This window comes from Hymenobacter qilianensis, from assembly GCF_014489555.1.
Taxonomy (GTDB): Bacteria; Bacteroidota; Bacteroidia; order Cytophagales; family Hymenobacteraceae; genus Hymenobacter; species Hymenobacter qilianensis.
In genome coordinates, this window is the sequence record NZ_CP060784.1 from 3099598 (window position 1) to 3214940 (window position 115343).

The 115343-nt window shown below is 55.9% G+C and carries 105 protein-coding genes, 1 tRNA gene and 9 pseudogenes (2 of these 115 only partly in view); 46 read left to right on the forward strand and 69 right to left on the reverse strand.

Annotation, left to right across the window (positions count from 1 at the left end; all coding sequences use genetic code 11):
- The 4 genes from H9L05_RS14240 to H9L05_RS14255 form a co-directional block, all read left to right on the forward strand.
- Positions 1–195 carry the end of a M61 family metallopeptidase gene (locus tag H9L05_RS14240; RefSeq protein WP_187731523.1) on the forward strand. 1620 nt of this gene lie to the left of the window's left edge, so only the last 195 of its 1815 coding nucleotides appear in the window; its start codon lies off the left edge, out of view; its stop codon occupies positions 193–195.
- A gap of 467 nt (positions 196–662) precedes the next feature.
- Positions 663–2264 (forward strand): protein adenylyltransferase SelO, encoded by a 1602-nt coding sequence (locus tag H9L05_RS14245; protein ID WP_187731524.1) that lies wholly within the window; start codon positions 663–665, stop codon positions 2262–2264.
- A gap of 313 nt (positions 2265–2577) precedes the next feature.
- The gene (locus H9L05_RS14250; RefSeq protein ID WP_187731525.1) at positions 2578–3189 is read left to right on the forward strand and encodes a hypothetical protein; all 612 of its coding nucleotides are present in this window, start codon (positions 2578–2580) and stop codon (positions 3187–3189) included.
- Positions 3186–5969 carry a DEAD/DEAH box helicase gene (locus H9L05_RS14255; RefSeq protein ID WP_187731526.1) on the forward strand — a complete coding sequence of 928 codons (2784 nt, stop codon included), beginning with the start codon at positions 3186–3188 and terminating at the stop codon, positions 5967–5969. The genes H9L05_RS14250 and H9L05_RS14255 overlap by 4 nt, the downstream gene beginning before the upstream one ends.
- Before the next feature lie 165 nt (positions 5970–6134).
- Here the strand turns inward: H9L05_RS14255 and H9L05_RS14260 are convergent, their stop codons facing one another.
- From H9L05_RS14260 to H9L05_RS14270, 3 genes are all read right to left on the reverse strand, one after another.
- Complete coding sequence (locus tag H9L05_RS14260) at positions 6135–7406, reverse strand: cellulase family glycosylhydrolase (RefSeq protein ID WP_187731527.1); 1272 nt, start codon at positions 7404–7406, stop codon at positions 6135–6137.
- A 73-nt stretch (positions 7407–7479) separates the two neighbouring features.
- Positions 7480–7776, reverse strand: a complete 297-nt coding sequence (locus H9L05_RS14265; RefSeq protein WP_187731528.1) for a hypothetical protein — start codon at positions 7774–7776, stop codon at positions 7480–7482.
- A 205-nt stretch (positions 7777–7981) separates the two neighbouring features.
- The gene (locus tag H9L05_RS14270; RefSeq protein ID WP_187731529.1) at positions 7982–8845 is read right to left on the reverse strand and encodes an endonuclease/exonuclease/phosphatase family protein; all 864 of its coding nucleotides are present in this window, start codon (positions 8843–8845) and stop codon (positions 7982–7984) included.
- A gap of 299 nt (positions 8846–9144) precedes the next feature.
- On the opposite strand from H9L05_RS14270, the gene H9L05_RS14275 reads away from it, so the two are divergent.
- Positions 9145–9399, forward strand: a complete 255-nt coding sequence (locus H9L05_RS14275) for a hypothetical protein (protein WP_187731530.1) — start codon at positions 9145–9147, stop codon at positions 9397–9399.
- Between the two features lie 273 nt (positions 9400–9672).
- On the opposite strand, the gene H9L05_RS14280 is transcribed toward H9L05_RS14275, so the two are convergent.
- From H9L05_RS14280 to H9L05_RS14295, 4 genes and pseudogenes are all read right to left on the reverse strand, one after another.
- Positions 9673–9981, reverse strand: a complete 309-nt coding sequence (locus H9L05_RS14280) for a hypothetical protein (RefSeq protein WP_187731531.1) — start codon at positions 9979–9981, stop codon at positions 9673–9675.
- A gap of 177 nt (positions 9982–10158) precedes the next feature.
- Positions 10159–10308, reverse strand: a pseudogene (locus H9L05_RS26935) (glycoside hydrolase domain-containing protein); the annotation flags it as partial.
- A gap of 87 nt (positions 10309–10395) precedes the next feature.
- A complete protein-coding gene (locus tag H9L05_RS14290) occupies positions 10396–10869 on the reverse strand; it encodes a nuclear transport factor 2 family protein (protein ID WP_223284449.1) in 474 nt (157 codons plus the stop codon).
- A gap of 175 nt (positions 10870–11044) precedes the next feature.
- Positions 11045–11542: a cupin domain-containing protein gene (locus tag H9L05_RS14295; protein WP_187731533.1), complete on the reverse strand. Its 498-nt coding sequence runs from the start codon at positions 11540–11542 to the stop codon at positions 11045–11047.
- 383 nt (positions 11543–11925) lie between these two features.
- Here H9L05_RS14295 and H9L05_RS14300 point away from each other — a divergent pair, with 383 nt between their 5' ends.
- Positions 11926–12738: a DUF2490 domain-containing protein gene (locus tag H9L05_RS14300; RefSeq protein WP_187731534.1), complete on the forward strand. Its 813-nt coding sequence runs from the start codon at positions 11926–11928 to the stop codon at positions 12736–12738.
- An 18-nt stretch (positions 12739–12756) separates the two neighbouring features.
- On the opposite strand, the gene H9L05_RS14305 is transcribed toward H9L05_RS14300, so the two are convergent.
- Positions 12757–13539: an oxygenase MpaB family protein gene (locus H9L05_RS14305; protein WP_317174964.1), complete on the reverse strand. Its 783-nt coding sequence runs from the start codon at positions 13537–13539 to the stop codon at positions 12757–12759.
- Positions 13540–13682: 143 nt separating this feature from the next.
- A complete protein-coding gene (locus H9L05_RS14310; protein WP_187731536.1) occupies positions 13683–14516 on the reverse strand; it encodes an MIP/aquaporin family protein in 834 nt (277 codons plus the stop codon).
- Between the two features lie 208 nt (positions 14517–14724).
- Between H9L05_RS14310 and H9L05_RS14315 the strand changes: the two genes are divergently transcribed.
- The gene (locus H9L05_RS14315) at positions 14725–15624 is read left to right on the forward strand and encodes a 3-keto-disaccharide hydrolase (RefSeq protein WP_187731537.1); all 900 of its coding nucleotides are present in this window, start codon (positions 14725–14727) and stop codon (positions 15622–15624) included.
- 24 nt (positions 15625–15648) lie between these two features.
- Here the strand turns inward: H9L05_RS14315 and H9L05_RS14320 are convergent, their stop codons facing one another.
- From H9L05_RS14320 to H9L05_RS14370, 11 genes are all read right to left on the reverse strand, one after another.
- Positions 15649–16419, reverse strand: a complete 771-nt coding sequence (locus tag H9L05_RS14320; RefSeq protein WP_187731538.1) for a 3-keto-disaccharide hydrolase — start codon at positions 16417–16419, stop codon at positions 15649–15651.
- Between the two features lie 34 nt (positions 16420–16453).
- Positions 16454–17341, reverse strand: a complete 888-nt coding sequence (locus H9L05_RS14325) for a hydroxypyruvate isomerase family protein (RefSeq protein ID WP_187731539.1) — start codon at positions 17339–17341, stop codon at positions 16454–16456.
- Between the two features lie 8 nt (positions 17342–17349).
- Positions 17350–18603, reverse strand: a complete 1254-nt coding sequence (locus H9L05_RS14330; RefSeq protein WP_187731540.1) for a nucleoside permease — start codon at positions 18601–18603, stop codon at positions 17350–17352.
- Between the two features lie 174 nt (positions 18604–18777).
- A complete protein-coding gene (locus H9L05_RS14335) occupies positions 18778–19248 on the reverse strand; it encodes a c-type cytochrome (RefSeq protein ID WP_223284450.1) in 471 nt (156 codons plus the stop codon).
- Positions 19249–19264: 16 nt separating this feature from the next.
- Positions 19265–20317, reverse strand: a complete 1053-nt coding sequence (locus tag H9L05_RS14340) for a sugar phosphate isomerase/epimerase family protein (protein WP_187731541.1) — start codon at positions 20315–20317, stop codon at positions 19265–19267.
- A gap of 6 nt (positions 20318–20323) precedes the next feature.
- A complete protein-coding gene (locus H9L05_RS14345) occupies positions 20324–21475 on the reverse strand; it encodes a Gfo/Idh/MocA family protein (RefSeq protein WP_223284451.1) in 1152 nt (383 codons plus the stop codon).
- An 18-nt stretch (positions 21476–21493) separates the two neighbouring features.
- The gene (locus tag H9L05_RS14350) at positions 21494–22108 is read right to left on the reverse strand and encodes a gluconate 2-dehydrogenase subunit 3 family protein (protein ID WP_187731542.1); all 615 of its coding nucleotides are present in this window, start codon (positions 22106–22108) and stop codon (positions 21494–21496) included.
- A gap of 18 nt (positions 22109–22126) precedes the next feature.
- Entirely contained in the window at positions 22127–23803 is a 1677-nt protein-coding gene (locus tag H9L05_RS14355) for a GMC oxidoreductase (protein WP_187731543.1), read from the reverse strand.
- Between the two features lie 49 nt (positions 23804–23852).
- On the reverse strand, positions 23853–24737 hold the full coding sequence (locus tag H9L05_RS14360) for a sugar phosphate isomerase/epimerase family protein (protein ID WP_187731544.1): 885 nt from the start codon (positions 24735–24737) through the stop codon (positions 23853–23855).
- Positions 24738–25350: 613 nt separating this feature from the next.
- A complete protein-coding gene (locus tag H9L05_RS14365) occupies positions 25351–26580 on the reverse strand; it encodes a multidrug effflux MFS transporter (RefSeq protein WP_187731545.1) in 1230 nt (409 codons plus the stop codon).
- 245 nt (positions 26581–26825) lie between these two features.
- Entirely contained in the window at positions 26826–27629 is an 804-nt protein-coding gene (locus tag H9L05_RS14370) for an NIPSNAP family protein (RefSeq protein WP_187731546.1), read from the reverse strand.
- Between the two features lie 117 nt (positions 27630–27746).
- Between H9L05_RS14370 and msrB the strand changes: the two genes are divergently transcribed.
- Positions 27747–28244: a peptide-methionine (R)-S-oxide reductase MsrB gene (msrB, locus tag H9L05_RS14375; protein WP_187731547.1), complete on the forward strand. Its 498-nt coding sequence runs from the start codon at positions 27747–27749 to the stop codon at positions 28242–28244.
- On the opposite strand, the gene H9L05_RS14380 is transcribed toward msrB, so the two are convergent.
- On the reverse strand, positions 28216–29247 hold the full coding sequence (locus H9L05_RS14380) for an N-acetylmuramoyl-L-alanine amidase family protein (protein ID WP_223284452.1): 1032 nt from the start codon (positions 29245–29247) through the stop codon (positions 28216–28218). The two genes, msrB and H9L05_RS14380, sit on opposite strands and share 29 nt — an antisense overlap.
- A 362-nt stretch (positions 29248–29609) precedes the next feature.
- On the opposite strand from H9L05_RS14380, the pseudogene H9L05_RS26940 reads away from it, so the two are divergent.
- The 8 genes and pseudogenes from H9L05_RS26940 (at position 29610) to H9L05_RS14420 (ending at position 38673) form a co-directional block, all read left to right on the forward strand.
- Positions 29610–32160: pseudogene (locus H9L05_RS26940) on the forward strand (excinuclease ABC subunit A).
- 235 nt (positions 32161–32395) lie between these two features.
- Positions 32396–33196, forward strand: coding sequence for a HipA family kinase (locus H9L05_RS14390; protein WP_187731548.1), 801 nt, complete (start codon positions 32396–32398; stop codon positions 33194–33196).
- Positions 33174–33560 (forward strand): DUF3037 domain-containing protein, encoded by a 387-nt coding sequence (locus tag H9L05_RS14395; protein ID WP_187731549.1) that lies wholly within the window; start codon positions 33174–33176, stop codon positions 33558–33560. Before H9L05_RS14390 ends, H9L05_RS14395 begins: the two co-directional genes overlap by 23 nt.
- 264 nt (positions 33561–33824) lie before the next feature.
- The gene (locus H9L05_RS14400) at positions 33825–34262 is read left to right on the forward strand and encodes a SpoIIAA family protein (protein ID WP_187731550.1); all 438 of its coding nucleotides are present in this window, start codon (positions 33825–33827) and stop codon (positions 34260–34262) included.
- Positions 34263–34318: 56 nt separating this feature from the next.
- Positions 34319–35539, forward strand: coding sequence for an MFS transporter (locus H9L05_RS14405; RefSeq protein ID WP_223284453.1), 1221 nt, complete (start codon positions 34319–34321; stop codon positions 35537–35539).
- A 100-nt stretch (positions 35540–35639) separates the two neighbouring features.
- Positions 35640–36620: an aldo/keto reductase gene (locus tag H9L05_RS14410; protein WP_187731551.1), complete on the forward strand. Its 981-nt coding sequence runs from the start codon at positions 35640–35642 to the stop codon at positions 36618–36620.
- A gap of 30 nt (positions 36621–36650) precedes the next feature.
- Positions 36651–37190: a DUF4136 domain-containing protein gene (locus tag H9L05_RS14415; protein WP_187731552.1), complete on the forward strand. Its 540-nt coding sequence runs from the start codon at positions 36651–36653 to the stop codon at positions 37188–37190.
- A 127-nt stretch (positions 37191–37317) separates the two neighbouring features.
- Entirely contained in the window at positions 37318–38673 is a 1356-nt protein-coding gene (locus H9L05_RS14420) for a leucine-rich repeat-containing protein kinase family protein (protein WP_187731553.1), read from the forward strand.
- A 118-nt stretch (positions 38674–38791) separates the two neighbouring features.
- On the opposite strand, the gene H9L05_RS14425 is transcribed toward H9L05_RS14420, so the two are convergent.
- Positions 38792–40960 (reverse strand): M3 family metallopeptidase, encoded by a 2169-nt coding sequence (locus tag H9L05_RS14425; RefSeq protein WP_223284454.1) that lies wholly within the window; start codon positions 40958–40960, stop codon positions 38792–38794.
- 748 nt (positions 40961–41708) lie between these two features.
- Here H9L05_RS14425 and H9L05_RS23815 point away from each other — a divergent pair.
- From H9L05_RS23815 to H9L05_RS14450, 5 genes and pseudogenes are all read left to right on the forward strand, one after another.
- Positions 41709–44230, forward strand: a pseudogene (locus tag H9L05_RS23815) (DUF5916 domain-containing protein).
- Positions 44231–44400: 170 nt separating this feature from the next.
- Positions 44401–45018, forward strand: coding sequence for a class I SAM-dependent methyltransferase (locus tag H9L05_RS14440; RefSeq protein ID WP_187731557.1), 618 nt, complete (start codon positions 44401–44403; stop codon positions 45016–45018).
- A 56-nt stretch (positions 45019–45074) separates the two neighbouring features.
- Positions 45075–45560 (forward strand): annotated as a pseudogene (locus H9L05_RS14445) (ATP-binding cassette domain-containing protein); the annotation flags it as partial.
- Between the two features lie 266 nt (positions 45561–45826).
- Positions 45827–46066: a TOBE domain-containing protein gene (locus H9L05_RS23820; RefSeq protein WP_223284456.1), complete on the forward strand. Its 240-nt coding sequence runs from the start codon at positions 45827–45829 to the stop codon at positions 46064–46066.
- A 127-nt stretch (positions 46067–46193) separates the two neighbouring features.
- On the forward strand, positions 46194–46571 hold the full coding sequence (locus H9L05_RS14450; RefSeq protein WP_187731558.1) for a hypothetical protein: 378 nt from the start codon (positions 46194–46196) through the stop codon (positions 46569–46571).
- Between the two features lie 85 nt (positions 46572–46656).
- Here H9L05_RS14450 and H9L05_RS14455 read toward each other — a convergent pair whose 3' ends face one another.
- The 6 genes from H9L05_RS14455 to H9L05_RS14480 form a co-directional block, all read right to left on the reverse strand.
- Positions 46657–47619, reverse strand: coding sequence for an alpha/beta fold hydrolase (locus H9L05_RS14455; RefSeq protein WP_187731559.1), 963 nt, complete (start codon positions 47617–47619; stop codon positions 46657–46659).
- Positions 47620–48005: 386 nt separating this feature from the next.
- Positions 48006–48602: a universal stress protein gene (locus H9L05_RS14460; protein ID WP_187731560.1), complete on the reverse strand. Its 597-nt coding sequence runs from the start codon at positions 48600–48602 to the stop codon at positions 48006–48008.
- A 2-nt stretch (positions 48603–48604) separates the two neighbouring features.
- Positions 48605–48868 (reverse strand): universal stress protein, encoded by a 264-nt coding sequence (locus H9L05_RS14465; RefSeq protein WP_187731561.1) that lies wholly within the window; start codon positions 48866–48868, stop codon positions 48605–48607.
- A gap of 425 nt (positions 48869–49293) precedes the next feature.
- A complete protein-coding gene (locus H9L05_RS14470) occupies positions 49294–51159 on the reverse strand; it encodes a serine hydrolase domain-containing protein (protein ID WP_187731562.1) in 1866 nt (621 codons plus the stop codon).
- A gap of 476 nt (positions 51160–51635) precedes the next feature.
- Entirely contained in the window at positions 51636–54311 is a 2676-nt protein-coding gene (locus H9L05_RS14475; protein ID WP_187731563.1) for an AsmA family protein, read from the reverse strand.
- A gap of 23 nt (positions 54312–54334) precedes the next feature.
- Positions 54335–54865, reverse strand: a complete 531-nt coding sequence (locus H9L05_RS14480; protein ID WP_187731564.1) for an AsmA family protein — start codon at positions 54863–54865, stop codon at positions 54335–54337.
- 227 nt (positions 54866–55092) lie between these two features.
- Between H9L05_RS14480 and H9L05_RS14485 the strand changes: the two genes are divergently transcribed.
- The gene (locus H9L05_RS14485; RefSeq protein WP_187731565.1) at positions 55093–55989 is read left to right on the forward strand and encodes an alpha/beta fold hydrolase; all 897 of its coding nucleotides are present in this window, start codon (positions 55093–55095) and stop codon (positions 55987–55989) included.
- Between the two features lie 302 nt (positions 55990–56291).
- Here H9L05_RS14485 and H9L05_RS14490 read toward each other — a convergent pair whose 3' ends face one another.
- Entirely contained in the window at positions 56292–57299 is a 1008-nt protein-coding gene (locus tag H9L05_RS14490; RefSeq protein ID WP_187731566.1) for a J domain-containing protein, read from the reverse strand.
- A gap of 264 nt (positions 57300–57563) precedes the next feature.
- Here H9L05_RS14490 and H9L05_RS14495 point away from each other — a divergent pair, with 264 nt between their 5' ends.
- Positions 57564–58631 carry a DUF4932 domain-containing protein gene (locus H9L05_RS14495; RefSeq protein WP_187731567.1) on the forward strand — a complete coding sequence of 356 codons (1068 nt, stop codon included), beginning with the start codon at positions 57564–57566 and terminating at the stop codon, positions 58629–58631.
- Positions 58632–58694: 63 nt separating this feature from the next.
- Here the strand turns inward: H9L05_RS14495 and H9L05_RS14500 are convergent, their stop codons facing one another.
- The gene (locus tag H9L05_RS14500; RefSeq protein WP_187731568.1) at positions 58695–59612 is read right to left on the reverse strand and encodes a histone deacetylase family protein; all 918 of its coding nucleotides are present in this window, start codon (positions 59610–59612) and stop codon (positions 58695–58697) included.
- A gap of 782 nt (positions 59613–60394) precedes the next feature.
- Between H9L05_RS14500 and H9L05_RS14505 the strand changes: the two genes are divergently transcribed.
- Complete coding sequence (locus H9L05_RS14505; protein WP_187731569.1) at positions 60395–61921, forward strand: TROVE domain-containing protein; 1527 nt, start codon at positions 60395–60397, stop codon at positions 61919–61921.
- 596 nt (positions 61922–62517) lie between these two features.
- Here the strand turns inward: H9L05_RS14505 and H9L05_RS25110 are convergent.
- On the reverse strand, positions 62518–62646 hold the full coding sequence (locus H9L05_RS25110) for a hypothetical protein (protein ID WP_262892536.1): 129 nt from the start codon (positions 62644–62646) through the stop codon (positions 62518–62520).
- A gap of 447 nt (positions 62647–63093) precedes the next feature.
- On the opposite strand from H9L05_RS25110, the gene H9L05_RS14510 reads away from it, so the two are divergent.
- The 7 genes and pseudogenes from H9L05_RS14510 to H9L05_RS23830 all read left to right on the forward strand — a co-directional run bounded on the left by H9L05_RS14510 (position 63094) and on the right by H9L05_RS23830 (position 72345).
- Positions 63094–64494, forward strand: coding sequence for an RtcB family protein (locus H9L05_RS14510; RefSeq protein ID WP_187731570.1), 1401 nt, complete (start codon positions 63094–63096; stop codon positions 64492–64494).
- Positions 64495–64863: 369 nt separating this feature from the next.
- Entirely contained in the window at positions 64864–66300 is a 1437-nt protein-coding gene (locus tag H9L05_RS14515; protein ID WP_187731571.1) for an RtcB family protein, read from the forward strand.
- 170 nt (positions 66301–66470) lie between these two features.
- On the forward strand, positions 66471–67286 hold the full coding sequence (locus H9L05_RS14520; RefSeq protein ID WP_187731572.1) for an SDR family oxidoreductase: 816 nt from the start codon (positions 66471–66473) through the stop codon (positions 67284–67286).
- 291 nt (positions 67287–67577) lie between these two features.
- A pseudogene (locus H9L05_RS14525) lies at positions 67578–70201 on the forward strand (MGH1-like glycoside hydrolase domain-containing protein).
- Between the two features lie 410 nt (positions 70202–70611).
- Entirely contained in the window at positions 70612–71328 is a 717-nt protein-coding gene (locus tag H9L05_RS23825) for a CocE/NonD family hydrolase (protein WP_394368438.1), read from the forward strand.
- Entirely contained in the window at positions 71256–71450 is a 195-nt protein-coding gene (locus H9L05_RS25115; protein WP_262892702.1) for a CocE/NonD family hydrolase, read from the forward strand. The genes H9L05_RS23825 and H9L05_RS25115 overlap by 73 nt, the downstream gene beginning before the upstream one ends.
- Positions 71451–71472: 22 nt before the next feature.
- The gene (locus H9L05_RS23830) at positions 71473–72345 is read left to right on the forward strand and encodes a CocE/NonD family hydrolase (RefSeq protein WP_223284457.1); all 873 of its coding nucleotides are present in this window, start codon (positions 71473–71475) and stop codon (positions 72343–72345) included.
- Between the two features lie 3 nt (positions 72346–72348).
- On the opposite strand, the gene H9L05_RS26245 is transcribed toward H9L05_RS23830, so the two are convergent.
- The 3 genes and pseudogenes from H9L05_RS26245 to H9L05_RS26250 form a co-directional block, all read right to left on the reverse strand.
- Positions 72349–72507, reverse strand: coding sequence for a hypothetical protein (locus tag H9L05_RS26245; RefSeq protein WP_317174969.1), 159 nt, complete (start codon positions 72505–72507; stop codon positions 72349–72351).
- Positions 72444–72590: pseudogene (locus tag H9L05_RS26945) on the reverse strand (MOSC domain-containing protein); the annotation flags it as partial. The pseudogene H9L05_RS26945 and the gene H9L05_RS26245, both read right to left, overlap by 64 nt.
- Positions 72591–72616: 26 nt before the next feature.
- Positions 72617–72883, reverse strand: coding sequence for a hypothetical protein (locus H9L05_RS26250; RefSeq protein ID WP_317174970.1), 267 nt, complete (start codon positions 72881–72883; stop codon positions 72617–72619).
- Positions 72884–73076: 193 nt separating this feature from the next.
- Between H9L05_RS26250 and cfa the strand changes: the two genes are divergently transcribed.
- Positions 73077–74198, forward strand: a complete 1122-nt coding sequence (gene cfa / locus H9L05_RS14540; protein ID WP_187731573.1) for a cyclopropane fatty acyl phospholipid synthase — start codon at positions 73077–73079, stop codon at positions 74196–74198.
- A gap of 87 nt (positions 74199–74285) precedes the next feature.
- Here cfa and H9L05_RS14545 read toward each other — a convergent pair whose 3' ends face one another.
- Positions 74286–76232: a DUF4394 domain-containing protein gene (locus H9L05_RS14545; RefSeq protein ID WP_187731574.1), complete on the reverse strand. Its 1947-nt coding sequence runs from the start codon at positions 76230–76232 to the stop codon at positions 74286–74288.
- Between the two features lie 618 nt (positions 76233–76850).
- Between H9L05_RS14545 and H9L05_RS14550 the strand changes: the two genes are divergently transcribed.
- Positions 76851–77519, forward strand: a complete 669-nt coding sequence (locus H9L05_RS14550; protein WP_187731575.1) for a Dps family protein — start codon at positions 76851–76853, stop codon at positions 77517–77519.
- A gap of 251 nt (positions 77520–77770) precedes the next feature.
- Positions 77771–77853: transfer RNA gene (locus H9L05_RS14555), tRNA-Leu, on the forward strand.
- A 241-nt stretch (positions 77854–78094) separates the two neighbouring features.
- Here H9L05_RS14555 and H9L05_RS26950 read toward each other — a convergent pair.
- From H9L05_RS26950 to H9L05_RS14570, 4 genes and pseudogenes are all read right to left on the reverse strand, one after another.
- Positions 78095–78253 (reverse strand): annotated as a pseudogene (locus H9L05_RS26950) (NFACT RNA binding domain-containing protein); the annotation flags it as partial.
- On the reverse strand, positions 78196–79509 hold the full coding sequence (locus tag H9L05_RS14560) for an NFACT family protein (protein WP_187731576.1): 1314 nt from the start codon (positions 79507–79509) through the stop codon (positions 78196–78198). The pseudogene H9L05_RS26950 and the gene H9L05_RS14560, both read right to left, overlap by 58 nt.
- Positions 79510–79613: 104 nt before the next feature.
- Positions 79614–80381, reverse strand: coding sequence for an MBL fold metallo-hydrolase (locus H9L05_RS14565; protein ID WP_187731577.1), 768 nt, complete (start codon positions 80379–80381; stop codon positions 79614–79616).
- A 69-nt stretch (positions 80382–80450) separates the two neighbouring features.
- Complete coding sequence (locus H9L05_RS14570; RefSeq protein WP_187731578.1) at positions 80451–80909, reverse strand: tellurite resistance TerB family protein; 459 nt, start codon at positions 80907–80909, stop codon at positions 80451–80453.
- A gap of 242 nt (positions 80910–81151) precedes the next feature.
- Between H9L05_RS14570 and pfkA the strand changes: the two genes are divergently transcribed.
- Positions 81152–82123, forward strand: a complete 972-nt coding sequence (gene pfkA / locus H9L05_RS14575; protein WP_187734286.1) for a 6-phosphofructokinase — start codon at positions 81152–81154, stop codon at positions 82121–82123.
- Positions 82124–82175: 52 nt separating this feature from the next.
- Positions 82176–82898 (forward strand): hypothetical protein, encoded by a 723-nt coding sequence (locus H9L05_RS14580; RefSeq protein ID WP_187731579.1) that lies wholly within the window; start codon positions 82176–82178, stop codon positions 82896–82898.
- A gap of 6 nt (positions 82899–82904) precedes the next feature.
- Here the strand turns inward: H9L05_RS14580 and H9L05_RS26255 are convergent, their stop codons facing one another.
- From H9L05_RS26255 to H9L05_RS14590, 3 genes are read right to left on the reverse strand one after another with little or no spacing between them, the layout of a single operon-like run.
- Positions 82905–83264, reverse strand: a complete 360-nt coding sequence (locus H9L05_RS26255) for a tRNA dimethylallyltransferase (protein ID WP_317175191.1) — start codon at positions 83262–83264, stop codon at positions 82905–82907.
- Positions 83261–83815 (reverse strand): tRNA (adenosine(37)-N6)-dimethylallyltransferase MiaA, encoded by a 555-nt coding sequence (miaA, locus tag H9L05_RS26260; protein ID WP_317174971.1) that lies wholly within the window; start codon positions 83813–83815, stop codon positions 83261–83263. Before miaA ends, H9L05_RS26255 begins: the two co-directional genes overlap by 4 nt.
- Positions 83816–83867: 52 nt before the next feature.
- A complete protein-coding gene (locus H9L05_RS14590) occupies positions 83868–84995 on the reverse strand; it encodes a glycosyltransferase (protein ID WP_187731580.1) in 1128 nt (375 codons plus the stop codon).
- Positions 84996–85143: 148 nt separating this feature from the next.
- On the opposite strand from H9L05_RS14590, the gene H9L05_RS14595 reads away from it, so the two are divergent.
- The 4 genes from H9L05_RS14595 (at position 85144) to H9L05_RS14610 (ending at position 89689) form a co-directional block, all read left to right on the forward strand.
- On the forward strand, positions 85144–87681 hold the full coding sequence (locus H9L05_RS14595) for a PAS domain S-box protein (RefSeq protein ID WP_187731581.1): 2538 nt from the start codon (positions 85144–85146) through the stop codon (positions 87679–87681).
- Positions 87678–88286: a sensor histidine kinase gene (locus H9L05_RS14600; protein ID WP_187731582.1), complete on the forward strand. Its 609-nt coding sequence runs from the start codon at positions 87678–87680 to the stop codon at positions 88284–88286. Before H9L05_RS14595 ends, H9L05_RS14600 begins: the two co-directional genes overlap by 4 nt.
- Positions 88283–89242: a response regulator gene (locus H9L05_RS14605; protein WP_187731583.1), complete on the forward strand. Its 960-nt coding sequence runs from the start codon at positions 88283–88285 to the stop codon at positions 89240–89242. Before H9L05_RS14600 ends, H9L05_RS14605 begins: the two co-directional genes overlap by 4 nt.
- 69 nt (positions 89243–89311) lie before the next feature.
- Positions 89312–89689, forward strand: coding sequence for a response regulator (locus H9L05_RS14610; RefSeq protein ID WP_187731584.1), 378 nt, complete (start codon positions 89312–89314; stop codon positions 89687–89689).
- 129 nt (positions 89690–89818) lie between these two features.
- Here H9L05_RS14610 and H9L05_RS14615 read toward each other — a convergent pair.
- From H9L05_RS14615 to H9L05_RS14640, 6 genes and pseudogenes are all read right to left on the reverse strand, one after another.
- Positions 89819–91014: pseudogene (locus H9L05_RS14615) on the reverse strand (aspartate aminotransferase family protein).
- 189 nt (positions 91015–91203) lie between these two features.
- Positions 91204–91530: a hypothetical protein gene (locus H9L05_RS14620; protein ID WP_187731585.1), complete on the reverse strand. Its 327-nt coding sequence runs from the start codon at positions 91528–91530 to the stop codon at positions 91204–91206.
- Positions 91449–91712, reverse strand: coding sequence for a hypothetical protein (locus tag H9L05_RS14625; protein ID WP_187731586.1), 264 nt, complete (start codon positions 91710–91712; stop codon positions 91449–91451). Before H9L05_RS14625 ends, H9L05_RS14620 begins: the two co-directional genes overlap by 82 nt.
- A gap of 34 nt (positions 91713–91746) precedes the next feature.
- Positions 91747–92106 (reverse strand): hypothetical protein, encoded by a 360-nt coding sequence (locus tag H9L05_RS14630; RefSeq protein ID WP_187731587.1) that lies wholly within the window; start codon positions 92104–92106, stop codon positions 91747–91749.
- Between the two features lie 128 nt (positions 92107–92234).
- A complete protein-coding gene (locus H9L05_RS14635) occupies positions 92235–92786 on the reverse strand; it encodes an RNA polymerase sigma factor (RefSeq protein WP_187731588.1) in 552 nt (183 codons plus the stop codon).
- 124 nt (positions 92787–92910) lie between these two features.
- Positions 92911–93624, reverse strand: a complete 714-nt coding sequence (locus H9L05_RS14640) for a DUF481 domain-containing protein (protein WP_187731589.1) — start codon at positions 93622–93624, stop codon at positions 92911–92913.
- Between the two features lie 177 nt (positions 93625–93801).
- Between H9L05_RS14640 and H9L05_RS14645 the strand changes: the two genes are divergently transcribed.
- Complete coding sequence (locus H9L05_RS14645; RefSeq protein WP_187309082.1) at positions 93802–94098, forward strand: HPF/RaiA family ribosome-associated protein; 297 nt, start codon at positions 93802–93804, stop codon at positions 94096–94098.
- A 114-nt stretch (positions 94099–94212) separates the two neighbouring features.
- Here H9L05_RS14645 and H9L05_RS14650 read toward each other — a convergent pair whose 3' ends face one another.
- The 8 genes from H9L05_RS14650 to H9L05_RS14680 all read right to left on the reverse strand — a co-directional run bounded on the left by H9L05_RS14650 (position 94213) and on the right by H9L05_RS14680 (position 101567).
- Positions 94213–95169, reverse strand: a complete 957-nt coding sequence (locus H9L05_RS14650; protein WP_187309083.1) for a transketolase family protein — start codon at positions 95167–95169, stop codon at positions 94213–94215.
- Between the two features lie 52 nt (positions 95170–95221).
- Positions 95222–95551 carry a hypothetical protein gene (locus H9L05_RS23840; RefSeq protein WP_223284459.1) on the reverse strand — a complete coding sequence of 110 codons (330 nt, stop codon included), beginning with the start codon at positions 95549–95551 and terminating at the stop codon, positions 95222–95224.
- The gene (locus H9L05_RS14655; protein WP_223284460.1) at positions 95482–96600 is read right to left on the reverse strand and encodes a vWA domain-containing protein; all 1119 of its coding nucleotides are present in this window, start codon (positions 96598–96600) and stop codon (positions 95482–95484) included. Before H9L05_RS14655 ends, H9L05_RS23840 begins: the two co-directional genes overlap by 70 nt.
- 171 nt (positions 96601–96771) lie before the next feature.
- A complete protein-coding gene (locus tag H9L05_RS14660) occupies positions 96772–97674 on the reverse strand; it encodes a transketolase (RefSeq protein WP_187731590.1) in 903 nt (300 codons plus the stop codon).
- 46 nt (positions 97675–97720) lie between these two features.
- Entirely contained in the window at positions 97721–98173 is a 453-nt protein-coding gene (bcp, locus tag H9L05_RS14665) for a thioredoxin-dependent thiol peroxidase (RefSeq protein WP_187731591.1), read from the reverse strand.
- Positions 98174–98185: 12 nt separating this feature from the next.
- A complete protein-coding gene (locus H9L05_RS14670) occupies positions 98186–98746 on the reverse strand; it encodes a lipocalin family protein (protein WP_187731592.1) in 561 nt (186 codons plus the stop codon).
- A gap of 159 nt (positions 98747–98905) precedes the next feature.
- Entirely contained in the window at positions 98906–100969 is a 2064-nt protein-coding gene (locus H9L05_RS14675) for a M23 family metallopeptidase (protein WP_187731593.1), read from the reverse strand.
- A complete protein-coding gene (locus H9L05_RS14680; RefSeq protein WP_187309089.1) occupies positions 100953–101567 on the reverse strand; it encodes a fumarylacetoacetate hydrolase family protein in 615 nt (204 codons plus the stop codon). Before H9L05_RS14680 ends, H9L05_RS14675 begins: the two co-directional genes overlap by 17 nt.
- Positions 101568–101868: 301 nt before the next feature.
- Between H9L05_RS14680 and H9L05_RS26265 the strand changes: the two genes are divergently transcribed.
- Genes H9L05_RS26265 through H9L05_RS14690 form a run of 4 tightly spaced genes read left to right on the forward strand, consistent with a single transcriptional unit; the run spans position 101869 to position 103252 of the window.
- Positions 101869–102264, forward strand: coding sequence for a M48 family metalloprotease (locus H9L05_RS26265; protein WP_317174972.1), 396 nt, complete (start codon positions 101869–101871; stop codon positions 102262–102264).
- Positions 102231–102395 (forward strand): M48 family metalloprotease, encoded by a 165-nt coding sequence (locus tag H9L05_RS26270; RefSeq protein ID WP_317175192.1) that lies wholly within the window; start codon positions 102231–102233, stop codon positions 102393–102395. Before H9L05_RS26265 ends, H9L05_RS26270 begins: the two co-directional genes overlap by 34 nt.
- A 35-nt stretch (positions 102396–102430) precedes the next feature.
- Positions 102431–102664, forward strand: coding sequence for a M48 family metalloprotease (locus H9L05_RS26275; RefSeq protein WP_317174973.1), 234 nt, complete (start codon positions 102431–102433; stop codon positions 102662–102664).
- Positions 102665–102688: 24 nt separating this feature from the next.
- Positions 102689–103252, forward strand: coding sequence for a hypothetical protein (locus H9L05_RS14690; RefSeq protein ID WP_187731594.1), 564 nt, complete (start codon positions 102689–102691; stop codon positions 103250–103252).
- Positions 103253–103399: 147 nt separating this feature from the next.
- On the opposite strand, the gene H9L05_RS26280 is transcribed toward H9L05_RS14690, so the two are convergent.
- Together H9L05_RS26280 and H9L05_RS14695 are read right to left on the reverse strand one after the other, a co-directional pair.
- A complete protein-coding gene (locus H9L05_RS26280) occupies positions 103400–103540 on the reverse strand; it encodes a hypothetical protein (protein ID WP_317174974.1) in 141 nt (46 codons plus the stop codon).
- Between the two features lie 29 nt (positions 103541–103569).
- The gene (locus H9L05_RS14695) at positions 103570–104730 is read right to left on the reverse strand and encodes a UDP-N-acetylmuramate--L-alanine ligase (protein ID WP_317174975.1); all 1161 of its coding nucleotides are present in this window, start codon (positions 104728–104730) and stop codon (positions 103570–103572) included.
- Between the two features lie 482 nt (positions 104731–105212).
- Here H9L05_RS14695 and dnaB point away from each other — a divergent pair, with 482 nt between their 5' ends.
- Positions 105213–106745: a replicative DNA helicase gene (dnaB, locus tag H9L05_RS14700; protein ID WP_223284954.1), complete on the forward strand. Its 1533-nt coding sequence runs from the start codon at positions 105213–105215 to the stop codon at positions 106743–106745.
- Between the two features lie 158 nt (positions 106746–106903).
- On the opposite strand, the gene H9L05_RS14705 is transcribed toward dnaB, so the two are convergent.
- The 11 genes and pseudogenes from H9L05_RS14705 to H9L05_RS14745 form a co-directional block, all read right to left on the reverse strand.
- A complete protein-coding gene (locus H9L05_RS14705) occupies positions 106904–107377 on the reverse strand; it encodes a lipocalin-like domain-containing protein (RefSeq protein ID WP_187731595.1) in 474 nt (157 codons plus the stop codon).
- Between the two features lie 322 nt (positions 107378–107699).
- The gene (locus H9L05_RS14710; RefSeq protein WP_187731596.1) at positions 107700–108155 is read right to left on the reverse strand and encodes an ankyrin repeat domain-containing protein; all 456 of its coding nucleotides are present in this window, start codon (positions 108153–108155) and stop codon (positions 107700–107702) included.
- Between the two features lie 127 nt (positions 108156–108282).
- Entirely contained in the window at positions 108283–108441 is a 159-nt protein-coding gene (locus H9L05_RS26955; RefSeq protein WP_394368494.1) for a PepSY domain-containing protein, read from the reverse strand.
- A gap of 29 nt (positions 108442–108470) precedes the next feature.
- Complete coding sequence (locus H9L05_RS14720; RefSeq protein ID WP_223284461.1) at positions 108471–109499, reverse strand: PepSY-associated TM helix domain-containing protein; 1029 nt, start codon at positions 109497–109499, stop codon at positions 108471–108473.
- A gap of 76 nt (positions 109500–109575) precedes the next feature.
- Positions 109576–111636, reverse strand: a complete 2061-nt coding sequence (locus tag H9L05_RS14725) for a TonB-dependent receptor family protein (RefSeq protein WP_223284462.1) — start codon at positions 111634–111636, stop codon at positions 109576–109578.
- Positions 111594–112022 carry a carboxypeptidase-like regulatory domain-containing protein gene (locus tag H9L05_RS23845; protein WP_223284463.1) on the reverse strand — a complete coding sequence of 143 codons (429 nt, stop codon included), beginning with the start codon at positions 112020–112022 and terminating at the stop codon, positions 111594–111596. Before H9L05_RS23845 ends, H9L05_RS14725 begins: the two co-directional genes overlap by 43 nt.
- Positions 112000–112427, reverse strand: a pseudogene (locus H9L05_RS23850) (hypothetical protein). Before H9L05_RS23850 ends, H9L05_RS23845 begins: the two are co-directional and overlap by 23 nt.
- The gene (locus H9L05_RS14730; RefSeq protein ID WP_223284464.1) at positions 112381–113364 is read right to left on the reverse strand and encodes an HTTM domain-containing protein; all 984 of its coding nucleotides are present in this window, start codon (positions 113362–113364) and stop codon (positions 112381–112383) included. The pseudogene H9L05_RS23850 and the gene H9L05_RS14730 overlap by 47 nt, the downstream one beginning before the upstream one ends.
- Positions 113364–113696: a hypothetical protein gene (locus H9L05_RS14735; RefSeq protein ID WP_187731599.1), complete on the reverse strand. Its 333-nt coding sequence runs from the start codon at positions 113694–113696 to the stop codon at positions 113364–113366. Before H9L05_RS14735 ends, H9L05_RS14730 begins: the two co-directional genes overlap by 1 nt.
- Positions 113687–114484 carry an imelysin family protein gene (locus tag H9L05_RS14740; RefSeq protein ID WP_187731600.1) on the reverse strand — a complete coding sequence of 266 codons (798 nt, stop codon included), beginning with the start codon at positions 114482–114484 and terminating at the stop codon, positions 113687–113689. Before H9L05_RS14740 ends, H9L05_RS14735 begins: the two co-directional genes overlap by 10 nt.
- Positions 114485–114569: 85 nt before the next feature.
- Positions 114570–115343 carry the 3' portion of a DUF4856 domain-containing protein gene (locus H9L05_RS14745; protein WP_187731601.1) on the reverse strand. It continues 375 nt past the right edge of the window, so 774 of the gene's 1149 nt are visible here — the last part of the coding sequence; its start codon lies off the right edge, out of view — the gene reads right to left on this strand; it ends in the stop codon at positions 114570–114572.

Below are 115343 nucleotides of genomic sequence, written 5' to 3' on the forward strand. Positions count from 1 at the left end.
TCCGTGTTTGGTAAGCTGCGGGAGCGCACGCCCAATACCGAATTGCCCCTTACCATCCGTCGGGATGGCAAAGAGCAGGTCGTACGCGTGCGCCTTGCCACCACAGATGAAGTGAAGAGCTACGCTTTCGTGCCTAATCCTGCCGCAACGCCGGCGCAACTGGCTTTGCGTGAGGCCTGGATGAAGAATTTATAGGGGTCAACGAGTGGCCTCACCCCCGGCCCCCTCTCCCAAAAAGAGGGGAGCCAGCCGCTTGGCCTACACCACACCTTCCGCTCCCGCTCCAGGTACGGCTACCTGTTTTAGTAGGTTAAGTTCAGTATAAAAAAGGCCCCCAGATACACGTCTGGGGGGCTTTTTTACATTTTAGAAACGATAAATCGGTTGCAGTTGCGAAGGTGCCAGCCGACGTAGCCGCGTAGAACGAGTCGGCTGGCTCTCCCTCTCCCAAAAAGAGGGGAGCCAGCCGACTCGTTGAACCCTTACTTCTTCGGTTTCCGACCGAACTTGATAGCTATGTTATTTCGTTAGGGAGCATTCATCAAAAGTCAAAGCAGTACAGCTTTCAAGCTGAGTACCGGCCGTAAGCCGTGGCTCAACAGGAACCTAAGCGCCCGGTGTGCGTTGCCATAAATGATAATTCCTTCCACCGTCCTATAATCATGTCTATATCCACCCAATCATTAGAGCAGGCACCATTCCAAAACTCTTTTGTAGAAGAGTTGAAAGGGGAGGCTTCTCGCAATAAAAACCCGCGCCAGGTGCCGGGCTATCATTATTCACGCATTGAGCCGACGCCCGTACGCGACCCGCACCTGCTAGCCTGGTCCGATGACCTGGGGGGCTTTTTGGGCCTTGCCCGGCCTGAGGAGCGCGGTCCTGCCGTTAATGCCCTGGCCGGTAACCTCGTCACTGAAAGCATGAAGCCATTTGCGGCCCGTTATGGTGGGCACCAGTTTGGCCATTGGGCGGGGCAGCTTGGCGATGGGCGTGCCATTTCATTGGGCGAACTAACGGCTGTCGACGGTTCTACCTGGGAAATTCAGCTGAAAGGCGCTGGCCCCACGCCGTACTCCCGCCGGGCTGATGGCCGCGCGGTGCTGCGCTCCTCACTGCGGGAGTTCTTGTGCAGCGAAGCCATGTATTACCTCGGCGTACCAACTACGCGGGCGCTAAGCCTGGTAGGAACCGGCGACAAGGTGGTGCGGGATATGTTTTATAACGGCAACGCGCAGGAAGAGCCGGGCGCCGTGGTGGCGCGGGTCGCACCTACGTTTATCCGCTTCGGTAACTTTCAGATGATGGCCGTAGCCGGCGAGAAGGACAACCTGCGCGCTTTGGCCGACTACGTGATTAAGCACCACTACCCCGAGCTGGGCGAACCGTCGCCGGAGGTGTACATGCGCTGGTTTGAGGAAGTGTGTCGGCGCACGGCCGTGATGATAGCGCACTGGATGTCAGTGGGCTTTGTGCACGGCGTGATGAACACCGATAACATGTCCATCCTCGGCCTCACCATCGATTACGGCCCCTACGGCTGGCTGGAGCCTTACGAGCTGGATTGGACGCCCAACACCACTGACTTCAGCAGCCGGCGCTACGCCTTCGGGCAGCAGCCCCAGGTGGCACTCTGGAATCTGTATCAATTGGCCAGAGCCATTGCGCCGCTGGTTCATGAGCCAGAAGCCCTACGCGGAAGCCTCGATCAGTACACGAAGACGTTGGCCGAAACCCAGCATGCCATGATGCTACGCAAGCTCGGTCTCACTGAATTAAATCAGGAGGAAGACCGCGCCTTAATTGAAGGTCTGCATGAAGCAATGGCCGAGTCGCAAGTGGACATGACCATATTCTTCCGCCGCCTTTCGCATGCTGCTCCCGCTTTGATAGCAAGCTCGGAAAACCAAAATGCTCTGTTCCAGGAGATAGTGCAAGCTGCTTCGTACGGCACGTCGCCCGAAGGAGAGCAGATGTTGCACCAGTGGCTGCAGCGCTACACCGACCGGCTACATCAGGAATCTGCTGACCCAGAGGCTATTCGCGAAAGCATGCTCAGCGCCAACCCCAAGTACGTGCTGCGCAACTACCTCGCTCAGCAGGCCATCGAAGCTGCCGAAACTGGTGATTTGTCGGTGCTGAATCGACTGATGGAAGTTCTCAAAACTCCTTTTGCCGAGCAGCCCGAGCACGACGAGCTAGCCACCAAGCGCCCCGACTGGGCGCGGACCAAAGCCGGCTGCGCTACGTTATCGTGCAGTTCCTAAAGAGTTGCTTATCCGTATTGTTAGAACGCGGTAGAGACGCAACATTTTGCGTCTCCTCGTTGAACCTTAACTGGCTGTAACCCTCGCATCTGTTATCCTGACGCAGGAAGGACGTTATCACCTCAGCACAGGTTGTTATGATAGTCGTTCAACTGCTATAAGGTCCTTTCTTCGTCAGGATGACAGATGATTAATGTTCAACGACGAGACGCAGAATGTTGCGTCTGTACCGCGTTCTATTCAAGCAATACTCAACATGCCGAAGGCTACCTTTGGACGACTGGCCAGTACTTATTGAGAGGCTTATTGCATATTGAGACTAGACGAACCTTATCTGCTTTCGGCGGCCGGGCCGCACCCGCACAAGTATGTACTCCCGGCCATAACGGTGGCCAAGCTGACAAGTACAATTGTCGGGCTGCATTGCGTGGGGCTGCCGCCCGCTGACAGCCGCACGCTGGCTGCTATTCAGCCCGAAACCCTGGCGCTGGATAACGGCACATTTACCAGCTTATCGCACGCGGCCAGCGAGTTGCGATTTCCAACGGTAGTTGTGCAGCAAAACGGCCCGGACTTAGTGGCATCCTGTGCTTGTGCCATTCCAAAAACCAGTCTATGCGAGCATCAGGCACTGGTGCTGCTGAGCATTTTGCAGCGCAAGGAACTACGCCTATTCTTCGACAAGCCCGCCCGTCACGCCTACATGCGCACCCTGGCTCGCGACTATGGTCTAGAACAGGCGGAAGACCTCGATGAGCATTTTGAGCTAACCTATACCCGCCCTTCATTGGTAAGCGCCGTGCCGCGCCGCCCTGACTTATACGCGGTTACGGCCACTACCAAGCAGGAGCTGATAACGCAGTTGCTGCCCACTAAACGAAGGCCGGCCGCTGATTTGCCCCCAGCCAACAGTTGCTGGTGTTGAGCAGGCACCGCTACTATGGGCACCTGACTATCTACCTAGCGGAAGCGGCTATGACGGCTACGGGCAAGGTCAAAAATCCGGTGAATATCATCAACCCGCTGGATGGCATCTGGCAGCTCCAGCAGCCCGATGAAGTCAAGTTTTACACGGCCATTTCCCACTTTCAGCGCAACTACGAAGATACCCGCACGAGTGCTGCCATAAGTGCCTTGCGGGCCGTGGTGCAGAACCCCACTGGCCTGCCGGTGTACGCGCACAACACCAGTGTTTCCGACAATATAACGGCCCAATCTGTTACGTCAGTAAAGCTCCGGCACACCAAGCTAGACCTGCGGATACTGGTGGAGCAGCAGGGCGACTATTACCAGGTAAGCGGCAAGCTCTGGCTTCACGATCAGCCTTTTGACTTGAAAGGCTTAACCATTCAGTACGAGTATTTTGTGGCCGTGCACGGTGCGCTGTACTTGCTCGACGACCTCGATGTGTGGCGGGTGGTTGAGTTTTTTCAAAAGCGCAACAACACCCTGCTCATTCACCAATCGAAGTTCAGCGAGTTTCAGCGCGATGTGCTGGCCAACCTGGAAAACCGTCTGCACATCACCTACGGCTATATGCGGCCCGCTACGCCTAAGCAGTTGGTAGAGAGTGGCTTTAATGAAGCACCGGAGTTGCTGCTTTACCTGTCAGACGCTGGCGGGCACGTGGAGCTGCTGCCGGTGATGCGCTACGGTCCTACGGAGGTGTCTATTTTGTCGCGGCGGCAGCTGTATGCTACCGATGAGCTGGGGCGGGCCTTCTTGCTGGCGCGGGATGCGGCAGCTGAAAACAATTTTCTGGCGGCTCTGCTGCGCCATTATCCCGATTTTCAGGAGCAGGTCAATCAAGAGAGTTTGTACGTGCCGAAAAGCCAGTTTTTGCAGGAAGAATGGTTTCTGGACGCTTTCGAGGACTGGCGCAACTTAGGCATCACTATTCTGGGCTTTAATCAGCTCAAAGGCAATACATACAACCCCAATAAAGCCCACGTGACCGTGCGCGTAACGGGCGAGAATAACTGGTTTGATACCGTGCTACGGGTGCGCTTTGGCAAGCAGGAGGCATCTATGCGAAATCTGCACAGGGCCATTCGCAACAAGAGCCGCTACGTGCAGCTCGACGATGGCACCCGCGGTATTTTGCCCCAGGAATGGGTCGAGAAGTTTGCCGCCTATTTTGCAGCAGGCGAGGTGGTTGAGGACAAGATTCGGACGCCCAGCATCAGCTTCGCTACTCTCGAAGAACTGTATGAGCCGGAAGCGCTGCTGCCCAACGCTCAAAACCAATTATCGCGCTACAAAGCCGCTGTGGCCGATTTTGCTGGTATCAAGCCCGTAAATTTGCCCCCCGACTTGCGCGCTACCCTGCGCGACTACCAGCACCAGGGCCTTAACTGGCTGAACTTCCTCGATACCTTCAACTTCGGCGGCTGCCTGGCCGATGATATGGGTTTGGGCAAAACCCTGCAAGTGTTGGCTTTTATCCTGCTTCAGCGGGAAAAAAGCCCCCCAGGCGCTAACCTGGTCGTGGTGCCGACTTCGCTCGTGTTCAACTGGCTGGCGGAGGTAGAAAAGTTTGCCCCTACGCTGCGCGTACACGTTCTGCACGGCGCCGACCGTGGCCTGCACACCCGTGCTTTCGACAAGTCCGACGTCGTGCTGACCACCTACAATACCGTGGTGTCGGATATTCGGTGGCTGAAGGAGTATCGCTTCAACTACGTGTTTCTGGATGAAGCGCAGGCCATCAAAAACCCTGATTCTCAGCGCTACCGGGCTGCTTGTTTGCTCCAGGCCCGCAACCGTGTGGTGCTCACCGGTACGCCCGTTGAGAACAACACCTACGACCTTTACGGGCAGCTTTCCTTCGCTTGCCCCGGTTTGCTGGGTAGTCGGCAGCACTTTCAGGACTTGTATGCCGCGCCCATCGACAAGTTCAAGGACGCGAAACGGGCGCGGGCGCTCCAGCGCAAAATCAACCCCTTCGTGCTGCGCCGCACCAAGGCCCAGGTAGCCGCCGAGCTGCCCGATAAAACCGAAATGGTGCTCTACTGCGAGATGGGCGCCGAGCAGCGCCGCGTGTATGAGGCCTGCAAGCAGGAGTATCGGGCGAAGCTGATGGGGCTGCACGAAGAAACACCCGGCAAAAGCAGCCTCCATATTCTGCAGGGCCTCACCAAGCTGCGCCAGATCTGTAATGCGCCCGCGCTGCTGCGCGAACAGGAATATTACGGCTCGGCGTCGGCCAAGCTGGAAGCGTTGCTGGAGGAAATCAGCACAAAAGCCCCCCAGCACAAAATCCTGATCTTCTCGCAGTTTGTGGGTATGCTCAACCTGATCCGGCGAGAGCTTGACCAGAGTGATATCAGCTACCAATACCTCACCGGCCAAACCCGCAACCGCGAAGCAGCTGTCACTGCCTTTCAGGAAGACGAAACCGTGCGCGTGTTTCTTATCAGCCTGAAAGCCGGCGGCACGGGCCTCAACCTCACCGAAGCCGACTACGTTTACCTCGTGGACCCGTGGTGGAACCCCGCCGTAGAAAACCAAGCCATAGACCGCAGTCACCGCATCGGCCAAACCAAAAAAGTGGTAGCCGTCCGCCTCATCTGCCCCGATACGATTGAGGAGAAAATCATGAAGCTCCAGGAAGCCAAGCGCGAGCTGGCCTACGAGCTTATCAAAACCGACACGGCGCTGGTGAAGGCTCTGACAAAGCAGGAGCTGCTGGCGCTGTTTAGCTGAGGTTATTCGCTAACTTCCAGACCGTCATGCAGAGCGGCAGCGAAGCATCTCACGTGCTGATGTTGCAATGGTAATCCAAAGACTGCACGCGAGATGCTTCGCTGCCGCTCTGCATGACGGTCTAGGAGAGTAGACCCCTTGCTCTCATGCTTCTTGTGAATAGTTTTACTTCCCCTTCACATAAAACGGAATATTGGCCGTCGCCACATTATCGTGCCCGTCGTAGGCATACACGAATAGGCGGTAGGCGCCTTCCTTAACAGGAGCGGTGAGCTTGGTTTGGGCTTTCGCGCCAGCCGGAATCAGGTTGGGAATGGCAACGGGGCGGCTTTCCCGGTCGCCGCCGGATTTGAGGTCGGTGCTTTCTGGGAGCAGCTCGTAGCGGAAGGTGAGGGGGTCTTTGTTGGGGTCGGTGACGGTGGCCACGACGGGGTAGCTCTGGCCGGCTTGCAGGTAGATGTTGTCGGTTGACTTCTTGCCATCCAGCAAAAAGCCCCCCAGGTGCGGCGCCCGGTTCTGGGGCCACTTGCCGCTCCACAGATACTGCATCACATCCACCACTTCCGACTCCTTGCCGTCCTCCGTGAAGATGCCGTACCAGGTGGGCGTGCGCTCCTGCTTTTGGCCCCACAAAAACACGTAGGTGCCCAGGCACTGCGTTTTGTCTTTGGCAATAGAGGCTTGGTAGCGACTTTGGTACACGGCAGCTTTCTGGCTGCTGGTTTCTTCCACCGAGGCTTTCCAGGGCGTGACGGGGCTTTCCCAATGGCCGGTGGGGCCCCACTCGGCTACCACGTAGGGGCCGGTCCAGCCGGTGGTGCGCACCTGCTGCGGAATGGCGGCCAGCCCGGCGTAGGTGTTGATGCTTAGAATATCCACGGCCGGGCACTTGGCCTTGATGTAGTCGACTTCCTTCTGATTGAGGCCGGCCAGCACGGTGCTGGTGGGGTGGTTGGGGTCAGCTTCATGAATCATCTGGGCAATCTGCTGCACGGCATCCCAGACTTTCGGGTTGGTGTACTCTAGGTTCAGCTCATTACCGATGCCCCAGAACAGCACGGCCGGGTTGTCCTTGTACTTCACCACCTCGGCGCGCAGCTTCTGCAGCTGCTCGGCCACGGCCTGAGGATTGTTGTAGTCGAAGCCGTGCCGCTCGCGGGCCACATCGAGCCCCAGCATCACGGTGAGGCCGTTTTTGTTGGCTTCGGCCAGCACCTTATCCGCGTCATTGGTGCTCCAGGTGCGAATAGAATTGCCGCCGTAGGCTTTGATGCGCTCCGGAAATTGCCCCCCACCAGCTCCATTTATGAAGTAAGGCTTCCCTCCCCGCAGCAGCTCGTAGCGCCCGTTGGCTTGTTTTACCTCAACCTTTACGGGGCCGGTTTGAGCGAAGGTCGTGGTGAAGGTGAGGAGAAAAAGGCAGGAGAGAAGCTTCATAGGGTCTGGGGGGCTTTTTGGTGGATTAAAGCTAGCTAGATCTGGGCGCTATACAGCCTGTGGCTCCTAGCTTCTACAGCGGCTCATCATTGCTGGTGTTGCTGGCGCCGGGGTCCGTGTCGCCGCCCAGGTCGGACTGCGTACCGGCCGCCGTGGGGTCGGTCGGTATGTCCGTCGCGGCTTCGCTTTCTGTGCTGGGCGTGGTGTCTTCTGCGTCAGCGGTTGCGGGTGGCGCGGCCGTGGGGGCGCTGTCGGGGCGGGGCTGGTTGGTAAGGGTAGGAGCGTCGGCGCTCTGGGTATCGGCGGTGCCTTTCGTGGGCAGATTATTATCCGCCGGATTGGGCTGCCTGGGGGGCGTTTTGGGGTCCATAACAGTTGGTTATATAAGTTGCAAAGGCCGCTAGTAAAGTAATGGCTACCAGGTAGCTATACGGTATAGCTGAACTGTTGGCTGCACTGGATATTTGTCAATGTGTGGCATAGCTGTGTATACATCGGGAGATTCTGCCGCAGTCACTCGGCGCAACCGAGCGACTGCAAGGTATCGCGCCAGTTGGACCAGTGGGGAAGAGCGCTTATTTCTGCACAGTGTACTGAACCTCCACAGCCACCGGATAATGGTCGGAGGGCGTTTTGCCGCCACCGTAGGTTTCCGTTAGAATGCCGTACCGGGTGGCCTTGAAAGCGGGACTCAGAAAAATATGGTCAATGCGGGCGTCGGTTTTGCTCTGCGAGTTGAAGTCGTTGAACGTGCCGCTGGGCGCGTACACCACTTGTGCCAGCTGATAGGCATCGCGCAGGTTGCTGGCCGTATTAAGAATAGTATAGCTCTCGTTGCGCTGGTCGATGTTGAAGTCGCCTGTCAGGATGGTTGGCGTCGGGCCGGCCAGCTCTTTCACTTTGCTTAAAATCAGCCTAGCGCTTTCTTTCCGGGCCTCAGTGCCTACATGGTCGAAGTGAGTGTTGAAGAAGTAGAACGTAAAGCCTGTTTTTTTCTCCCGCAGCTGACTCCAGCTGCAAACCCGCGGCAGTGCGGCATCCCAGCCCTTGCTCGGAACGGCGCCCGTGGGTGAAAGCCAGAACGTGCCTTGCTTGAGCAGCTGGTATTTGTCTTTCTTATAAAAGATAGCCGAAAATTCCCCGGCCTGCTTACCGTCGTCGCGGCCCGCGCCGGTGTAGGCGTAGCTCGGCATTTGGCGCGTCATATCCTGGAGCTGGTGATACAGCCCTTCCTGCGTACCAAAGACGTCAAAGTCCTGAAAGCGAATGAGATTGACTAAGTGCGGCATCCGTTGGCGCCAGCCATTTACTGTGTCCTGCGGATTATCGTAGCGGATATTGTAAGTCGCCACCTTCATCATTTGAGCAGCTAGCTCTACCCGGCTACCAAGCACCAGCAGCGCTACTACTAGAATTTTCTTGAACGCAGATAAATACATAGCGAGGAGAAAAAAAGAGTGAACGCCGACTATTGCTCTTGCCACCGACCACCTGCCTGGGGGGCTTTTTTGGTGTGAGGGCCAGCGCGAGTTTAGCGTAGCGTAACCCGTGCTGATTTTGTTGTGAGGCTGCGCCTCACCCGTCCGGACGACTGGCGTTTGCTTGGCTGGTCATGAGTTACGCTGTGCTAAACTTACGCCGCAACTTTTTGAATGCGGTTCCTGGTTTAGATCCTCTTAGCACTAACCTCACAGGTTCTGGCTACGTTATATAGCGTACACCATTTTCCTTGTCAATCATGAGCATATTTGGTTCTGACCGCTCAAGCGGTACACTAGGTGGCCTGCTTTCAGGCCTGTTTGGCGGTGGTAGAAGGGCCGTAAACCCTGCTACTGGTACATATGGTAATGCCGGCCGGTCTGGGGGCGTTGGGCGCAAGCTGGCTACCGGGGCGTTGTTGGCTGCCGGTGCTGCTTACCTCTACAACCGCAATAAGAATAAGGGCACTGGTACGTCCAATACCAACGTGTCCAACTTCAACCCAAATCTGTAGGCGCTCCGCCGGATGTTATGTAAAAGCCCCACTCCTGGCCGGTACTGGCTCAGGGGTGGGGCTTTTTGTTAAGTTTAAGAATTAAAAAAATGAGGTGACAACTAAGTAGAGGCATGCTCAGCTTGGCGAAGCATGACACGAATGCGAAATCCTAATCCTGCGCTAAACAACTGCGCTGTACCAGCTTGCCGCTTGGCGACAGTGGAGGTACAACCTCCACATTATGGTCGGTCACGAGTTTAGCTGCGCTAAACTCGCGCCAGCTTGGGCTTACTATAGTTTTTTATAATAAGTACTTCCGCCTTTATTACTAATTCCTTCTTCAATCCTGATCTTGTTCAACTTAAACTCTTCAACTGGTAGAGATACAGTCATTAATACATTATCATAGGTAGCAGCGGTGAATTGTCCCTCTTCATTTAAAAGAAAATCCTTGAATGTAATCCTGCTTTCATTAAACTTCCATACACCCTTATTTAGATAGATTAGTCTATTAGTATCTCGATTATATATTCGTTTCTCATACGTTCCTCCCTTAAAAATCTTAAGTGTATCATTTGTGTAGCTATTATGATCAAACACATAAGTTCCAGCTATTGAATCCTCACTTATAGATACACAACTCGCGCAACCTGAGATAGTCGATAATGCGCATCCTATCTGTAGGATAATACGCTGTATAGCAAGAGTCATTAAAGTTGACGGAGAAGACAAAGTTTCTTTATAAAATGTGTACTAAAGTACATCTACAGTATGCACTTAAGGCCGCGCCGCCATCAAAAACACTAACTCCCCACCCTTTACAATATTCTGATGCGCCAGAAACGGCCGCTTCAATTTTTGCCCGTTTAGCCGCGCTTCTTTCACATACTTCTTACCGCTTTGGCTTTTGATGCTGATGGTGAAAGTGTTTTCTTTTGCAGTCGGGTGGCTGCAAGGCTATGGGGGGCTTTTTTCTGGAAATACAGCTTAGCAGCGGAGCCTTTCGGCATGTATTTATTGATGGTCGTAGCTGACGACGCGTGTTACTTTCCACTGGCCGTCTTTTAGTCGCCAGACCATCATATTCTTGAAGGTGCCGCAGTCGTCTTTGCCGTTCTCCACGTGGCAGAAGCGGTGCAGGTGAGCATCCACGGCGCCATAGCCCGGAATGGGATACACTTCTAAGCTGCCGGGCACCAACTGCCGATTCAGGCCGGTCGTTTTGTTTTGCTCAAACAGGCTCCGAAAGCCGGCCATCGTTTTTTGAAAATCGGCCAGGCCACCTTTATCGTGGTAAAACTCGAGGTCTTCGGCAAAAAACGTTTGAAGCTGCTCCGCGTCGTGGCGGTTGAAGGCCGCAAACATGGCGCTGTCGAGGCGGGCAATGGTAGCGTACAGCTCCTTCGATTCAGGCAACTGCACGGCGGCGGTGGGTGGTGGTGCTGCTGGTTTGCTGGTAGAGCAGGCCGTGGCCGCAAGGAGCAGCACTGAGCTGAGTATTGCTGCTGCGTTGGTCGGGCGGCACGTTGCAGAGTAAAACCGGCAGAAGCCAGATAGGGAGAAACGAACCTCCATAGGGTAACGGGGGGCTTTTTTACGCCTTTAAATGTTGAAAACCAACTGTTAAACAGGACTTCTTGTGCGGGGTATATCTGCCTCGATTTCAGCCAATCTTCAGAGGCGGGCCCACTACTTTCATCTCGTTGGCAGCGAATATTCTGGCAATCTCCTGAGGCGTGGGTTCCGCTTTCAAAGTCGCCAGTGTCACAAAAAATTCTTCCATTTTTCCAGCGGGTTGAAAGGCCACCAGCATGCGGCCGGTTTGGCTGACTTGAGTCCAGGCATGAGGCACTTGGCGGGGCAGAAAGATGCTTTCACCCGTTTTAAGAGCGTATTTCTCTTCTCCGACGTGGAAATAATATTCCCCGTCCAGCACGTAAAATACCTCATCCTGTTTGAAATGCACATGCAGGGGCGTTCCCCGGCCGGGGGACAGGCTGATCTGTTCAAAAATGGCTAAGCCGCCATTGGTGTCTTTGCCCGAAACTTTAAGGTCCAGAATATTCGCGTTGACGCCCAGCAGCTTCAGGTGGCCGTGGCGGCGACCTTCACCGGCGCGTATCTTAAATCCTTTTCCGGTGGTGACAGCGGGGGCCTGCATTTGCCCCCAGCCACGAAAGGCAGGCCGGCAAGCGATGTCTGAATAAAGTGTCGGCGTTCCATAGCTGGTGATGTTAATGGCGTTGCGGTTTAGTATGCTTCCACATTGCCTTCAGCGCAACTAACTCGGTGAAGTGGTCATGTGGCTAAATCAGCCTGGTTTCTAGTCTAATATAGTGTATTTATAATTTAATGGGCTCATCCTTTCCTGGCTTCTTCCAGCACCTGCGCACAACTATGCAGCTCTGCAATCGGTACAGCGTAGGCAGAAGCAGCCTTTCAGAAACGTGTGGAGTCGGGGAGGTGTGACACATAAATCTGGCGCTGCGGCTGCTTGCCTGAAACCATACGCTGCCCATCTATCTACTGCTTGTTAAGGAAGCAATGCCGTCAATCTATTCCTTCGCTCTGAAACTGGCTGCTCTGTTGCTGCTCATCGGGTCAGTTGTTCCGGCCAGGAGCCAGTCGGCTGAGCGGATAATAGACCGCAACACCATCGGCTGGTTTACCTACAATGGCGACCACCAAATTGCCCCCCAGTGGGCCGTGCATACTGAAGTGCAGCTGCGCCGCACGCGCCTGGGCCTGGGCCGCCAGCAGCTGCTGTCGCGCCTGGGCATCGTGTATTCGTTGGCCGAGCGCGTGACGCTTTCAGGAGGTTATACGCAGCTGACCACCTATCCCTACGGCGACTACCCCACGGCCAATTTAGGCGAAGCGACACCCGAAAACCGCGTGTATGAGGACATCACGCTGGCCAGCACCTACGGCCGGCTTCAGCTCACGCATCGGTTTCGGCTGGAGCAGCGCTGGCTGGGGCAATTAGCTGAAAGCAACCCCAGGCGGGTGGAGGGCTGGGAATACCAGAACCGCGCCCGCTACCAGGTGGCCGGCGAGCTACCACTGCAAGGCTCCAGCATCGACGACGGCGAGCTGTACATCACCTTTTTCGACGAGATATTTATCGGCTTCGGGGAGAATGTGGGCCGCAATGTATTCAACCAAAACCGTATTTCTGGGGGCCTGGGCTACCAGATCCGCGACAACTGGAAGCTGGAGCTGAGCTACCTGAACCAGTGGACCCAGCACGCCGAGCCCGCTCCCAATACGCAGCAGTCGGTGTTTGAAAACAACAATGGGTTTCGGCTGAACGTGGTTTACAACCTGGACTTTACGTCGTCTGCATCAGCAGACTAACGCCTCACGCTAATGCGCCTAAGAGTGCACGCCAGCGGAGCGCGCAAACTCAACCGGGTCGCGGTCAAGGGCTTGAATCTTTGCTTTATAAGCCGGCGGCAGCAGCGCAGTTTTCACCCACTGACTCAGGGATAAATGCTGCGTGCGCCGATACACCGGCACCACCGGCCGCAGCCACGACCTGTTGCCCAAACGCAGCAAGTCGCGCACGGTAGCCGGCACCACGAGGCGCTGCGCGTGCAGCAACAGCCAGTACCGCACCGGCCCCAGGTGCTTACGATACTGATGATACAGATCTTGGGTGAAGCGGCTATGCTCCAGGTCGGATGCCAGGTGCTGCTGCCTTACTACCAGCCATTGCGCGTAGGTGGGGGGCAAATCGGGGATGCCCATGCGCTGCCCTACGCGCGCGAATACGGTGAATACCTCTTCTTTTTCGGCAGTGCTCATGGGGCGCTCCAGCAGCTCGAACGAGCGGATAGAATAGTCGATAAGCAGAAACAGCACGTCGCGGTAGGCCCAGTCGGGAATGGCTGCGCCGCGCTTTGCCTCCACGGCCGCATGAATGGCGGCAATGGTGTCGATAGCCCGTTCGGCGGCGGGCTGAGGGGCAAATACGATTTGCCGGGCATACTCTACGGTAGAGAATAAGCGCGCCATCGGGTCGGCGGGCAGACGGCCGGTGAAGTAAAGCCAGTCAACGGCTTTATTCAGGGCAAACTCTGCCGCCGCGCCGGCAAAAATAAAAAGCACCGTGTCGGCCTTGCCCCAGATGGCCCGCACCACGGAATGCTTCGGCACAAAAAAATCCATAGATCAAGAACTGGAAAAGGCAGCAAAAGGCTCCCAGGGTCTTTGGTAACAGCTGCTGCGTAGCTACGAAAGTATCAAAGTAGCAGAACGTTGGCCGGCGGCAAACCCATATCACGTCAGAAATAAAAAACTCACTCATCCGGGTACTGCGGCGGCTCTTCGTCGGAGGCGTGCGGGGAAACAGGGCTGGGGCCGCACCCGGCCAGAATGGCGCATTCCAAGGGCTGGCCGTGGTGAAAGCGTAAAAAACCAACCGTGGCGAGCCACATGGCCAGGCAAGGCGCTAACCAATAGATCCAGAGTCCATGATAGCGGCCGGCTGCCACGGCGGTGCCCAGCGTACGGGCCGGGTTCAGGCTCATCCCCGAATAAGGTGTTTCAACAAGGACATAAACCGCAAGCAGCGCGCCCAGCAGCCACCCGGCCCACGCTTTCAACCGACTCGAATGCAGGGCAAGCAGCGTCACCAGCATCATCACAAAACAGATAATGAACTCGGCTACGAAGGCAGTCAGCTCACCCTGAACAAAAACCGGATTGGGTTGCGTAACGGTGTATTTTACGGCCGGATGAGCGTAGAACTTGGGCAGGCCAAGCTTCAGCAGTTGGGCCGCCCCAATGGCGCCGCACAGCTGCGCCAGCACGTACCACACCGCATCGGGGAGGCGTATTTTGCCTAATTGCCAGAAGGCCAGCGTAACTGCCGGATTAATATGCGCGCCCGACTTTTTACCCCAGGGATTATAAATAATAATGACCAGCACCAGCCCCAGACCCAGGCCCATAACGCCTCTGCGAAGCAGGTGGCTTTCCGCCAGGCTCTGCCGCACAGGCGAAGCCGGATGCTCCAGCAGGATGGTCAGCAAACCCGCACTTCCCACAAAAAAGGCCAGGCCCAATGCTTCCGCAACGTAGTGTGGCCAGTGCCGACGTAGCGCGGACAGCAAACGGTGAGCTAATGGCATAAGTGAAGTAAAGCGCGGAACCAGCTATCTACAACGCATCCTTCCTTTATCGGTTGTGCTGTGCCCGGTTCGCATCTGGGGGGCTTTTTTCTGTTGGTACAGCCTGCCGGACTTATTCTTTTAAGCGTCATAGCACAATTTACCTTGCTCAAACCCGGCAAAAGACTAGCTTTGATGTTCATCAAAACATGGCTCAGCGCTGCGTATCATGAGAAAACTCACTGCTTTGGCGCTCGGCGCTACCTTATTGTTTTTCTCTACTTCGTCGAAGGCCCCGCGCGATGGCTGGGAGCCGTTGCTGGATAAAAAACTGAGCAAGTGGGAAACCTTCTTAAGCTACCGCCACGAGCTAGGCTACAAAGGGAAAGTGCCCACCGATGCTCAGGGAAAGGAAATTGCGCCCATCGGCTACGGCAAAAATGAGGCAAATGTATTCTCGGTCCGGATGGAGAAGGGCGAACCAGTACTGCGCATCAGCGGGGAGATATACGGCTGCGTATTCACCAAGCAGGATTTTACCAACTACGCCCTTAAGCTAAAGGTAAAGTGGGGCGAGAAGAAGTGGGTGCCGCGCCTCAACGAGCCCCGCGACAGTGGTATCCTTTATAATAGCCAGGGTGAGTGCGGGGTAGACTACTGGCATAGCTGGATGCTGAGTCAGGAATTTCAGGTGTCCGAGTTCGAGAAGGGCAACGCGATGGGCGACTTCTGGTGCATCGCCAACTCCACGGCCGACATTACGGCAACCCAAAACGAAACGAAGGACGGGATGAAATACAACCCAGATGCGGCCCCCGTCACTTTTGGCAGGGGCGGCCCTGGGTTCTGCCAGGCTTCAGCTAACTACGGCGTTCCGGCGGGGCAATGGGATGAGCTGGAGCTGATTCACGTGAATGGCCAGAGCATTCACATCGTGAACGGCAAGGTGGTGCTGGCCGTCAACAACTCAGGCTACGTGGAAAATGGCCAGCGCCTGCCGCTCACGCACGGCAAGATTCAGCTACAGAGCGAAGCCGCCGAAGTGTACTATAAAGGCATTATGATCAAGCCCCTGGATGCCATGCCAGCGGAGTACGCCAAGTATTTTAATAACAAGCCAACCAGATAACTCCCAAATTTGCCCCCAGCCGGCCTACAGCTCCCGAACCCAGATATTGCGGAAGCTCAGCGGCTCACTCGGGTCGCCGTGCGACTGGAGCTTGATGGGCGAGGGACCGTGCTTCTGGTAGCTGGGCTTCCCGATGTACACCGTCGGCCCCGCCAGCGTCACGTTGTTCTGCACCACTACGCCATTAAACAGCACCGTCACGCGGGCCGGCGACTGCACCGAGCCGTCGGCCTTGAAGGTGGGCGCCGTCCACAGCACGTCGTACGACTGCCACTCGCCGGGCTTGCGGGTGGGGTTGGCCAACGGAATCAGCTGCTTGTAGATGCTGCCAGCCATGCCGTTCACGTAGGTTTTGTTCTCGTAGGAGTCCAGAATCTGCAATTCGTAGCCCAGGTCGCCTTTGCCTAAGGAAGCCAGGAACAGGCCGCTGTTGCCGCGCACTTGCCCGGTGCCCGCAATAGTGGCCGGCACGCGCCACTCCAGGTGCAGCTGGTAGTTGGTAAAAGCGCGCTTGGTTTCGATGTTGCCGGTCTTCTTGTCCACGGTAAAAATGCCCCCCGCAACCTTCCACTTCGCCGGCGCATTCCGGTCGTCGGCGGATACCCACTGCGTCAGGTCCTTGCCATCAAACAGCACAATAGCATCGGAGGGCGGGGGGGTGAACTGCGGACTGGCAGTCACAACTTTGGGCACTGGCTCCCACACCTCCGTGTCTTCTGGTTTTCCCTTCTGCTGTGCCTGAGCCATCAAAGAAGTGCTGAATAGTAAAACGGAAGCAAGGACAGGAAGACGCATAGAGTGCTTGGTAAAGTGGTGGGAGACAAGGCGATTAGACGTCGCAGAGCTGCACGGCCTGCCGGAGTGAGGCGAGCTTATCGGCTTTTTGCGGGATGAATTCCTGCGCTACATAGCCTTTAAAGCCGGTGGCCAGAATGGCGCGCATAATGGCCGGGTAATTTAGCTCCTGGGTCTCGTCGAGCTCGTGGCGGCCCGGTACGCCGGCCGTGTGGTAGTGGGCAATATAGGGGTGATACTCCGTGAGCGTACGAATCACGTCGCCCTCATCGATCTGCATGTGGTAGATGTCGTAGAGCAGCTTGAAGTTTTCGGAGCCCAGCCGCTTGGCTAGCTCCACGCCCCAGGCGGTGCGGTCGCACTGGTAGTCTTTGTGGTCGATTTTGCTGTTGAGCAGCTCCATTACCAGCACTACTTTGTGCTGCGCGGCCAGCTTCACCAGCGGCTGCAGCCCGCGCACGGAGTTGGTCCAGCCCGCTTCATCGGTCATTCCCCTGCGGCTGCCGCTAAAGCAGATCAGGTTGGTGTAGCCCGCCTTGGCTACCAGAGGAATCATGTCGGCGTACTGCTTCTGCAGGCGCGCATGAAACTGCGGGTCGTTGAAGCCGTCGGTGAGGTTGATCTCGGCCCCGTTGCACATGGGCGAGTCCAGACCATACTTTTTGAGCGTAGGCCAGTCTTTCGGGCCTACCAGGTCGATGCCCTTGATGCCCATTTCCTTGGCCGCCGCGCACAGCTGGTCGAGCGGCATATCCTGGAAGCACCACCGGCACACCGACTGCTTAATGTTGTTTTTCAATGGCGTATTCTGGCTGGGGGGCTTTTTGTCGGTGGTGCAGGCGCTCGCAATGCCCAGCGTCCCGACGGCGGCTGTGCTGGTGAGTAGGCCCTTCAAAGCAGTTCTTCGGTTCCAGATTGCCATACAGTCAGTTATTTAGCCTGAGCTAGCTCGGGTGCTGCATCGAAGGAAGTGGATTCCGACCCCTGGTCCTGCGGCCGGTCCTTGAACAAGAGCAGGAACAGCAGAACCACCGCCCCGGCAATACCAGCCGGAATCAGCCAGATCATGCGCCAGTCGTGCACGCCTTCGGAGAGCTGATAGTTGTCGAAAATGCGCCCCGAGAGCAAGGTGCCAATCAGCATGCCCACGCCATACGTGGCCAGCGTAATAAAGCCCTGCGCCGAGCTTTTAAACCGCTCCCCGGCGAGGTTATCAGTGTAAATCTGGCCCGTTACGAAAAAGAAGTCGTAGCAGATACCGTGCAGTACAATGCCCGCAATGAGCATCCAGTAATTGCTTTGCCCGTCGCCGTAAGCGAAGAATACGTAGCGCACCACCCAGGCCAGCATCCCGATTGCCAGCATCTTTTTCACGCCCAAACGGGTGAAGAAAAACGGAATCAAAAGCATAAACAGCAGCTCCGAAACCTGCCCCAAGCTTTGCACCCCGGCCGCGGCTTTCATACCAACCTCATTCAGAAACGGGTTGGTGAAGCCGTAGTAAAACGCCAGCGGAATGCAGATGGCGATAGAAGCCAGAAAGAAAATGAGGTAGGAGCGGTTCTTCAGCAACCCAATGGCGTCGAGGCCCAGCATGTCGCCCAGGGAAGAGGATTGGCCGCGCTTTACAGGCGGCGTGGCGGGCAGCATGAAACTGAACACCCCCAGCAAAGCCGAGGCGCCAGCGGCCATGAGAAAAGTAGCTCGTAGGCTCCCACTTTGCTCCCAGTTCAGCCAACCGATGGTTAGGCCGGCCACAATCCAGCCCAGCGTGCCCAGCACCCGAATGGTGGCAAACTCCTTCTGCGGATTCTGCATCTGCCGGAACGCAATCGAGTTGACTAACGCCAGCGTAGGCATATACAAGACCATGTAGGTCAGAATGTTGGGGTAAAAAGAGCCAAAGTCCGGCGACGACGATGCACGCCAGAGCAGCAGCGCTCCGGCAAGGTGCAGCACGCCCAGAATCTTCTGGGCCGAGAAAAACCGGTCGGCAATCAGGCCAATGATAAACGGCGCCACGATTGCCCCAATCGATTGCGTCAGAAACGCCACTCCCACCTGCGTGCCCGTCGCGCTGAGGTTGCGTAGCAGGTAGGTGCCCAACGTCACAAACCACGCCCCCCAGATGAAAAACTCCAGGAACATCATGATAGACAGCTTAATCCGAATGGAGGAAGTCATGGTGGGGTAAGTTGGTGTCGGTAAGGAAGAGAGTTTAATTTAGCAACTTAACTGCTTAATCTAGAACGCCATGCAGAGCGCCAGCGAAGCATCTCGCGTGCTGACGCAGGATTAGTAATCTAACGGCGCGAGCGAGATGCTTCGTTGGCGCTCTGCATGACACGAGTTTTACTCTTACTTCAGCGTGAGAATGTAGCGGGCCATTTCCTCGGCGTCGGCAACGGATATGCCGGGGTGGGGCGTCATGGCGATATCGCCCCAGTTGCCCTTGCCGCCGGTAATAATTTTGCCACCCAGCATCTTGATGTTGGCTTCCGTGGCGGGGTATTTCTGCGCAACTGCCTGATACGCTGGGCCGAGAAGCTTCTCGTTTACGCGGTGGCAGGTGGCGCAGTCGCTGCTTTCCATGAGCTTGGCGCCTTTGGCCAGTGCCCCGCCCGTTGGGGTAGTGCCAATTTTGGTAACATTGGTATCCACCTGGGGCTGGCGGGCCACGGCACTCATGTTGGCGCCCGTGGTGCTGTCAGCGTTCATGGTTTCTTCGGGTTCAGCCAGCGTGTATTTCTCTTGGGGGGCTTTATTAGAATCGGAGCTACAAGCGGCTAAAAAAGCGAAAGAGCTGAGGAGCAGAAAGACTTTTTTCATGGGGTCTGAGGGAAGGTTAAAGTCCTAACAGGCTTTTATTGTGGGCTTCATCGGTGCCGGCGGCCGCGAAATCATCGAAGGCTTTGTCGGTGACGTGGATGATGTGGTCGCGAATGAAGGTGGCGCCTTCGCGGGCGCCGTCTTCGGGGTGTTTCAGGGCGCATTCCCACTCCAGCACGGCCCAACCGGGGAAATCGTATTGGGCCATTTTGCTGAAAATAGCCTTGAAATCAACCTGCCCGTCGCCCAAGGAGCGGAAGCGGCCGGCCCGATCTACCCAGTTCTGGTAGCCGCCATACACGCCCTGCCGCCCGTTGGGGTTAAACTCCGCATCCTTCACATGAAAGGCCCGAATCCGCTCGTGGTAAATGTCGATATACTCCAGATAGTTAAGGCATTGCAGTACGAAGTGGGAGGGATCGTAAAGCAGGCAGGCGCGGGGATGATGCTGCACTTTGTCGAGGAACAGCTCGTAGCTGACGCCGTCGTGGAGGTCTTCGCCGGCGTGAATTTCGTAGCACACATCTACTCCGCACTCATCGAAGGTTTGCAGAATGGGCAGCCAGCGGCGGGCCAGCTCGTCGAAGCCCGTTTCTACCAGTCCTGCAGGGCGCTGAGGCCAGGGATACACCATGGGCCAGAGCAGCGCGCCGCTGAAGGTGGCGTGGGCCGTCAGCCCCAGGTTCTGTGAGGCTTTGGCCGCGTACTTAAGCTGCTGCACCGCCCAAGCCTGCCGGGCTTTAGGGTTGCCGCGAACTGCTTCGGGGGCAAAGCCATCAAACAGCGTATCGTACACCGGATTCACGGCTACCAGCTGGCCCTGCAAGTGCGTGGATAACTCCGTGATTTCCAGACCTGCGGCCTGCACCGTGCCTGTTACCTCGTCGGCGTAGGTTTGGCTTTCGGCGGCTTTTTGCAGATCGATAAAGCGGCTGTCCAATGTCGGGATTTGTACGCCTTTGTAGCCTAGGCCGCTGGCCCACTCGCAGATGGAAGCCAGGCTGTTGAAAGGCGGCTGATCGGAGATGAATTGCGCCAGAAAAATCGCGGGTCCTTTGATGGTTTTCATGCGCAGCTATACGGTGAATTCGGTCCACTTCTGATCGGAGCGGCCCGAGGCAATAACATTTTCAATAAAAGCCATGCCCCGCACCCCTTCCTCCATACCCGGATAATCTAAGGCTTCGGGCGGCGCAGATTTGCCCCCCAGATCGGCCTGCAAACTCAGGGCGAAGTTGCGGTACAGGTTAGCAAACGCTTCGAGGTAGCCTTCCGGGTGTCCGGAAGGCGTGCGCGTGTTGTGGCGGGCGTAGGAGCTGACGTAGCCAGTGCCGGTCCGCCGAATTTCGGTGGGCCTATCCAACCATTTCACTTGGAGCGTGTTGGCGTCTACTTGCTGCCATTCCAGGCCGCCTTTGTCGCCGTACACCCGCAGGCGCACGTTGTTTTCCTCGCCCGCCGCGACCTGCGTAGCCACCATCACGCCGCTGGCCCCACCCGAGAGGCGAAGCAATACCGCGCCATCATCGTCGAGCTTGCGGCCCGGCACCACGGTATTAATATCGGCGCAAAGCTGCGTTACCGACAAGCCTGTGACGTATTCGAGCAGGTTAAAGGCGTGGGTGCCGATGTCGCCCATGGCGCCGGCCACGCCGCTGCGGGCCGGGTCGGTGCGCCAGGCGGCCTGCTTGTTGTCGGAACCTTCCTCGAAGTTGCTCAGCCAGCCCTGCGGGTACTCCACGTAGGCTTTGCGCACGGCGCCCAGCTCGCCGGAGGCTACCAGCTGCCGGGCTTCCTTCACCATAGGGTAGCCGGTGTAAGTATGCGTAAGGCAGAAGCGCGCATTGCTGGCCGCTGCCACGGTTTGCAGCTCTTTGGCTTCAGCCAAGGAAAAGGTCATGGGCTTGTCCAGAATGACGTGAAAGCCATTTTCCAAAGCCAGCTTGGCGGGAGCAAAATGTAAGTGGTTGGGCGTCACGATAGACAACACCTGCACGCGCTCAGCTTCCGGCAGGGCTTTTTCCCGCTCAATCAATTCCTGGTAGGAGCCATATACGCGGTCGGCAGACAGGCCCAGGATTTGGCCGCTGGCTTTGGAGGTTTCGGGGTTGCTGCTGAAAGCACCGGCTACCAGCTCATAGAGGCCATCCAAAGCGGCGGCGTGCCGATGCACGGCGCCAATAAAAGCCCCCTGGCCGCCGCCAATCATGCCCAGTCGTAGTTTCATACGGTCCAAGGTCGCAGATTAAGTGGTAGCCCAGGCTTTGTCGCCCTTTTTGTAAGGCACGCAGCCGTCGTACTTGCCCGGTACGGGGGAGTAGCGCAGAGCTTTGGTGCTGCCCACTTCCGAGGTGAAGTAGCCGAGCAAGGTCAGCTCCTTGATCATGCGGAAGTAGTGGTTGGGGTCCTCCTTCGTTTTGGTCTTGGCGTAGTTTTTCTGCTCCGCATCGAGGGCCGTGAGCAGGGCCGTACGCTGGGCGGTATCCGATTCCAGAAAGCCTTTGCCGTTCTTCGACTTCGACGCTTCTTCTAGCTGTGTCAGTCCTTTCAGAAATATCTGCTGATCGGCTGGCTTATAGCAGTCTCGCACCATTACGGCCATAAAACCGCCCACGTCGGCGGCTTTGGCACCTGGAGATGAAGTAGTTGGCAGAATAGTGTCGCCTACTTCATTCAGGTAAGCGACCTGCTCCTGATTGAGAACGGGCTTTAGTTCTTTGGCCGCTGGGGGGCTTTTTTTTGCGGTTTTTTCTTCCTTTTCCTGGCTCGGGGAGGAGCAGCCGGTGAGGAAATAATCGGCGCCGATGATAGTGCCGCCCATGATGAGGGCTACCCGGCCTAATGCGTCTCTTCTATTCATAATGCTGCCGATTAAGAATTAGATATTCTGCTTTTTCAACTCACCTACTGCATGATCTACGGCCCGAGCGGTCAGGGCCATGTAGGTCAGCGACGGGTTCTGGCAGGCCGCGGAAGTCATGGCCGCGCCATCGGTCACGTACACGTTGGGCGCATCCCACACCTGGTTGTGCTGGTTGAGCACAGAGGTTTTGGGGTCGCGGCCCATGCGGGCGGTGCCCATCTCGTGGATGCCGCCGCCCAGGTTGTAGCCACCGTTGTAGGTATTTACGTTTTTTAGGCCCGCTTTTTCCAGCATCTCCTTGGCGTCCTGCATCATGTCGATGCGCATTTTCTGCTCATTCTCGCGAATGGTAGCGTCGATGGCCAGCACCGGCAAGCCCCACTTGTCTTTCTTTGTTTTGTCGAGGTAGGCGCGGTTGTCGTGATAGGGGAGGGTTTCGCCGAAACCGGTCAGGCCCATCGTCCACTTGCCCGGCTCAGTGAGCGCATCCTTGAATTCGCCCCCAATGTTCATTTCCGCGATTTCGCGGCCCCAGCCTTCCCGGCCGGCGCCGCCCTGGTAGCCAAAGCCGCGGATGTAGTCGCGCTTGTCGCCAAACAGGTTGCGGTAGCGCGGAATATAAATACCATTGGCCCGGCGCCCGTACACGTACTTATCATCGTAGCCCTCAGCCTCGCCGCTGGCACCCGCCCGGAAGTGATGGTCCATCAGGTTGTGGCCTAGCTCCCCGCTGCTGCTGCCTAGGCCCTCGGGCCACACGTCGGTAGCCGAGTTCATCAACACCCAGGCCGAGTTCAGGGCCGAGGCGTTCAGGAAGATGATTTTGGCGAAATACTCGTAGGTCTGATTGGTTTCCGCGTCGAGCACTTCCACGCCCTTGGCCCGCTTGGTGTCCTTGTCGTAGAGAATCTTGGTGACGATGGAAAACGGGCGCAGCGTGAGGTTGCCGGTAGCTACGGCCGCGGGCAAGCTCGCCGACTGCGTGCTGAAATACGCCCCGAACGGGCAGCCCAGCCAGCACTTGTTGCGGTATTGGCAGGCCACGCGGTTGTTATGCCCCACCGTAATGTTGGCCGTACGCCCAATGACCATGTGGCGGTCCTTGTAATTCTTCTTGATGCGGGCGGCCACGTCCTTCTCCACGCAGTTCATCTCCATGGGGGGCATAAATTCGCCGTCGGGGAGCTGGGGCAGGCCGTCGCGGTTGCCGCTGATGCCGGCAAATTTCTCCACGCGGCTGTACCATGGCGCCAGATCCTTATAGCGGATGGGCCAGTCTACGGCGATGCCATCCTTGGCATTGGCCTCGAAGTCGTAGTCGCTCAGGCGGTACGACTGCCGGCCCCACATCAGCGAGCGGCCACCCACCTGGTAGCCCCGAAACCAGTCGAAGGGCTTCACCTCCACGTAGGGGCTTTCCTTCTCCTTTACCCAGAAGTCCAGATTCTGCTCGTTCAGCGTGTAGTCGCGGCTGAGCACCGGATAGTCCTCGATCATCTGCTGGGTTTTGCCCCCCCGGTGCGGAAACTCCCAGGGGTTTTTGTTGGCATTCACGTAATCCTTTACGTGTTCCACATTGCGGCCGCGCTCCAGCATGATGGTCTTCAGGCCTTTCTCTGTCAGCTCTTTGGCGGCCATGCCGCCCGAAATACCAGATCCGATGACAATGGCATCGTAGGTGTTCTTTTCCATAAGGGGTGGGATAAGGATAATGGAAACGCAAGCAAGAATCCGTACCGGACTATACCAAGGTACGCTTGATATGCGTAATGCTTTTCTGGATGCTGTCGAAGGGCGAGCCGGGCGTTTGGTCCTGCTCTACAAAGTAATATTTCATGCCCGACTTACCAGCCTGCGCAAAGATTTTCTTGAAGTCGATGACGCCGCTGCCTACTTCCGTGAAGTTCTTTTTGGGCGTGTTGTCCATGTCCTTCACATGCCAGAGCGGGAAGCGCCCGGGGTGTTGCTGAAACAGCGCCACGGGGTCTTTGCCGGCTTTCACGGTCCAGAATAAGTCGAGTTCCATCTTCACTAGCTCCTTGTCTGTGCCACTGAGCAGCAGATCGTAAGGCACTTTGCCGCTCTGGGGGGCAAATTCGAAGTCGTGGTTGTGGTAACACATTTGAATGCCGGCTTTCTTGGCCCGCTCGCCTGCTTTATTCAGCTGGTCGGCCACGTACTTATACTGGTCGAGGCCGCCACGCTCGGCGTCCGAGAGGTAAGCGCACACCATGTACTTCACGCCGGCCTGGGCTGCATCGTCCACGGCTTTATCCCAGCCGTGCAGCATGGTGCCCTGCACTGGCTGCCCTTTTTCCTGCTCCTGGCCCAGCCGGTAGTGGCTGCTAGGCATGATGAGGCCATTCTGCTTGAGCACACCAGCAAATGCCGTCGGCGTCATGCCATAAAACTTCTGGCTGCCCGTGTAAGTGGCGCCCTCCACCGAGTTGTAGCCCATCTTCGCCACGCGGGCCAGCGTACCCGCCGGGTCCTTTTGCATGGCGTCGCGCACGGTGTACAGCTGCAAGCCGATATACGATTTGGGCGCGGCCAGCAAAGCCGGCGAAACGAGTGCGCCGGCAGACAGCAGCGCGGCGGACTTCACGAAGGAACGGCGAGAGGTCATGGGGAGAAGTTAGTGGGAGGGAGAGGAAATGTACGGTCGTGAGTGGGCAATAAGCAGAGAGTAATTAAAAACTGACGCGCAAGTGTAAGATACTCGTTCTCCTGCTTAATTCATGATTGATCAGCCGTAAAAAAAGGATTTACGACAAGGCTACGGTTCACCAATTTACCCCTCCTTTTTCCGGTAATGCAAGCTTTATGCGGGGAAAGATCGGAGGCGGCCGCGCATCGCTGCCAAGGCTGAACCGCTTAGTGCACAACCCGGAAAGGGCGTTTATTCTGCTCTGGGGGACTTTTTTCGGACTTATAGCAGCCAAAAAGACACGGATAAAAAACAAGTGAGGAGCTTGCCCCTACAGAAAGGTTTTTGTGACTGCCTTTGCGTTGCTTAGCCCGCGGAGCATTGCAGGAGTGCTTGCAGTCAGTCTTTTTTCGGATGAGAAGTGCAGCCCAAGTACACGCGCTTTCTACTAAGCAGAGCCAGGCGGATTTTAGAAATATATGCCTCCTGCTGCTACCCTTTTGCTAATGCCAACGGCCCCACAACGGCGCGGCAAACTGCTGCGCTATCGTGGGGCCGAAGCCAATATCTCAGGAAGAACTCTGGCCGTTTGCTAGTGTACCGGCTCTGCCATCTGCTCAGCGGATACTTCCACCTGTTCGGTAATGTGTTTGCGGCCGGTAAGCAAAAGGACCAAAGCCACCACCGAGGTAACAGCCATAATGGCCACCATGGGTACGGCCGTGCCGTTGCTAAAAAGGCTGACCCCCATAGAGGCCAACGCGCCCATCGCCATCCGAATGGCGCCCATCAGAGCGGAGGCGCTGCCGGCGGTGCGGGAAAAAGGAGCCAGGGAAAGCGCAGCGGTATTGGGGCTGCTAAAGCCGAGGCAGCACAGGAAAATAAACAGCAGGGCAATCGTCCCGTAGAGGCCAATCCAGCCGCCGCTGATCAGCACCAGAAAAACCACGCCGGTTAGTACCTGGCAGATGAGGGCAGCATACACCAGCTGCTCATTCTGATAATACCGCAGCATGTAGCTGTTTACCTGACTGGCACCAATTAAACCCACCGACAGGAAGGCGAAAATCCAGCCGTACATCTCGCCGCTTACCCCAAAAATCTCCATGAATACCAGCGGCGAGCCAGCCACATATGCGAAGAGTCCGCAGAAGGACATGGCGCCGGTAAACGTGTAGGTGTAGAACTGCGGCTCGCGCAACACCGACCAGAAATTGGCCAGGATAGGCTTGGGCTTCAGGGACATGGTCGTGTCGGGCTCATAGCTTTCGGGGAGCCAGAAGAACGTGGCAACCAGCAGTAGTAGACCCATGACAGCTAAAACGATAAACACTCCGTGCCACCCAAATGCCGCTGTCACGTAACTGCCAGCGGTGGGCGCAATCATGGGTGAGAGGCCGATGACCAGCATGATCAGGGCAAAGACCTTCGCGCTGTCTTTCACCGGAAACAAGTCGCGGATCATCGCCACGGAGGCAACGCCCGCCGCACAGCTACCGACAGCCTGAATCAGGCGCAGGAAAATAAGCCCGTCGATCGTCTGAACAGCCGCGCAGCCGATAGAAGCCAGCACGTACACGGCCAGCCCCACATATAGCGGTTTTTTGCGGCCAAAGCGGTCAAGCAGCGGCCCGTACAGCAGCTGGCCGGCAGAGATGCCCACAAAAAAGCTGGATAAGGACAGGGTCACGCGGGCGGCCGTCGTATTCAGGTCTTCGGCGATGGCCGGAAAGCCCGGCAGATACATATCGATGGAAAATGGCCCGAGCGCCGAAAGGCTTCCCAGAATCAGAATCAGAAAAAAGTACTGTTGCTTAGACATTGATGCTACTGGGGGGCTTTTTTGCCCCTGTTTTTACGGAGGAGGTATGCGTGTATCAGGTAGCCCGAATGGTTTCAACGGGGCCCAAGGCTTTGCCCACTGAAACCATGTGCTGGGGCATTTTCCACCGCCGGATTCGCAATGGATAAGACGTGTGAACGGTCGGAGCGGCCGGATAATTCATCAGAGTTAATATTTATATAAAACAACATTACTTGCTCTTCGTCCGGCATCCGGGCAAGAGTCTAGATATCGGAATAAGCGGTGGGGCGCAGGAACAGAATATCAATCTTCGATACGTTGTTCTGATACTCAGGCGCCGCGGCCAGCTTTTTCCACTCCGGGTCTGCGCCGAAGGCTTTCCAGTGCTCGTCGCGGGCCGCTTGGTTTTCGAACGTGGTCAGGTACATGAGGTTGGGCATGCGGCTGCCGGCCACCACGCGGGCGTAGAACACCGCGTTGAAGCCTAGGCGCTCGAACAGTGGTATTTCGCCGCCCTGGGCAAACATGTGCACCTTATTGCGGTGTTGCTTCTCGGTGGCGCTTTCGTAGCTGCGCAGCTCGTACACGCGCTCCAGCCTCGGCCCTTGCAGCTTGGGCGCCCGCAGGCGCAGCTGATCGGTAAAGGCTTCCAGCTGAATCATTTCTAAGCGAAAGTAGGGAGGAGAAGTGTGGGCAGCGTTCCAGTAGGCAGGGCTGATTTTGCCAAAGTCCACGTCCTGTTCCAGGCGCTCCGCCACGCGCCCCAGCTGCGCCAGCGACGCGTAGGGGATAAGCACCACCACGCGCCGGTCGGTGGCCGTATCGTTGCCGATGGGCTTGAAAACCCCCACCTTCCGGACGCCCAGCTTATGCAGCTCCGGCAAAAAAGCCCCCCGCAGAAAATTCTCCACCTGCTCTTCCTGCTGCCCAGTCTTTACGTGGTAAATTCGGAGCTGGTACATTTCGCGGTCGGCGGCGGGTCGGTACGCCGACACGGTTAGTAGCGTCGCCAGCACAAGCAGCGCCGCGCCAATTTTGATGAGCCGCGCCAGGGATAATTTGTTCATAAGAATAAGGAGTAGAAAGTAGGAGGGAGATGAGCCGAATTTGGAAAAACACGTTACCCGAACCGGGCGCCCGTTTACCCGGAAAACCTACTACGTTAAAAACGAAGAATACGCCTTATGCTCCGCTGGCCCGACGTGCTGAAATATGCCAAATACAGCAACCCCGAACCTCCCAGACGGGTGGAGCAGTCGGAGGCGGCATGGAAGGCGCAGCTGACGCCCGCGCAGTTTGAAGTGATGCGCCTGAAAGGCACCGAGCCGCCGTACCGCAACGCTTACTGCCGCTCCTACGAGCCGGGCGTATATGCCTGCGTGGGCTGCGGCAGCCTGTTATTCAACTCCACCGAGAAGTACCACGCCATTTCCGGCTGGCCCAGCTTCACCCAGCCGATTACCAAAAATGCCATCAAATACGTCTTCGATAACAGCCACCGCATGCAGCGCCTCGAAGCCCTCTGCAACGTCTGCGACTGCCACCTCGGCCACGTATTTCCCGACGGACCTGAGCCGAGCGGTTTGCGCTACTGCATGAATTCGTTGAGCTTAGTTCAGACCAAAGAAGTGGCTCTGGGGGGCAAATTTCAGCCTAGCGATGGGAGCGGTAATCAGCTATAATGCCTTCACAGATCCAGTTGGCCAGCGCCTGCCGGTTATCAGGAATAACGAACCGGCGCTGGTCCTTGTCGTTGCGGATGTTGCCGAGCTCCATAAAAACGGTCGGGGCGAGGCTGTTGCGCACCACGTACAGCGAATTGCGCGTCGTCACGTTGCCGGAATAAGGTCGGTTGGGCTGAGCGCGGCGGTAGCGGGCGGTAAAGGTTTGGTGGATGCGCTGGGCAAGCTGCTGGCCGGCCTTGCTGTTGGAGTTGTGGTAGAAAAAAACGTCTATGTTCTGGCCCGCGCTCCTGCTGTCCACGTGCAAAGTCAGCAGGCGCTGGTAAGCGCTTTTATGCCGGGCATGCAGCTTATTTACAGTATTAATGCCCTGGCGCAGACGAGCCAACTGATTTAGCGGAATAGTCTGGCGCGGATACGTTACCTCGTCGTAATCGGTCTTGAGTACAGCTTGGTCGCGGATGCCGTCGTTGGGGTCCTGTGTAATCATATACACCTGAGCACCGTGCTCCATCAGGGTCCGCGCCAGCCGCAACGTCACATCATAAGCATATTCGTCCTCGGCCAATGCTGCATTGCCATATTGCCCAATGGCCCCCGGGTCGGGCCCGCCGTGTCCGGCCGCCAAGTACAAAACAGCCCCCCGCAGCTGCTGGTCGCGGACAACTATGTTAGCGTATTCATTGCCATACAGTTCCGCCCGTGAAATAGGCGCTAAAGTTCCTCGGGTGGAAGCCTTAGGGCTGGCTGCTTTAGTGCTTGAGCGGGCAGAAGCGGGAGGAAGGCGATATTTTCGGCCGGCAATCAGACCCTGATTTTTGCTCAGGTTGGCCCGATTCAGCACTAGAAAGGCCTGTAAATGCGTAGCCGGATTTAAGCCATGCCGTCGTAGCAAAGTGTGGGTGCCATCACCGGGACGAGCTGTTACCTGGCGAATGACGCCCTGACTAAATGCCAGAACCGAAGTCAGCAGCAGTGCCAGGAAAAGGGAAATTGAACGCAAAAAGAGCAAGCCGCAGGTAAAGAAAATTCGTGTATACCAATATGAGCGTAAAAGTACCGAGGCCGTGCTTATAAACATGAGCCAATTAACTGGCCTGGGCATGCCCTTCGGTTTCCGGCCTTCTGTAGAGACGCGTATTCGCGTCTAATAATCGTTGAACGACTTGTGTCAAAATAAGCAGTCTAAACAACGTCGGCAACGACTAGACGCGAATACGCGTCTCTGAAGAAAGCGTGAGGCATTCATAATCAATTCATTGTCAGGGGTTGACAAGGTTATTGACATTGCTGCCTGTATAATGCGACGCCAGATGCGTATTGGAAGGCTGATTTATTGACTGTCCAACTCTGTGCTCTTCCTGCATGCCTAAATTCACTTCCCAACCTGCTTCACCAGACTTTACCGGCTTTGTAGAGGTGCGCGGCGCCCGCGAGCACAACCTCAAAAACGTTGATCTGAAAATTCCGCGCGATGCATTAGTGGTATTTACGGGCGTGTCGGGTTCGGGCAAGTCGAGTTTGGCCTTCGGGACGCTTTACGCCGAGGCCCAGCGCCGCTACCTGGAGTCGGTATCGCCGTACGCGCGGCGGCTTTTTCACCAGATGGCCGTGCCCGAGGTCGATGCCATTGAAGGTTTGCCCCCCGCAGTGGCCTTGCAGCAGCAGCGCGGCACGCCCACCACGCGCTCGTCAGTGGGCTCGGTCACGACGCTTTCCAATCTCGTGCGCATGCTCTACTCGCGGGCCGGCGACTACCCGGCGGGGCAGGGAATTATCTATGCCGAAGCCTTTTCGCCCAATACGCCTGAGGGTGCCTGCCCCACCTGCCACGGTCTGGGCCGCATTTATGAAGTAACCGAGCGCTCCATGGTGCCCGACGACTCGCTCACCATTCGGGAGCGGGCCATTGCGGCCTGGCCCCAGGCCTGGGGGGGCAAAATCAGCGCGATATTCTCGTCACGCTCGGCTACGACGTGGATCGGCCCTGGCGCGAGCTGCCCCAGAAAGACCGCGACTGGATTCTGTTCACGGAGGAGCAGCCGGTGGTGCCGGTGTATCCGGGCTACTCGCCCGCCGAAACCCAGCGCGCCCTGAAGCGTCGGGAGCCGCCAAACTATATGGGCACTTTCAGCAGCGCCAAGCGCCATGTGCTGCACACCTTTGCCACCACGCACAGCCCTCTGATGAAAAAGCGGGCCTTGCAATACATGCTCAGCACGGAGTGCCCTCTCTGCCAGGGCAAGCGCCTGCGCCCCGAGTCTTTGTCGGTGAAGTTTGCCGGCCTGGATATAGCCGAGCTTTCGCATCTGCCCCTGAAGCGCTTCGCTGACTTGTTGCGTCCTTACGCCGATGGCACGCACACCGGCCGCAAAAAGCACGATGCCGCCCACCCCGAGCAGGTTATCGTGGCCCAGCGCATCGCTGCCGATCTGGTAGCGCGCCTGGCCGTGTTGCTCGATTTGGGGCTGGGTTATCTGTCGCTGGAGCGTAGCACGCCAACCTTGTCGCCGGGGGAGCTACAGCGGCTGCGACTCGCTACGCAGCTGTATTCCAATCTGTTTGGCGTAGTGTACGTGCTCGATGAGCCCTCCGCCGGCCTGCACCCCTCCGACACGGAGGCATTGCTAGCCGCCTTGGCGAGCTTGAAGCAAAGCGGTAATTCATTGTTTGTGGTCGAGCATAATCTGGACGTTATCCGGCAGGCCGACTGGCTGGTGGATGTGGGTCCGGCGGCCGGCGAGCAGGGAGGCGAAGTGCTCTATAGCGGCTCGCCGGCCGGCTTGGCAAATGTCTCTGCTTCGCAAACGCGCCGTTATTTGTTTGGCGAAGAAAAGCCCCCCACGCGTCCGCCGCGCACACCCAGCGGCTGGCTGCGGCTGGCCGGCGTCACGCGCAACAACCTGAATGAGCTGGCTATAGCATTTCCGCTGGGCGTGCTCACGACCGTTACCGGCGTGTCGGGCTCGGGCAAATCGAGCTTAGTAAGCCAGGTGCTGGTGGAGCTGGTAGCTGAGCATCTAGGCCAAACAATCGAAGCCGACGATGAGCAGGAAGGCGACGAACTGGCCCGGGCCGCACCCATTGCCACTGGGGGCAAATTGTGAGCGGCATGGAAAATATCAAGCGCCTCGTGCGCGTCGATCAGAAGCCCATTGGCCGCACACCGCGCTCCAATATGGCTACTTACACGGGCCTTTTTGACCACGTGCGTAAGCTGTTTGCCGCCACTAAAATGGCCAAAGCCCGCCGCTACGATGCCGGCCGCTTTTCCTTCAACGTGGCCAAAGGTCGCTGCGAAAACTGCCAGGGCGAAGGCTTTGTGATGGTAGAGCTACTGTTTCTGCCCAGCGTGTACGCGCCCTGCCCGGTATGCCATGGCGCGCGCTACAACGCTAAGACGCTGGAAGTAACGTATCAGGAGAAGAACATCGCCGAGGTGCTGGGCATGACCGTAGATGTGGCCTGGAAGTTTTTCGCCGCCGAGCCTACCGTGCAGCGCGCCCTCACTGTGCTGCGGGAAGTGGGCTTGGGCTATCTGCGGCTGGGCCAGCCCGCTACTGAACTTTCCGGCGGTGAGGCCCAGCGCATTAAGCTTGCCACGGAGCTACAGCGCACCCAGCGCGGCACTTCTGTCTACGTGCTCGATGAGCCTACCACCGGCCTGCACCCTTCCGACGTGGAAAAGCTCATGGCTCAGCTCGACGGCTTGGTGGAAGCCGGCAACACAGTCATTGTAGTAGAGCACGACATGCGCGTAGTAGCCGGCTCCGACTGGGTGATTGACATGGGTCCAGGTGCCGGCGATGAAGGCGGCCAGGTAGTAGCCGCCGATGCACCTGCCAAAGTAGCTAGGAGCAAAGCCAGCCGTACCGCCCCTTACTTAGCGCGTTTCCTCGGTAATGACAGTAAGTAAAATATAAACTCTGTCGACCAATAAGAACGTCATGCAGAGCGCAGCGAAGCATCTCGCGTGCGTCGTTGTTTAGCTTGGCAACATCAGCACGCGAGATGCTTCGCTGCGCTCTGCATGACGGTCGGACTTAATACATCCCTTTTCTGGCCACGCCTTAACGTGGTTTTTGGTTCTAGTTCGATAAACTCCCCGCATTGTGCGTCCTTTGCGGGTCATTCTTCTGTTTCGTGTGGCTATGCCGGCTAATCTTTCTTTGAGAACCGTTGATGTAACGCGCTATGTGACGCCCCTGCGGGAAGGTGGCTCCCTGCCAGCTTTGGCCGAAGCCGACGACGGGTTTCTGTACGTGTTGAAATTCAGAGGAGCAGGACAAGGCATCAAAGCGCTCATTGCCGAGCTCATTGTGGGCGAGCTGGCGCGGGTGATGGGCCTGCGCGTGCCGGAGCTGGTGTTCTGCCAGCTCGATGAAGCCTTCGGCCGCACCGAGCCCGACGAGGAAATTCAGGACCTGCTGCGCGCCAGCACCGGCGTCAATCTGGGGTTGCATTACTTGTCGGGCGCTATCACCTTCGACCCGCTAGTGACTGCAATCGAGCCCTATCTGGCCTCGCAAATTGTGTGGCTGGACTCGCTGACGCTGAACGTAGACCGCACGGCCCGCAACACGAATATGCTCATGTGGCACAAGGAGCTGTGGCTGATTGACCACGGCGCGGCCCTCTACGTGCACCACGCCGGCTCGGGCTGGGCTCAGCCAGACCGGCAGCGCGCTTTTGCGCAAGTAAAAGACCATGTGCTGCTGCCAAAAGCCGCTGAGCTGGCAGCCGTAAACGCCGAAAGCCGAGCGCTGCTAACAAGTGATGTTATTCGGGAGATTGTGGCTTTGGTGCCCGACGAATGGCTGCTGGAAGCTTTCTCAACGGACACCACGGCCCAGGAGCAGCGGACGGCCTATGTAGAGTTTTTGGAAGCTCGCCTTGCCGCATCAGATACCTTTGTTCAAGAAGCGCAGCATGCCCGACAAGCACTTATTTGAGTATGCCGTTCTGCGCGTGGTGCCGCGCGTGGAGCGAGAGGAGTTCCTCAACGTCGGCGTCATTGTGTACTGTCGGGCGCAGGGGTTTTTGCAAACGCAGTTTGAACTGCCCGAAGCCCGCCTGCGTGCCCTCTCCGGCGACCAGGTGGATATGCAGGAGCTAACGGAGCGCCTGAAGGCCTTCGAGCGAATCTGTAGGGGGCGTGCCGAGGGTGGGCCTATCGGTCAGTTGCCCATTGCGGAGCGGTTTCGGTGGCTTACGGCTACGCGCAGCACCGTTGTGCAAACCTCGCCCGTGCACCCCGGCCTCTGCGAAGATGCCGCCGCTACGCTGGCGCGCTTGCATGCACAGCTTGTGCAATGAAATCGCAGTCGTTTAGAGCTATGACACCAACCTGGCCGGGTAATTAACTAGTGGTGGGCGAAAAAGCCCCCCAGAAAAATTATAACCATTCTTGCGACAAGCTAAAATGCTATTCGTCAATCAACTAAACTGGTTTCGGGAGTAGAAAAGAACGTGAAAGGTAAATTATGTAAAAATCAGCCCTTGGTATGGTAGTTGGGGCTGTGGGTGCTGCGTCAGCGTTCGGGGGCGGCATTTAGCAAAATTTGGGAAAGGGAGGTAAGGTTGAGAATATCGAATAGCTATCACATTTATTATGAGAACCCCGTGGGCCGGGCCGTGAACGATCCGCTGGGTTTTGCCCGTCTCATGTATCAGGCTGGCTCGCGGCCCGAGGATGACTTTAAAGCCTTGCTAAATAACGTTACGAAGCTAATGGCTCGGCGCGAGGATGGCTGCCTACTGGTAGATCAGCGGTTGATGAGTCCTTTTACACCTGAGGAGCAGGAATACGTGATTCAGCAGTGGCTGCCGCGCTTAGTAGAGAAAGGTGGCTACCGCTATGGCGCCGTTCTGGTGGCGCAAAACGTATTCGCACGCCTGGCGACGTCTACTATAATAGCCGCCGTGCGCGACTTATCGATTACATACCAGTATTTTGAGCAGGAAGCCGAGGCCGTCAACTGGCTTATTAGTCAGCAGCGGCACGCTATAAGCGCCTAGCTCAGAGTGTAGCAACAGGACAGAAAAAAGAGGACCTGTATAACCGCGCGGCGGCTATGCAGGTCTTCTTTGCGTATGAGGGGGCTTATTCTGGTGCTGCTTATCCGTTTGCTATGAGTCAGGTATTGACTGCCGAGCCCCGTGTATCTGCCACGCGGGCGCGCATTGCCATTGCGCTATTCTTCTTTGTGTCAGGGTTTGGATTTGCTACCTGGGCCTCACGCATTCCTCTGATTCAACACCGGCTGGGGCTGAATGAAGCCCAGCTGGGGGGCGTTTTGCTGGCCCTGCCGGCTGGCCTGATGCTCACGCTGCCCGTCACGGGGCAGCTGTTGCAGCGCTTTAGTAGCCGCCATGTGATGATGGCGGGCGCAGTGCTTTATAATGTAGCCTTGGCGCTGTTGGGCTTTGCTACCCACACCTGGCAGCTGGTGGCGCTGCTCTTTTGCTTCGGCTCCTCCCGCAACCTGCTCAATCTGAGTATGAACGCGCAGTCGGTGGGTGTGCAGACGCTGTACGAGCGCTCCATTATTGCTTCTTTTCATGGTGTCTGGAGCGTGGCGGGGTTCGCGGCGGCGGGCGTGGGCACTTTGCTGATAAGAGGTGCGGTGCCTATTAGCTATCACTTTCTGGGGGTAGCGGTGCTGCTCACGGCGCTGTCGCTGGCGTTTTTCCCCAATGCGCTGGCGCTGCCTCCTTCGCCGCCGGCTACCAAATCTCGCTTTTCCTGGCCCGATAAGCCGCTGCTGAAATACGGCCTTATCACGTTCGCCTCCATGGCCTGCGAAGGCACACTCTATGACTGGACGGGCGTGTACTTTGTGCAGGCCGTGCACGCACCCAAGGAGTTAGCCACGCTGGGCTTCACGGCCTACTTAGTTGCCATGACCACAGGCCGCTTCCTCGGCGACTGGGGAGTAAGCCGTTTTGGCACCAAACCAATGCTCCAAGCCAGCGGCATCCTGATGACAACCGGCTTGCTGCTGGCTGCGGCTTTCCCAACGCCGATACTGGCCGGCCTTGGGTTTGTACTGGGCGGATTGGGCGTGTCGTGCGTGGTGCCGCTGGTGTTTGGCCTCGTGGGCAAGGCCAGCCCCGAGCGTGCCGGGGCCGCCATTGCCTCCGTCTCTACGGTAAGCTATTTCGGCTTTTTAATCGTGCCGCCGCTGGTAGGGTTTGTGGCCAAAGCCTCGGACCTGCGCTGGTCGTTTGCGCTGGTGGCGCTTTTGGGCGGACTGGTGGTCTGGCTGGTGCCTAAGCTGCGGGAAGAAGCATAAAAAAGCCCCCCAGAAGTGCAAGGAGCGTTTACCACAAGCTCAACAACGGCCTTTACCATGGTCGGAGCGTATAGGATAGCCAGCACTTCAACATAGCAGCATGGACTACATTCGCTTAGGGGCCTCAGGCCTACAGGTTTCCAGAATTTGCCTGGGCACGATGACCTACGGCACCCCCACCGACCGCTGGCCGTGGGCGCTCAACGAGGAGCAGAGCCGGCCTTTTATACAGAAGGCGTTGGAGCTGGGAATCAACTTCTTTGATACAGCCGACGTGTATTCCAACGGCGCCAGCGAAGAAGTAGTAGGCCGGGCCCTACGCGATTTTGCCTCCCGCGACGAGGTGGTTATTGCCACGAAAGTGTATAATGCCATGGGGCCGGGACCCAACGATAAAGGGCTGTCGCGCAAGCATATAATGAAGGCCATTGATGCCAGCCTCAAGCGCCTCGGCACCGACTACGTTGACCTATACCAGATTCACCGCTGGGACTACGATACGCCCATTGAGGAAACAATGGAAGCTCTGCATGATGTGGTGAAAGCGGGCAAGGCGCGCTACATTGGGGCTTCCTCCATGTTCTCTTGGCAATTTGCGCAGGCCCTGTATTTGGCCGATCTGCACGGCTGGACGCGCTTTGTGAGCATGCAGCCCCACTACAACCTGGTGTACCGCGAGGAGGAGCGCGAAATGCTGCCGCTGTGCCAGGATCAGAAAATCGGTGTGATTCCGTGGTCGCCGCTGGCGCGGGGGCTGCTCACGGGTAAGCGCAGCAAGGCGCGCAACGAAACCGAGCGCGCCCGCACCGATATCTTCGGGCAGGCGCTCTACTCCCGCGATGATGACTTCGACGTGGCCGCCCGCGTGACGGAAATCGCTGAAGCCCGCGGGCTGCCCAATGCCCAGGTGGCGCTGGCCTGGATGCTATCGAAGCCCGTGGTCACGGCCCCCATTATCGGGGCCAGCAAAACCGGACACTTGGAGGATGCCGTCGCCGCTCTGGACGTGCAGCTTTCGGAGGAAGAAATCACCCGTTTGGAAGAGCTTTATTTACCGCACCCGGTGCTGGGTTTTGCTTAAATCAATAGTTATTTCTCGGTGTTTATGGGTATGAAAACTGTTTTTCTATTGCTCTTGCTGAGCCTAGCTGCTTGCGCGCCTGAGCAGGTAAAAAATATCACCCAGCAATCGGGCGTCGATTTTAAGGCTTATAAAACCTACAACTTCATGGATGTGAATGCCCGCAACGAGGCCGATTTTCAGGGCCCTGGTACCGGCATCGAAACCCTGAAGCAAGCCGTGAGCCGCGAGATGGCGCGGCGCGGGTATCAGCAGTCGGATACGCCGGATTTGCTGGTGAATATTGGGGTCGTTATTAAAGACAAAACCCAAACCCGCCAGACGACTATTCAGGAAGCGCCCTTTTATATTGGGCAGCGCAACTACCGCTGGCAAAGCCAGGAGGTGAAAACGGGCACTTACGAAGAGGGTACCGCCACTGTGGAAGTGGTGGATGCGGCCCGTAATGAGCTGATCTGGGAAGGCTCCGTGGCCAGCGTCCTGACGCCCAAGCCCGACAAGCTGACCAAGCGCATAAACGACGCCATCAGGACCTTGTTTGATAAATACCCGGTGCCGCCCCAAAGCTAGTGCCGCCGCGAAAACTGAAAAAGCCCCCAGGTCATTTTGGAATGGTTGGGAGGCTTTTTTCAGCTTTATTGGCAGCCAGCTAGCAATTGAAACGCTGCCCGCGACCTTCTGCCGCTACCTTTGCCGGATGCATACGCTCGATCAACTGCGCGCCGGCAAGCTGGCCGGCACCACTCACCTTGACTTATCCGAAGGTCTCACGGAGTTTCCCGCTGAGATTTTTGAGCTGGCTGACACGCTCGAAATCCTCAATCTTTCCGGTAATAAGCTCTCAGATTTGCCCCCCGACCTGGGGCGGCTGCACAAGCTGCGCATTCTGTTTTGCTCCAATAACGAGTTTACCAGCGTACCCGAAGTGTTAGGTCAATGCCCGCAACTGAGCATGGTCGGGTTCAAAGCCAACCAAATTCAAACCCTGCCCGCGGCGGCGCTTACGCCAGCCCTGCGCTGGCTTATCCTCACCGACAATCAGCTGACAAATTTGCCCCCCGAGCTAGGCAACTGTAAGTATTTGCAGAAGCTTATGCTAGCTGGCAACCAGCTGACGGAGCTGCCCGCGAGCATGGCGGCCTGCACGCGGCTGGAGCTGGTGCGCATTGCTGCGAATCGGTTTAAGGCTCTGCCCGAGTGGCTGTTGTCCTTGCCGCGGCTGTCGTGGCTGGCGTATGCGGGCAACCCTTTCAGTGAGGCAGCCGAGCAGGCCGCCGTAGTCCAGCACCCCATAACCACCATCGATTGGGCAGCACTAACCTTGCAGCAGCAATTGGGCGAGGGTGCCTCGGGTGTTATCTACCAGGGGCAATGGCAGCGCGAGAATGCCTCCCCGCAGGCCGTGGCCGTGAAGCTGTTCAAAGGCGCTGTGACCAGCGACGGCCTGCCGCGCAGCGAAATGGCCGCCTGCATCAGCGCCGGCGCTCACCCAAATCTGATAGCGGTGGGGGGCAAAATTGGTGGCCATCCTGCGGGCGCTGAAGGCTTGGTGCTGGAGTTGATTGATCCAGCGTTTGGCAACCTCGCTGGCCCGCCAAGCTTCGTGACGTGCACCCGCGATATTTACGATCCCGAAACCATTTTCAGCGTGGAAGACGCGCTACATATTGCCGCTGGCATTGCCGGCGCCGCTGAGCACCTGCACGAGCGCGGCATCATGCACGGCGACTTATATGCCCACAATATTCTGACCGCGGAAGGCGGCGTCAGTATGCTCAGCGACTTCGGGGCTGCCTGTTTTTTCGACCCCGAAAATGTGGCAACCGCTCATGCGCTGCAACGCCTGGAAGTGCGGGCTTTTGGCTGCTTGCTGGAAGAATTGCTAGACCGTTGCCCGGACTCGGACGCTATCGATGGACTGAAAAACCTACAGCAGCAGTGCGCGCAGCCCAACGCGGCGGCCCGGCCACTGTTCGCCGAAATCCGGCAGGCGCTGGACCTCACCCCCGGCCCCTCTCCCCGAGGAGAGGGGAGCCAGACGATACTTAAATAGGCCATTGTTAAGCAAGGCTCCCCTCTCCTCGGGAGAGGGGCCGGGGGTGAGGTCCCGCAGCCAAACAAAAAAGCCCCCAGAGCAGCTCTGGGGGCTTTTTTCAAGATCGAAAATCAAGCTAGCTTTTCTTTTTAGCGGGGGCCTTCTTATCGGTTGGTTTGCTGGCTTTGGCCTCCGTAACGGGGAAGCCGCGCTCGCGCATCAGTGCTTCCGTTTTGGGGTCGCGGCCGCGGAACGAGCGGTAAGCCTCAGCCGGATCAACGGTGTTGCCTACGGAGAAAATCTGCTGGGTGAGACGCTTGCCCACGGCTTTGTCGTAAGGGCCGCCGGCTTCGGTGAAGGCGCCGTACGCGTCGGCGGCAATTACCACCGACCAGAGGTAGCTGTAGTAGCCAGCCGAGTAGCCATCAGACGAGAAAACGTGCGAGAACTGAGGCGTGCGGTGGCGCATGACAATCTCGCTTGGCATACCTAGCTGAGCCAACGTTTCGCGCTCAAACTTGTCGGGATCAATCTTTTGGTCGCCGGCCAGGTGCAGCTTCATATCAATGAGGGCGCTGGCCAGAAACTCGGTAGTTTCGAAGCCCTGATTGAACGTGGCTGCCTTTTCGATGCGGTCAACCAATGCTTGCGGAATGGGCTTCCCGGTTTGGTAGTGCACAGCGAATTTCTGCAATACCTGGGGCGTAGAAAGCCAGTTTTCGAGCACCTGCGACGGAAACTCTACGTAGTCGCGCACCACGCTAGTACCGGATAAAGTAGGGTAGGTGACGTTGGAAGAAAGTCCGTGCAGCGCGTGGCCAAACTCGTGAAACAACGTGGTGGCGTCGGTCCAGGAAATGAGCGTGGGCGCGCCGTCTTTCCCCTTCACGAAGTTGGAGTTGTTTGAAACGATGGTTGTGACGGGCTTGCCGTCCATGCGCTCCTGCTTACGGTAGGCGTTCATCCAGGCACCGGAGCGTTTGCCGGGGCGGGCATACGGATCGAAGTACCAAAGGCCCACCTGTTTGCCGGACGTCTTATCTTTCACCTCCCACACCTTCACATCGGGGTGGTACACGGGCACGTTGGTGACGGGGCTGAAAGTGAAGTTGAACAGCTCACCGGCTACCCAAAACATGCCTTCGCGCATCTTATCGAGCTGCAAATACTGCTTCACCTCATTCTGGTCGAGGTCATAGCGTTCTTTGCGCACTTTCTCCGCGTAGTAGCGGTAGTCCCAGGGCTCAATCTTGAAGGTAGCGCCTTCCTTTTTGGCCAACGCCTGCATGTCGGCCACTTCCTCTTTTACGCGTGCTACGGCCGGCTTCCATACTTCTTCCATCAGCGCCATGGCCTTTTCAGGCGTCTTGGCCATGGTGTTGTCGAGGCGCAGGTGAGCGTGCGTTTTGTAGCCCAGTAGCTTGGCGCGCTCAGCGCGTAATTGTAGAATCTGGGTAATGAGGGCGTTGTTGTCGTGGGCGCCGCCATTGTCGCCGCGGCTGTAGAACATGCGCCACGCTTTCTCGCGCAACTTGCGCTGGTCGGAGTAAGTCAGGAACGGATCAATGGAAGAGCGCGTGTTGGTAATCACGCCCGCGGCCGTGAGCTTGCGGTCGGCGGCAGCCTTAGCGGCATCTTCGCGCAGAGAAGCTGACAAACCACCGAGGTCGGCGGGCGTTTTCAGCACCAGCACCGAGTCGGTTTCATCGGCCAGTACGTTCTGGCTAAACTTGGTGAAGTGCCCCGCCAGCTCCTGATTGATGGCCGACAAGCGCGTCTTCGCCTTGGCATCAAGCTTGGCACCGGCACGCACAAAGTTGTTGTAATACACAAACGCCAGACGCTGCTGCTCAGGCGTCAGCTTCTGTTTGTCGGGTGAGTTGTACACCGCCTCAATGCGGCGAAACAGGGCCTCGTTCTGGGTGATCTGGTCGGAGAAGGCGGCCATCTTGGGGGCCATTTCGCGCTGCACCAACTGCACTTCGGGATTGCTCATTGTCCCGGTCCAGACGCCGTACACGGTCTGCACCTGGTCCAGGGTTTGGCCTGCCCGTTCCAGGGCGGCAATGGTGTTCTCAAAATTGGGAGCCTGCTTATTGCTGGCAATGGCCTCTATTTCCTTCAGGTTTTCGGCCATTGCAGCCTCCAGAGCCGGCTTAAACTGAGCCACTTCTACCTTATCGAAGGCTGGCACGCCGCCATAAGGACCGGCCCAGGGGGCTAGTAAGGCATTATTGTCGGGGCGGGTGGCGGTGGCGGTAAACGTGGGTGCCGCCGTTTGGGCGTGGCTGGAAGTTGGGTTCACAGAGGCAGCAAAACTGAAGGTGAAAAGAGTATTTGCCAGTAAAAGCCTACCAGGAGAAAAGAATAGTTTGGGCATGAGGTATACAGTAGTTGATAAATCAGTTTGAGCCTGAAAGGTAAGAAGGAACGGTTCGGTTCCTTTCAGCTGGCCGTAGTTTACTGCTGGCGTGAAAGCGGCCTTCCTATGTATGGTAGCCCGGCGTAGAGACGCAATAGTTGGAGTCTTGTCGTTGCTGCTGTTGTGTTATCTGAATCTTCGATACCAATCGTTCAACGGTGAGACGCAAGATGTTGCGTCTCTACAGGGCAACACAACCGATACTCATTGTGCCAGGAAAATATTTTTCTCTCCGTCTGTAACCTTGGCCAAATCGCGCAGTTACCAGCGCCGAATACGGTCGCTACTCGCATCGCCTATGTCAGTTGAAAAAATATTTTCATCCGGCTGTAACGTTTCGACTTCGTTCTGGTAATCGCCTCATTCAATACCCTGGCTCTCGTTTTTAGTAGCCTGCTAGCTTATCATTTATACAGCAAATTTCTGCTAGAAGCAGACTGATTTTTAGTAGCTGATTCCGGCCGCGCCAACCGGCCCTCACCTTTTTGTTTCAACCGCTTTTCGCGCCGCTTATTTCGGTCGCCGGTCATTATTGTGCCCAAATTTTTGGCTCCGAGAAATCTGCGCTTTCCCTTTCGCTTTCTACTCTAAAATTTCACCGCGCTATGTCTTTCAATTTTACGCTGCGTTTTTGCCTTTTGCTTGTCACTTTCGTGGCTGGGGGCATTTTGCGGTAGCCCAGCAAACGCCGGCTCCCACCAGCTCCGCCACGGCCGCTCCCAAGCGCCAGCTGCAGGCCCTGCGCATCACGGAGCCCATTAAGCTCGATGGCGAACTCAATGAAGCCATGTGGCAACAGGCCACGGTAGCCACCGATTTTATTCAGCAGCGGCCCAACCCCGGCGTACCGGAAAAGCAGAAAACCGAAGTGCGCATACTCTATGATGACGCCAACCTCTACATCGGCGCCATCATGCACGACATTAGCCCCGACTCCATTCTGCGCGAAATGACTCAGCGCGACCAGTTTGGCAACACCGATCTGTTTTCCATTTTTCTGGATACTTATAATGACAAGCTCAACGGCTACAACTTCACCGTAACAACTTCGGGCGTGCAGCTGGATGCGCGCTACTCGCCGGCCAGCGGTGAAGACTGGAACTGGAATGCCGTGTGGGATGCCCAAACCAGCCAGCGCGGCACCGACTGGATTGCCGAAATGCGCATTCCGTATTCGGCCATTCGCTTCAGCAAAGCGCCTGAGCAGCTCTGGGGGCTAAATTTTGCCCGCCAGCGCAAGCGCGACAACGCGCAGTTTTTCTGGAATGAAGTGAAGCCCGAAGTCGACGGTTTTGTAAACCAGTGGGGCGAGCTGCGCGGCATCCAAAACGTGGAGCCGCCGCTGCGTCTTTCCCTCACGCCCTACGTATCGGCCTACGTAAACCACAACCCGCTGAACGCCGACGGCACGCGCCGCACAACAACGAGCTTCAACGGCGGCGCCGACCTGAAATGGGGTATCAATGAAAGCTTCACGCTGGACGCTACGCTGGTGCCCGATTTTGGGCAGGTGCAGAGCGATAATCAGGTGCTCAACCTGTCGCCATTTGAGGTGCAGTTCAACGAAAACCGACAGTTCTTTACTGAGGGCACCGAGCTGTTCAACAAAGGCAACTTATTCTATTCACGCCGCGTGGGTGCCACGCCCATCGGCTTCTATAATGTGGCTGCGGGCGAAAATGAGAAGATCGTGCGTAACCCCACCGAAACCCGTTTGCTGAACGCTACGAAAGTATCGGGCCGCACCAGCAAAGGCTTGGGAGTTGGCTTGTTTAACGCGCTCAGCAACGACGTGTACGCCACCGTGCGCAACACCGAAACGGGGGAGGAGCGCGAGGTGCAAACTCAGCCCTTCAGCAACTACAATATTGCCGTGCTCGACCAGAGCCTGAAGAACAATTCCTACGTGAGCCTCATCAATACCAACGTCACGCGCTGGGGCAAAACCTACGACGCCAACGTAACTGGGGGCTTTTTCGCTTCGCTGACAAGAAGAACGCGTATGCCTTTGATGGCAGCGTCGTGTATTCGCGGCGGCGCGGCACCGCCTTCGGCTCCGATGACCAAGTAAGCGACCAAGACGGCTACAAATACCGTGTGGGCGTGGGCAAAATCAGCGGCAAATTTACCTGGGGCCTAAACCACGGCATTGAGTCGGATACCTACAACCCAAACGATTTGGGTATCCTGTTTGGCAACAACAAAATCACGCAGTCGCTGGACATGGGCTACTGGAAGTACAAGCCTTTTTGGAAGGTGAATAACTTCTACCTGTTTGGGCAGGCCCGCCACACGCTGTTGTATAAGCCCACGCGCTACCAAAGCACGAGCTTTTACCTGGGCGCTAACACCACGTTTACCAAGAACTTTCTGCAAGTCGGCTTCGACTTCAACGTGGACCCGCGCAACCACGATTACTTTGAGCCGCGCGTGTTTCCGCTGGGCGAATACTATGTACGCGTGCCCGGCAGCACCAGTCTGATTGTATTCTTCAATTCGGATACGCGCAAGAAGTTTGCGCTGGGCATGAACGCCGGCAACAGCACCTACGCCCTCGACGACCGCTTCGCCCGCGACCGGCGGGTAAGCTACCGGTTTGGCGCTTACCCACGCTACCGCGTAAATGACCACCTCACCTTTCGCTACAGCCTCGATTGGAGCTTTGATGGCAACCAGATTGGCTACGTAAATGGCGGAATGTCGCGCGATGAGCCTATGGATGAGCCGTTTATGGGACAGGTTATTCTCGGCCGCCGCGATGTGGCCACGGTTTCCAACGTGCTCTCGGTGGCCTACACATTCACCAACCGCATGTCGTTTACGCTGCGCACGCGCCACTACACCAGCAACGTGCGCTACGCCGACTTCTCGGCTCTGGCGCCGGGCGGCGATGAGCAGCTTGTGGACTACCGCCGCAACCGCGACAACACCTACAATGCCTTCAACGTGGACGCGGTGTACTCGTGGTGGTTTGCGCCCGGCTCCCAGATCAGCGTGGTGTGGAAGAACGCAGGCACCTCGTTTTTGCAGGCCAACGAAGCCACACCGCTCTACTTTGATAATCTCAGCAATACCATAAACACGCCCCACAATAACTCCGTCTCCGTCAAGGTGCTCTACTACCTCGACTACCTGGCCTTCCGGAAAAAATAAGGAGCCGCTTTACGTCGAAAAGCCCCCCAGCGCCGCTGTCAACCGTAGATGGCAGTGCTGGGGGCTTTTTTGTGTCGCGAATACGGGGAAAGCTGTGTACTCGCAAATGGTAATTGCCGTACAAGCTGCTGCCAGCTCTGCCAGTTTTCAAACCAGATTTTTGCTTCCTTATGTCGTCCTTTTTAGAAGAATTTCTGCGTAACCCAGCCGTAGTGGGCTCCATGGTGCCCAGCTCCCGCGAGCTAACCGGGAAAGTAATGGCGCCCATCGACTTTGGCAGCGCCCGCTGCATTGTGGAGTACGGCCCCGGCACGGGCGTTTTTACAGATATACTTATTCAGCGCCGCAAAGCCGAAACGGCCATAGTGCTAATCGAAGTAAACCGCCGTTTCAGCCAGATGCTGAAGGAGCGCTACTCAGGCCAACCCAACGTACACATCATCCACGGCTCAGCCGACAAAACCGGCGAATACTTGCAGAAACTGGGTTTGGATACCGTCGATTATGTGGTGTGCGGCTTGCCATTTTCTTCCCTGCCGCGCCGCCTGGGCTGGCGCATTATGCAGCAAACCCAGCAGGTGCTACTGCCTGATGGTAAGCTCATTCTGTTTCAGTATTCTCTCCAGAACAAACGCCTGTTCGAGCGCTTTTTTCGCCTACTCGACGATACGTATGTACTGCTGAATATCCCGCCCGCTCACGTTCTGGTTTACACCCCCGAAACGACCGTTGCCGCCACCAATGCCACTGAAGTGGTGCAGAATAGCTCGGCCAACGTGCCAGCCTAGGCGTGCTTACTTTTGCGTACGCTTAATGCAGCCAATTCACCCTCTTTTTCGCTAGTATGAGTTTATTAACCGTTTCAGGAATTACACTGCGAGAAAAAGAGAAGTACATTCTAAATGACGTCAGCTTCAGCCAGCAAAAACAACAGAAAATAGCCCTGGCCGGCGAAACCGGAGCGGGCAAAAGCACCCTTCTCCAGACCATTGCCGGCCTAGTGCAGCCCGATGCTGGCGAAGTATGGTTTGATGGTCGGAAAGCCAAAGGTCCGGCCGAACAATTGATGCCCGGCAACCCGGGAATTTCGTACCTGTCGCAACAGTTTGAGCTGCCTAAATTTTTGCGGGTGGAGCAGGTGCTGAAATACGCCAATAAGCTGTCGGCAGAGGAGGCCCACACGCTGTTTGAAGTGTGTCGAATAGACCATCTGGGCGGGCGCCGCACCGACCAGCTATCCGGCGGCGAAAGGCAGCGGATTGCCCTGGCAAAACTGCTGCTTTCCTCACCCCAATTGCTGCTGCTGGATGAGCCGTTTTCCAACCTGGATATGGTGCATAAAAATATCCTGAAATCTGTGATTCAGGATATCGGCGAGAAGCTGCAAATCACCTGTATTCTCATCTCCCACGATCCGCTGGATACGCTTTCGTGGGCTGATGAGATAGTGGTGATGCATGGGGGGCAAATCGTGCAAAAAGGCCCCCAAACCACATTTACAACCAGCCCGTCAATGAGTATGTAGCGGGACTTTTTGGTACCTATAATCTGATAACAAGCGTCGCTCAGGCAAAGGCTTTAGCAGCGGCGGCCGGAGTGAAAAGCAAGCGTAAAACGATGCTGATTCGGCCGGAGAATTTCAGCTTAGATCTCGTCAATACGGGCGGCCTTTCGGGTGAGGTGCAAAAGGTGCGTTTCTTCGGTTCGTATTCCGAAATTGACATTCAATTCGCTGGTAGTATCGTTAAGGTTCGCACCAGCGTAGGCCGCGCAACCCCCGGCGATACAGTTGGCCTTTCGCTGACCGCTGACGCCGTCTGGTATTTAGAGAATTGAAGGTCAAAACGCAGGCCTAAAGCAGCAGCGTAATCGGTAGAAACAAGATGGCCTATTTGTAGCGCTATGAGTTGGTGTTTTCCCGTTGACTATGGTTTGATATTCTGTCACTTTTCCGGCCCATCAAGTGAGAAAAATACGCTTCGTATGCTGCATACTGGCACTGCTGACAATTGCGGCTTGCGCCACGGCCCAAACAACGCCTAAGGTGCTGAATACTTACCGTAATAAAGCAGTAGTGGTGAGCAAGCCAGCGCTTATAACTACACCGCTTGGCGCTGAGGCACCAAATGGGTTTCTGGGGCGTACCTCCGCGTTTCGCAACCGGGAAATGTCGGTGATGGTAACGCTGACCCGGCCACTTTCCAAGGCAGAGACGCTACGCTATACCGAAACCAAATCGTCGGTGCGGGTAATCTGCGCAAGCGTCACTGTATATGACGCCAACGGTACGCTGATGGCGATGGGTGAAAAGTGCACCCTGGTGCCCGGAGAAAAGAAGTAGAACAATTTTGTAAGTTACTGACTAAGAGAGTAATAATGAGTGTAATAAGCTTAATTCAACTGTTTTTACGGGCATGAGCTGTTGGTTATGCGCTTTTACGGGGAAGCTTCTTTAGGTAGCTGAGAATGGCTTTGCGGAAAGCTTCGGGCTGCTCTACAAAGGGTACGTGGCCGGTTTGCAGCTGCGCTACTTGCTGGTTGGGAAAGCGGAACATCTTGTAATGGTCTGGCCCAACGGCATAGTCCTTGGCGCCGGTGATAATCAGCACGGGTACTTTAATTTGGGGAGTAAGGGCGGTGAAATCCTTGCGGTAGTCAGGGAGGCTGAAGCCGTAGCTGCCAAATTCGCCCGTGCCGGGGTTGCCCTTGTCGGCTTCGGTTACCTTTTGATGGCCGGCCTCGGTCTGATACTGAAGCTTGAACCAGATATTTTGCTCGCTCAGGTAGGGCATGAGCATACCGAAGCGCTCATCTAGGGGCTTGCTCTCGTCGAGGTAAGGAGCTTTATCGGGCAAAGTCACGAAGTTCAAACCATTTGTGAGCGTGCTTTTCATTGCTTCGTGAAGGCTGAGCGTACTATTCACGAGCACCAGGCCGCGCACGTGCTGAGGGTAGCGCGCGGCGTATTCCGTAGCGATGGTGCCGCCAAAAGAGTGCGCCATTACCACCCAGGTGTCGAGGCCCAGCTGCTGGCGAAGCTCTTCCATATCCTGCACCATGCGGTCGAGAGAGTAGTTCTTATTCGGGTCGTTGGCGGAGCGGCCACTGCCGCGCTGGTCGTACCAGATCACCTGCAGCTTATCCTCCAGACTAGGACCCGCCAGGGTTTCCGGCATGCCGCTCCAGGCACCCGGTCCGCCGTGCACAAACACGCAGGGAATGCCCTGCCCCGAGATTTTAGTGTAAAGCTTTAAGCCGTCGCTGGTGGTAATAGTGGGGGTGCCATTGGCGAGCGGAGTAGAACGGCCGCCGGCGAGTAAGAAAGTGGGCAGCAATAGTGCCCAAAGTAAAAGTGCATAGGTGTAGCCGGGGCGGAAGGAGTAGGCCATACAGGAAAGGTGGGTTAGGGAGAGAAAAGGAGTGGCAAAACGGGTTGCACGGCCACTACTGCTTACAGCAAAACCAGCCGGCAGAGCAGGGCCGCGAGATGCCAATAATCAGTCACGGAAAGTGGCTGGGGGGCAAATCAGCCTACAAAAATAAAAAAAGCCACCTGACTTTATATGCTTCTGAATACCTGGCCCAAGGGGGAATTGGGCACGCTTATCAGCAGGTTCACCCTACCAAAAAAGCCCCCAGCGCAAGGATGACAGGCGGGCCGGTGACGGATGGCACGGCCGGAAGGGGTTTGCGCTAATGCGCTAAACGGGCTACGACAAAACCAGTGGAGAATGGTTGTGTCGTAGCCCGTCAATTGAACTTCCGAAATACGCTTCTAATACGTCTCCGGGTGGAAGGTGAGCACCGGCGCTTTGGCTTGCACGGCTACGCTTTCGGCCGTGCTGCCGCCGTGCAGGAAGTGCCAGAGACCCGTGCGGCCGTGGGAGAGCATCACCACCAAGTCGGCGTGCGACTGCTCGGCGTAGCGCGGCACCCCGATGCTCACCTGGGGGGCATTTACCACGTCGGGCTCGTAGTTGAGAATGTGGTGACGGTCGGCGAAGGCGTGAATACGGTCGATGGCGTTGGAGTAATCCTCCGCGCGGGTGACGACGTCGAGCAGGTGCAGCGTGGCTTCGGGGAAGGCCGCGCACACCTGCCGCAAGCTCTTGACGGCGCGGTCGGCTTCCTGCGAGAAATCGGAGGCAAAAACGATGGAGCGCACCTCGAAATGAGGCGCAGGCAGCTTCACCGTAAGCACCGGACAAGGCGCCAGGCGCACCAGCCGCTCGGCGTGCGAATCCATCTCAAATAAATGCAGGAACGCCGGCGCGTGTATATGGGCCCCAATTACTACCAGATCCATGTGCTGCTCGCGGATAACTTCCAGAATAGCCTCGTCTACGTTACCGGTCGCTACCTGGTCGTGCACCGTTACTTCGGGGCAATGCGGGCCATTTCGGCAATCAGCTGGCGCATGCGGTGCTTGGTACGCTGGAGCAGCTCCACCATAAATACGCCGTGCAGCGATGCTCCGCTCGATACACCGCCAGTAGTTACCATACCACTGCCGGCCGACGAATCCACTACGTGCAACAACGTAATCTGCCCATGCGTGCGGTGGGCCAACTGCATAGCCACCTCGAAGGCGTTGTGCGCTTCGGGGGAAAAGTCCGTAGGTACAAGGATATTTTGCATGACAGTAAGGGGAGAAAAGGGTGTATACAAATGCTGCACGCGCCGGTGAGGCTGGTGTAATAATTTACATATTATACTTCAATAAAACAATATTAGAGCTCCACTTTATGCTCCGCCCATTATCTTCCTGTGCTATCTCAATCGGCTGATAGTGAAACATAAACGGGGAATTTCTTCTCAAAAGAGCTGGATGTGCCAGCTGCCCCGGGCCAGCCGTCGCAGCAGCGGCAAAAGCAGATCGATGCGACAAAGAATAGTAGTCAGGTAGCAGCTTGCGCGTACGGCCGCGCTGGGGGGCTTTTTTGTTGAGTCTGGCTTTCACGCAGCAACCCTCAAGCAGCCCCAGCTGCGGTGTCAGCTGGGGCTGCTTGAGGGTTGCTGATAAAGCGGGGCTTTTTACTTGGTTGAAAGCTGCATTTAGATAACTACACACTCCACAGTTGCAACCCCAGCCAGCCATACGTTCCCAACACCGTGGCCACCAGGCCCAGGGCACCATAGGTGAGCAGCAGGTACCAGGCCACCACACGGCTGCGGAACAGGCGGAAGCGGCGCACCGTCAGAATCAGGCCCCAGAGCGTGAGCACGGTGAAGGCCAGCGGCGCCACAAAGAGCAGCACGCTTTGGATGCTCAAGCGCCCGGCCGCCGCCACATTGCCCCCCAGGCTGCCTAGGGCAAACCCCAGTGTTATCAGTGCTACCGTGGCCAGCAGCGGCAGTAGGCGCGGTAGCAGCTGTATGCGCGGCAGTTGTTTGCGCAAAGCATAAATCAGCCAGATCAGTCCCGCCACGCTGGATGTGGTAGCCAGCAGGATACTAAGCCAGAACAACGTAGGTGGCAGCCACCACCAGATGCCCGCCTTGAGCGCGTAGCCCTGGGGTGATATCAGCACCAGCTCCCCGTCGCGGTCTTTGGTTAAAGCCACGCTCGGCAGGGTTTGGCCGCTGAGCCGGAAAGTGAGCGGGCCGGTAGCCAGCAGCGTGTCGGGGTCGCCGAAGAGGGGCTTGAGCGTGAGCAGCTGCCCGTGTCTTTCCAAAGAAATGCCCCCCAGCAGGTGAGTGCTAAAGCCCGTTAGCGCGTTGCGGGGTGCAGCGCTCTGGTAGTGACCTAGGTAGGGAGCAATGGCTGCCGTGTCAAGAGCCAGCATGGGCGCTGTAGGCGGCGTGGGTTGGTCGCGCAGCAGAAAATCCCGCACCAGGGTACTAATGGAAGTGAGTGGCTTCGAGCCGTTGTTGGATAGGGCATAACCCAGGCCCAGCTCCCGGTTGTAGGCAAACGTGGAGATAAAACCCTCGATGCCCCCATTATGCCCACGAAACGGAGCCTTGCCTTTTTTGTTGACGATGGTGTTGGCAAGGCCATAGCCGGTTTGCAGGCCGGCGCTGGCTTCGAGGGGGCTATGCACGGTTTCCATTTCGCGCAGACTGGCAGGCTGGAGCAGGGCCGTACCGCTAGGGGTGCGGAAGTCGCGAAGAAAGAACTGTACCCACTGGGCCATGTCGGTAGCTGAGGCGCTCATGGAGCCCGCCGGCCCTGCATAAATGGGTAATAGGGGTACGGGGTGGTAACCGCCGTCGTCGTAAACATAGCCACGGGCCAGCTTCGGATCTGAGTCTTGGCGCAGGGCCGCAGTGGCTTCAGGCATATCCAGGGGGCGCAGCACGTTTTTGGCGAGGTAGTGCTCATACGGCTCCCCGCTCAGCTTTTCGAGCAGATATCCGGCCACCAGATAGCCGGGATTGGAGTACGACATTCGCTCACCGGGCCGCCAGCGGCAACGCAGCTCCTTGCGAAAAATCTGGACTGCGGCCGCGCCGCGTGGGTCGGTGGGCGTGGTGTTGTAGACGTGGTTAATCTGCATGTCGTCGAAGCCGGCGGTATGCTCCAACACGTGCACCACGCGCACTGGATCGGTAGCTTCCCAGGGGTTGTCGATGGGTACCTCAGGGGCAATCTTTCGCAGCTCGTCGTTGAGACTCAGCTTGCCTTGCTCCACCAGCTGTAGCAACCCTACTACAATAAAAGGTTTGGTAACAGATCCCACCCGAAACAGAGTGTGCGGCGTTACGGGTTTTTTCTGCTCTACATTGGCCAGCCCCAGCCCGCCCGCATACAGCACCGAGTCGCGGCTAACCATGGTGAGCAGCAACCCCGGAATATGCTCCCGCCGCATGATGCGCTCGATGGAATCGGTAAGCTGAGGAATGGTGGTAATTGGCTTAGCTGATTGTTGAGCGTAGGCGGAAAAGCAAGGCCCCAGCAGCGCCAGAAGCAGAAGTAGTTTTTTCACGATAAGCGCAGCGGTTAGGGGATAGCAACGCTGGAAGATAGCGGTTTTACTATTTGTATCAGAAGGATAAGTAGATGACGCTATGGAGCTTTAGAAGGTAGTAGCATCCCGCTGGGGGCTATTCTGGGGAAGTGTACCTTTAAAGCGAAATAGTAGCCAGAGTCAAACCGACATATCCAATTCAACCTATTAGGCGGTCATGCAGAGCGGTAGCGAAGCATCTCGCGGGCTGACGTGAGAGTAGTAGTCTCAACAAATAGAACGTCATGCTGAGCTTGCCGAAGCATCTCTACTGGTTAGTATAATCAATACCATTGCAACCAAGCGTCAGAGATGCTTCGGCAAGCTCAGCATGACAGTTAGTGTGGCAACCTCAGCCCGCGAGATGCTTCTTTGCTGCTGGAGGCGCAAAATGCTCTGCATGACAGACGAACTTTGGGAGAGGATAACTGACCCTTAATGTTGGAAAATGCCCCCTACGGCCGCAAAAGCCGCAGCGTCGTGTCCAGAGGCTGGGTGAGGAGTAGCTGCCGGGACTGTTGGCGCAAGGTTTCCTGCTGCTCGCGCTGTTCAGATTTCTTGAATAAGCGCACCTTATAAGGGCTTTTAGCGGCGGCGCGCCGCAGGTTAATGTAGGTAGGGCGACCCCGGGCGCTACGAATCAGGCGGCCTTGCTCGATGCGCTCCACACGCTTCTGGTTGTTGCCAAAAAGCACTTGCAACGGGTTCAGGCTCACGTACAGATTGGCTCGTCCATCCAGGTGGTAGTAGCCGCTGACTTCCAGGTTGCTCAGGTTGCTGTTCAGGCGCAGGCTGGGAATCAGGATGCGGCCATCATGCAGCAAAAGCTGGGTGCTGACGGGCTCAAAAAACAGGTGACTGGTGCGCTCCGTTTTCATAAACTTCAGCGCCTCCGTGAAAAAATCAACGTTCAGCAGCTCCAGGTTGCGAATATCCGTTTTGAGGTAGCCCAGGGTGGTAGCGAATACGGGCAGGAAAGTCGAGTCTAGGTCGGTGTGAATATCGGCGGAGCAGCGCAGAGTGCCGCGCACGTTGTGACCATCGAGCAGGTTGATGTTCATGTATGTGAGCGTGGTGAAAAGCTCAGGAAGAGCAATGTCTTCCAGTTGCGTCTGGACGTGCAGGGGGTGATGATTCTGGCCCGCATTGGTGAGCATGCGTCCGCGCAGCTTAATGCGGCCCTGCAAGGCATTCAGGGAGCACTCCTCCAGCACCGCTTCGCCCTCCCGCAGCCGAGACACCAGCCGGAAATCTGTGCCGCGCACCGCAGTGTACTGTACTTTGTCGGCCTGCACCCGCACCACGGCGCTCAGAATACCACTGGAAAGCAGCGACTTGTCGCGGGCAGTGCCGTTGCCATTTACGGCCGGTCTTTTCCTGCGACTGCCATTCTGGGCGGACTGGGGGGCATTTTCTTCCTTCACGTCCAGGCCGGCCAGCATTTGCAATAGCTGCTGCACATCGAGGGTGGCGTAGCGTAGATCGAGGGTGGCATTGGCGGCCTGTACGCGGGTGCCTTCTACCTGCACAGTAGCTGTGGCTTTGCCAATACCGCCGCGCGTAGTGGCAAAGTTGAGGTAGGGCATTCGCAGCGAGCTACCCGTCTTTTCCAGGCGCAGCCGCACATCCTTTATGTTTTCCCCCGCCGAGAGATGCATGGCATCGATCGAGCAGGTAACGTGCCCGTTGGCGGCCAGCAGCAACTCCCGCAGGGCCGGACTCGCGGGCTCCTTGGCTGAGCGCTGGGGCGGACGGGCCGCATGCCGAAGCAGGTTTTGGTAGTTGAGCTGATCGTAGTTTACTGCCAGCTCGAAGCGGATGGGAGCCACTTGCTGACTTGTATCGGAAGGCCAGGACGCGCGCCCGCTCACATTTGCCCCCCACACCTGGCCACGAATATTATTGAGGAGTACGCGGCGGCCATCGTGGCGCACGGTCACGGCCAGGTGGTTGACGGTATCGGCGGGCAGGAAAAGCCGGTCGCAGCGCAACCCCACATTCAGGCGCAACCCCGGCGGAAACATGCTCATATCCAGCTTCCCCGACTTAGCGGCTGGGGGCGGTACGGTGCGCGCGGAACCGGCCGCAACCGGCCGCAACAGCTCACGCACGCGGTCCAAGCGCACCTCATCGACGGCAAAGTTGCCGGTAATGTCGGTGGTTGGGTGTCGTTTGGTCAGGTAATCCAGCAGGTGCGTAGTGGTGGCGGTGGCCCGAAACCGCATGCCATCCAGCAGCCCCGTGGCATTGGTGAGGTGCCAGCGACTATCCTGCAAACCCACCTGCACGTTTACGCCCGAGAAATTTGCCCCCCGGTCGAGCAGGGCGAAGGACGCGTCGCGCAAGGTCACCGCGCCCCGCACCGACAAGCTATCCAAATAAACCGGGGCGTTACGATCCGACTGCGGTGGCAGTGGCCCTTGCAGCCTGAGGTCGAGCTCGGCCGTGCCGCGCCGTGCCCGCACCAGCTCCGGAGCCACCACCGCTGCTAGCTCGGGCAGCTCAGTCCGTCCAATTACTTGTCCGTTCAAATACGGGCGGGTAAAGTCACGAATTGTGAGAGATACATCAAGCCAACCCGGCGCGGTATGAATGCGGCAGTGAGGCAGCGTGAGCGTGGTCGACTTAAGGTTGTGCTCGGGTCCATTGTCGTAAGTGCCGGTTAGGTCCCAGTTGTTGATGTGGCGCGTAGTGTCGGGCCAGGTAAGCTGAGCGTCGCGCAGGGCAAAGCGCAGGATATTGCGCGGCCGGATAGTGGGCCCGCTCAGCCCCCGAATAGTGTAGCGAATGTACGCCTTGCTGGGACTGGTGGCGCCCTCCACAGCTGGCCGCAGGCTTTGCGGCAACGCCAGGCGGAGCACATCGGGTAGGGGCTGGGTGCCCACAAACCGGAAATTGAGCTGGGTGCCAAGCTGGCCGGGAACAACGGTGTGCGTACCACTGATCTGCACGGTGTCGCCGTTGAGCGTAGCGCGGGTGCGGTAGATATAGCCCTGGCGCTCCCGAAATTTGTAGCGGTAGTTGACCCAGGCCTGCATGGGTTCGCGCTGAAATAAAGGCTCCGTGGTGGAGCCCAGCCGCCCAAGCTCGCCATCGAGCGTGCCATCTACCCGCAGAACGCCCTTCTGCATATAAGCCTTCAGCCGGGCCTGACTTACGTGCGCCGAAAAAAGCCCCCGGTAAAGTCGTTGCGGGTGACGATGCGGAAGTTGTTGATGAGAAGCGCATCCAGCTTCAGGTTCATTTTCGGCGCCTTGCCCGGACCCGGATGGCGCTTGCCTTTGCGCCCCACGCTCCAGCTGCGCCCCAGCGAATCGACCCGCTCCTGCATAACAGCGTCATTAATCACCAAACGCGTAACGTGCACCTGCCCCCGCAGCAGCTCGCGCAACGACAGCCGCATATCGGTCCGGGCGATGCTTAGTACCGTCAGGGGCTGTTGGTACGCGGTATCTGTGAGGCGCAACCGCAGCAGGGAGGCCGTCAGGTGCGGAAAGTCGCGCCAGGGCGAAATCTGCACTTCAAACGGCGCCAGCACCAGGGCCGAGTTCTGCTTATGCTGCTCCCGCACCCATTGCTCCACGCGCCGCTGCCCCACGCCAGTGCCCACCAACACAGCCACTAGCCCTAGTCCAATGATTACCAGCAATAACCCCGCAATTAATACGCGCCGAAGCCAGCTCATTTTCATAAATATGACCGCTTCAGGTGCAGCTACACGTCCAATTACGGGTAATCAGAGCTTGCTGTCGAGTTTAGGGGTAGTGGGGGTAAAAGTGAAACGCAGGTAAGATAGATAGTCCTTTCCGAACAATCTCAACCTTGACTTGGCAGATGAGCGTTCGACTCAAGACGTCTTTTTGCCTAAACTCTCGTATTCGGCCATACTCACTGCCCGCTGATTCACTTTTTATGCATCCTCCCAACCCCACCGCCGAATCCGTCAAGGCGCAGTACCCAGCCGTGCCGTCCGGCCTGAAGCTGCTGCGGCTGAAGTTTCGGGTGTTGTCGGCGGTGTCCTCGGAGTGGGCGTTTCGGGAGGCCTGGAAAGTGTTTACTACGCCGCGTCGACTGCCGATCAAGGCCTGGGAAGCAAAGGCATTGGCCCATACTACCCAGCATTGGGCGCAGGCCGAAAGCGGCCGCGTAGCCTACTACGAGTGGAACCCCGGCGGCAACCGCACGGTGCTGCTGGTGCATGGCTGGGAGCATCGGGCCAGCTTCTGGGGCCACATGGCCGACGGGCTAGCGAAGGCCGGCTTTCGGGTGGTAGCGCTGGATGGCCCAGCGCATGGCCTGTCCGACGGGAAGCGGGCTACATTGGTGAGCTTTGCGGGGGCCGTGCAGGCGGTGGCTGATGCTGTCGGGCCGGTGCACGCAGTGGTGGCGCACTCCTTTGGGGCCGCCTGCACGGCGGGTGTGCCGGTGCGGTTCAATCAAGCTGCTGGGGAGCAGTTACCGCGTCTTATCCTAATGAGCGTGCCCAGCAGCACCCGCAACGTAGCCGCGCGCTTCGCCGAGTTGCTGCATTTGCCCCCCAGCGTGGTTCAGCGCATGGGGCAGTTTATTCAGGAGCAATACGGCCGGAGTGCCGAAAGCTTTAGCCTACTTGAGACCGGTCGCCAACTGCCCGTGCAGCGCGCCCTGCTTTTCCACGACCATCTTGACCCCAACGTGCCTTTCGCCGAAGCCGAAGAAATAGCTCAGCACTGGCCCGCCCTAGAGTTTCGTCCCACTACTGGCCTGGGCCACAACCGCATCATGCGCGACCTTCATGTGATTCGGCAGGTAATGGAGTTTATGGAATAGAAAGGGCAAGTTTATTTTTAAAAAAGCCCCCCAGACGTTGTTAATGATGTCTGGGAAGCTTTTTATAGTATGATAGATATGTTTCTCAAATCAGACCGTCATGCTGAGCGGCAGCGAAGCAGCTCGTGGGCTGAGGTTGTGAGCTAAAAGGCGGTCATGCAGAGCAGCGCGAAGCATCTCGCCCGCTTCGTTGCAATAGTACTCGAACATCAGCGGGCGAGATGCTTCGCGTTGCTCTGCATGACAGACGCATTGTTTGTCACGCCGTTTAATCTCTATGCCTTTCAAGAAGCCTCCGCTTCTTACACTGTTTCCTGGCTTTCGGCGGCCAGCCCGCGCAGCACTTCGCGCAGGCCTTCAGGCTCCTGAATCAGGCGGGCGACGTGCTGCACGTACTCCGCTTCGGCCCGCAAGTAGCGCTTGAGCTGGCGCAACTCCGCTTCCTGCTTTTTGCCGGTGCCGCTGAGTACTTTGGAGGGGCCGTACTTCAGCTCGTTTAATTGCTGCTTCAGCTCAATTTGCTGCTGGCGGAGCGCCTGGGTGTAGCGCGTAAGCACATCGTCATCAGCGTGGTCGGTAGGGGCAGATTCGGACAGAAGCTGAAGCAGCGTGTAAAGGTCGTTGGCTTCGTAGGCTTCCGTGATGCGCTGCATGAGCGCGGTTTTCTGCTGCTGCGCGTCGGGGTTGCGCTCTAGGTCGGGGTGGTGGGTGCGAGCGAGCTGGCGGTAGAGCGTTTTGGTGTTTGATAACAGTCGTTGCTCCACTTCTCGGGCGGCTTTTTCGGCAGCTTCCTGCGCCTTCTGAGCTTTAGTTTTGCGCCGGGCGCGGGCTTGCTCGGCCGCCTGCTCGTGCGGGGGTAGCGAAGAATCGAAGCTGGCGTTGGCGTCTGCGGAATCTGAGGCAGCACTTCGAGCCTTGCCTGACCGGCTCTGGGGGGCATATTTCAGTAATATATCCGCCGCATCTTCTCCAAACCGCTCCTGCAAAGCGCGGGCATTTCCAATGATTACCCCCGTAATCTGCTGCTCCTCGGCCCGACTAAAAAAGTGAATCAATAGAGCGTTTTCCAACGGTGCAAACAACTTCTGCCGCGCCTCCACCACCGCCCGCGCCGCTGGCCCCACTTGCTGCCAATAGCGGCGCCGAGCTACGGCCTGCTCCGCCTGCAAGTCGCGTAGGCGCTGGCGCAAGCCCTCTACCTGCTGCACCGCCTCCCGAAACGCCTGTTGGGCAGGATTGATAGCCGCATCCGTAGCCGGAATGGGTAAGGAGTTAGCGGCTGGAACGTCGGAGTGAGCGGAAGTATTCATAGGCCTGCAAAGGTAGCGATGACCATTGCGTTATAAATTCGAGAGCACCTTTACCTACACTTTCCGGTGTTAAGGGTGCGACACGATGGTAAAAAGCCTAAGCCTGGAGCAAACCACGAATACTTTTATGAGTTGTGTTGGCTCATTGCCTGCTGGCAGGTATTTTCGGCTGCCTCCATTGCATTCGTATCCAACCGACTTCTTACTGCCACGTCCGTGTTTCCGCAAAAAAACCGATTTCTTTTTTGTTGCCTGCTCGCACTTTTGCTGCTGGGCTTCCGTCCCTCGCTCCGGGCGCAAGGGCAGGCTATTACGGTGAAAACAGACCTTGGGGTAGAGTTGGTAAATGCCCTCATGGTGCAGATTTCCCCCGAATTTATAAAGGACTCGGTGGCCGACCCACACCTGTTTCGTACCACCCGGCTGATGCGCGAAAGCTACACCCACTTTGCGCCATTTCGCACCCACGCCGCCGTGCGCCGCACCCAATGGCTGGCCGACAAAATCGGTACGGGCGTGTATTTGCTACCCTTATTCTATCAGGGATTTCCGCGCCCTCGACGGCACACGCCCATTTCGACGCCGTTGCTCGAAGCCATTCACGCGAATCCAGACTCAGCAGTACGCATAGCTGATGCTTATATGCGTTTGGTGGGGCGATTTTATCAGGACTCCCACTTCGCGCAATTTCAGCGTGCCAACCAGACTGTGTACGAGGTAGCCATCTCGGAAGTGAGGCGCAACCTTCCTTCTCCAACCTTCATACCGACCATGGAGCGTTATTATGGCGCCCAAAAGGCTGCGTATTGTATTATCGTCAATCCATTTTTTAAGTCACAGTGGGGCATGGCTTGGGAAGTAGCAGGTGCCAATGGTCCGGTTGCTAACCAGATTGCGGCGCCTTTCGGAGAACAAATGCGCTTTCGCGGAAACTTGCTAAAAGCTGGGTTTGACAACGCCGAAGAAGTACGCAACCTGTCGGTGCATGAGTTCGGACACACTTTTGTCAATACCTTAACGGCCCGGCCAGCCTTCGCGGCGGGTATTAAAGCGCAAAGCACCTTGTTTCAGCCCATTCCAGGGCAGGGCCAATACCGCGACTGGGAAACGTCATTCAACGAGCATTTGGTACGGGCTGGCGAGGTTCGCCTGGCGCTGGCACTTGGCCGAGGCGACGTCAGCGAGAAGCTCCGAGCAGACTACGCGGCCTGGATGTACCTGCCATTTTTTGAGCAGCAGCTCCGGCGCTATGAAGCGGACCGGCAGCGCTATCCTACCCTGGAATCGTTCTTGCCAGACTTAATTAGTGCACTGCCGACGCTCAATCGATAGTTAGTTAAGTTGCCACTGAACTGGCCATTAGCCACTCATATTTGCGCGAGACGAGGAAGCGGCTCAAAGGCTTGTCGATTCACTCCACACTTTATACGCCACCCGAAACGTATTGCAATGCGCATCCACGATGTCGCCGATTCGCTCGGAGTAGCCGCCACCCATACTCACGGCCACCGGCAGGTTCTTCTCTCGACAAAGCTCCAGTACGAACTCATCCCGCTGGCGGCAACCCTCCTTCGTCAGGGCTAGCTTGCCGAGCTTGTCAGTCGCCAATACATCAACGCCAGCCTGAAAAAACACGAAATCAGGTTGAACTTCGGCCAGCAGGCGGGGCAAAGTAGAGGTTAGCTGCTGAAGGTACTGGGTATCAGAAGTGCCCAGCGCCAACTCCACATCCAGGTCCGATTTCTCCTTGCGCAGCGGATAATTGGCCCCCGCGTGCATAGAAAAGGTGAATACCCGCGGTTCCTGCTGAAAAATGCTGGCCGTGCCGTCGCCCTGGTGTACGTCCAGATCCACCACCAATACTTGCTTCGCTAACTCGTAATGCAGCAAGTGCGCCGCGGCAATAGCAATGTCGTTGAGCACACAAAAACCCTCACCCCGGTCGGCGAAGGCGTGGTGAGTGCCCCCCGCCAGATTCAGCGCCACGCCGTCAGTTAGGGCGCGCCGCACCGACTGTAGCGTACCAGCGCTGCTGCTCAAAGAGCGGCGTACTAGCTGCTCGCTCTGGGGCAAACCTAGTCGTCGTACTTCAGCAGGGGAGAGGCGCTGGTCACGCACTTTGTGCCAGTACTCCTGGGTGTGCACGCGCAGTATATCCTCCTCGGCACAGAGGCCAGGGTCGTAAAAGTCGGTCTGGGGGGCAATTCCTTGCCACAGGAGCTGCTCCCGAATCAGCTCGTATTTGGCAATCGGAAACCGATGACCGGGGGGCAAATCCAGCGTGTAGCGTTCGGAAGTAGCGAGGCAAGGCATAAGGTAAGGACGCGAATGAGAATGAACCAGAACATACGTGCACAACGCGATAAGGAGCGCTCGGGTCAGTAACAACCTGAATCAAGTAGTTTAATCTTTACTTAATAAAAAATTTATTTAACTAAACAATTAGAAAAACACGCTTAAAAATGATTTAAATGAGGTTTTGTAAATCAATAGTTGACGCTGATAAAATTTATTTTAAAAATATATGCATTACCTATTGCATGAATAAAATCAACCCTGCATATTTGTCCCATCAACTACACAACGCCATGCTACGCTGCACCAATTTTATTTCAAAGCAAGACGCCATGGAGCCACGGAACTCCAGCGCGGTTCGGTACAGCTAAGTAGCAGATTCTCCTCTGATACTTCCGCAACCCGAACCTAAATAGTTCGGGTTGTTTGTTTTACAACAGTTTACACCCGCACGGTCATGCGTTATCAACGCCCCACCTTCCTGCATTGCTCTCCGAATAAACGGTCAAAGAACCGTTTCCAAGATTGGTGCGACCGGGCTTTTTCCCTGGATACTTTACGTAGATAATCCTTGCGTAACCCTTCCATGAAAAAAAGCCCGGCCCCCAAAGCTGGGCTTTTTTCATGCTTATTTAACTGAAAAATAAATCATTTTTCAAGGTGGAAGAAGTGTGTCTATTTGTGAAATAAATAAAGTAATTAACTGCTTTTTGTTTGAGTATTATTACAAAAATAAGGTCAATAGTTATTTTATAAAAACGCCGCGGTAATAAACATCTCACTCCTACAAATCCACGATTATGCGCTTCAACTTTACTCTCCGCCGCAACGAAAGCGTCCGTAACCACGAGGGCGCCGCGGGCTTCGCTCTCACTCCCCAGTTGGAGTTGTACGCCGCCGTAGCCACTGCCGCTCTCAGCGACCAGTTCTACGAAACCGCCGACACTCGCTTGCTCCGCTTGCGCGAATTGGTAGCCCGCAACGACCCTGCGTTTGTGGCACGTCTGGCAGTGTATGCCCGCGAGCAGCTGTACTTGCGCACTGTGCCGTTGGTGCTCACCGTGGAGCTGGCCCGCCTGCACCGCGGTGACAACCTAGTAAGCCGCTTGGTGGCTCGGGTGGTGCAGCGCGCCGACGAAATCACGGAGTTGCTGGCCTTCTATGCCCAAGCCAATGAGCGCGACGGGGTAAAAACCCTCAACCGTCTCTCTAAGCAGCTGCAGAAAGGTTTGGCCCTGGCCTTCAATCGCTTCGATGGCTACCAGTTGGCAAAGTACGACCGCGCCGGCCGAGTGCGCCTCCGCGACGCTTTGTTTCTGGTGCACCCTACGCCCCGAAACGCGGAGCAGCAAACCTTGTTCGACCAACTCGTGCAGGGTACGTTGCCCACGCCTTACACCTGGGAAACCGAGTTGTCGGCCCTAGGGCAGCAGCAGTTTGCTTCGGCTGCGGACCGTAAGGCAGCATTCCGGTTGGCTTGGGAAACGTTGATTGGGAGCGGCAAGCTGGGCTACATGGCCTTGCTCCGCAACCTGCGCAACATCCTCGAAGCCGACGTATCGGAAGTGGCAGTGGAGCAGGTGTGTGCCCGCCTCACCGATCGGTTTGCGGTGGCACGTTCTAAGCAGTTGCCTTTCCGCTTCCTGGCCGCCTACCGCGAGGTCCTGACCGTACAGTCGGGCTACGTGGCGGTGGTGCTGGAAGCCCTGGAAACGGCCATTGCCGAAAGCGCGGCCAACCTGCGCGGCTTCGACTCCAGCACCCGCGTACTCGTGGCCTGCGACGTGTCGAGCTCGATGCAACAACCCGTGTCGGCGCGCAGCAAAGTGCTGCTCTACGACGTGGGCCTAGTGCTCGGAATGCTGTTGCAAAGTCGATACAGCCACGTAGTTACCGGCATGTTCGGTGATACGTGGAAGCGCATCAGCCTGCCCCGCGGCCGAGTGTTGCAAAATGTGCAGGAGTTCTACCGCCGCGAAGGCGAGGTAGGCTACAGCACCAACGGCCACTTGGTTATACGTCACTTGGTGCAGCGCCGCGAAGTGGTAGATAAGGTGATGATCTTCACCGACGTACAGCTCTGGAACAGCACCGGCGACGGTGACACACTGGCCCGAGCCTGGATCGACTACCGCCGCACCGTAGCGCCCAACGCTCGCCTGTACTTGTTCGACTTGGCCGGCCACGGCACGGCACCCCTAGAGGTGCGCGCCGGCCACGGCGTCGCCCTAATTGCGGGTTGGTCGGATAAAGTGTTCGATGTGCTGCAAGCCTTGGAAAACGGCGAATCGGCCTTGGCTGAAATAGAGAAAATTGATTTGGGCTAGCGCTTAAATATGGCGGTCATGCAGAGCGGAGCGAAGCATCTTGCGTGCTGACGTTGAGTTAGTAATCCTACTAAACACGCGAGATGCTTCGCTGCGCTCTGCATGACGAACTAATTAAATCACAAATACTAAAAATCACAAATACTAAACCCAAAAGTCGGGGGCCTAAATGCACAGCCAAACGGGTTAGGCCTGCTCCCGACTACTTGGAAACCAACCTACAGGCAAGGTGCCGTAGATGGGCGTTACTTCGTCGGTGAATCAGGCGGCCTTCGGGCCACCTGTTAGGGTTCGAGTCCCGCTGGGGGCTTTTGGCCACCCAGATACGCCTACCGCTGTTGCCCTTGCCGCTGGGTTTGGTTATTGTATCCCGCCGGGTGTCGTCGGGTAGTGTTCCTTCGGGTCGCAGGTTCGAGTCCTGCCTTTTGCCTACCGCTTCAGACGGCGAAAGTAGCTCAGTTGGTAGAGCAGAATGGTTTCGGCCGCGCTTCCCATTCTTTACCCCGGTTGGTATAAATAAAAGTACCTCATTGGGTGCCGTAGCTTAGCCTTACTTCGATTCAGATTCGCCGGGTCGGGGGTTCGATTCCCTCTCGTCAGCCTTCGGGCTGGCGGTAGCTCAGTTGGTTAGAGCAGGACAGTTGGCTGGGCGCCTTGTTGCCCCAATGAGTTATTATCCCTGCTACCCAAGTGCCGTAGGAAGGCGCTACTTCGGTGAGATTCACTTGTGAATCAGCGGGTTCAACCCCCGCAACTTGTGGCTTCGGTCGCAAGAGACACGCTTGCAAAAGGGTGTTGGCAACGCCTGCCGTTCGTTGCCTTGGGTAGCAGCTTGTTTTCCTGATGGGTGCCGTAGTGCAGCCTTACTTCGCCAGAATGCTAAGGTCGAAGGTTCGAGTCCTTCCTGCTATTTAAGCAGTAGCTCAGTCGGTTAGAGCATAGCACAGTGGCTGCACGCCTCATTGCCCCAGCAGGAGCCGAGCCGGAAACGGTGTCGTCGGGTAGCCTTACTTCGCTTTCAACGAACCTGTCATAGGCTCCCCAGCTTTTTCACCCGTTTCCGTGCTTCGGTAAGCTTTTCTAGAGCGCCTTATTTTCTCAGCTGAGGAATACAGTCCGTTCGCGTCAATTCTTTCTAATCAAAGGCGAAGTATTCCTTCGCTAACCCACTCATGGCCCAACAATTACGCGGTAACGACCTCCGGCAGCTTGGCTTCCCCGAGGGCCGCGCCATCGGTCTCGCGCTGGCTCAATTGCAGCGCAAGCATCTCAAGAGGCTTTCTCTTACCAATCAACTCACGCTCTTACAGCAAATTCTAACTACTCCCATGGACTTTGTTACGCACCTCGATTGGAGCTACGTGGCAGCCGCGTTGCTTCCGCCACCTTCGCGCCATATTGAATTGGTGGCGCGCAAACCTTACGCCCTCTACGGGGCCGAGCACATTGAAGCCGGCGCCCTGCACCAGATGGACACGGCCATGAAACTGCCGGTGACGGTGGCCGGCGCCCTTATGCCCGACGCCCACCATGGCTACGGCCTGCCCATCGGCGGCGTGCTGGCCACCGACAACGCCGTGATTCCCTACGCCGTGGGCGTGGACATTGGCTGCCGGATGGCGCTGTCGGTGTATAATTTGCCCCCCAAGCACCTCACTCAGCGTGTACAAGAGCTGCAAAAGCTGCTCCTGGACAATACGCGCTTCGGCAACCGCACTGGCTTTCAGCACGGCCGAAAAATGGGCCACGAAGTGCTGGATCGGGAGGAGTTTCGCGACATTCCGTTTCTGCGCAACAAGCAGGCAACCGCCGCTGACCAAATCGGCACGTCGGGTTCCGGCAACCACTTCGTCGAATTCGGCATCGTGGACATCACCGATCCGACTAACGAAATGGGCGTACCGGTAGGCCAGTATGTGGGCTTGTTGTCGCACTCCGGCTCGCGGGGACTGGGCGCAAGTGTGGCCAATCACTATACCAAGCTGGCCATGGAAAACTGCCAGCTGCCCAACGAAGCCAAGCACTTAGCCTGGCTTTCCCTCGACGGGGAACTCGGGCAAGAATACTGGGCGGCTATGAACTTGGCGGGCGCTTACGCGTCGGCCTGTCACGAGCACATTCACCAGCGGATGGCCAAAGCCCTGGGCGAGCGGCCCTTGGCTAAAGTGGAAAACCACCACAACTTCGCCTGGCGCGAAACGCTAGCCGATGGCCGCGAAGCCATTGTGCACCGCAAGGGCGCCACGCCGGCCGGCAAAGGCGTACTCGGCGTGATTCCGGGCTCGATGACGGCCCCTGGCTTTATCGTGCGTGGTCGGGGTGTGGCCGATTCCTTAGGTTCGGCCTCGCACGGGGCCGGCCGCCTCATGTCCCGCACGCGGGCCAAGCAGGAGCTAAGCGAGTCGGCGGTGCGCCAGCACCTCACCGACCACGGCGTAGTGCTGCAAGGCGGCGGCCTCGACGAAGCGCCTATGGCCTACAAAGACATCCGAGCCGTGATGCAGAGCCAGCAGGAGCTAGTGGACGTGCTCGGCTCCTTCACCCCGAAAATTGTGCGCATGGATGGCGCATAAAAGAAGTAAAAAGCCCCCAGAAGTTTTCGGGGGCTTTTTTATAAAAAGAAAAAGGCGATCATGCAGAGCGGTAGCGAAGCATCTCGCGTGCTAACGCAGGATTAGTAACTGTCATGCTGAGTTTGACGAAGCATCTCTACGCAATGGTAAACTCAACGAAGCGGTAGAGATGCTTCGACAAGCTCAGCATGACCGTCTGATTCAAAATAGTTAGTACTCCTACATCAGCACGCGAGATGCTTCACTCCGTTCTGCATGACGTTCTTACAAGCACAAAACCTGCTATATCAACCTCACCAATCTAACCTCGTCCATAACCTATCACCACCAATCAGCGCTACAACCCGGTACCACCCAACTCCAGGCATCATGGCCAAAGCAACCAATAAGCTTCACAGCAAAGACCTGCGCCAAATCGGCTTTACCAACGACCAGCACATCAGCCTCGCCCTCGATATTCTGGACCAGCGCGAGCTGCGTCGCCTCGATAAGGGCAGCGCACAGGCCTTGCTACAGGAAATAAAAAACGACCCGTTCAAATACCTGCGTGACGAAAACTGGCGACCTCTGGCTGAGCAACTCGTGCCCCAGCCCTCGCGCGATGTGGCCCTCAATCCTGAAATAAAAGACTACCGCCGCTACGGCGAGGCCTTCATTGAAGACGGCGCCCACAAGCAGATGGATACCGCCATGCAGCTTCCCGTGACCATTGATGGGGCCCTCATGCCCGATGCTCACCAGGGCTACGGTCTGCCCATCGGGGGCGTGTTGGCGGTAGATAATGCAGTGATTCCCTACGGGGTGGGCATGGACATTGGCTGCCGCATGGCCCTGTCTATCTTCGACATGCCGGCCAGCTACCTTGGTAAGCATAGTCAGGATTTGCGCAAATTGTTGCTGGAGCACACCAAGTTTGGCAACAAGGAAGTGTTCAAGAAGCCTTTCACCGACGACCCCATTTTCGAGCGGCCAGAGTTTCGCGAAATCGGGGTGGTGCGGCACAAGCGCGATTCAGCCATGGCCCAGATTGGCAGCTCCGGCTCCGGCAACCACTTTGTGGAGTTTGGCTTGGTTGATATTACCGACCCGAACAATGAGATGGGTGTGCCGGTGGGGCAATACGTGGGCTTGTTGTCGCACAGCGGCTCGCGGGGCTTAGGGGCGGCCGTGGCTCAGCATTTCACCAAAGTAGCCATGGAAAAATGCCCCCTGCCACCGCAAGCGAGGCATTTGGCGTGGCTTTCGTTGGATTCGCAAGAAGGGCAGGAGTACTGGCGCGCCATGAACTTGGCGGGCGACTACGCGTCGGCCTGCCACCACGATATTCACCGCCGCCTCAGCAAAGCCCTGGGTAATCAGCCGTTGGCGCAAGTCGAGAATCATCACAACTTTGCCTGGAAGGAAACGCTACCCGATGGCCGCGAAGCCATTGTGCACCGCAAGGGCGCCACGCCGGCCGGCAAAGGCGTGCTCGGCGTGATTCCGGGCTCCATGACGGCTCCCGGCTTTATCGTGCGCGGGCGAGGCGAGCGGGACTCGCTTCAGTCGGCTTCCCATGGTGCCGGGCGCCGCCTCAGTCGCACCCAGGCCAAAGCCCAAATAGGGGAAGGCGACATGCGCCGCCAGCTGCGCGACCACGGTATAGAGCTTATCGGCGGCGGCCTCGACGAAGCGCCCGGTGCTTATAAAGACATTCACCAGGTAATGGCCCACCAGCGCGACTTAGTGGATGTGCTGGGTACGTTCACGCCCAAAGTAGTGCGCATGGATGCGGGCGGAAGCAGAGGAAAAGGACGAGGGGAGTAGCTGGGGGGCTTTTTTGATAGCAAATGAAGCTTTTCGCAATAACTATCAGCATCTTTCAACCTCCTCCGTAGCAACCCCAGCCCCAAAAATCGAGTACCGCTGAACTTGCCTTTGTGTGACCAGCTTCCTGCCGCGCCACGCTCTCTAAGCTTTACTCCATACGTACTCTTATGTCTTCATCTTCTACCAAACGCTTAACTAATCAAGTAGCGCTCGTAACCGGCGCCAGCTCCGGTATTGGAACGGGTGTAGCCGTGGCACTGGCCGAGGCGGGCGCAACCGTTGTGGTCAACTACCATAGCGATGCCGAAGAGGCGGAGAAAGTAGTAACGCGAATAAAAGAGAACGGCGGCAATGCCGTAGCCATCAAAGCCGATGTAAGCAAGGAAGACCAGGTGCAGGCGATGTTTCGGCAGACCATCCAGCAGTTTGGCACGCTTCACATTCTGGTTGCCAACTCCGGTATTCAGCAGGACGCGACGCTGGTCGACATGACCCTGGAGCAATGGCAAAAGGTGATTGACGTGAACCTGACGGGCCAGTTTCTGTGTGCCCGCGAGGCGGCGCGGGAGTTTATCAAGCGCGGCGTGCAGCAGGACATATCCAGGGCGGCCGGCAAGATTATCTGCATGAGCTCGGTGCACGAAACTATTCCGTGGGCGGGTCACGTAAACTACGCCGCTTCCAAGGGTGGCCTGATGCTACTCATGAAAAGCATGGCTCAGGAGCTGGCTCCGCACAAAATCCGGGTGAACAGCATCGCGCCGGGTGCCATCAAAACGCCCATCAACAACGAAGCCTGGGAAACGCCCGAAGCGGCCAATAAGCTGCTGGAGCTTATTCCCTACGGCCGCATTGGGGAGGTGGAGGATATTGGGCGGGTAGCCGCCTGGCTTGCCTCCGATGAGGCTGATTATGTCCATGGAACCACCCTGTACGTAGATGGTGGTATGACCTTGTATCCGGGCTTTGCCGACAACGGGTGAACGCTTTGCTTGGTGGAAAGAGATAAACAACGAGCTCCCCTCCTTACTAAGGAGGGGATGTTTCAGCGTAGCTGAAACGGGGGTGGTTGCGGTCGTTGCTGATGTTGATTAAAATAGTGTTACAAAAAAGCCCCCAGCGTTGTTCGTGGCCCGTCGTTCAACTAAACAACGACGCAACCACCCCAGCTTTGGCTTCGCCAAACCATCCCCCTTCTTACTTCAAAGGAGGGGAGCTTGTCCGCCCTCCAAATATTACTCAAGCAAGGCGTCACACTGCATTTATCATTCATAATGACGCAAGAACAACTACGCTTAGCTGAATCAAACGCTCAAAATACTGTCTGGAAGAAGTTTGGTCCTTACCTCACGGAGCGGCAGTGGGGCACCGTACGCGAAGACTACAGCGCCAGTGGCAACGCCTGGGAGTACATCACCCACGACCTGGCCCGCAGCTACGCCTACCGCTGGGGCGAAGAGGGGCTGGGGGGCATTTCTGACCACCGCCAGCGCCTGTGCTTTTCGGTGGCGCTCTGGAATGGGGCCGATGGCATTCTGAAGGAGCGCCTGTTTGGCCTGACCAACGGCCAGGGCAATCACGGCGAGGACGTGAAGGAGTATTATTACTACCTCGACAGCACGCCCACGCACTCCTATATGAAGATGCTGTACAAGTATCCGCAACAGGAGTTTCCGTACGTGAATCTGGTTCAGGAAAGTGCCAAGCGCACTCGCGAACAGCCCGAATACGAGCTGCACGATACCGGCATCTTCGACGATAACCGCTACTTCGATGTGTATATCGAATATGCGAAGGCAGGAATCGATGACATTCTGATTCAGATAACGGTGCACAACCGGGGGCAAAATTGGCCCCCATCATGGTGCTGCCGCAGGTGTGGTTTCGCAATACCTGGTCGTGGGGCCACGACTCTTACCGGCCGGAGCTAAGCACGCCTGAGCCCAGCCTCGTGCGGATTGCGCATAAAGAGATGGGTACCTACCAACTCTATTGCGACCAGAATCCGCCCTTACTTTTCTGCGACAACGACACGAATGGCGAACGGCTTTACAACCTGCCGGCCGATGGCTTATTCTTTAAAGATGGCATCAATAATTTCGTCGTCGATGGCAAGCTAAACGCCATTAACCCATCGCAGACCGGCACCAAAGCCGCCGCCCAATACACGCTGCACATCCCGCCGGGCGAATCGCGGTCGGTGCGCCTGCGCCTGAGCCAGGCCACGCTGGATGCTCCATTCGCTGATTTTGCCGAAATATTTGCTACCCGTCAGCAGGAGGCCGATGAGTTTTATGACGTTGTGCAAGAGAAAGTGAAGGAGCCCGATGCGCGCAACATTCAGCGGCAGGCCTTTGCTGGCATGCTCTGGAGCAAGCAGTTCTACTACTATGATATGGCTCAGTGGATCGACGGCGACCCACTGATGCAAGCGCCGCCCAATGAGCGGCGCACGGGCCGCAACAGCAACTGGCGCCACCTCTACAACGACGACATCATCTCGATGCCCGACAAGTGGGAGTACCCGTGGTATGCGGCCTGGGACCTCGCTTTCCATTGCATCCCGCTGGCCATGGTCGATGCGCAGTTTGCCAAGCACCAGCTGCGCCTGCTCACCCGCGACTGGTATATGCACCCCAACGGCCAGCTGCCGGCCTACGAGTGGAACCTGAGCGACGTGAACCCGCCCGTACACGCCTGGGCCACCTGGCGCGTATATCAGATGGATAAAGAGCAGAACGGAGGTAAAGGCGACACCCACTTTCTGGAGTCGGTGTATCATAAGCTGACGCTCAACTTTACTTGGTGGGTAAACCACAAGGACAAAAGCAACCGCAATATCTTTGAGGGGGGCTTTTTGGGACTCGATAACATCGGGGTGTTCGACCGCTCGGCCCCGCTGCCCACCGGCGGCACCATCGAGCAATCGGATGGCACCAGCTGGATGGCTATGTACGCGCTCAACCTTATGCGCATCGCCCTGGAGCTGGCCCAGACAAACCTCGTATACCAGGATATCGCCAGCAAATTCTTCGAGCACTTCCTCTACATCGTGGAGGCCATGACCCGGAGCGGCGACGGCGCTTTCAACTTGTGGGACGAGGAGGACGAATTTTACTACGACGTGCTCCACACGCCTGATAATACGCGCACCAAGCTCAAAGTGCGTTCTATTGTGGGTTTGATTCCTTTATTTGCAGTAGAAGTGCTGGAAGATGAGCTGCTGAAGGCTATGCCCGATTTCACGCGCCGTCTTCGCTGGATGCTCGACAATCGGCCCCAACTGGCTGAGCTTGTATCGCGGTGGTTGGAGCCAGGAAAGGGCGACCGACATCTGCTGTCTTTGCTACGCAGTCATCGCCTTAAGTGCTTGCTCCGCCGCATGCTGGATGAAGCTGAATTCCTATCAGAATTTGGAGTGAGGGCTATGTCGCGCTATCATCTGAAGAATCCCTATGTGTTCCCCACGCCCGAAGCCAACTTCATTGTTAGCTACGTGCCGGGGGAGGCAGAGTCCAGCATGTTCGGTGGCAACTCCAACTGGCGCGGACCTATCTGGTTTCCGATTAACTACCTGATTATCGAGTCGTTGGAGAAGTTTTATACCTACTACGGAGACTCTCTGAAAGTAGAATACCCAACGGGCTCCGGCGAGCTGCGCAACCTCCGCGATATTGCCGCCGCGTTGTCTGAGCGCCTGACCAAGCTGTTTCTAAAAGATAAAAACGGCCACCGACCTGCATTCGGCCCCTCCGAGCTGCTGCAAACCGATCCGCATTTTAAAGACAACCTTCTCTTTCACGAATACTTCCACGGTGACGACGGCCACGGCATGGGCGCCAACCACCAAACCGGCTGGACTGGCCTAATTGTGCGCCTGTTGCAGCCCCAGTCTTAAGACGTTCAGTAGTGATTACTGGATTAACTCACCAACCGTCATGCAGAGGCGGAGCCGAAGCATCTCGCTCGCGGTAGTGGGATTAGTAATCTAACGACCGCGAGCGAGATGCTTCGCTGCCGCTCTGCATGACCGTTTATAGAGGTTTGTTATCAGAGCAAGCATCAAGAAAGTGATCCAAGACGATGTCAGGCACCTGTTGAACATTTTATTGCCTACTATTGAAACCGCATTTCTCCGTTTCACCTGCTTTCTAAGATGCTCCGTTTTAGCGCCGCTGCCGCTTGCCTGGCTAGCCTTTTCTTCTTTGCTGCGCCTTCGGCTCAAGCCCAGCAAAATGCCCCCAGGATTCCATTTTCGTCCGCCAGAATTACCGCAAGCTCGACCGCCTCATTCCGATGCGTGATGGAGTGAAACTGTACACGGTCATCTACGTGCCCACCGACGCGACGAAGAAAAACCGGTATCCGTTTCTGCTGGAGCGCACGCCTTATTCGGCCGCGCCATACGGCGAAACGAATTACCCCAAAACCGGCCCTGGCACAAGCCGGGCATTGTCGCAGGAGAAATACATTTTCGTGTATCAGGATGTGCGCGGACGCTACAAAAGCGAGGGCCAGTTTGAAGAAGTAACGCCCAACATACCGGGCAACAAAACAAAGCAAACTGACGAAAGCTCAGATACTTACGACACCATTGAGTGGCTGCTCAAGAACGTGCCCGGCAACAACGGACGCGCCGGCATCACGGGCATTTCCTATCCCGGTTTCTACGCCACAGCCGCTTTGCCCGACGCGCATCCGGCCCTGAAAGCCGTGTCGCCGCAGGCCCCGGTGACGGATGAATTTATTGGCGACGACGCCCGCCACAACGGAGCTTTTTTTCTGCTTGATAACTTCTCATTCACCAATTATTTCGATGCGCCGCGCACCGGGCCAGTAGAGGAGTATAAGTCGTTTTTCCCTTTCAAGGCAAAGGATGTATACCAGTTTTTCCTCGACTTAGGCCCATCAAAAACGCCAACGCACCGCAGTATTTTAATAACAAGGCTAAGATCTGGAATGAGTACCAGGAGCACGATACGTATGATGCCTACTGGCAGGCTCGCAACATCCGAACGGCTCTGAAAAATGTAAAGCCCGCGGTTCTGGTTGTGGGGGCTTTTTTGACGCTGAGGATTTGTTTGGAGCGCTCAATACCTATAAAGCCATTGAGGAGCAAAACCCCAGAAACAACAGCCGCCTGGTGATGGGCCCCTGGACTCATGGTGCATGGTCGCGGGGGAGTGGAGCCAGTTTGGGCCGCTGCGCTTTGGCAGCAACACGGCCAAGTATTTTCAGGAAGATATAGAGTTGAAATTTTTCAACGCCTACCTCAAGGACAAAGGCAAATTCACGCAGGCTGAGGCCACAATATTTAACACCGGTACGAATGAGTGGAAGACGTTTGAGCAGTGGCCACCGGCCGCTACCCAAGCCCAAACGCTGTTCTTTCAGCCTAACGGTGGGCTTACATTCTCGGCCGCTACCGCTTCGGAAAGCTTCGCCGAGTACGTGAGCGACCCCAGTAAACCAGTGCCTTACACCGATGGTATTTTTGCGCGTCGCAACAACGAATACATGATCGAGGATCAGCGCTTCGCCGCTCGCCGGCCCGATGTACTGGTCTTCCAAACCCTGCCGCTCACCGAAGACTTAACCCTGGCTGGGCCGCTCACCGCCGACCTATTCGTAGCTACCACCGGCACCGACGCCGACTTCGTGGTTAAGCTCATCGACGTGTTCCCCGATACGGCCCGCAGCCCCGAGCCCAATCCGAAAAATCTCCAGATGGCTGGCTACCAGCGTCTGGTGCGCGCGGAGGTGATCAGGGGGCGTTTTCGCAACAGCTTTGAGAAGCCGGAGCCGTTTCAGCCGGGTCAGGTGGCGGAAGTGAAATACGAGCTGCCCGGCGTGCTGCACACCTTCAAAAAAGGCCACCGCCTGATGGTACAGGTGCAAAGCTCCTGGTTTCCGCTCGTCGACCGCAACCCGCAGACGTTTGTGGATATCTCGGAAGCCGAGGAGAAAGATTTTGTGAAGGCCACCCTGCGCTTGTACCATGATGCCCAACACCCATCGGGCCTGAAAGTGACGAAGCAGTAGCCGCTATGCCGGAGCTGAAGTAGCCGATTCGAGCACGCGCACCACGTCGCCCACCCGAATTTGCCCCCACGGATGATGCGGGCCGTGAGGCCGCCGTGTCCGCGCATGGCGTTGTAGCCGCCGGGCCCTAGCTCTTCTTCCATGCGTGAGCAGGGGTGGCACTCGCCGGTTATTTCCAGAATTACCTCTTCGCCTAGCTGCACCTGGCGGTTTTTCAGCGCCAGCAGGTTCAGGCCACTCACCACCAGATTACGGCGCAGCCGGCCCGGCTCTACAGGACCATCGAGCCCCAAAAAGCCCCCACGGCCGATAAGTGCTCATGCTGAATGAGCGTAACCTGCCGCTTGCCGCCGGGCTTGGGCCGGGCGTGGTCGCCGCGCAGGTGCTTATCTGTCAGTACTTCTACCTCGGGCAGCGATACTAATGGTTCGCGCCGCACCGGCCGGATCCCGATCCACTCAACGCGACCGGTTTGGGGCAACGTGGACAGCAGTCGGGCAATGGTCGATTTATCGTCGCCGAAAAAAGGGAAAGGCATCTTATAGGAGTTAATGTGCTTGTGATTGCAAAAGTAACGCTGACCAATGATGCAGCTTACGTGCGGGGTGCCCCGCTGATAGGCTTAACATCGGCTTCTCTGCTTAAGTCGGAGGGAGAATATATTTTATTATTGTAATAATTAATTTAATTATAGCCTTATTGTAAGAGCAGCTGACATATACGATCCGCGAATGAAGGCACAGCAATTACAACAAAACGTAGCCCAGATTCTTGCTCCGGCGGGCATACAGGTGAATGGTTCGCAGCCCTGGGATTTGCAAATCCACAACGACCGGTTTTATCAGCGGGTGCTAAGCCAGGGTACGCTGGGGCTGGGCGAATCGTACATGGACGGGTGGTGGGACTGTGAGCAGATAGACGAGTTTATATTCCGGGCGCTGCGGGCTGATCTGTACAAAACGGCCCGGCTGGGCTGGAAAAGCATACTGGAGGTGCTGCTCACGCAAATTTTCAATCGCCAGGCCAAGGATAAAGCCGCTCGCAACGCCCAGCGCCACTACGATATCGGCAACAACCTGTACGAGTTGATGCTAGATAAGCGCATGACCTACAGCTGCGGCTACTGGAAGAATGCCGACAACCTCGATCAGGCGCAGGAAAACAAGCTGGACCTGATTTGCCGCAAATTATACCTGAAGCCCGGCCAACGGGTGCTCGATATTGGCTGCGGCTGGGGCAGCTTCGCCAAGTTTGCCGCCGAGCGCTACGACGTAGAAGTAGTAGGCGTGACGGTAGCCCGCGAGCAGGTAAAGCTGGCGCAGGAGCTGTGCAAAGGCCTACCCATCGAAATACGCTTGCAAGACTACCGCGACGTGCGCGAGAAGTTCGACCACATAGTGTCGGTGGGGATGGCCGAGCACGTAGGTCACCGCAACTACCGCACCTACATGCGCACGGCCGCGAACTGCCTTAAGGATGATGGCCTGTTTCTGCTGCACACCATTGGCATGGCTTACTCCCGCACCTCCGCCGACCCGTTCACGAATAAGTATATTTTCCCCAATTGCCTTCTGCCTTCTATCAAGCAGCTTGGCGGAGCAATGGAGCATCTCTTTGTACTCGAAGATTGCCACAACTTCAGCGTGTACTACGACTATACGCTGCTGGCTTGGTTTAAGAATTTTGACCAGAGCTGGGGCCAGTTGCAGCCTACCTACGGCGACCGGTTTTATCGGATGTGGAAGTATTATTTACTGTCCAGCGCTGCGTCTTTCCGTGCGCGCCACAACCAGCTCTGGCAAATGGTGCTTTCCAAACGCGGCCTGCTGGGAGGCTATGAGTCGGTACGCTGAGCCTGATATAATGCTAGAGTTTAAAATAGCGTAAACAAAAAAGCCCCCAGCAGCACTGGGGGGCTTTTTTTAGTGATGTACTTTGTGTTAGCGAACCATCAGTCGCTTCGTTACTACGCCTTCAGGAGTTGAAAGCTGAAGCATGTAAATGCCTTTCGCCACATTGGTAAGCGAGAGACGCTGCGTGACGCCGTCGCGGGCGGAAAGGGTACGGCTTAATACCGACTGACCTAAAGCATTAACAAGCGTAGCCTGCACCGACTGCTTAAGCAAAGAAGCGGGCATATTGATGGACACCTCGCCGGTAGCTGGGTTTGGGTACACATCTACCTGCGCGCTAACTTTGGCCGAAGCCTTGTTACTGGATAGAACAGTACCCGAAATCAGTGCTGATACGCCCGTGATAGGCATGCCGGTACCAATAATTTCCACTTCGGTGGCCGCGCCTGTCGTCAAATTTACAGTATATAGTCTGTCGCTATTAACAAAATTTCCGGTACCCGTGCTGGCTACCAGGAAAGCCTTGTTCTGAGTAGCGGCAGGGGCAGCTGGATCGAAGTAGATATCGAAATCAACGCCAGCTGCCGCATTTACGGTAATACCGGAGGCGCCTACCGTCGCGAACGTACCAGCGTTGGCGTCGGCTTGCTGAACAAGCTGATTGTTGGCTGCATTGTAGTTGTAAAGAGCAGTAGTTGCAGGCGCAGCGCCTGGGCCGCTATTGGTATAGGCCGCCGATGAGATAACCCCGCCAGCAGGGTTCAAATCGGGGTCGGTCGCTGCTATTGCCCCATTCGTAGGGTTGAGGCGGTAGTTCTTGTTATTAGTGCTTACCACCCGGATCCGGTCAGCAACAGGGTTAAAGTCAAAGCCAACGCGGGCTGCTGCATCCCCAAGCTCTAAGCGCTGGGCAGCGCCTACAGCCGTAAGAGCACCCGTGCCAGGGTTTATAGTATAGAGCTGGGCATTTGCGGTAGGAGCAGCAGCAGTGGCGTTGTAACCAAGAGCGAATAGCTCGCCGGTAGCTGGCCGGAAATCAAGTCCCACTAGGGTCTGGCCAGCGGCTAAGTTGGTGACAGGCGTTGAAGTGCGAATAACGCGAGGATTGCTCGAGTCGAAGGAAATTAAATTGCTTCCCGTCAGTGCAAACATCAGTTGGCCCGTGAGTGCAGCCGGTGGCGACACTGGGTCAACGGCGAACGTAGCAAACGTAACGTTGCTGATGGATAAGCCATTGCCAAGCGTACCTCGTAGGGTAGCAACCCCCGAGCCCAAATTGATTTCGAATAACTGGGTATTCGTGCTGGTACCTGTAGCGGCGGCCAGTAGTACCAGGTCTTCACCTGATCTTACTGAATTGATATCCAGGCTGATACCGGAGTTACGGTTCACTGTAATGCCCGATAAGATACCAACAGGCGTTAACACTCCGGCATTAGCTGGCGACTGATAAAAGAATTGATTTAGAGCCTCATCATATACAGCTAGCGATGAGTTGCCAGTGCCGAAGAAATTGTTGGAGTAGGCAGCGGCCGAAATAGTCGGAACCACACCACTTGATCCCGTGATAGTTAAGTCACCATCGCGCTGAATGCCGGCAGTAGCGGGGTCAGCATCCACTACGGTACCATCCGTAGGGTTGAGGCGGTAGTTAGCTCTGTTCGTGCTTACTACGCGCAGAAGGTCAACAAGGGGATTGAAGTCTATGCCGATACGCGCCGTAGCTGCGCCCAATTCTAAGTCTATGGCAGCGGCACCTACGGGGGTCGCAACGGCGGTAGTAGGGTTGATGGTGTACAGGCGCGCATTGGCAGCAGTTAGCGCAGCATTATAAGCCAACGCGTATAGCTGACCCGTGCGAGGACGAACGTCCATACCTACGATTATCTGACCAGTCGCTATGCCTGTAATGGGAGCGGTTGAGCGGAGGGTAGCAGGTGCCATTTCGTCAAAGGACACCAAGTTCGTAACAGTGCCAACCACCTGCGTGGCATACATAAGCTGCCCGGCCAGGGGAGGGAGCGTTTGGGCCATTGCTGGTGCCATAGCGCTAAGGCATAAGCCTAGCGTAGCCCCTGCTAGCCAGGATGCACGGCGGGTAGCTTTACCGAAGGAGGGAGAGAGTATGGTTAATTGCATTCGACTAAGGGTTTTAAAAATGGAAATTATAATACCGTTTAAGCTGTCTGAAAGGCGAAGAAGGTCTGCAAAGCTAAACTTTTATATAGCTTTTGTTACGAGGAAAATATAGGAAATGGATTAATAAATGGGCATATTTTTTCATTGGGCATATTTTATTGAAAAAACATTGGTTTTGGCAACTAGCCCTTAATTGTGTCGTATGTGACATGTTTCAGCACCTAGCAAAATACTGATTCAGGTAGCAGCTTTTAGTATTTTGCTTCTATTTGCTCCTTAGGTACATAAGTAGCAGCCGTAGTAAACGGAGAGGGCTACTATTACTGGCTGAAGTAAGCTCGCTGATGGGGTGATATACGCATGATGCTTTTTACTAAAAGCTGACAGTAAATAAGCAGATCGTGCTAACCTGCGGGGCAACCCTGCGTATTGACAAGAAGCGGAAATGGACTGCTGAATTACCAGCCAAGCGCCTGCGCCCGTTTCCTTTTTGTTTTCAAATCTCACCTTTCTATGGCAACCAAAACCACTGATAAGAAGCCGGCCGCTGCCAAAAAAACGGCGGCTGACGCACCTAAAAAATCGAATGGCGCCGCTGTTAATCAGGGCAAGATTCAGCCCGGCAATGTGGAGCAGCCTATTGTAAACCAACGCGCCGCCGCTATTCAAAAATTTGGGGTTGTATCTCCTCGCATGCCAGTAGGACTGGAGGAGAAAGTGCGCCAGCAGAGCGTTGACATGCTCAATCAACTGCTGGTAGACACCATTACGATTCGTGATCTGTACAAAAAGCATCATTGGCAGGTCGTAGGACCTACTTTTTACCAGCTTCATTTGCTTTACGATAAGCATTATGAAGAGCAAAGTGTATTGGTAGACGCTATTGCAGAACGCATTCAACTGCTGGGAGGCGTAAGCTTAGCCATGGCTGCCGATATTGCCGAAACAACTCATATTCCGCGTCCGCCCCGCGACCGGGAAGAAGCACCCGTGCAGGTTTCGCGCTTGCTTGAGGCCCACGAAATTATTCTGAAAGAGTGCCATGAGTTTGCCAAGAAAGCCGACGAATCTGGCGACGATGGCACCAATGACCTGATTGTTAGTCAGTTGATTCGGACCAACGAGCTCCAAACCTGGTTTGTGTCAGAACATGTAGTTGACACGCCTTTGGCTCGTTCGTAGCCAGCGCTCGAATAACACAAGTTGATGATACGGCGGCCTTTCCAATGAGAGAGGCCGCCGTATTATTGTCAGAATGAAACTGCGCTGCATCTAAAAAAGCCCCCCAGCAATTCCATCAAGCCTTTAATAGTGAAAAAATACTGCCTGGCATTTGCGTAGGGCCTTTCGAGTGCCTACTTTTGTGCCCACTTCGCCGCCTCAGCGAAGCCGAAAACGCAGATTTTCGGAATTAAGCGTTTTGTCAGCCTACTGCGCACGTGGTGAAACTGGTAGACACGCCATCTTGAGGGGGTGGTGCCCTCCGGGTGTGGGAGTTCGAATCTCCCCGCGCGCACAAACAAAAAAGCCCGACCGTAATTGGTCGGGCTTTTTTGTTGCACAACATAAAGGACTGTAAGCCTATAGGGCAGCTTCTTTACGGGAGCGCAACTATTTGCCCCCACGCGCTCAAAGGGGTTAGCGGGCACCACTAGCACTACTTTTTCCCGCTCTACCAGTACTTGTCCGGGCAAAGCGCCTTTCGGCTTGCGTACAAATTTCTTGGGTGTAACGGTAACCGGACAAAGCGAATCGTGCTGCCGACGCGAGTACCAGGCCGCCAGCTGAGCGGCACGCTCCACCACCGAAGCCGGCACCGCGTGGCCCGCCCGGTGCCGAATAACCACATGGGAGCCGGTTACGTCCTTGGCGTGCAGCCAGAGATCTTCTTTGTGGGCATACCGCTGGGTAAGCAAGTCATTATTGGCTGCGTTGCGCCCGACCAGAATGGTAAAGCCTTCATCTTCAAATACTTTGAATGGCAGCTCAGTAGCAGCCTTGGCCTTGGTCTCGGGCTGCAGGTCGTGGGTTTTGCGCCAGGTGCGCAGGGCGCGCAAGTCGAAAATGCCCCCAGCTCCTCCAGGCGCTCCAAGCACCAAAGGGCGTCGGCCTCCCGGCGCTCTACGCGCTCCTGTAGCTGCCGCGTTTCAATTTGCTGGTTTTTGGCTTTACGGTAAAGGTTTTGGGCCGTGCGCTGGGGTGTCTCGGTGGGCTTGAGCTTGATGATACGAGGCTGATTATCCTGATAAAAATCAACGACTTCCACCTGCGCAGCCCCGGCCGGAATCTGGGTGAGATGGGCCATAATGAGGTCGGCGGTCTGGCGGTAGCTGGCGCCGTGCTCCAGGGCATGCAGGCGGGCGCGGGCTTGGCTGGCGCTGATAGTTGCTTCTTCGGCCCGCCGCTCCAGCTGCTGCCGTACTTGTCGAGATTCCGTTTCGTATGCCCGCCGACTCAGGAACATCGGCACAAACGCACGCAACGCCGCCACTGGGTCGGGCGGTAAGGTCTGCTCAATCTCGCCTAAGGGCAGCAAGCTCAGGCGGGTACGACCCTCCAGCTGAATGATGTAGAAGTGCGGCGGATTTTCCAGAAGCGCTACCACTTTCTTTACTCTGCGTTCTTTTTCAGCTTCAGGTGCCGAATCGGAGCCATGCGCCCGCAGGTAGCGGGGGGGCAAATCGCCGAGCGCCGGATAGCTTTTCAGCGGGTCAGCTGCTTGGCGGGGCGCTACAGCATCAGGCTGGGGGGCTAATTCAGCGTCGGTGGTATAGCGTTGGTGAAACAGCTGGGCGGGTGCATCAGGGGCGGGGCGGAAGATAGCATTCGGCCGCGGACCGTAGAGCTTGAAAAGCAGGGAGGCGCCGTCGGTAAACTGTAGGGTGAGCACCCGGTCGTTGGGGAAAACACCGGCGCCGGCCAAGGTGCGGCCCACTAAATCCGGCAGCAGATCAACGGAGTTGGTTCGGGTACGGTGAAAGCTGGTGGGCAGCGCCAGAACCGGAAAAGAAGCCGTAAGCTGCGCTTTAAGCCAAAACTCAGCGCCGCCATTCGTCAGGCCAATAACCAGTTCGTCTTTTTCCTGCGAAAAGCAGGCCGCCACCTCGTAGCCCGAAAGCTGCGCGGCTAGAGCAGGAGCGAGTTGGCGCAGGAAATAGTAGTTATTATGCACAGATGATGATGATGCCCCGACAGCGGAAGATGTAAGTATTTAGGCAGCCAATTCTATGAGTTGGTGCCGACAATACACGAAATGCAGACAAGGATAGCTAGAGGCTACATCTCAATCTTTAAACCATCATAGGCCAGCCGGATAAACTCCGGCAATTCGGCTTCTACGTCGCGGTGCCGACCCAACAGGTGGCTGATATGCGTCAGATAGCCGCGCTGGGGGGCTAAATCCGTAAGAATATCTACGGCTTCGGGCAACGAGAAATGCGAAATATGCGGCTCCCGCCGCAGAGCGTTCAGCACAATCACGCGCGAGCCCCGAATCCGCTCCATGGAGGCCGGTGAGATGTAATTAGCGTCGGTCAGGTACGTAAAATCCCCGATCCGGTAGCCCAGTACTGGGAGCTTATAGTGTAAGGCTCTGATGGGATGCACCTCAATGCCTTCGACCGAAAAGCTGTTTTGGTCGTCCAGAATGGGAATGGTTTGCACGCGGGGCACACCGGGGTATTTGTATTCGGCAAAAATGTAGGCAAACTCCCGTTTCAGCTGATCGAGCACCCGCTGCTCCGCATACACAGGCATATCGCGCTGCTGCTTAAAGTTGTAGGAGCGGATGTCGTCCATCCCGGCCGTGTGGTCTTTGTGCTCATGGGTGAACAGCAGCGCATCGAGGTGGTCAACCCGCTCCCGCAGTACTTGCTGGCGAAAGTCGGGGCCCGAGTCAATGACGATACTTTTGCCCCCCACAGCCACATGCACCGACACGCGCAGGCGCTTATCACGATAATCCAGGGAGCGACAAACGGCGCAGTGGCACCCAATGACGGGTACGCCCTGCGAGGTGCCCGAACCGAGAATGGTAATTTGCATGCCAGAGAAAAATCAGCTGTCGGGCGTGCCGACCAGCTACAATACAACGGCCAAGATACGGCCTACCTGCTAGTCGCAGCCAGCACCGCTGTTTTGCTCGTTGAAATTTAAAAATGCCTGAGTTTCTTCCTTAATCTGTTCGCGGGGCAGGCCATCTTTCACACCCAGCGAGATTTTGCGCACCAGCACCCCCACAATAGCTTTGCGAAAGCCCAGCTTGCAGGCCATATCAACGCAGAACTCCATCTCGTGGTCATCGATCACGCCATCGGCCAGCATCATATCCACCAAATCGAATATCTGATCGAAGCGCTCGGAGTCATTATCGGGCAGGAGCATGTTTACGCTGCCTGAATTAGCCACCACACTCCGCACATCAGCAGGGCGCATACCGTTTTTTTGGCCAATAGCCACGATAAAGCTCATTTCCCGCTCATCAATATGCCCATCGGCCTTAGCAAGCGCGGCCAAGTTCACGATATGGCTTTTGATCTTCTTGGTTTGCTCATTTTCAAAAAAACCAAACATACAGAGCGTTGCTTAAGTACAGGGTGGGATGGGAACGGCATGGTTAGTCGAAACGCAGGCTCCGACCAAATGGTAAGGTAGGAGGTTGGCCCGAAGGTTCCAATAGCGCCCTTTACGCAGATGGCCAAAAAACAGCCAGCCGTGGGGGGCTTTTTAGAACTCGGCCATTGACTGCTGCAATATTAGCTTGTATTTGCCACCTTTGCCCCGCCGCTTTAGGCAGCTTTCAATTTTGATTAATGATGAAACGTATTGCAGTTTTTACCAGTGGTGGCGATTCGCCCGGCATGAATGCCTGTATCCGTGCCGTAGTGCGCACGGCCGTGTACCACGGTATTGAGGTTTATGGTATCATGCGCGGCTATAAGGGCATGATTAAAGGAGAAATCGTGAAGCTTGACTCAGCCTCGGTCTCAAACACGGTGCAGAAAGGTGGCACACTGCTCAAATCAGCCCGCAGCCAGACATTCATGACCAAAGAAGGGCGGCAGCAGGCCTTCGACCAACTTAGCAATCATAAAATTGACGGCCTGGTAGCTATTGGCGGCAACGGTACGTTTACCGGGGCCATGCTCTTTGAGCAGGAGTTCGGAATCCCTACAGTAGGCGCGCCCGGCACAATTGATAACGACCTTTACGGCACTGATTACACCATCGGCTACGATACGGCCGTGAATACAGCGCTGGAAGCCATTGATAAAATACGTGACACGGCCGACTCGCACGACCGCTGTTTTTTTATTGAGGTAATGGGCCGCGACTCAGGCTATATCGCCATTCCTTGCGCTATTGGCGGTGGGGCCGAAATTGTGATGATTCCGGAAACGCAGATGTCGACGGAAGCGGTCATTGATACCTTGCGAACTGGTTGGAAGCGCTCCAAAACTTCTTTCATCGTCATTGTAGCTGAGGGCGACGAAGAAAATAACGCCACTACTGTAGCGGCCAAAGTAAAAGAAGCCATTCCTGAACTTGACACCCGCGTGACCATCATCGGCCACGTGCAGCGCGGCGGCTCCCCAACTGCCGCCGATCGGCTTTTAGGCTCCCAGATAGGCATTGCAGCAGTGGAAGGCCTGATGAATGGCATGCATAACGTGATGGCCGGCATCGTAGACCGCAAGCTGGTTTACACGCCTTTTCACGAAACCATTTATAAGAAAAAGCTTATTAATCAAAGCTTTATGCGAATGGTAGAGATTCTGTCCGTATAAAAGCCGGATAAGTCTGAGTATTTATTAAAAGCGCCCGAAAGGGCGTTTTTTTGTGCCCTTTACCTTAAATATATATTTATATAATACATTGCTGTGCCGTATTCCTTTTTTACAATTTATACTTCTTCAATCCATACCTATGACTTTGTATCGCCGTATTATTTTTGCCTTTATACTCACTGTAGCTGTCTCTTCAGCCAGCGCCCAGTCAACCAACACAAGCTCCCCAGGAACGCTTCAACTGGGAGTGGGAACGGCCATGATGGGCACCGGCGATTATAAGATGCTAAAAGCGCATTTGGAATACGAAATGCCTTTTTTAGGATACTTCGGCTCAGGTACACGTTTGGCTTTTGCCGGTGGTAGTAGCGAAGAGAGAATTCAAACGGTATATAATCCGCAGAAACCGGGGAGTACCGGCGTAAATGTGCCCTTATCGCAGAGCTATCATACGGCTAATCTGGAGCATGAATTTTATCTGTATCCATTTGGGAATGATCGACAAGCCCGCTTTTTTGTGGGTGGCGGCGGCTACGTAGGCTACTCTAACCGATACGGTTATCCGCAGAATCACATTGATTTTGCCACCAATGAAACCAGCTTAGACCTAGACCACGAAAAGGGTGTGCATGCCGGCTATATGTTCTCTCTCAACTTTGATGTCCGGCTTGGTCAGACACAAGATTGGCTGATTGGCGGCAAAACCTCGTTTCAAAACGATACGTTTGGCAATTCACTCCTAGCCCTGCAATTCAAAGTAGGCCGCCGCTTTTAAGTCTATCTAATCCGCTTTCTTGCTCGGCTCTTCATTAACTTGAGCGGTCAGCAACGCCATGATTTCCTCTTCCGCGGTATCAGGGTGCAGCCATTGATAAGCCGGGTCGCGGCGCAGCCAGGTGAGTTGGCGCTTGGCGTAGCGGCGGGTGTTGCGCTTAAGAAGACGCACGGTTTCAGGCCAGTCCTGCTTATCGTCCAGAAAACCAAATATTTCCTGATACCCCACGGTTTGCAAAGCGTTGTGGTGTCGATGTGTAGCTACCAATTCTACTTCCGCAAGCAGGCCCGCCGCCAACATCTCATCAACGCGCTGATCAATGCGGGCGTACAGTTCTTCCCGCTCCCGCGTAAGGGCAATTTTCAGAGATTGAAATGGGCGCTGGGGGCATTTTTCTGCGCATGAAAGCTTGAAAACGGCTGACCTGTTCCGCGTGTAACTTCTAAGGCACGCAGCACTCGTTGGGGATTCTGGCGGTCAAGCCGGGCATAGGTAACGGGGTCGGTAGCCAGTAACTCGGCTACCAGTGGCTCCAAGCCGTGCGCAGCGAGTTCCTGCTGCAAACCAGCCCGCACCTCAGGCTCGATGGGTGGCATCACGTCAAAGCCTTCCGTCACAGCCTGCAAATACAGACCCGAGCCGCCTGTCAGAATAACAACAGCGTGCTCCTGAAATAACTGCTCTAACAGAGTCAGGCAATCTACCTCGAAGCGGCCCGCGTTATAATCCTCTGCAATAGAGTGTGAATCAACAAAATAGTGAGGCACGCCCTGCATTTCGGCAGCGGTAGGCTTGGCGGTGCCAATGCTCAGTTCCCGAAAAAACTGCCGCGAGTCGGCCGATACCACAACGGTTTGCAGGTGCTGGGCTAGGCGAACACACAGCGCCGTTTTGCCCACGGCCGTAGGACCAGTCACTACAAGGAGCGTGGGGCGCTGGGGGCATTTTTTGACAAAGAATTGAGCATAGCTAGGCCGGTACAGAAGCCGGTTGGAGTAAGGTAGCGTAGAGTACCAACAGAGTTTGCTCCTCGCGCTGCCAGTTCAGCTCAAGGCGGGCTCGGCGGCAGTTTGAAGCTAGCTGATGATAACGTTCAGGGTCATCAAACAATAGCCGATTGATAGCTGCGGCTAAGGCATCGGGCGTTAGCTCTACTACCTCCGCCACGTCGTACAAATCATTGAGGCGGCGGTATTCCGGGAAGTCCACAATGAGCTGAGGCACACCGGCGTGCAGATAATCGAAGAACTTATTGGCCAGAGAATAATAGTAGCTCAAGCCCCGGTTTTCGAGCAGCATAATGCCTAAAGATGCCTGCTGCGTAATTAGCCGTAACTCGTCGGGCAGTACAAACCCCCGAAATTCAACCTGCCCGCTGGCCAGCAGCCCTAGTTTCTGAGCCTGCTCCCGCAACGAAGCAGATAAGTCGCCTTCCCCACAAATTACCAAGCGAGTTTTTACCTGGGGCATTGCATCGAGGAGTGCTTCCAGGCCACGTCCCTCATTCAACACTCCTTGGTAGAGAATATATCCGTTGGCAGGGGCTGCCATGGGCATGGGGGGCAATTCTGCTACCTCTAGACGGCTTATGTTGCGCACTACGGCAAATGGTTGGCCGTATTGTTGCACAAACCAATCAGCTATAGCTGGACCAACTGTGTAGGCTAAGGTAGCCCGCGGTACAATAAATTTCTCTACCTGCTGCCACACGCGTTTTATTATCGGACGACCCACAACCTCAGGTACTTCCGTAAATAACTCGTGCGCATCATACACAAAAGGCTGACCACCCAGCCTAGCCCGCAGCCACATAGGAAGCGCCGTATCCAGATCGATGGCGCACCACGCGGATGCTCGCTGCCGAACTAAATACAAAAACAATTTTAAGTTATATTCTAAATAGAATAACTTGCCTTTTTTAAATAAACACCGTAAACGATGCTGCTTGTATGGCTGGGGGCTAAGAGGCTGAGAGTGCGGCCATTCGCGCCCGATTAAAAGCACAGAGTAGCCATGAGCAGCTAAACTGCCGCAAATTCGCTGCATGCGCTGATCATAGTTTAAATCGGTGGTGACCGCAAAGAGCAAAGGACGCATACGAAAGCGGGCACAAAACGCTAGTTACCGATGGGCGAAAGCAAATGGTAAAGCGCAGTTTTTGATATATTTTTGACAAATTTAGAAGTTAAACCGCGTACCGGCCGGTGGTTTAATTTGAGTTGACCTGCCGGTGCTACCTCTTGCAATGCCTATTCGCTCCGCATCATCGCTTCCTCCTTCCGCGCTGGGAGCCATGCCGGCCCAGTCCGACTTCTACCGCACCCTGTTCGACGATGCATATGATGGATTATTACTCTATGATGAGCAGGGCCGACTGGTAGATTGCAACCAGACGGCTTTACGCATGCTGGGCACCACGCGGCCTATGCTGCTGACTTCCGGCCTGATGGCCTTTGCCATGCCGCCAGCCGATGAACGTCAGGATCACTGGCTTTCAGAGCTCATGCTTCGCGAAGCAGTACTGCTGACAGCTCGGACGGGTGAGCGATTCTCGAAGTGGTGGCATGGCCGGCGCACCGATCATGTCATGATAGATGGTTGGGTCACGCTTCACCGCATTCAGCTGCCCGTGGGCCTGCGCGTGCAGCTCACCCTGCGCGACGTAACCAAGGGTCGTCGTCGCCACGAGGCCAGCGAGCAGCGCCAGCAGGCCGATAGGACGCAGCAGCAATTGCGTGATGTGCTAAGCCGCACCGATCTGTCGTATGTATTGGTGAACCGTGAAGGTATCATTCAGGATGTCAATGATTTCTTTCTGGATTTCACTGAGTACTCGCGTGCCGAGCTGATCGGAAAAAACTATTTCGATCTGTTCCCGCCGGCCTCCGATCAGGAGTTGAGCCGCCAGGCGTTTCTGCAAAACATCAAAGAGGAGAGCGTTGCTGATGCGTGCGAGTTTCCGCTCTTAACCAAGCTGGGCCAGACGCGGCTGGTGCATTGGCACGTAGAGTTTGCCCGCGACTTTGATCAAAATGTGACGGGGGCCTTTTTTGTGGGCCGCGACCACACCGACCGGCTGGTGGCCGCCCGCGCCCTCACCGACAACCGCAACCGCCTCCAAGACTTCCTCGACAATGCCCACGATCTGATTCAGAATCTGAGCATTGACAACCGCTTTCTGTTTGTGAACAAAGCCTGGAAAGAAAAGCTAGGCTACACCGACGATGATCTTACTCAGCTGACTCTCAACGAGGTAGTGCACCCTTACTACAAAGCTAAGCTGCTCTATCAGCTGCGCAACCTGTACAAGGGGGAGAAGGTGAATAAGCTTGAAACCGTATTCCTGACCAAGACGGGCAAGCCGGTTCACCTGATCGGCAGTATTTCCTGCTCGTGGCAGGATAACGAGCCGGTTTCGACCCGCGCCATTCTGCATGATATTACCGACCGCATCAAGGCGGAACGTCTGCAGAAGGTTTATTACAGCATTGCTAATCTGGCCATTAGCTCCAAAGATTTGAACTCGCTTTACGGCGCAATTCATCGGGAGCTAAGCAAGATTATCGAAACCAATAACTTCTATATTGCCCTCTGCGACGACGCCCGCACCACGTTGCAGTTTGCGTATTTCGTGGATCAAAACTCCCAGGGCAGCCGGGGCATGGGCGCTCGTCCGTTCTCAACGGGCGTATCGGAATATATCATCCAAACCGGGCGTCCGCAGTTTTTGCTGAAGCAGGAGCTACACGATCTGATTGCGGATGGTACCATTACCGCTTTTGGCCTGATGCCGGAGGTAATGCTGTGTTCTCCGCTGAGCATTGGGGAGCGTATCATCGGCGTGATTGCCGTGCAGGATTATCATAAAGCTGACGCCTACGCGACGACTGATATTGAGATTCTGCACTTTATTTCCAACCAGGTAGCCCTGGCAATTGAGCGTAAGCGCAATGAGGAAATGATTAATAAGCAGAACGCGCGTCTGAACGCTATTTTCGAAAGCGGCTCCCATTTGATGTGGTCCGTGGATATGCATTCGCGTCTCACGTCCTTCAACCGCAACTATGCCGCCTATTTCCTGCGGCGCAACGGTGTGTACCCGGCGCTGAATGTGAACCTCTGGCAGGCTGATATGGCCATGATGGACGAGGAGGCGCACGATATTTTTCAGGAGAATTACAAAAAAGCCTTCCAGGGCCTGGCTCAACGATTCGAAGTGCGCCTGCGCGATGCTCGTGGTCAGGATACGTGGCGGGAAATTTACCTCAACCCAATTTACCTCGACGACGGCTCCTTCGAGGAGATTTCGGGCATGGCCCACGATATCACGGCGACAAAGAGCTCGCAACTGGAACTCGCAGCTCAGGAGGAGAAATTCCGGGCTATCTTCGAGTCCTTCCAGGATATCTACTACCGCACTGATGATCAGGGCATTATCACTATCGTGAGTCCCTCGGTGTATGATGTGCTGGGTTATAAGCCGGAAGAGGTATTGGGTAAGCGCATTGTGGATTACTATGTAAACCCAATAGATCGTGACCGACTGCTACTTGAAGTTTCAACTGTAGGGGCGCTGCGCAACTTCGAAGCAGCTCTGCGGCATAAAGATGGGCACGCAGTACCGCTGCTCATCAATGCCCGTGCGGTATCGGGGGCGATGAGCGGGACAGAAGGTATTGCGCGCGACATTACTGAGTTGAATCAAATTCAGGAAGATCTGCGGGGGCTAAAAATGAAGCGGAGGCCGCTTTGCATGCTAAAACCCAGTTCCTGGCCAACATGAGCCACGAGCTGCGGACGCCCATGAATGGCATTATCGGCATGATTGACCTTTTGCACCAGACGGTAGCAAGTGAGGAGCAGGAAGACTATGTGGATACGCTACGCAAGTCGTCGGATGCGCTGCTGGCTATTCTGAATGATATTCTGGACTTGTCGAAAATACAGGCGGGTAAGCTTCAGCTCAGCGAGTCCGGTATTGACCTGTCTTACACGCTTGACAAGTTGCACTCGCTGTTCTCGAACCGCGCGGCCCAGAAGGATCTGCAGTTCAAATACAACGTGACGCCGCACACGCCGCGCTTCATTCACACCGACGAAACGCGCCTGCTTCAGATATTATCAAACCTCACTTCCAACGCCATCAAGTTCACCTCGCAAGGGCTGGTGAATATTCAGGTGTCGTCGGTATCGACGGATGGCGACAACCACACGCTGCGCTTCGCGGTGCAGGACTCCGGCATCGGAATTTCGTCGGAGAATGAGAAACTGCTCTTCACCAATTTCACCCAGCTCGATACCACACCGACCAAGTCGTTCGGTGGTACCGGTTTGGGCCTGGCTATCAGCAAGCAGCTTGCAGAGTTGCTGGGGGCGAAATTGGCGTGATATCCAATGAAGGCGTCGGCAGCACGTTCTGGTTTACTATTCAGTGCACGGTGGCGCGCAATGAGGACGAGATCTTACAGGAGCGCATCACGGCCCGCGAGCGAACGCAGGAAGTATCGCACTTCGCAAATGCCCCCCAGGTGCTGCTCGTCGATGATAACCCAATTAACCAAAAGGTAGCCGTGCGGCTGCTCGACCGTCTGGGCTGCAAGATTGACGTGGCCAGCGACGGATTCGAAGCCATCAGCAAAGCCACCGATCCGAAGGCTACCTACGATGTCATCTTCATGGACATCCAGATGCCGGAGATGGACGGCGTGACGGCGATGAACGAGATTCGGCGGCGCTTAGGCAAAAAAACGCCCCCCGTAGTGGCCATGACGGCTTATTCTATGAAGGAAGACGCGGAGCGCTTTGTGCAGGAAGGCATGGATGATTACGTGTCGAAACCCGTCAAAACCCAGGACCTATACGCGGTGCTGCGGCGCTGGACCACGATAACGATGGAGCCTGCCACGACTCCGCGCCTCGTGGGTGTAGAGGCAGCCGTGCAGGAACCCGAACCTGTGCCTGCGCCCGCGCCGGTTGCGGAGCCGCTGCCCGAAGACACAGCCAGCAGCATTGATACCGCCGTGCTGGAGCAGCTGCGGCAGCTGGGCGGCAATGAATTTGCGGCACAGCTCTACGATGACTTTGAGCGGGAGGTAAGCCAACTGCTGGATGAGGCCATGGCACTGGTTAAGGCAAAAGAGTACGCGCTGATTCTGCCCCATTTACACCAACTGAAAGGCACAGGCTTCACGCTGGGCATAAATAAGCTGGCCGAATGCGCTAAGAGTCTGGAACATACTATTAAAGAAGGTAAGTTTACCGGCATTGAGCAGCGTTTCTCCTCCTTGTTGCGTTACTTTAGGGAGTTCGTTTCAACTTACCCTGAAGTTACCCAAGCAGTCTAATTCATCTTATACCCAATATTTTCTGGTCTTTTCTCTCTCCACCTCATCTGAAACTAAATCTATTCCATCATGGCCGAGTCCAAAACGATTCTGATTGCGGAGGATAGCTCCGTTATTCTGAACCTGACAAAAAAAATTCTGGAACTGCAGAAATACCACATCCTTTCGGCCAAAAACGGGAATGAGGTCATTAAGCAGGTAGAGAGTCAACCCATCGACTGCGTGTTGATGGATATCAACATTCCGGTAAAAGACGGCATGGAGTGCACCCGCGAAATCCGGCGCAGCTCTAACCCGCAAGTTGCTCAGGTGCCTATCATTGCTATCACGGGCAATGCGAACAACTACTCCATGGAGCAGTTCCGCGAAGCCGGCATTACTGATTATCTGCCGAAGCCTCTCGACTTTGATGCCTTGGTACGTGTAGTAAAGCAGTATGTAGGATAAGAATTAGCTAGTTAAAAAAACGTCTGTCATCCTGACGAAGGAAGGACCTTCTCACTTTAGCGCTGGTCGTTTTTCGGTGAGAAGGTCCTTCCTTCGTCAGGATGACAGACGTTTTTCTATGTTCAGGCTTTACTGACCGGTTACGTAGTTAATCGCTCGCAGAAGAGCCGCACAGGCTTCATCAATTTCACCGTCGGTGATGGTGAGAGGTGGCGCTAAACGCAGGGAATTATCGCAGAATAAAAACCAGTCGGTCAGAATACCCTCGTGCTCCAGGGCACGGTCGATGATGGGCTTGAGCACGTCATAAGAGTCGAACTCAACGGCCATTAGCAAGCCCTGACCGCGCACCTCCCTGATAGCCGGATGCACCAGCTGCCGCCGAAACCGGGCTGCTTTTTCCGCTACTCCTGCTAACAGGTTTTCCTCTAAAATAACGCGCAACGTAGCTAGGGAAGCCGCACAGGATACCGGATGCCCGCCAAACGTAGTGCAGTGCCCCAGCACCGGATTGCTGCGGATGCCGGCCATTATAGGTTGGGGGCAATAAAGGCCCCGATAGGCATACCACCACCCATGCCTTTGGCGCAAACCAGAATATCGGGCCATATCCCGAACTGCTCGAAGGCCCAAAAGGAACCCGTGCGCCCAAAACCACACTGAATTTCGTCCAGAATGAGTAGCGTACCGGTGTAGAGGCAGCGCTTGCGCAGGGCTTGCAGGTAGTTATTCTCCGGCACCCGCACACCCGCTTCCCCCTGCACCGTCTCAATGATGATGGCGGCCGTTCGCTCGGTAATATGCTCTAAATCAGTGAAATCGTTGAATTCGATGTGGCGAATATCGGGCAAAAGAGGGCGGTAGCTGCGCTTAAATCCTTCGGAGCCGGTAACAGACAATGCGCCGTGAGTGGAGCCGTGGTAAGCGCGGTGGCAGGAAATCAGCTCGGTGCGGCCGGTGTGGCGCTTGGCTAGCTTGAGAGCTCCTTCAACCGCCTCGGTGCCCGAATTGGTGAAGTAAACCGCATCGAGGTGGGGCGGCAGGGTTTGGGTCAGGGCGTGCGCTAATTCGGCCGGGGGCGCTTGCACCAACTCACCGTATACCATCAGGTGCAGGTATTTATCAAGCTGATGGTGAATGGCTTGAATAACCTTTGGGTGACGATGGCCTACGTTGCTGACCCCAATGCCCGAAATCAAATCCAGGTAGCGTCGGCCATCTGGCCCGTACATATATACGCCTTCCGCCCGCTCTATTTCCAGGAGTAGGGGAGAGTCGGATGTTTGGGCTTGATGCCGAAGAAAGAGCTGGCGAGGGGTAAGCATGCGAATGGGTAAAAAGATTCTGGGGGCAAAAGTAAGCACCGCGATGTCGGAAGCTAAGGTGTGGCCCGCTCTCAAGCGCAATTCCATATTTGTGCTTGGATTTTGCCTCCCAGCTATTGGCCAGTAACCAACAAAAAAGAGGCTGAATGCTCAGCCTCTTTTTTGTTATTTCTTTGGCATCACGCTCAGTTAATTGGACGTGCCTGGGTTAACCGCCGGTCGGCCCGACCGCCCGCGCGGGCCGCTGGCCTGGCGCTCGGTTTTCATTTCCTTCATCATTACGCGGCCAAACTCGCGCTCAGCCTTGTACAGCTGCGCAACCTGTCGGGCCGAAATCACCTTCTGAAATTTGGCGAAATAATCCTCCGTCATGTTCAGCTCATTTTTCGATACCGCAATGATCTGCTTGAGATTATCGCGGGCCTGGTCGTCCGTCATGGTGGGCGTAGCGCTGCGGCGCAGCTGATCGTGGGAGCGGCGTAGCTCACGGCGCTTGGTGCTGTATTCGTTATACAAAGGCCAGAAGCGCTGACCTTGCTCGGGGTAAGCGCTACTTCGCGGGTGATATAGGCAATGCGCGCATTTTCAATACGAGCCTCAATATCAGCGGATCGGGTATTCTGGGCGCGCAGGTTTGGCAGAGCTAGCAGCAGGAGCACCAACGCCAAACCTAAGCGAGAAAAAAGGGAATTATTCATAGTGGGAGGAAGGCAAAAAGGGAGAAAAGTACGGTTAGTAGTAAGCTTCATCAAGACTGGGAGGCCCCAGTGCCGCTTCCAATTCCTGGGGTGAGGCTTGCAGGAAATAGGCCATCAGGTTATCATCCGGCAAAGGCAAGCTGGCCAGATCCTCGGTTTCCAGCTGATTGTTAACGGCCAGATAATTAATAAGATCAGCCTCGGGCACAGCAGCCAGCGAAGTTTTGGGGGGCAAATTTGGAGTTTGCGTAGCGGGTTGGCTCAGGTAGAAAGCTGTCGAAAAGCCCCCCAGCACCACCGCCGAGGCCAGAGCCGTGCGCAAAGGGCGGGAGAGGTTCGTCAGCCAGCCCCACGTCACCGACTCAGAGGCGGCTTCGGGCTGCACGCGCGCCATTATCTGACGGGGCAGCTGGTCGAAGTAACCCGCTGGGGAGAGACTAGTGGCGGTTGCGGCCGGCGTGGGTGGTCATCGAGCCGAAATGGAGTTTTCATATGCATTGGATGCGGCTAGGGCCGCGAGGTTTAATCGGCGGAAGATTCTTCGGTCACGTATTGCTCAATCTTTTTCACGGCGTGATGGTAGGACGCTTTCAGGGCACCTACCGACGTACCCGTGACGTTGGCCATCTGCTCGTAGGTCATCTCGTCGTAATACTTGAGGTTGAACACGAGGCGCTGCTTATCGGGGAGGCGCAGAATGGCTTTTTGCAGCTTGCGCTCTATCTCATCGCCGGCCAGCAGCGGGTCGGCTTCGATTTTGGCCGCTAATTCGGCCCCCACATCATTCAGCGGGAGGAAAAACTTACGGCGCTTGCTTTGCAGAAAGCTCAGGCACTCGTTGGTAGCAATCCGGTAAATCCAGGTATAGAGCGACGCATCCTGGCGGAAGTTGCCGAGGTGCTTCCACACTTTCACGAAGGTGTCCTGGGTGAGGTCGTCGGCATCGTTGTGGTCTACCACCATCTTGCGCACATGCCAGTACACCTTCTGCTGATACTTGCGCACCAGCTGATTGAAGGCCACATTGCGGGCCGCCGGGTCTTGGAACTTGAGGAGGATTTCTTGGTCTTCCAAGTAGGAGGGAGAGGATTAGGAGCGGCGTGGTTTGATGGCTTAGAGGGGAGGGACAGCTGAGGGTTTATTCAGGTTTTAGAATTAGTTGTCTCAACTACTATAATGCTCTGTATACCAAATCTCTCTACTTATTTGTCGCGTAAGAAACTCCCACTGTTACGTTGGTATTGTCATTAAATCGGCCTTCAATTACCCGGCTTTCGTGGGTGTAGTTGTAGGTGAAATTTACAGCCAGGCGGCGCGTAAGCTTCAGAGCAAGCGTAGTTAAATTGCTGAAGCGATAATCACCAAAGTCGCTGAGGGAAGGCTGATAATACGTGAGGGCACTCAGCGTAATGATGCTGCGCGAGTAAGCCACCTTCAATCGGGCAGAATTGCGGGCCGTTACGCGCTCAGTGCCATTCTGGAAGTTGGTCGACTCACGGATGATCAGATTGCTGACTGATATTTCGCGCCCCAGCGAATCGGAGTAAAAGGCCCAGCCCGGCCCGGCTCCTAACTGTACCCGGCGGTCGATGCCGCGCAGATTGCTGCGCTCGAAGCCACCGATACCATAGAAGCGAAAGCGGTTGAGGCGGTAATAAGGCGTAGCATTCAGGAGCAGCTCGCGCTCTTTGAGCAGGCGATCTTGCTTACCATAAATAAAGCTGCCGCTTAAGGGCAAGCCGATATGTTCGCCGCGTGTAAAAGTGGCGGTGTGGGCTGTAGAGAGCAGCGCTCGGTTCACGCCGCCCGCGCTGTAAGCGCCCGTCAGCTGGCCGGTATACACGATTAAAGTCGTGTCGGGGGGCATATCCTGGGCGAGGGTAGGGCGCGCTAGCAGCAAAGCAAGACACATGACTACTCCCAGAATACTGTGGCCCGACAGGCTTCGATTCCGGATTTTGAGCAAGTATTCCGCCAGGACACTCGGTGGCCAGTGATAACCGCGAGGCGCGGTTCCCGTATTGAAAAAAGCCCCCCGCATGCGCTCAGCAATACCGGGGGCATTTTTTCCATTCTTACCGTTTGTTCTATGCAATACAATATCGATAACATCAAAGTAGATTTACAGATGGTGGGCTTCTCTGAAAGCCCCGCCTTGGTGGATCAGGTAGAAAGCGAGCTGCGCCGCGTAATGCGCTTCCGCCAGGACATTGTAGCCGCCGACGTGTACCTGCGTGAGGAAGGCACAAACCCCGAAAACAACAAGACCGTACGGTGGCGCCTCGGTATTCCCGGCAAAGATCTGTTTGCGGAAGGTGCCGGTGCTTCCTGGCCCGCCAGCCTACGCGATGCCAGCGAGAAGCTGAAGCGGCAGTTTGTTGACTAACGAATAGCGAAGGTATAAATAGTAAGCAACTGCTGTGCTTCGCTACTTGCTATACTCTGCTAAAAAAAGCCCCCAGAGAATATCCGGGGGCTTTTTAACTTAAAAAAACACGCACTACTTCTTACGAGCCATTACTCGTTCTACCGCTGCCACGATGTCGTTTTCCATCAGGCCATATTTCTCCATGAGCTGATCGGGGGTGCCGCTCTCGCCGAAAGAGTCGTTGACGGCAACCATCTCCAGAGGCAGGGGCTCTTCACGAGCGAGCAGCTGTGCGATGCTGTCGCCGAGGCCGCCGTTCATCTGATGCTCCTCTGCCGACACCACGCACCGCGTTTTGCGCGCCGACTGGAGGATAGCAGCCGCATCCAAAGGCTTGATGGTGTGAATGTTGATGATTTCGGCATCAATGCCTTTTTCGGCCAGCAGTTTACCCGCCAGAATGGCTTTCCACACCAGGTGGCCAGTGGCAAAAATGCTCACATCGGCACCCTCATTGAGCATTACGGCTTTGCCAATTTCGAATTGCTGGTCGGCCGGAGTAAAGTTGGGCACCACAGGCCGGCCGAAACGCAGGTACACGGGGCCTTCATGCTCGGCAATGGCGATGGTGGCAGCCTTGGTCTGGTTGAAGTCGCAGGGGTTGATGACGGTCATGTGGGGCAGCATGCGCATCATGCCCAGGTCTTCCAGAATCTGGTGGGTGGCACCGTCTTCCCCCAGCGTAACGCCGGCGTGGGAAGCGCAGATCTTCACGTTCTTGCCCGAATAGGCAATGCTTTGCCGAATCTGGTCGTACACGCGGCCGGTGCTGAAGTTGGCGAAAGTGCCCGTAAAGGGAATTTTGCCCCCTATGGTCATGCCAGCGGCCATGCTCATCATGTTGGCCTCCGCAATACCTACCTGGAAGAAGCGCTCCGGAAAGTCTTTCTTGAACGCATCCATTTTGAGCGAGCCCGTGAGGTCGGCGCAGAGAGCTACTACGTTTTCATTGGTTTTGCCCAGTTCGTGCAGGCCGGCACCGAAGCCTGAGCGCGTGTCTTTGGATTCGGAGTAGGGGAATTCTTTCATGAAGGAGATGTAAAATGTTGGAGTTGCTCGTTCTGCTTATTCCTCAAGCATATCATTTCCCAAACATACTCACCGAAGTAGTCTGTCCGCTGCGGATGGTGAAATTGCGCACGTCCGTAAACTGACTACCCGTGGAATTTTTGGTGCGAAATACCAAGCGGTAGGCGCCCGGCTGCATCGTCAGGTTGATTTTACTGGAAGTTTCGGGGAGGTTATAAATCCAGGTTTGTGATTCGTCGTCGTTGAGTTGATAGATGCTGCCGTAGCCCGCCAGATCCGTCACAATGTTCAGCGTGCCGGGCGCCGGATACGTCACCATCGTTTCCTGCCCTTGCTTGATCGTGACGCGGCGGACGATGCGCGGCAGCGTAAGTAACTCCACCTCATAATTGCCCCCAGCAGCTTCTGCCGACTCCCGAAAGGCAGCGCCACTACGGTACTTGCCTCGCCCTGGGCCCGCACCACCGTCTGCACCGTGCCATAGGGATTAGGTGTCATATTGGGTCCCTGCAAGCGGAGGGTTCCTTGTGGGGTCTTGTACGTCAGCAAGTTATCTTGCCCTGGCTTGATTTTTAAGTCGGCCTGCCGCACTGGAGGCACCGTATTAATGATGAGGTCGTAGGACTGGAGCGCGTCGATATCGAGCACGTCGGGCTGGCCTTTGGTGTCGCGGTAATGCACGTAGTTGTACTCGGGCTGACCGGTAGCGCTGTTCACGAAGGTCATGTTCACGTTGCTTTCCACGGGCTTGCCGTCGGCATCGGTCAGGTTTACCCGGACGGTAGTTTTTTGCAGGGTCTGGGTAATAACGTTATCGAGCACGGAGCGGAAGGTTTTAACATCAGCCGCGTTGTAATACTGCCCCAGACATTCGAGCTGCTTGCCAAACTCTTTTTCGGCCCCAATGCCAATGACAAAAGGCTTCAAAAAGATGTGCTTGCGCTGCAAAGCCAACGACGTAGCGCACGGGTCGCCCTGGCACGACTCAAGACCGTCGGTGATGAGAATGAGCACGTTGCGAGCCGTTTTATCGGCCGGAAAGTCGTTGGCCGATTGCAGCAGCGAATACGTGATGGGCGTATTGCCACGCGGTTGCAGGGTTTGTAGCTTGGCCTTGATGGCCTTCGCATTCTTCGCAGCAAAAGCTACTTCCAAACGCGAGTCCTGGCAGTTATTTTCCTCCCGACCGTACTGATGACCATACACGCGTAGCCCCAATTCCAGATTTGGGTAAGTGTTAAGCGAATCGACCATCTTGGCCAGCAGGCTCTTGGCAACTTCCATGCGTGGCCGACCTTCCCACACAGCCCCCATGCTACCAGAGGCATCGAGCAAAAACAGGATGCGGGTAGTGCGGGGCTTCGTGGGGGCAAATTCTGAGCATACAGCGGTGCCGTGAGCAACAAAATGCCCCCCAGCAGTAGTCCGCACAGATACCCGAGTCGGCTCATAAGCAGGTAAATGGCTTTGACCGTCATGCAGAGGCGGAGCCGAAGCATCTCGCGTGTTTAGTGGGATTACTAACCTCACTATCGCTGGCGAGATGCTTCGCTTTGCTCCGCATGACGGTCAAAGTTATAAAGCCAAGCCTGCGGCTCGGCTTTAGTAATCCGAGGCTTCTTCTACCAAAAGCTGCTGCAAGGCCTTCTCCAGCTGCTCATCGTTCGGGGCTACGCCGTGCCACTTGTGCGAGCCCATCATGAAGTCAACGCCGGCGCCCATCTGTGTGTCCATCAGCACCATTACGGGCTGTCCCTGACCGAGTAGCTGGCGTGCTTCCTCCAGCGAAGCAATGAGCTTTTCGAGGTCGTTGCCGTCGGTTTCGAGCACCAGCCAGCCAAACGCTTCAAACTTGGCGCGCAGGCTGCCCAGGTTCATAATCTCCTTGGTAGAGCCATCGATTTGCTGGCCGTTGCGGTCCACGATGGCAATCAGGTTGTCTACTTGGCGGTGAGGAGCGTAAAGGGCCGCTTCCCATACTTGGCCTTCATTCAACTCGCCGTCGCCCATGAGCACATACACCGTGCGGTCGTCTTTATTAAGCTTTTTGGCTTGGGCAGCCCCAACGGCTACGCTCAGGCCTTGGCCCAACGAACCCGAAGCAATACGCACGCCGGGCAAACCTTCCTCCGTGGCTGGATGGCCTTGCAGGCGCGAATTCAGCTTGCGGAAGGTAGCCAGCTCGCTCACCGGAAAGTAGCCCGAACGCGCTAATACAGAGTAAAATACCGGCGAAATGTGCCCGTTCGATAGAAAAAACAAATCCTCATCGTGGCCTTCCATCGAAAAGTCAGGATTATGCTTCATGATGCGGAAGTACAGCGCTACCAGCAGATCGGTACAGCCTAGGGAGCCGCCGGGGTGGCCCGAGTTCACGGCATGAACCATGCGCACGATGTCGCGGCGTACCTGCGAGGCAATCTGTTTTAGCTCCGCAATGCTTCTTTCGCGCTGAGCGGGCTGGGTTTCGGTCTGTACGTGGGCGGCGGGGCTTGACTGCGACATATAGTAGTTCTTAGTAGGAGGTTGGGAGCGAAGATAAGCAGTGAGATTAAGCGCCAAGCAGTTGAGCCGCGTGATTTTTGGTATCCACTTTCGTAATCACCTTTTCAATGTTGCCCTGCTCGTCAATTAGGAAGGTGTAGCGCATGGTGCCCATGTACTTACGGCCGTACATCGATTTTTCCTGCCATACGCCGTAGGCTTCCACTATCTGCTTGTCCTCATCTACCAGCAGAGAAAAAGGTAGGTCGTATTTGGTGGCGAACTTCTGATGCGACTTTTCTCCGTCGATGCTCACCCCCAGCACCTTAATACCAGCGGCGCGCAGCTCGGCCTGGTTGTCGCGTAGATTGCAGGCCTGAGCCGTGCAGCCTGAGGTGTCATCTTTCGGATAAAAATACAGGGCTACCTTCTGCCCGCGCAGGTCCTGCAGACGGATGAGGTTGCCATTTTGGTCGAGGGCTTCGAAGTTGGGGGCGGCGTCGCCGGGCTGAAGAGACATGGGGGGCAAATGCTAGGGTAAGTTGGCCGCAGGTTGGGGCGTGAAGATGAGCTTTTCCACCGGAAAGCCAGCAGATTGTGCCACGGCAATAAGCTGCTCGCGCACGGGCTGTGCCAATTGCGGCGTGCGGCTCAGCAGCCACAGGTTTTCGCGGCCGGGCTCACCTACCAGCGCGTATTGGTACTCGGGGTCGAGGTCCAGAATCCAGTAGTCGCCCTCGAAAGGCCAGATAAAGCTAACCTTTAGCTTGGCGTTGGTCTTAGAATCAATAACACGAGCCACACCGCGCGCTATTTCCAGCGGACCCGTTGGACTGTTTTTGCGGCAGCTGTTTATCACGGCTACTTTCCCATCAGGCCGCAACGAATACTCGGCCGTAACGTGCTGGCAACCCTTCTCGAAGCGAGTAGGAAGGCGAGCAATTTCATACCATACGCCCATATAGCGCGCCAGGTCAACGTGCTCAGCTACGGCCAGCGGCACCTGACGACGATTTCGGGAGTACACCAGGCCCACAGCCGCTACGGTAACAGTAGCGGCAGCAGCGAAAAGAACAGGACGGCGAGTTTTCATAGGTTGGTGTTTGATAGATAGTGCTTTGTTAAAAACGTCTGTCATGCAGAGCGGTAGCGCAGCATCTCGCATGTTTAGTTAGGATTACTAACCTCTCGTCAGCACGCGAGATGCTTCCCTACCGTTCTGCATGACGGCCTTTTGCCCCCCAGCCGCCAGCTAAATCTTAAACTGCAGGATTTTCTCGTTGCCGGCCTGGTCGGTCAGGCGTAGCTCTGCTTCGCCGGCAAGCGGCACTGTTTTATCCTGCGGATCGGTGAATAAGGTAGCGTTTTTGTACTCGTAGCGCAGCATACGCCACTGCCCGTTCACCAGCAAACGGTAGCTGCTGAGCCCCGAAAGATTATCGCCTACAATGAAAGTGAGGCCCGCCGGCGACTTCCGCACCAGCCGTGCCGTGGGCGCAAGCGTATCGGTCAGGATGCGGAAGGAGCCGAAGGTTTTCACGGGAAACGTGATCTGTTCACCCTCCCATTTGCCCCCCTGATAGATGCGGGCACCCTTATAGTTAATCATATACACCGCCGAACGGGTTTTGTCGGCTACGGCTACGGGCGGCTTCAGGGTAGCTTGCATCGGCTTAAACAAAGGCGTGCGCGCATTATGAATCGTCCAGAGCCCGTCTTTGTAGCCGTTTTGCAGATACAAAGTGTCAAACAGCGTGAGCGGAAAAAAGACCAGGTTCTGCAAACCGTTGGCAAACGACTGCTCTGTGGCAGATGGGATAGGAACTTTAGGCTCGAAGGCCTTGGTCAACTGCCCAAAGCGAATGGAATCGGGCAGGCCGGCACGCAGATCGTAGAGGTACACATTCTCGCTTTGCACTGTGTAGCTCGGCACTACCTCAAGGCGGCGGTTTCCGCGCATCAGCGTAATATTTGCCCCCTGGCGGCTAGTGTCCGGGTCGGTAGCTATTACCTTGAGAATGTTGCGGTTAATATCATAACGCAGAGCCGGCTTGCGCACGCTGGCATTGCGCGTCTTGTAGTAAACTGGCTTTTGGCCGCGTAGCACAAAAGTGAAGGGCGTGGTGTTGCCGTAGGAGTCGCTCAGGCGCACTTCAACGTTGTATATCGAGCCTTCTTCTACCCGCAGCTTGCCCTTTGTACCGTTCGTATTATAAATCGGGAGCGTGTTGCCATCATCCACGAACAGCTTCTCCAGGGTCCGGCCGTTGGTCTGTTGCCATTGATAGTCAATGTGCTGCGAAATCTGCCGCGAGTCGCTGAAGGGAACAGCATCGATCGTATGACGGTAATGCGGCTGCCCATTTACGCGCACTTCTACTCGTTGCAGACCATTGCGGTTAGTCGCTATGTCGAAGCGGTCAAAGCCTTGCACCAGCAAACCCACCATACCGAAAGCGGCAATAGTATCGGGGTAGGCATAGGGTGTGCTCGGCGCAGCAGGCGTGGGGGGCTTTTTTGGCGTAAAAACGGCTTTGTCAAAGCGCCCTTGTACGCGGGCGTCAATGCTGAGCGGCTCTACGGCAAATGCCTGCAGGGTAGGCGCCACATGGTCCTGAATCTCCGCAAACCCTCCAAAGCGTAGCGGGTTAAGCTGCCGGTCTTCCGCGTCGCGCACTTCCCAGTGCAAGTGCGGGCCGCCCGAGCCACCCGTGTTACCTGACATGGCTACAATGTCGCCGCGCTTCACGACAAACTGGTCTTTTGTCGGAAACAGCTCTAACTCAAAGGTCTGCTTGGCGTATTGTTGCTGACGCAGGAAATCAGCCACCGGACCCTCGAAGCGGTTGAGGTGACCATATACCGTTGTCATCCCATTGGGGTGGGTGATATACAGCACATTGCCGTAGCCAAAGGCTGACTGCTTTAGCCGCGACACGTAGCCATCGGCGGAGGCGTATACAGGCAAATCAACTCGCCCATCGGTTTTGATGTCAAGCCCACCATGAAAGTGGTTGGCGCGAATCTCTCCCATGCTGCCCGTCAAAAAGTTGGGTTTGCCCGGCTTAATAGGAAACATGAAATAGCCGGCCGGTACGCTATCTATGGGCGTGATGTGTCGGCTGGGCTTGGTTTCGGGTGCCGCCTGGGAAGTGCGGCGCGGCGCAACAGTTCCGTTAAAGGGCACGGGCCGCAGACTCATAGCCGTGAGGGCTACCGCACCAGCTACCACGCCTAACCCACTCCACTTTACTATTTTACTAATGCCTCGAACTTGGTACTGCACAATTTTCAACCCTTTACTTAACAGCAACATCCAACAGCTTTTCGTTCTCTATATACCCCTCCAGCCGGTCGCCGATATGTACCGGGCCAACACCGCTGGGCGTGCCCGTAAAGATCAAATCTCCCATTTTTAACGTGATAAAGCGGGAGATGTAGGCAATCTGGGCGGCGAAATTGTGCAGCATCATGCCGGAGTTGCCCTGCTGCCGAACCTCACCGTTCACTTCCAGCCGGAAGTTGATATTGGCCAAGTCGGCAAACTCTGCCACGGGCTTAAACGTGGTAGAAAGGGGTGCCGAGCCATCGAAGCCCTTCGCCAGCTCCCAGGGCAAGCCTTTCGCTTTGGCTTTGCTTTGTAAGTCGCGGGCCGTGAAATCGATGCCCAAGCCAATGGCATCGAAGTAATTGGTGGCAAACTGCGGCTCTATGTTCTTGCCATTCTTGCAGATGCGCATCACCAGCTCGATTTCGTGGTGAATATCCTGCGAGAAATCAGGGTAGAAAAAGGGCTGATTTCGCTGTAATAAAGCCGTATCGGGCTTGGCGAAGATGACGGGCTCGTCGGGCGTTTCGTTCTTAAGCTCAGCTATGTGTTCGGCATAATTACGGCCGATGCAAAGTATTTTCATTTCTGTATGATGCTTAGTGACTTCAGCTTAGCCTGTCAGCCGGGGATTTGCACTTAGGGTATAGGCCCCCAACGCCGCAAGCGTGTGCAGCCAAAATTAGGGCTATTTCTGTGGGGTAGGAAATAAATAAGACCTCTTTCACCTTCATGGGCGCCACAGCTAAGAGGTAAGCAGTAAACATTTACCCCATGCGCTATCGTATAGGCAATAGCTATCTAAGCTGGGCGGGAAGGCATTTTGGCCTTATAAATGCTATGCCATGGTAGTTAAGTGACATTTTCTTTAAAGTAACCCCTCCGTCATGTTTAAAAAGTTTCTTGTAGCCAGCTGCCTGTTTGTAGCAGTAGGCTGCTCTACGGTTCCAATAACGGGTCGTCGCCAGCTTAGCCTGGTGTCTGACGCTGAGATAAATACCCTGGCTGCCCAGCAGTACCGCGAAGTAATCGGCCAAAGCAAGCTTTCTACTAATTCCACCCAAACGGCCATGGTTCGGCGGGTGGGGCAGCGGATTCAGCAGGCCGTTGAAACATATTTCCGGCAGCAGAATGCTCAGGATCAGCTAACGGGCTATGCCTGGGAGTTTAATCTTATTCAGGATGATGCCCAGCAGAACGCCTGGGCGATGCCGGGGGCAAAACCGCCGTTTATACCGGTATACTGCCGATTACTCAAGACGAAAATGGCCTTGCTGTGGTAATGGCTCACGAAATAGCGCACGCCGTAGCCAAGCATGGCAGCGAGCGTATGAGCCAGGGCTTGGTGCAGCAGTTGGGTGGTCAGGCCTTGGGGCTGCTCTTTCAACCAACTCCGCCACTACCCAGCAAGTAGCGCTGCAAGCTTTTGGCGTAGGCTCTCAGCTAGGAATGTTGCGCTACGGCCGCAACCAGGAATCGGAAGCTGATCGATTGGGGCTTATCTTTATGGCTATGGCGGGCTACAACCCTGATGGAGCTGTTGGTTTCTGGCAGCGCATGGCGGCCCGGAGCAACGGAGCATCGCCACCCGAGTTCCTTTCTACGCACCCTTCCAACGAAACGCGTATCAACGATATTCAAAGCCTTCTGCCAGAGGCGCGTAAGTATTATAAAGCGCGCTAAGCCTGCTGCTACTGTCTGTATCCAATGAAATTTGCCCCCCATTCCTTAGTACGGCATGTATTGCCCTTGCTTGTTATCCTGCTGACCGCGCTGCCGGCCTGTGAAACCAGTAAGCGCGGCATTCCGGAGGTGAATGCTGCGGATGGCACTGATCTGGAGCGGAGGCAGTTAGAAGTGAGCAGCAAGCTGGTAGGGCGGGTAATTGAAGGCCAGGTAGAATACGTGGTGCCTCGCGCCCAGCTCGCAACAGCCTTCATCCGGCAGTTCAACGACGGTACCGTTGTCGACAAAACCAGTATCCGCAAGGTGCAGGGTAGCCCCAAAGACAAAGCCATTTATTACCTGGTAGGCATGGGACTGCGCAATGGCATGTACCGCGCCATGGCTATTCCTTTAGAAACCTCTACCGACAATAGTTTGTACCTGCGCTCCAATGCCGAGCGTTATATCGTAACGAGCGTGGGGTGTACGTTCTGCTATTTCTCTTTCGATAAAAACCGTATTACCGGCACCGAGTGCGAAGAAAACACCGGCGGCAGCCGCTGCGACCTGGAAGTAGAAAGCAACAACAATTTCTTTCCTCGCTAATGAGCCGCAAGTGGATAATTCGCCTCACTCTCACCGCGTTGGCTTTGCTGCTGACCACGGATAAGCGCCCGGAGAAGAAACCAACCAACGACAAATAAGAAAGGGCCGCTGTATAGCGGCCCTTTCTTATGGTCTGTAACTTCTGGATTAAGACTCCTTGGTCACCGCCTCGGCTAGCTTCGCTAAATCCAGTCCATCAAACGTGCCCGAAGACATCATGAGCAAGTTGGCATCGGTCCAGTTTTGCTCGTGCAGGAAAGCGGCCAGGGCGCGGCTGTCGGTAAACACGCGCAGGTCAGGGCGCTGAAAGGCGGCCGTTACCTGCTCGGGGGCAAATCGGGGAGGCGTTTGTGAGCCAGCACCTGCGGATTGAAGTACACGATAGCCACATCAGGCGCATCAAACGTGTGAGCATATTGGGGCAAAAAGGCCGGATTGAGGCTGCTGAACGTGTGCAATTCCAAACAAGCTACCAGCCGACGCTTCGGAAACTGCTTTTTCAGGGCGGCCGCCGTGGCTTTGAGCTTTGAAGGCGCGTGCGCGAAGTCCTTATATACCACCGAATCGTGGCCGGCCCGCACCAGCTCCAGGCGGCGTGCGGCCCCTTTAAAGGTAGCCAGCGCCTCAAAGAAGTCCTTGCCCTTAATTCCCAGCTGCTTACACACTTCTTTCGCGGCCGAGATGTTGCGCAGGTTATGGTCGCCGAAGATCTGAATTGGAATCTCGTCGTCCTTCTTAGTGAGCAGAAAGGTCTTACCATCGCGCACTACATGCTCGTGCGGTCCGTAACCGATGTATTTCACGTCCGGATCAGTGGGCACGCTTACTAGCTGCACCTGCTCGTCGTCGCGGTCAAAGATGAGCACGCCGGCTTTGGGCGTCATCTCGGCAAAAATGCGAAACTGCTCGCGGTAGTCTTCCTCCGTCGGAAACACGTTGATATGGTCCCAGCTAATACCCGAAATCACCCCGATGTGGTGGTGGTACAGGTGAAACTTCGGTCGCCGATCAATGGGCGACGAGAGGTATTCGTCGCCTTCAATGATGATTATCGGCGCATCTTCCGTGAGTTGCACCATCAGATCAAACCCATCCAGCTGAGCACCTACGGCGTAGTCGAACTTGCGGCCATGGTGGCGCAGCACATGCAGAATAAGCGATGTGATGCTGGTTTTGCCATGACTGCCGCCGATAACTACCCGCTGTTTATCGCGAGAAGCTTCATAAATGAACTCCGGGAATGAGTAGATGCGCAGCCCTAACTCCTGAGCACGTAGCAGCTCGGGGTTGTCGGCCCGCGCGTGCATGCCCACAATCACGGCATCTAGGTCAGCGGTTATCTTTTCCGGAAACCAGCCCTCGCTGGGGGGCAAAATTCCAGCGGCAGCCAAGCGGCCGTGAGCAGGCTCAAAGATTTCGTCGTCGGAGCCGGTAACCTGGGCGCCGCGACGGTGCAACGCCAAGGCCAGGTTGTGCATGATGCTTCCCCGATGGCAATCAGGTGAAGGCGGTGGAGCGCGGTGGGGGTGGGGGCATTTTTGAAGAAACAAGCAAGAATAAATCGGCGGAAAGCCAAGCCGGTTGGCAAAGTTACTAGCCCAACGCAGAAGTTGATGCTCGGTGGGCCCAGTACTTGGCTCGTGCCGGGACGAACGAGCATCTCAACTGTTACAAGGGTGAATGCCATAATTTTTACTTTAGATCAGATAGCAAAAAGAAAGCACTTTTCCCCCTGCTAATTCTGAAAATATGCCCCTAGATTTGCACCCCTTTGAGCATAAAAAGACGGTTGGCAGTGCGAAGGTGAGCAACAATAAATCCTGAGGGTTGCGAACCAAAACCTTCCAAAGCTGACTACCTTGTACAACACCCAGTGATGAACGACCAGATGAATGAGCGCGTAAAGTTGCAGGCCTCCCGGGGCATCGCTGCCCTGAATGGCCGTCCTGCCGCTTTATCCATGACCGGACCGGCGGGCAAATTGCCCCCCCAGGCCCGTGAGCTAGAGGCCGCAGTGCTCGGCGCTTTGATGCTCGAAAAAGACGCGCTGACTACCGTTATTGACATCCTGAAGCCCGTGAGCTTCTACGATGATAAACACCAGCGCATTTTCAAGGCTATTCTGAACCTGTTTGATAAGTCGGAGCCCATCGACATTCTCACCGTGGTGCATGAGCTGCGGGAGATGGGTGAGCTGGAGCCAGCCGGCGGCCATCACTACGTTGCCAACCTCACATTCAAGGTTAACTCGGCGGCGAATATCGAGTACCACGCGCGCATTATCACCGAGAATGCCATTAAGCGGGAGCTGATTAATATCGCTTCCACCATTCACCGCGATGCTTTCGAGGATACTACCGACGTATTCAACCTCCTAGATCAGACGGAACAAGCCCTGTTTGAGGTTTCGGAGTCCAACATCCGCAAGAACTTCGATGATATGCGCAGCCTGATGGGCAAGGCAATCAAAGAGCTGGAAGAGAAGAAAAATCAGAAGGATGGCCTTACCGGCGTGCCCAGCGGCTTCTCGGCCCTCGACCGCGTAACCAGCGGCTGGCAACCCTCTGACTTAGTTATTATTGCGGCCCGGCCTGGTATGGGTAAAACCGCGTTCGTGGTTTCCGCCATGCGCAATGCGGCCGTCGATTTCAAGAAGCCGGTGGCCATTTTCTCGCTGGAAATGTCCTCTTTACAGCTCGTCAATCGTCTGATTTCGGCAGAAGCGGAGCTTGATTCTGAGAAAATCAAGAAGGGCAATCTGGCAGATTATGAGTGGGCGCAGCTTAACCATAAGATTTCCTCGCTGTCGAGCGCGCCCATCTTTATTGACGATACGCCTGCACTCAGCATCCGGGAGCTTCGCACCAAATGCCGCCGCCTAAAGGCCCACCACGACATTCAGATGATCATCATTGACTATCTGCAGTTGATGAGTGGCAACACCGATGGCGGCAAGGGCGCCGGCAACCGTGAACAGGAAATTGCCTCCATCTCGCGGGCGCTGAAAGGTATTGCCAAGGAACTGAACGTACCCGTATTGGCCCTTTCCCAGCTCTCCCGCTCCGTGGAAACGCGCGGCGGCGACAAGAAGCCGCAGCTTAGTGACCTTCGCGAATCTGGCTCCATTGAGCAGGACGCTGACATGGTTGTGTTCCTCTATCGCCCTGAGTACTACAAGATTACAGAGGATGAAATGGGTAACCCCACCCAAGGCACCGGCGAAGTAATTATTGCCAAGCACCGGAATGGCTCCCTTGAAACCGTACAGCTCAAGTTTATCGGCCGCTTCACCAAGTTTGCCGACTTGGATGGGGTAGGCTTCGGTGGCGATGCAGGAAGCTTCAACACCGGTGCGTTCCCCGCCAGCACCTTCGACGAGGATCCTAGCAGCTTTGCGCCTAATACCATACGCCTGGGAAGTAAAATTAACGACGGTGCCAGCCCGGTGCCTTTCCCCAAAAGTAATTTCGGGAATGACGACCCGCCGTTTTAACAAACAGCTCACGACATAAAAAAACGGAGTGCTCCATACTTAGTCTACTGTAGGCTAAGTATGGAGCACTCCGTTTTTGAGCCTAGGTTGCTTATTACATAAAAGCGGCGGCTCCTGATCAGGAGCCGCCGCTTTTATAAGAAGTATGCAGGCTGATATTAGCGCGTGTACTCTAGTTCGGTGTAAGGCTCACCAGCTTTGGCTACGCTACGCAACTTAAGCGAAGAAGCAGACAGCGAAGTAACCTGGTATTCTTTGGCTTCACCCAAGTTGAGCGTTAGCGCTTTCTTGTCGGTGCTAAGAGCCCAAGTGCCTGGCTTGGCTGGCGTTTTAGAATCTTTATCGCAAACATTAGCGCCTTCCAGCTCCGTCAATTCACCCGTTGCTTCAAAATGCAGCTTGTTATCCTTGCTGCACTCATCTAGCATCATGAAGATATTGGTGGTTCTAACGTTGTTTGGGGTTGGCACGATGCCTTTGTAGGCTACTAGCTGCCAATCACCGGCCAAGGAAGCATCCGTCGAAGACTGGGATGAAGCGCGGGGAGTGGGAGATTCTTCTAGCTGCTTTTCGCAAGAGGCAAACAGCATGGTGCCCAACGAAAGGGCCGTAAGCAGACGTACTTTGGTCATGAAAAGAGAGAATGGTGGATAGAAATGAACGCGTAGAAATAGACCGTATAGCTATGAATTTAGGGGGATGCGCAGAAGCGCTAGAAGAGTGAAGAGCAGTTGAATTACCTTGAAGAAGTGTAATTACTCATGTATCCTGGCTACAAATATAGATACCCCTTTTGTATACACCACCAAAAGCAGGCTAAAACGCACCTATAAAATTATGTCAATTGCATTTTGTTAATATATATTTAGGCTCAGAAAGCTGATGAATAAGAAAGCCTGCTAAAGCCTCACACATGGGTAGCTTTAGCAGGCTTATATGGCCTATATAACAATATTATGATTTAGTCTTCGCCTCGAGTAGCGTGACTACCTCTTTATTGTTGGCAGCCTTAGCGCTGGTAAGGGCTGTGTTTCCGTCTTCATCTTTTGCCTGCAGGTCGGCACCACCGGCTAACAGTAGCTCAATGAGCTCTTTACTGCCTTTTCCGGCCGCATAGTGAAGTGCAGTTGCCTGAAAAGCATCACGCCAATTGATTTTTGCTTTGTACTGAAGCAGCGATTTTACGATAGATACATTATTATTTGTAGCCGCTGTAATCAGATAACTAGTAGGAAAACCAGGAACAATTTCGATAACGTGATTGGGGTCGGCTCCTGCTTTTAACAGGGATTCGACAGCGGCGGTGTTGCTTTTTAAAACCGCCGTATATAACTCCTTGCTTTTATCCTGAGCTGCTGAAACATATGCTAAGCACATAAATAACAAGCAAAGGAAGGCAATCTTTTTCATACAAAAGGGTGGTAAAGTGAACGTGATATTGCGTAAAAGTACAATATCACGTTCTTTCTATCAATACCCTCTTTTACCAAATTAAATGGTAGCAGCAACATATGAGTCCTCTTTGAATGGAAGCCTCTTAGCTGGCTGCGGCCAGATGCTTTTGCTTCTTCTTTTTCTCCTTTTGTAACCGGTTAAGCCAAAGAATAACGCCGGTAATCGGGAATGTAACGCCCAACACGCATACTATTAAGGCAATGATTTTGGAAGGCATCCCAAAAATGGCCCCCGTATGCACGGGCTTAAAGGAGCGGCGTACACGTTGCCCTAAATTACGATCCTGGAAGTCGAGCTTGCCCAAAACCTGGCCGGTATACTGATCCAGGTATAGTTCATCATTGGCTGACTCGTGGGGGCATTTACCGGCAACATAGCTATGCGCACCGACTCGGTGGAGTCCTTGGGGAGCTGAATGCTGAAGTTTTGGGCCGTAGGCACCCGCTGACGCGCTATTGCATAGGCAGCATCATACGTGAGGCGCGAATCGGTGGCGGCGACTACTGACTTTGGTGGCTCGGGGCCTTTCATCTCCGAATTGGTGAGTGTGAAAATGCCTTTATTAAACCACTCAAAGGACCAGGCCAGGCCCGTAAAAGCGAATACAAACAGGAATAGCGCGCTATAAAACCCGAGCACGATGTGCAGATCATGGTTGAGGCGCTTCCAACTGGCATCCCACTTTACGGAAAGGCGCTGACGTAGTACCTTCCCCGTTGCAGGCCACCATAGGACCAAGCCAGTACCGATGATAAACAGGAAAAACAAGGTGCTCACGCCCACTATGAACTTGCCAACCGCACCGGCCACCATGCCCCGGTGCAGGGCAAACATGGTGTAGAAAAACGTGTCGCGGTAAACATAAGGGCCCACAACCTGCCCGGAGTATGGATTGACAAAGTATTTGGGGCTACCTCCGCCTTCACCGCCACCTTTTGGTTTTTCGCCTGCTTTTGCTCCTTTAGCATTACCAGCCGGGCCTGCTTGCGCCACTGGGGGGCTTTTCTTGTCCGATTTGTCGCCAGCCAAGCTCACTTCCACCGTACGCAAAGGGTCGGCGTACACCTTCATGCCCGTTACCTTGGCCTGAGGCACCGAGGCTTGCACTGCCTGGGTTATTTGCTGAAGCGAAAGGCGAGTCTGGATGGTGGGCGCCTCAACAAAGTAGCGCTCTGGGTGCCAGGCCTGCTCCAGCTCTTTTTCAAAAACCAGAACCGCCCCTGTGAAGCAGAGCACCGCTATAACCAAGCCGGATGCAAGACTCAAGTATAGGTGAATTGTGCGGAAGAAGATTTTCATTATGGTAGCCTTAAATTTGTTTAAGGGGAGTCATGTCGCTCTTTAGTTGAAAAATAATCAATTGCGCCACAATTATTTACCACTTTACTCCCACGGTGAGGAAGTAACTGCGGCCGTCGGAGGGAAGAATACCGGGGCCGGGGTAGCCAGTGGCGCGGCGGGTAAAGTAAATGTTATTGGTCAGATTGTTCACGCTGCCCTCCAGTTTCAGCCAACGATGCTCCCATGACACAGAGGCATCCATGACTTGATAAGCCGGAATGCGGCCGACCACGGCCGAAACGCCACCGTCTGTGGCATTGGTGGCATCCGTGAACTGGTCGGAAAGGTAGGTGTACTGAAAGGATGCTTTTAGGGGGCCGTAGCCCGCTCGCGTGCCGGCTTTTAGGTTTAGGTTTGGCACAAACTCTACCTGGTTGCCCTTTACGCCAGCTATTTCGCTGGCCGTGTAGCGGCCGTGAATTAGGGCTACGTTGCCAAATGTCGACCACGACCACTGACCGGCCTGGGGCTGCCACAGGCGCAGCACATCGGCCTCGGCATAGGACTCTACACCCAGAATCAGGGCGCGGCCAATGTTGCCGCGGCGGCGCAGCACCCGGTCGTTCTCATCGTAGGTCTGCACTTCGCCAATGCGGTTGCCGTAGTTCAGGGCAAACAGGCTCACGTCGTAGGTGAGCCACTGGCCTTGCTCCCCGCGCAGGCCGGCGTCGGCCGAGAATCCGCGCTCATCCTGGAGGTTGGGGTCGATGACGGCCGAGGGGTTGGCGATGCGCATGTCGCTGAAGGTGATGGAGCGGTAGTTCTGCGAGATATTGGCGTAAAACTCGTGCTCTTCCTGGGGTTTGTAGCTCACCCCGACGCCTCCCAGCAGGAAGCCGCGCGGGCTGGTGCGCTGCTCATCCTGGCGCGTTACTTCCGAAATATTGCCGGCCAAATCCCGGTCGACTACGCCATAAAAGCCGTTGGCGCGGGTGCGGATATACTCGAAGCGCAAGCCGGGCGTAATCGAAACCTGGTCGTTGAGGTACAGAATGTTCTCGGCGAAGAGGGCGACGTTGTGGTTGGGAAAGCGGTAGTCGGAGTAGCTGGAAGTGGAAAGCGCGTCGGGCTCCACGAAGCGAAAATCGGCGCCTCGGCCGGCGGGGCCGAAGCCCTGAACGCTATGATTATAGCCCCGGTAGTAGCGCGTGCCCAGCAGAAGCACGCCATTTTTGCCCCCCAGAGTGTAGCGGTTGAGGTAGCGAGCTTCAAGACCAACGTTGCGGAAGTCGCCAGTAATCAGGTCGCGGCCCAGCTCGTTATCATCTTTGGTGTCGACACGGTTGGGCCGAAAACCCAAGGACTTGCGCGTGGCTAGCAGGCCGAAGGTGGTCAGGTTGAGGTTGGCGCGCTGGTTCAGCTTCCAGTCAGCCGAGACGTTGAACAGGTTCCAGTTCACCTCAAACCAGTTCCGCTCCCGGTTCGACTGGCGCGGGTCGCGGGCAAACTGCTGATCGCTCAGGCCGCCGGGTTGCTGTGCCAAGTAGTCCATGTGTGTTACTTGAGCGCCCACCTTGAAGTTTTCGGTGAACTGGTAGCGCAGGTCGGCGTAGGCGGTTTTGCTGTCGAAGTTGGAGTTGGGCCGCCATCCATCGCCGCGCTTGTACTGGGCAAAAGTGTAGTAGCTCAGCTTCTTTACCGTGCCGCTCACGCTGTTGAAGGAGTTAAAAAAACCGTAGGAACCCACAGTTTGCCGCGACGTAATGGCTACAGTCTTGTCAGTCTCAGGAGCGCGCAACTCAAAGTTGATTAGGCCTCCGAACTGAGTACCGTATTGCAAAGAAGCCGCTCCGCGCACCAACTGAATACGCTTGATGGCCTCGATGGGCGGCGTATAATAGCTTTCGGGGTAGCCCAAGGCATCAGCCGAGATGTCGTAGCCGTTCTGGCGCACGTTAAAGTTGGCCGTGCGGTTGGGGTCGAGGCCGCGCCCTCCGATACTTAATTGCAGGCCACCTTGGTCATTTTCCCAGATGTTGAGACCCGCCACGCGCGCGTACACCTGCCGAGCATTGTTGGTAGCCAGGTTAGCCACCAGGTTATCGGGGATAATCACTTCCGACTTTTTGGCCGCGAAAATGGCCGTTCCCTCCACTTCCCGCAGCCGAGTTTGCCCAAACCGGCTCTGGGGGCAGATACTACTACTTCTTTCAGGGTCCGCTCGCGGCGCGCCAAGGTAAACTCCTGACGGCCCAAGTTTTCCGTCAGGCTTACTTCCACTCTGAGCGGCTCGTGGCTGATGGAGGAGAGCTGCAACTGCTGACGGCCCGGTGCCAGGTTAGGAACTGTAAACAAGCCGGCACTGTCGGTGCGGGCAATCTGGCGGGAGCCTTTCAGGTACACTTCGCAGCCCGCCACGGGCTGGCCGGTGCTGGCTTCCCGCACTAGGCCGCTGAGCGTGAGGCGTTGGGCCAGGGCAGGATGCTGGAACAGCACGCTAACCACGAGCAGCCAAAAACTATAAACCGCTAATCGCATCATCAAAAGGTAAAATCCAAGGCTTGGGCCGCCAAGTATCGGTTTCGCGGGCCAAGTCTACGGTGGAGTCGACATAAGATTTGCCCAGCCGTCCGTTCAGGCTCACGTAGGCGTCGGCGTACACCTGGGGCGGCGAACGCCCTGGCGGGCGTAATAGTCGCGCAGGTAGTGAGCAAACTGCACCATCATGTCGGGCTGGGTAGACAGCATTTTTTCCTGCAACACGCTCAGATGCTCATCGTTGTTCACCAAGCGGGCCCGGCCCGTGGCGCTGTCCACGACTTTAAACTGCACTTGCCCCATTTTCTCCATAAGCATTACCCGCCACGAAAAACGGTAGCCTTCCTCGGTCCAGAATAGTTCATTGGGATAAAGCAGATAGCGAAACGGCAAGAGCAACTGCACCACAAAAAAGCCCCCAACCCCAGAAGAAGAAGTTGGCGGGCCACCGGTCGGTACACCAGCGGCGCAGCGGCGCGGGGGCAAAAGTGGGTAAGCGCAGCACGCGGCTCAGGAACCGCAAAGCCCGCTCGTGCGCTGCAGCCGGGAAAAAAATCAGGGCCGCCACTATCATCACGTACGGAAACATGCCAATGGGAAAAAGCACGGCCGTAAGCACATGAAACACGACCACGGCCGCGTAGGCGTAGGGCCGGGTGAAGCGGTTGAGCAGAAAAAACGGCACTGTCAGGTCGTAGAAAGCACCAAACCAACTGAAAGCGTAGGCCACCCAGGGGTAGCTGAACAGAAAGCCGAGCAGGGGCAGGTCGTTTTTGGCGGGCAGCCAGATGCGCAACGGCATGGCCTCAAGCAGCCAATCGGAGTTGAGCTTGGCCAAACCAGCATAGAAATACACGATGCCCAATAGCAGCCGCAGAGCATCCACGGTCCAGCGGGGCACCTGGTCGTGCCATCGGCGGGGGTGAAGGCGGGCATCCAGGGAAAAGTAGCAGCCCGCCGGCAGCACCATAAGCAGCAGGGCCACCAGACTCACAAAATAGTAGTGGTTCAGATAAGTGCTTTTGTCCATGAGCTCTATGTAAGTAAAGCTCAGAAACAGCCCGATGGCCGCCGCGCGGTACCACCAGCCCACGGCTACGAGCAAGGCGCACAGGCCACACACCGCAAAAAGCCCATACGTAAGCGGCCCCAGGGGCTTTATCCACTCAAAGCCATAATAGGAAAAGAAAAACTTGGGCTTCAGATACAGCTCCGCAATCCAACCCTTACTCCAGAAACGAACTACGCTGGCCAGTACCAGCAGGCCAAAAGCCAACCGGAACGTAGCCAGCGGAGCCGCTGAGGTGTAGGTATGCAAGTAGCGCTGCAGGTGGCGATCCAGCATTAGTCGCCGTCGTTGTCGACGTAAGTAACGGTGATACCCAGCGCCGAGGTCATATCTACTTTGATCATGCGGACAGCCTTCTGCATCTCATTATACGCGGCTACCGCGTCGGCATTGCGGGTGCGGATGGTGGCGTACAGGTCGGGGCTCAGGGAGCTTAGCTTCTGGTATGATACGCCGAGCTGAGCGTTAACCAAGTCGCTCAGGGTCTGGTTGGTGCGGCTGTCTTTGGCCCCCAGCGCATTGAGGTAAGCTTTCAGGGAAGGCTGACTGGCACTACGGCCGTTGAAAAACAGTTGAACCGCCGCGTGGGCCGTGGCAGCTAGCTGCACGGGCAGCTCTCCACGGAAATAATACGCTTCAATCTTATCGGGGCGGGGTTACCCGTCATCGTACCGGCCGGGATACCTACTTTGCCCGCCCGCAGGTAGCGCTCAAAATACAGAGAGTAGGCATTGATTACCCGCGACAGGGAGCTGCTGGCGTCGGTGCCGACGTTGTTGATGAAGGTGTTGCGGTAAGAGCCATTCCACTCTCCGTACACCTTGCCGAACTTCTCATCCATTTTGGCCACCACATCCGTGAGGTAGCGGCGGTGATTGGCGGAGGCTACGTACTGCTGCACGATGGCCGCGTCATCGGCGGCCAGGCCGTTGAGCAGATAGTCCAAAGCCGGAAAGCCTTGCTGGGGAATGGCCGTGGCCAGGTCGAAGTTGTACGTGCCGGAGCTGATGTTCTGGCGGATGCCGACGGCATCGGTGGGGTAGATGTTGAAGTGGTTGCGCAGGCTCACGGTTTCGGCGGGGCCAAACTCAAACATTTCTACTTTCTGCCATTCCACATAAGCTTGCTGCCAGGCCTGACGGGCGTCCAGCAGGGTGGCCGTAGTGGGCGCGGCCGTGAAAGCGGTCGTCTTGGTTTTCAGGGCCGCCAACTTATCGTTGAAGCGCTGGTAGCCAGGTTTTACCAAGCTGTCGGCCCACTGGGTGAGTAGGGCTTTGCGGTCGGGCGTGGTGCCGGGGTTAGGTTCCGGGGTGCCGCTGCTGGGGTCTTTCTGGCAGCTGAGCATCACCAAGGCCATAAGCAGGATGGAGAGAGCGGAAATGAGCGTCTTTTTCATTGGACCGGTTATTATTGCCAAAACCGCCCTGAACAGCTTGCTGATCAGGGCGGTAGTTGTAGTCCGCTAGCGGGCGGACCTAAGACTATTGAATGCTAAACTTTGACTTAATGGCATTGATAGCGACATCGGCCTGGGCATTGGTCAGGCTCCAGGCACCCTGGCTGCCGGACAGCAAGCCATTGAGCAGGCCATCGGAGAAGGCCGCGTCGGCCCCGTATTTCGTGCAGAAGCGCAGGGAATAGATAAAGCCGAGTCCTTCGCCGAGGGCATGGGCTTTGGCAGGCAGATCGGGTAAGCTCTTCCAGTTGTTCAGGTAAGAAACTGCCGACAAGGCAATGGTCTTTTCGAGCTCCGTGCGGATTAGGTCGGCCTGGGCCTTCAGCGTAGCCTTGTCGTTGTTGACAATGGCGGCGCGGCCTTTCAGGAAAGCCATATATACGCCGGGCGAGGCCGGGCCGTTTTTCTCATTCAGGTAGCCGGCCAGGAAACGCTCCCGCGGCGTGACGTTGATGTCAGTGACCATAATGGCATTGGTGGTCATGTAGCCGTAGGCCATGTCCCAGTTGTGTTCCAGTTCCGTGTAGGGCTTGCCCTCAACGGTCTTGCTGTTGTTGGCGTTCAGCGCCTGGTCGGTCAGCAATACGTTGTCGATCTGATCAAGCAGCAAGGCTCCGATTAGTGCCTTCTGAATCACCTGATTTACCTCAACCCCTTTACCATCAACCAGGTAGCGGCCAAGGCGACCGGCGTTGCCGGGTGTGGCCGTATTGTTCACCGACTGGCTAGCCACCGCTAAAGCGGCCAGATTATTATCAATATAAGTGCGGACTGCCTCGGCGTTGGTTGTGGGGAAAGA

What these genes read in the sequence shown, in the direction of transcription:
- H9L05_RS14650 (WP_187309083.1), bottom strand. Translation starts at nt 95,169, where the DNA reads ATGAAAGAATTCCCCTACTCCGAATCCAAAGACACGCGCTCAGGCTTC.
- H9L05_RS14720 (WP_223284461.1), bottom strand. Translation starts at nt 109,499, where the DNA reads ATGAAAATCTTCTTCCGCACAATTCACCTATACTTGAGTCTTGCATCC.
- H9L05_RS14705 (WP_187731595.1), bottom strand. Translation starts at nt 107,377, where the DNA reads ATGACCAAAGTACGTCTGCTTACGGCCCTTTCGTTGGGCACCATGCTG.
- H9L05_RS14260 (WP_187731527.1), bottom strand. Translation starts at nt 7,406, where the DNA reads ATGAAGCTTCTCTCCTGCCTTTTTCTCCTCACCTTCACCACGACCTTC.
- H9L05_RS14275 (WP_187731530.1), top strand. Translation starts at nt 9,145, where the DNA reads ATGAGCATATTTGGTTCTGACCGCTCAAGCGGTACACTAGGTGGCCTG.
- H9L05_RS14330 (WP_187731540.1), bottom strand. Translation starts at nt 18,603, where the DNA reads ATGACTTCCTCCATTCGGATTAAGCTGTCTATCATGATGTTCCTGGAG.
- H9L05_RS14680 (WP_187309089.1), bottom strand. Translation starts at nt 101,567, where the DNA reads ATGAAAATACTTTGCATCGGCCGTAATTATGCCGAACACATAGCTGAG.
- H9L05_RS14545 (WP_187731574.1), bottom strand. Translation starts at nt 76,232, where the DNA reads ATGGCCCAAACGCTCCCTCCCCTGGCCGGGCAGCTTATGTATGCCACG.
- bcp (WP_187731591.1), bottom strand. Translation starts at nt 98,173, where the DNA reads ATGTCTCTTCAGCCCGGCGACGCCGCCCCCAACTTCGAAGCCCTCGAC.
- H9L05_RS26275 (WP_317174973.1), top strand. Translation starts at nt 102,431, where the DNA reads ATGTTGCGCTACGGCCGCAACCAGGAATCGGAAGCTGATCGATTGGGG.
- H9L05_RS14405 (WP_223284453.1), top strand. Translation starts at nt 34,319, where the DNA reads ATGCAGGTCTTCTTTGCGTATGAGGGGGCTTATTCTGGTGCTGCTTAT.
- H9L05_RS14335 (WP_223284450.1), bottom strand. Translation starts at nt 19,248, where the DNA reads ATGAAAAAAGTCTTTCTGCTCCTCAGCTCTTTCGCTTTTTTAGCCGCT.
- H9L05_RS14510 (WP_187731570.1), top strand. Translation starts at nt 63,094, where the DNA reads ATGGCCCAACAATTACGCGGTAACGACCTCCGGCAGCTTGGCTTCCCC.
- pfkA (WP_187734286.1), top strand. Translation starts at nt 81,152, where the DNA reads ATGAAACGTATTGCAGTTTTTACCAGTGGTGGCGATTCGCCCGGCATG.
- H9L05_RS14440 (WP_187731557.1), top strand. Translation starts at nt 44,401, where the DNA reads ATGTCGTCCTTTTTAGAAGAATTTCTGCGTAACCCAGCCGTAGTGGGC.
- H9L05_RS14420 (WP_187731553.1), top strand. Translation starts at nt 37,318, where the DNA reads ATGCATACGCTCGATCAACTGCGCGCCGGCAAGCTGGCCGGCACCACT.
- H9L05_RS14370 (WP_187731546.1), bottom strand. Translation starts at nt 27,629, where the DNA reads ATGAACAAATTATCCCTGGCGCGGCTCATCAAAATTGGCGCGGCGCTG.
- H9L05_RS14600 (WP_187731582.1), top strand. Translation starts at nt 87,678, where the DNA reads ATGAGCCACGAGCTGCGGACGCCCATGAATGGCATTATCGGCATGATT.
- H9L05_RS14340 (WP_187731541.1), bottom strand. Translation starts at nt 20,317, where the DNA reads ATGAAAACCATCAAAGGACCCGCGATTTTTCTGGCGCAATTCATCTCC.
- H9L05_RS14630 (WP_187731587.1), bottom strand. Translation starts at nt 92,106, where the DNA reads ATGGCGCGCGTGCAGCCCGAAGCCGCCTCTGAGTCGGTGACGTGGGGC.
- H9L05_RS14610 (WP_187731584.1), top strand. Translation starts at nt 89,312, where the DNA reads ATGGCCGAGTCCAAAACGATTCTGATTGCGGAGGATAGCTCCGTTATT.
- H9L05_RS26250 (WP_317174970.1), bottom strand. Translation starts at nt 72,883, where the DNA reads ATGCCTTTCCCTTTTTTCGGCGACGATAAATCGACCATTGCCCGACTG.
- H9L05_RS14690 (WP_187731594.1), top strand. Translation starts at nt 102,689, where the DNA reads ATGAAATTTGCCCCCCATTCCTTAGTACGGCATGTATTGCCCTTGCTT.
- H9L05_RS14295 (WP_187731533.1), bottom strand. Translation starts at nt 11,542, where the DNA reads ATGCAGGCCCCCGCTGTCACCACCGGAAAAGGATTTAAGATACGCGCC.
- H9L05_RS14365 (WP_187731545.1), bottom strand. Translation starts at nt 26,580, where the DNA reads ATGTCTAAGCAACAGTACTTTTTTCTGATTCTGATTCTGGGAAGCCTT.
- H9L05_RS14245 (WP_187731524.1), top strand. Translation starts at nt 663, where the DNA reads ATGTCTATATCCACCCAATCATTAGAGCAGGCACCATTCCAAAACTCT.
- H9L05_RS14350 (WP_187731542.1), bottom strand. Translation starts at nt 22,108, where the DNA reads ATGAATAGAAGAGACGCATTAGGCCGGGTAGCCCTCATCATGGGCGGC.
- H9L05_RS23845 (WP_223284463.1), bottom strand. Translation starts at nt 112,022, where the DNA reads ATGATGCGATTAGCGGTTTATAGTTTTTGGCTGCTCGTGGTTAGCGTG.
- H9L05_RS14505 (WP_187731569.1), top strand. Translation starts at nt 60,395, where the DNA reads ATGCGCTTCAACTTTACTCTCCGCCGCAACGAAAGCGTCCGTAACCAC.
- H9L05_RS14590 (WP_187731580.1), bottom strand. Translation starts at nt 84,995, where the DNA reads ATGCGTCCTTTGCTCTTTGCGGTCACCACCGATTTAAACTATGATCAG.
- H9L05_RS14670 (WP_187731592.1), bottom strand. Translation starts at nt 98,746, where the DNA reads ATGAAAACTCGCCGTCCTGTTCTTTTCGCTGCTGCCGCTACTGTTACC.
- H9L05_RS14660 (WP_187731590.1), bottom strand. Translation starts at nt 97,674, where the DNA reads ATGTCGCAGTCAAGCCCCGCCGCCCACGTACAGACCGAAACCCAGCCC.
- H9L05_RS14320 (WP_187731538.1), bottom strand. Translation starts at nt 16,419, where the DNA reads ATGCGTCTTCCTGTCCTTGCTTCCGTTTTACTATTCAGCACTTCTTTG.
- H9L05_RS14345 (WP_223284451.1), bottom strand. Translation starts at nt 21,475, where the DNA reads ATGAAACTACGACTGGGCATGATTGGCGGCGGCCAGGGGGCTTTTATT.
- H9L05_RS14640 (WP_187731589.1), bottom strand. Translation starts at nt 93,624, where the DNA reads ATGTGTCTTGCTTTGCTGCTAGCGCGCCCTACCCTCGCCCAGGATATG.
- H9L05_RS23830 (WP_223284457.1), top strand. Translation starts at nt 71,473, where the DNA reads ATGGTCGCGGGGGAGTGGAGCCAGTTTGGGCCGCTGCGCTTTGGCAGC.
- H9L05_RS14300 (WP_187731534.1), top strand. Translation starts at nt 11,926, where the DNA reads ATGCCGTCAATCTATTCCTTCGCTCTGAAACTGGCTGCTCTGTTGCTG.
- H9L05_RS14570 (WP_187731578.1), bottom strand. Translation starts at nt 80,909, where the DNA reads ATGTTTGGTTTTTTTGAAAATGAGCAAACCAAGAAGATCAAAAGCCAT.
- cfa (WP_187731573.1), top strand. Translation starts at nt 73,077, where the DNA reads ATGAAGGCACAGCAATTACAACAAAACGTAGCCCAGATTCTTGCTCCG.
- dnaB (WP_223284954.1), top strand. Translation starts at nt 105,213, where the DNA reads ATGACCGGACCGGCGGGCAAATTGCCCCCCCAGGCCCGTGAGCTAGAG.
- H9L05_RS14270 (WP_187731529.1), bottom strand. Translation starts at nt 8,845, where the DNA reads ATGTATTTATCTGCGTTCAAGAAAATTCTAGTAGTAGCGCTGCTGGTG.
- H9L05_RS14730 (WP_223284464.1), bottom strand. Translation starts at nt 113,364, where the DNA reads ATGCTGGATCGCCACCTGCAGCGCTACTTGCATACCTACACCTCAGCG.
- H9L05_RS14645 (WP_187309082.1), top strand. Translation starts at nt 93,802, where the DNA reads ATGCAATACAATATCGATAACATCAAAGTAGATTTACAGATGGTGGGC.
- H9L05_RS14565 (WP_187731577.1), bottom strand. Translation starts at nt 80,381, where the DNA reads ATGCAAATTACCATTCTCGGTTCGGGCACCTCGCAGGGCGTACCCGTC.
- H9L05_RS14390 (WP_187731548.1), top strand. Translation starts at nt 32,396, where the DNA reads ATGCCGGCTAATCTTTCTTTGAGAACCGTTGATGTAACGCGCTATGTG.
- msrB (WP_187731547.1), top strand. Translation starts at nt 27,747, where the DNA reads ATGCTCCGCTGGCCCGACGTGCTGAAATATGCCAAATACAGCAACCCC.
- H9L05_RS26265 (WP_317174972.1), top strand. Translation starts at nt 101,869, where the DNA reads ATGTTTAAAAAGTTTCTTGTAGCCAGCTGCCTGTTTGTAGCAGTAGGC.
- H9L05_RS14455 (WP_187731559.1), bottom strand. Translation starts at nt 47,619, where the DNA reads ATGGCCTACTCCTTCCGCCCCGGCTACACCTATGCACTTTTACTTTGG.
- H9L05_RS14520 (WP_187731572.1), top strand. Translation starts at nt 66,471, where the DNA reads ATGTCTTCATCTTCTACCAAACGCTTAACTAATCAAGTAGCGCTCGTA.
- H9L05_RS14315 (WP_187731537.1), top strand. Translation starts at nt 14,725, where the DNA reads ATGAGAAAACTCACTGCTTTGGCGCTCGGCGCTACCTTATTGTTTTTC.
- H9L05_RS14355 (WP_187731543.1), bottom strand. Translation starts at nt 23,803, where the DNA reads ATGGAAAAGAACACCTACGATGCCATTGTCATCGGATCTGGTATTTCG.
- H9L05_RS14310 (WP_187731536.1), bottom strand. Translation starts at nt 14,516, where the DNA reads ATGCCATTAGCTCACCGTTTGCTGTCCGCGCTACGTCGGCACTGGCCA.
- H9L05_RS14515 (WP_187731571.1), top strand. Translation starts at nt 64,864, where the DNA reads ATGGCCAAAGCAACCAATAAGCTTCACAGCAAAGACCTGCGCCAAATC.
- H9L05_RS14500 (WP_187731568.1), bottom strand. Translation starts at nt 59,612, where the DNA reads ATGCCTTGCCTCGCTACTTCCGAACGCTACACGCTGGATTTGCCCCCC.
- H9L05_RS14485 (WP_187731565.1), top strand. Translation starts at nt 55,093, where the DNA reads ATGCATCCTCCCAACCCCACCGCCGAATCCGTCAAGGCGCAGTACCCA.
- H9L05_RS14695 (WP_317174975.1), bottom strand. Translation starts at nt 104,730, where the DNA reads ATGCACAACCTGGCCTTGGCGTTGCACCGTCGCGGCGCCCAGGTTACC.
- H9L05_RS14465 (WP_187731561.1), bottom strand. Translation starts at nt 48,868, where the DNA reads ATGCAAAATATCCTTGTACCTACGGACTTTTCCCCCGAAGCGCACAAC.
- H9L05_RS14710 (WP_187731596.1), bottom strand. Translation starts at nt 108,155, where the DNA reads ATGAAAAAGATTGCCTTCCTTTGCTTGTTATTTATGTGCTTAGCATAT.
- H9L05_RS14490 (WP_187731566.1), bottom strand. Translation starts at nt 57,299, where the DNA reads ATGAATACTTCCGCTCACTCCGACGTTCCAGCCGCTAACTCCTTACCC.
- H9L05_RS14415 (WP_187731552.1), top strand. Translation starts at nt 36,651, where the DNA reads ATGAAAACTGTTTTTCTATTGCTCTTGCTGAGCCTAGCTGCTTGCGCG.
- H9L05_RS14410 (WP_187731551.1), top strand. Translation starts at nt 35,640, where the DNA reads ATGGACTACATTCGCTTAGGGGCCTCAGGCCTACAGGTTTCCAGAATT.
- H9L05_RS14265 (WP_187731528.1), bottom strand. Translation starts at nt 7,776, where the DNA reads ATGGACCCCAAAACGCCCCCCAGGCAGCCCAATCCGGCGGATAATAAT.
- H9L05_RS14625 (WP_187731586.1), bottom strand. Translation starts at nt 91,712, where the DNA reads ATGAATAATTCCCTTTTTTCTCGCTTAGGTTTGGCGTTGGTGCTCCTG.
- H9L05_RS14675 (WP_187731593.1), bottom strand. Translation starts at nt 100,969, where the DNA reads ATGTTGCTGTTAAGTAAAGGGTTGAAAATTGTGCAGTACCAAGTTCGA.
- H9L05_RS14475 (WP_187731563.1), bottom strand. Translation starts at nt 54,311, where the DNA reads ATGCAGAAGGGCGTTCTGCGGGTAGATGGCACGCTCGATGGCGAGCTT.
- H9L05_RS14595 (WP_187731581.1), top strand. Translation starts at nt 85,144, where the DNA reads ATGCCTATTCGCTCCGCATCATCGCTTCCTCCTTCCGCGCTGGGAGCC.
- H9L05_RS14480 (WP_187731564.1), bottom strand. Translation starts at nt 54,865, where the DNA reads ATGAGCTGGCTTCGGCGCGTATTAATTGCGGGGTTATTGCTGGTAATC.
- H9L05_RS14740 (WP_187731600.1), bottom strand. Translation starts at nt 114,484, where the DNA reads ATGAAAAAGACGCTCATTTCCGCTCTCTCCATCCTGCTTATGGCCTTG.
- H9L05_RS14395 (WP_187731549.1), top strand. Translation starts at nt 33,174, where the DNA reads ATGCCCGACAAGCACTTATTTGAGTATGCCGTTCTGCGCGTGGTGCCG.
- H9L05_RS14325 (WP_187731539.1), bottom strand. Translation starts at nt 17,341, where the DNA reads ATGGCAATCTGGAACCGAAGAACTGCTTTGAAGGGCCTACTCACCAGC.
- H9L05_RS14360 (WP_187731544.1), bottom strand. Translation starts at nt 24,737, where the DNA reads ATGACCTCTCGCCGTTCCTTCGTGAAGTCCGCCGCGCTGCTGTCTGCC.
- H9L05_RS14550 (WP_187731575.1), top strand. Translation starts at nt 76,851, where the DNA reads ATGGCAACCAAAACCACTGATAAGAAGCCGGCCGCTGCCAAAAAAACG.